This is a genomic window from Micromonospora sp. BQ11 (genome assembly GCF_052068135.1).
Taxonomy (GTDB): Bacteria; Actinomycetota; Actinomycetes; order Mycobacteriales; family Micromonosporaceae; genus Micromonospora.
The window spans coordinates 57,117-172,459 of sequence record NZ_JBQHDB010000003.1 but is presented as its reverse complement, the minus strand read 5'-3'; the positions used below and the strand labels follow the sequence as shown (position 1 = coordinate 172,459).

98 protein-coding genes and 1 pseudogene (2 of these 99 cut by a window edge) are annotated in these 115,343 nt (G+C 73.4%); 51 read left to right on the top strand and 48 right to left on the bottom strand.

Features of this window, described 5'->3' with window-relative positions:
* On the bottom strand, nucleotides 1-98 hold the beginning of the coding sequence (locus ACTMSW_RS07915) for a hypothetical protein (protein ID WP_441179845.1). It extends 178 nt beyond the left edge of the window; only the first 98 of its 276 coding nucleotides appear in the window; the start codon lies at nucleotides 96-98; the stop codon falls past the left edge of the window.
* A gap of 22 nt (nucleotides 99-120) precedes the next feature.
* The gene (locus tag ACTMSW_RS07910; RefSeq protein ID WP_441179844.1) at nucleotides 121-519 is read right to left on the bottom strand and encodes a DUF2267 domain-containing protein; all 399 of its coding nucleotides are present in this window, start codon (nucleotides 517-519) and stop codon (nucleotides 121-123) included.
* 179 nt (nucleotides 520-698) lie between these two features.
* Here ACTMSW_RS07910 and ACTMSW_RS07905 point away from each other — a divergent pair, with 179 nt between their 5' ends.
* Nucleotides 699-2,246: a PP2C family protein-serine/threonine phosphatase gene (locus ACTMSW_RS07905; protein ID WP_441179843.1), complete on the top strand. Its 1,548-nt coding sequence runs from the start codon at nucleotides 699-701 to the stop codon at nucleotides 2,244-2,246.
* A 13-nt stretch (nucleotides 2,247-2,259) separates the two neighbouring features.
* Here the strand turns inward: ACTMSW_RS07905 and ACTMSW_RS07900 are convergent, their stop codons facing one another.
* The 3 genes from ACTMSW_RS07900 to ACTMSW_RS07890 form a co-directional block, all read right to left on the bottom strand.
* Nucleotides 2,260-2,886, bottom strand: coding sequence for a TetR/AcrR family transcriptional regulator (locus ACTMSW_RS07900; protein ID WP_441179842.1), 627 nt, complete (start codon nucleotides 2,884-2,886; stop codon nucleotides 2,260-2,262).
* Nucleotides 2,887-2,888: 2 nt separating this feature from the next.
* Entirely contained in the window at nucleotides 2,889-3,212 is a 324-nt protein-coding gene (locus ACTMSW_RS07895) for a DMT family transporter (protein WP_441179841.1), read from the bottom strand.
* 77 nt (nucleotides 3,213-3,289) lie between these two features.
* Nucleotides 3,290-4,750 carry an SDR family NAD(P)-dependent oxidoreductase gene (locus ACTMSW_RS07890; protein WP_441179840.1) on the bottom strand — a complete coding sequence of 487 codons (1,461 nt, stop codon included), beginning with the start codon at nucleotides 4,748-4,750 and terminating at the stop codon, nucleotides 3,290-3,292.
* Between the two features lie 171 nt (nucleotides 4,751-4,921).
* Here ACTMSW_RS07890 and ACTMSW_RS07885 point away from each other — a divergent pair, with 171 nt between their 5' ends.
* A complete protein-coding gene (locus ACTMSW_RS07885) occupies nucleotides 4,922-5,947 on the top strand; it encodes a hypothetical protein (RefSeq protein WP_441179839.1) in 1,026 nt (341 codons plus the stop codon).
* Between the two features lie 61 nt (nucleotides 5,948-6,008).
* Here the strand turns inward: ACTMSW_RS07885 and ACTMSW_RS07880 are convergent, their stop codons facing one another.
* From ACTMSW_RS07880 to ACTMSW_RS07855, 6 genes are all read right to left on the bottom strand, one after another.
* The gene (locus ACTMSW_RS07880; RefSeq protein ID WP_441179838.1) at nucleotides 6,009-6,428 is read right to left on the bottom strand and encodes a hypothetical protein; all 420 of its coding nucleotides are present in this window, start codon (nucleotides 6,426-6,428) and stop codon (nucleotides 6,009-6,011) included.
* 70 nt (nucleotides 6,429-6,498) lie between these two features.
* Nucleotides 6,499-6,906: an arsenate reductase ArsC gene (locus ACTMSW_RS07875; protein ID WP_441179837.1), complete on the bottom strand. Its 408-nt coding sequence runs from the start codon at nucleotides 6,904-6,906 to the stop codon at nucleotides 6,499-6,501.
* Nucleotides 6,907-6,972: 66 nt separating this feature from the next.
* On the bottom strand, nucleotides 6,973-7,719 hold the full coding sequence (locus ACTMSW_RS07870; RefSeq protein ID WP_441179836.1) for an aquaporin: 747 nt from the start codon (nucleotides 7,717-7,719) through the stop codon (nucleotides 6,973-6,975).
* 60 nt (nucleotides 7,720-7,779) lie between these two features.
* On the bottom strand, nucleotides 7,780-8,442 hold the full coding sequence (locus ACTMSW_RS07865) for an arsenate reductase ArsC (protein ID WP_441179835.1): 663 nt from the start codon (nucleotides 8,440-8,442) through the stop codon (nucleotides 7,780-7,782).
* Complete coding sequence (locus ACTMSW_RS07860) at nucleotides 8,435-9,136, bottom strand: arsenate reductase/protein-tyrosine-phosphatase family protein (protein WP_441179834.1); 702 nt, start codon at nucleotides 9,134-9,136, stop codon at nucleotides 8,435-8,437. The genes ACTMSW_RS07865 and ACTMSW_RS07860 overlap by 8 nt, the downstream gene beginning before the upstream one ends.
* 134 nt (nucleotides 9,137-9,270) lie before the next feature.
* Nucleotides 9,271-9,645: an ArsR/SmtB family transcription factor gene (locus tag ACTMSW_RS07855; protein WP_441179833.1), complete on the bottom strand. Its 375-nt coding sequence runs from the start codon at nucleotides 9,643-9,645 to the stop codon at nucleotides 9,271-9,273.
* 149 nt (nucleotides 9,646-9,794) lie between these two features.
* Between ACTMSW_RS07855 and ACTMSW_RS07850 the strand changes: the two genes are divergently transcribed.
* From ACTMSW_RS07850 to ACTMSW_RS07810, 9 genes are all read left to right on the top strand, one after another.
* Nucleotides 9,795-10,121 (top strand): ArsR/SmtB family transcription factor, encoded by a 327-nt coding sequence (locus ACTMSW_RS07850; RefSeq protein ID WP_441179832.1) that lies wholly within the window; start codon nucleotides 9,795-9,797, stop codon nucleotides 10,119-10,121.
* Nucleotides 10,121-10,618 carry an N-acetyltransferase family protein gene (locus tag ACTMSW_RS07845; RefSeq protein ID WP_441179831.1) on the top strand — a complete coding sequence of 166 codons (498 nt, stop codon included), beginning with the start codon at nucleotides 10,121-10,123 and terminating at the stop codon, nucleotides 10,616-10,618. The genes ACTMSW_RS07850 and ACTMSW_RS07845 overlap by 1 nt, the downstream gene beginning before the upstream one ends.
* 72 nt (nucleotides 10,619-10,690) lie before the next feature.
* A complete protein-coding gene (locus ACTMSW_RS07840) occupies nucleotides 10,691-12,109 on the top strand; it encodes an FAD-dependent oxidoreductase (RefSeq protein ID WP_441179830.1) in 1,419 nt (472 codons plus the stop codon).
* Nucleotides 12,109-13,368: an MFS transporter gene (locus ACTMSW_RS07835; protein WP_441179829.1), complete on the top strand. Its 1,260-nt coding sequence runs from the start codon at nucleotides 12,109-12,111 to the stop codon at nucleotides 13,366-13,368. The genes ACTMSW_RS07840 and ACTMSW_RS07835 overlap by 1 nt, the downstream gene beginning before the upstream one ends.
* 93 nt (nucleotides 13,369-13,461) lie before the next feature.
* Nucleotides 13,462-14,400 (top strand): ABC transporter ATP-binding protein, encoded by a 939-nt coding sequence (locus ACTMSW_RS07830; RefSeq protein WP_441179828.1) that lies wholly within the window; start codon nucleotides 13,462-13,464, stop codon nucleotides 14,398-14,400.
* Entirely contained in the window at nucleotides 14,397-15,206 is an 810-nt protein-coding gene (locus ACTMSW_RS07825) for a hypothetical protein (RefSeq protein WP_441179827.1), read from the top strand. Before ACTMSW_RS07830 ends, ACTMSW_RS07825 begins: the two co-directional genes overlap by 4 nt.
* A 164-nt stretch (nucleotides 15,207-15,370) precedes the next feature.
* The gene (locus ACTMSW_RS07820) at nucleotides 15,371-16,276 is read left to right on the top strand and encodes a hypothetical protein (protein ID WP_441179826.1); all 906 of its coding nucleotides are present in this window, start codon (nucleotides 15,371-15,373) and stop codon (nucleotides 16,274-16,276) included.
* 85 nt (nucleotides 16,277-16,361) lie between these two features.
* Nucleotides 16,362-16,664, top strand: coding sequence for a GNAT family N-acetyltransferase (locus ACTMSW_RS07815; RefSeq protein ID WP_441179825.1), 303 nt, complete (start codon nucleotides 16,362-16,364; stop codon nucleotides 16,662-16,664).
* 12 nt (nucleotides 16,665-16,676) lie between these two features.
* Nucleotides 16,677-17,750, top strand: coding sequence for a hypothetical protein (locus tag ACTMSW_RS07810; RefSeq protein WP_441179824.1), 1,074 nt, complete (start codon nucleotides 16,677-16,679; stop codon nucleotides 17,748-17,750).
* A gap of 56 nt (nucleotides 17,751-17,806) precedes the next feature.
* Here the strand turns inward: ACTMSW_RS07810 and ACTMSW_RS07805 are convergent, their stop codons facing one another.
* The gene (locus tag ACTMSW_RS07805) at nucleotides 17,807-18,544 is read right to left on the bottom strand and encodes an alanyl-tRNA editing protein (protein WP_441179823.1); all 738 of its coding nucleotides are present in this window, start codon (nucleotides 18,542-18,544) and stop codon (nucleotides 17,807-17,809) included.
* 75 nt (nucleotides 18,545-18,619) lie between these two features.
* Nucleotides 18,620-19,258: a TetR/AcrR family transcriptional regulator gene (locus ACTMSW_RS07800; RefSeq protein ID WP_441179822.1), complete on the bottom strand. Its 639-nt coding sequence runs from the start codon at nucleotides 19,256-19,258 to the stop codon at nucleotides 18,620-18,622.
* 97 nt (nucleotides 19,259-19,355) lie between these two features.
* On the opposite strand from ACTMSW_RS07800, the gene ACTMSW_RS07795 reads away from it, so the two are divergent.
* Nucleotides 19,356-20,297, top strand: coding sequence for an ABC transporter ATP-binding protein (locus tag ACTMSW_RS07795; RefSeq protein ID WP_441180190.1), 942 nt, complete (start codon nucleotides 19,356-19,358; stop codon nucleotides 20,295-20,297).
* On the top strand, nucleotides 20,278-21,015 hold the full coding sequence (locus ACTMSW_RS07790; protein WP_441179821.1) for an ABC transporter permease: 738 nt from the start codon (nucleotides 20,278-20,280) through the stop codon (nucleotides 21,013-21,015). Before ACTMSW_RS07795 ends, ACTMSW_RS07790 begins: the two co-directional genes overlap by 20 nt.
* A 71-nt stretch (nucleotides 21,016-21,086) precedes the next feature.
* Here ACTMSW_RS07790 and ACTMSW_RS07785 read toward each other — a convergent pair whose 3' ends face one another.
* The 3 genes from ACTMSW_RS07785 to ACTMSW_RS07775 form a co-directional block, all read right to left on the bottom strand.
* Nucleotides 21,087-21,914: a DUF72 domain-containing protein gene (locus ACTMSW_RS07785; protein ID WP_441180189.1), complete on the bottom strand. Its 828-nt coding sequence runs from the start codon at nucleotides 21,912-21,914 to the stop codon at nucleotides 21,087-21,089.
* Nucleotides 21,915-22,044: 130 nt separating this feature from the next.
* Nucleotides 22,045-23,121: a glycosyltransferase family 2 protein gene (locus tag ACTMSW_RS07780; RefSeq protein WP_441179820.1), complete on the bottom strand. Its 1,077-nt coding sequence runs from the start codon at nucleotides 23,119-23,121 to the stop codon at nucleotides 22,045-22,047.
* A gap of 39 nt (nucleotides 23,122-23,160) precedes the next feature.
* Complete coding sequence (locus tag ACTMSW_RS07775) at nucleotides 23,161-24,948, bottom strand: hypothetical protein (RefSeq protein ID WP_441179819.1); 1,788 nt, start codon at nucleotides 24,946-24,948, stop codon at nucleotides 23,161-23,163.
* 1,499 nt (nucleotides 24,949-26,447) lie between these two features.
* Here ACTMSW_RS07775 and ACTMSW_RS07770 point away from each other — a divergent pair.
* From ACTMSW_RS07770 to ACTMSW_RS07735, 8 genes are read left to right on the top strand one after another with little or no spacing between them, the layout of a single operon-like run.
* A complete protein-coding gene (locus tag ACTMSW_RS07770) occupies nucleotides 26,448-26,675 on the top strand; it encodes an MbtH family protein (RefSeq protein ID WP_441179818.1) in 228 nt (75 codons plus the stop codon).
* Complete coding sequence (locus ACTMSW_RS07765; RefSeq protein WP_441179817.1) at nucleotides 26,672-34,966, top strand: amino acid adenylation domain-containing protein; 8,295 nt, start codon at nucleotides 26,672-26,674, stop codon at nucleotides 34,964-34,966. The genes ACTMSW_RS07770 and ACTMSW_RS07765 overlap by 4 nt, the downstream gene beginning before the upstream one ends.
* A 22-nt stretch (nucleotides 34,967-34,988) precedes the next feature.
* Entirely contained in the window at nucleotides 34,989-35,960 is a 972-nt protein-coding gene (locus ACTMSW_RS07760) for a TauD/TfdA family dioxygenase (protein ID WP_441179816.1), read from the top strand.
* Nucleotides 35,957-36,514, top strand: a complete 558-nt coding sequence (locus tag ACTMSW_RS07755) for a DUF6817 domain-containing protein (RefSeq protein WP_441179815.1) — start codon at nucleotides 35,957-35,959, stop codon at nucleotides 36,512-36,514. The genes ACTMSW_RS07760 and ACTMSW_RS07755 overlap by 4 nt, the downstream gene beginning before the upstream one ends.
* Nucleotides 36,515-36,525: 11 nt before the next feature.
* The gene (locus ACTMSW_RS07750; RefSeq protein WP_441179814.1) at nucleotides 36,526-40,212 is read left to right on the top strand and encodes an ATP-binding cassette domain-containing protein; all 3,687 of its coding nucleotides are present in this window, start codon (nucleotides 36,526-36,528) and stop codon (nucleotides 40,210-40,212) included.
* A complete protein-coding gene (locus tag ACTMSW_RS07745; RefSeq protein ID WP_441179813.1) occupies nucleotides 40,209-46,025 on the top strand; it encodes an amino acid adenylation domain-containing protein in 5,817 nt (1,938 codons plus the stop codon). Before ACTMSW_RS07750 ends, ACTMSW_RS07745 begins: the two co-directional genes overlap by 4 nt.
* On the top strand, nucleotides 46,025-53,242 hold the full coding sequence (locus ACTMSW_RS07740) for a hybrid non-ribosomal peptide synthetase/type I polyketide synthase (protein ID WP_441179811.1): 7,218 nt from the start codon (nucleotides 46,025-46,027) through the stop codon (nucleotides 53,240-53,242). The genes ACTMSW_RS07745 and ACTMSW_RS07740 overlap by 1 nt, the downstream gene beginning before the upstream one ends.
* Nucleotides 53,239-54,021: a thioesterase II family protein gene (locus tag ACTMSW_RS07735; RefSeq protein WP_441179810.1), complete on the top strand. Its 783-nt coding sequence runs from the start codon at nucleotides 53,239-53,241 to the stop codon at nucleotides 54,019-54,021. The genes ACTMSW_RS07740 and ACTMSW_RS07735 overlap by 4 nt, the downstream gene beginning before the upstream one ends.
* A 23-nt stretch (nucleotides 54,022-54,044) precedes the next feature.
* Here the strand turns inward: ACTMSW_RS07735 and ACTMSW_RS07730 are convergent, their stop codons facing one another.
* From ACTMSW_RS07730 to ACTMSW_RS07715, 4 genes are all read right to left on the bottom strand, one after another.
* Nucleotides 54,045-55,421 carry a glycosyl hydrolase family 18 protein gene (locus tag ACTMSW_RS07730; RefSeq protein ID WP_441179809.1) on the bottom strand — a complete coding sequence of 459 codons (1,377 nt, stop codon included), beginning with the start codon at nucleotides 55,419-55,421 and terminating at the stop codon, nucleotides 54,045-54,047.
* A 333-nt stretch (nucleotides 55,422-55,754) separates the two neighbouring features.
* Entirely contained in the window at nucleotides 55,755-57,017 is a 1,263-nt protein-coding gene (kynU, locus tag ACTMSW_RS07725; RefSeq protein ID WP_441179808.1) for a kynureninase, read from the bottom strand.
* A gap of 97 nt (nucleotides 57,018-57,114) precedes the next feature.
* Entirely contained in the window at nucleotides 57,115-57,675 is a 561-nt protein-coding gene (locus ACTMSW_RS07720; protein ID WP_441179806.1) for a GNAT family N-acetyltransferase, read from the bottom strand.
* Nucleotides 57,672-59,738 (bottom strand): penicillin acylase family protein, encoded by a 2,067-nt coding sequence (locus tag ACTMSW_RS07715; RefSeq protein WP_441179805.1) that lies wholly within the window; start codon nucleotides 59,736-59,738, stop codon nucleotides 57,672-57,674. Before ACTMSW_RS07715 ends, ACTMSW_RS07720 begins: the two co-directional genes overlap by 4 nt.
* A gap of 128 nt (nucleotides 59,739-59,866) precedes the next feature.
* On the opposite strand from ACTMSW_RS07715, the gene ACTMSW_RS07710 reads away from it, so the two are divergent.
* The 7 genes from ACTMSW_RS07710 to ACTMSW_RS07680 all read left to right on the top strand — a co-directional run bounded on the left by ACTMSW_RS07710 (nucleotide 59,867) and on the right by ACTMSW_RS07680 (nucleotide 66,985).
* Nucleotides 59,867-61,420, top strand: coding sequence for a pyridoxal phosphate-dependent decarboxylase family protein (locus ACTMSW_RS07710; protein ID WP_441179804.1), 1,554 nt, complete (start codon nucleotides 59,867-59,869; stop codon nucleotides 61,418-61,420).
* 27 nt (nucleotides 61,421-61,447) lie between these two features.
* Entirely contained in the window at nucleotides 61,448-62,740 is a 1,293-nt protein-coding gene (locus tag ACTMSW_RS07705; RefSeq protein ID WP_441180188.1) for a lysine N(6)-hydroxylase/L-ornithine N(5)-oxygenase family protein, read from the top strand.
* A complete protein-coding gene (locus ACTMSW_RS07700) occupies nucleotides 62,737-63,306 on the top strand; it encodes a GNAT family N-acetyltransferase (protein WP_441179803.1) in 570 nt (189 codons plus the stop codon). The genes ACTMSW_RS07705 and ACTMSW_RS07700 overlap by 4 nt, the downstream gene beginning before the upstream one ends.
* Nucleotides 63,303-65,081, top strand: coding sequence for an IucA/IucC family protein (locus tag ACTMSW_RS07695; protein ID WP_441179802.1), 1,779 nt, complete (start codon nucleotides 63,303-63,305; stop codon nucleotides 65,079-65,081). Before ACTMSW_RS07700 ends, ACTMSW_RS07695 begins: the two co-directional genes overlap by 4 nt.
* Nucleotides 65,082-65,193: 112 nt before the next feature.
* A complete protein-coding gene (locus tag ACTMSW_RS07690; protein WP_441179801.1) occupies nucleotides 65,194-66,003 on the top strand; it encodes a peptidylprolyl isomerase in 810 nt (269 codons plus the stop codon).
* A gap of 125 nt (nucleotides 66,004-66,128) precedes the next feature.
* On the top strand, nucleotides 66,129-66,491 hold the full coding sequence (locus ACTMSW_RS07685; protein WP_441179800.1) for a metalloregulator ArsR/SmtB family transcription factor: 363 nt from the start codon (nucleotides 66,129-66,131) through the stop codon (nucleotides 66,489-66,491).
* Nucleotides 66,488-66,985, top strand: coding sequence for an SRPBCC family protein (locus ACTMSW_RS07680; protein ID WP_441179799.1), 498 nt, complete (start codon nucleotides 66,488-66,490; stop codon nucleotides 66,983-66,985). The genes ACTMSW_RS07685 and ACTMSW_RS07680 overlap by 4 nt, the downstream gene beginning before the upstream one ends.
* Nucleotides 66,986-67,353: 368 nt before the next feature.
* Here ACTMSW_RS07680 and ACTMSW_RS07675 read toward each other — a convergent pair whose 3' ends face one another.
* The 4 genes and pseudogenes from ACTMSW_RS07675 to ACTMSW_RS07660 form a co-directional block, all read right to left on the bottom strand.
* Nucleotides 67,354-68,544: an alpha/beta hydrolase family protein gene (locus ACTMSW_RS07675; protein ID WP_441179798.1), complete on the bottom strand. Its 1,191-nt coding sequence runs from the start codon at nucleotides 68,542-68,544 to the stop codon at nucleotides 67,354-67,356.
* Nucleotides 68,541-68,906 carry a transcriptional regulator gene (locus ACTMSW_RS07670; RefSeq protein ID WP_441179797.1) on the bottom strand — a complete coding sequence of 122 codons (366 nt, stop codon included), beginning with the start codon at nucleotides 68,904-68,906 and terminating at the stop codon, nucleotides 68,541-68,543. The genes ACTMSW_RS07675 and ACTMSW_RS07670 overlap by 4 nt, the downstream gene beginning before the upstream one ends.
* Nucleotides 68,903-69,604: a hypothetical protein gene (locus tag ACTMSW_RS07665; RefSeq protein ID WP_441179796.1), complete on the bottom strand. Its 702-nt coding sequence runs from the start codon at nucleotides 69,602-69,604 to the stop codon at nucleotides 68,903-68,905. Before ACTMSW_RS07665 ends, ACTMSW_RS07670 begins: the two co-directional genes overlap by 4 nt.
* Before the next feature lie 588 nt (nucleotides 69,605-70,192).
* Nucleotides 70,193-70,926 (bottom strand): annotated as a pseudogene (locus tag ACTMSW_RS07660) (class I SAM-dependent methyltransferase); the annotation flags it as partial.
* A 207-nt stretch (nucleotides 70,927-71,133) separates the two neighbouring features.
* Here ACTMSW_RS07660 and ACTMSW_RS07655 point away from each other — a divergent pair.
* The 7 genes from ACTMSW_RS07655 to ACTMSW_RS07625 all read left to right on the top strand — a co-directional run bounded on the left by ACTMSW_RS07655 (nucleotide 71,134) and on the right by ACTMSW_RS07625 (nucleotide 77,230).
* The gene (locus tag ACTMSW_RS07655) at nucleotides 71,134-71,316 is read left to right on the top strand and encodes a hypothetical protein (RefSeq protein WP_441179795.1); all 183 of its coding nucleotides are present in this window, start codon (nucleotides 71,134-71,136) and stop codon (nucleotides 71,314-71,316) included.
* Between the two features lie 14 nt (nucleotides 71,317-71,330).
* Entirely contained in the window at nucleotides 71,331-72,371 is a 1,041-nt protein-coding gene (locus ACTMSW_RS07650; RefSeq protein WP_441180187.1) for an AAA family ATPase, read from the top strand.
* Nucleotides 72,368-73,345, top strand: a complete 978-nt coding sequence (locus ACTMSW_RS07645) for a DUF58 domain-containing protein (protein ID WP_441179794.1) — start codon at nucleotides 72,368-72,370, stop codon at nucleotides 73,343-73,345. Before ACTMSW_RS07650 ends, ACTMSW_RS07645 begins: the two co-directional genes overlap by 4 nt.
* Before the next feature lie 40 nt (nucleotides 73,346-73,385).
* Nucleotides 73,386-74,345 carry a VWA domain-containing protein gene (locus tag ACTMSW_RS07640; RefSeq protein ID WP_441179792.1) on the top strand — a complete coding sequence of 320 codons (960 nt, stop codon included), beginning with the start codon at nucleotides 73,386-73,388 and terminating at the stop codon, nucleotides 74,343-74,345.
* A gap of 68 nt (nucleotides 74,346-74,413) precedes the next feature.
* Complete coding sequence (locus ACTMSW_RS07635) at nucleotides 74,414-75,304, top strand: S1C family serine protease (RefSeq protein WP_441179791.1); 891 nt, start codon at nucleotides 74,414-74,416, stop codon at nucleotides 75,302-75,304.
* Nucleotides 75,305-75,314: 10 nt separating this feature from the next.
* Nucleotides 75,315-76,007, top strand: coding sequence for a response regulator transcription factor (locus ACTMSW_RS07630; RefSeq protein ID WP_441179790.1), 693 nt, complete (start codon nucleotides 75,315-75,317; stop codon nucleotides 76,005-76,007).
* A complete protein-coding gene (locus ACTMSW_RS07625; RefSeq protein WP_441179789.1) occupies nucleotides 76,004-77,230 on the top strand; it encodes a sensor histidine kinase in 1,227 nt (408 codons plus the stop codon). Before ACTMSW_RS07630 ends, ACTMSW_RS07625 begins: the two co-directional genes overlap by 4 nt.
* A gap of 24 nt (nucleotides 77,231-77,254) precedes the next feature.
* On the opposite strand, the gene ACTMSW_RS07620 is transcribed toward ACTMSW_RS07625, so the two are convergent.
* Complete coding sequence (locus ACTMSW_RS07620; protein ID WP_441179788.1) at nucleotides 77,255-79,141, bottom strand: adenylyl cyclase; 1,887 nt, start codon at nucleotides 79,139-79,141, stop codon at nucleotides 77,255-77,257.
* A 233-nt stretch (nucleotides 79,142-79,374) separates the two neighbouring features.
* Between ACTMSW_RS07620 and ACTMSW_RS07615 the strand changes: the two genes are divergently transcribed.
* Nucleotides 79,375-80,775 (top strand): S8 family serine peptidase, encoded by a 1,401-nt coding sequence (locus tag ACTMSW_RS07615; protein ID WP_441179787.1) that lies wholly within the window; start codon nucleotides 79,375-79,377, stop codon nucleotides 80,773-80,775.
* An 87-nt stretch (nucleotides 80,776-80,862) separates the two neighbouring features.
* Here ACTMSW_RS07615 and ACTMSW_RS07610 read toward each other — a convergent pair whose 3' ends face one another.
* The 4 genes from ACTMSW_RS07610 to ACTMSW_RS07595 all read right to left on the bottom strand — a co-directional run bounded on the left by ACTMSW_RS07610 (nucleotide 80,863) and on the right by ACTMSW_RS07595 (nucleotide 85,592).
* Nucleotides 80,863-80,985, bottom strand: coding sequence for a ribosomal protein bL36 (locus ACTMSW_RS07610; protein WP_441179786.1), 123 nt, complete (start codon nucleotides 80,983-80,985; stop codon nucleotides 80,863-80,865).
* Nucleotides 80,986-81,116: 131 nt separating this feature from the next.
* Nucleotides 81,117-82,727: a hypothetical protein gene (locus ACTMSW_RS07605; protein ID WP_441179785.1), complete on the bottom strand. Its 1,611-nt coding sequence runs from the start codon at nucleotides 82,725-82,727 to the stop codon at nucleotides 81,117-81,119.
* A gap of 154 nt (nucleotides 82,728-82,881) precedes the next feature.
* Nucleotides 82,882-83,580 (bottom strand): VOC family protein, encoded by a 699-nt coding sequence (locus ACTMSW_RS07600; RefSeq protein ID WP_441179784.1) that lies wholly within the window; start codon nucleotides 83,578-83,580, stop codon nucleotides 82,882-82,884.
* Between the two features lie 14 nt (nucleotides 83,581-83,594).
* The gene (locus ACTMSW_RS07595) at nucleotides 83,595-85,592 is read right to left on the bottom strand and encodes a putative bifunctional diguanylate cyclase/phosphodiesterase (RefSeq protein ID WP_441179782.1); all 1,998 of its coding nucleotides are present in this window, start codon (nucleotides 85,590-85,592) and stop codon (nucleotides 83,595-83,597) included.
* A gap of 203 nt (nucleotides 85,593-85,795) precedes the next feature.
* Between ACTMSW_RS07595 and ACTMSW_RS07590 the strand changes: the two genes are divergently transcribed.
* Nucleotides 85,796-86,626 (top strand): SAM-dependent methyltransferase, encoded by an 831-nt coding sequence (locus ACTMSW_RS07590; protein WP_441179781.1) that lies wholly within the window; start codon nucleotides 85,796-85,798, stop codon nucleotides 86,624-86,626.
* Nucleotides 86,627-86,654: 28 nt separating this feature from the next.
* Here the strand turns inward: ACTMSW_RS07590 and ACTMSW_RS07585 are convergent, their stop codons facing one another.
* The 7 genes from ACTMSW_RS07585 to ACTMSW_RS07555 form a co-directional block, all read right to left on the bottom strand.
* A complete protein-coding gene (locus tag ACTMSW_RS07585; RefSeq protein WP_441179780.1) occupies nucleotides 86,655-87,125 on the bottom strand; it encodes an anthrone oxygenase family protein in 471 nt (156 codons plus the stop codon).
* A 130-nt stretch (nucleotides 87,126-87,255) separates the two neighbouring features.
* The gene (locus tag ACTMSW_RS07580) at nucleotides 87,256-87,660 is read right to left on the bottom strand and encodes a nuclear transport factor 2 family protein (protein WP_441179779.1); all 405 of its coding nucleotides are present in this window, start codon (nucleotides 87,658-87,660) and stop codon (nucleotides 87,256-87,258) included.
* A gap of 62 nt (nucleotides 87,661-87,722) precedes the next feature.
* On the bottom strand, nucleotides 87,723-88,064 hold the full coding sequence (locus ACTMSW_RS07575; RefSeq protein ID WP_441179778.1) for an MmcQ/YjbR family DNA-binding protein: 342 nt from the start codon (nucleotides 88,062-88,064) through the stop codon (nucleotides 87,723-87,725).
* Nucleotides 88,065-88,104: 40 nt separating this feature from the next.
* Nucleotides 88,105-89,604: a DivIVA domain-containing protein gene (locus ACTMSW_RS07570; RefSeq protein WP_441179777.1), complete on the bottom strand. Its 1,500-nt coding sequence runs from the start codon at nucleotides 89,602-89,604 to the stop codon at nucleotides 88,105-88,107.
* 134 nt (nucleotides 89,605-89,738) lie between these two features.
* A complete protein-coding gene (locus ACTMSW_RS07565; protein ID WP_441179776.1) occupies nucleotides 89,739-90,215 on the bottom strand; it encodes a Rieske (2Fe-2S) protein in 477 nt (158 codons plus the stop codon).
* Between the two features lie 23 nt (nucleotides 90,216-90,238).
* Nucleotides 90,239-90,817 (bottom strand): DUF6529 family protein, encoded by a 579-nt coding sequence (locus ACTMSW_RS07560; protein ID WP_441180186.1) that lies wholly within the window; start codon nucleotides 90,815-90,817, stop codon nucleotides 90,239-90,241.
* Between the two features lie 65 nt (nucleotides 90,818-90,882).
* Nucleotides 90,883-91,632, bottom strand: a complete 750-nt coding sequence (locus ACTMSW_RS07555; RefSeq protein WP_441179775.1) for a hypothetical protein — start codon at nucleotides 91,630-91,632, stop codon at nucleotides 90,883-90,885.
* Nucleotides 91,633-91,803: 171 nt separating this feature from the next.
* Between ACTMSW_RS07555 and ACTMSW_RS07550 the strand changes: the two genes are divergently transcribed.
* From ACTMSW_RS07550 to ACTMSW_RS07520, 7 genes are all read left to right on the top strand, one after another.
* Entirely contained in the window at nucleotides 91,804-92,784 is a 981-nt protein-coding gene (locus tag ACTMSW_RS07550; RefSeq protein ID WP_441179774.1) for a zinc-dependent alcohol dehydrogenase, read from the top strand.
* Nucleotides 92,785-92,787: 3 nt separating this feature from the next.
* Complete coding sequence (locus ACTMSW_RS07545) at nucleotides 92,788-93,186, top strand: 6-pyruvoyl trahydropterin synthase family protein (protein ID WP_441179773.1); 399 nt, start codon at nucleotides 92,788-92,790, stop codon at nucleotides 93,184-93,186.
* The gene (locus tag ACTMSW_RS07540) at nucleotides 93,183-94,232 is read left to right on the top strand and encodes a glycosyltransferase family 4 protein (protein ID WP_441179772.1); all 1,050 of its coding nucleotides are present in this window, start codon (nucleotides 93,183-93,185) and stop codon (nucleotides 94,230-94,232) included. Before ACTMSW_RS07545 ends, ACTMSW_RS07540 begins: the two co-directional genes overlap by 4 nt.
* Nucleotides 94,229-95,041, top strand: coding sequence for a methyltransferase domain-containing protein (locus ACTMSW_RS07535; RefSeq protein WP_441179771.1), 813 nt, complete (start codon nucleotides 94,229-94,231; stop codon nucleotides 95,039-95,041). Before ACTMSW_RS07540 ends, ACTMSW_RS07535 begins: the two co-directional genes overlap by 4 nt.
* A gap of 62 nt (nucleotides 95,042-95,103) precedes the next feature.
* The gene (locus ACTMSW_RS07530; RefSeq protein ID WP_441179770.1) at nucleotides 95,104-96,054 is read left to right on the top strand and encodes a lysylphosphatidylglycerol synthase transmembrane domain-containing protein; all 951 of its coding nucleotides are present in this window, start codon (nucleotides 95,104-95,106) and stop codon (nucleotides 96,052-96,054) included.
* Between the two features lie 11 nt (nucleotides 96,055-96,065).
* Nucleotides 96,066-96,707, top strand: coding sequence for a GTP cyclohydrolase II (locus ACTMSW_RS07525; protein ID WP_441179769.1), 642 nt, complete (start codon nucleotides 96,066-96,068; stop codon nucleotides 96,705-96,707).
* The gene (locus tag ACTMSW_RS07520; RefSeq protein ID WP_441179767.1) at nucleotides 96,704-97,393 is read left to right on the top strand and encodes a RibD family protein; all 690 of its coding nucleotides are present in this window, start codon (nucleotides 96,704-96,706) and stop codon (nucleotides 97,391-97,393) included. The genes ACTMSW_RS07525 and ACTMSW_RS07520 overlap by 4 nt, the downstream gene beginning before the upstream one ends.
* Before the next feature lie 64 nt (nucleotides 97,394-97,457).
* Here ACTMSW_RS07520 and ACTMSW_RS07515 read toward each other — a convergent pair whose 3' ends face one another.
* Nucleotides 97,458-98,561, bottom strand: coding sequence for an FUSC family protein (locus ACTMSW_RS07515; protein ID WP_441179766.1), 1,104 nt, complete (start codon nucleotides 98,559-98,561; stop codon nucleotides 97,458-97,460).
* 169 nt (nucleotides 98,562-98,730) lie between these two features.
* On the opposite strand from ACTMSW_RS07515, the gene ACTMSW_RS07510 reads away from it, so the two are divergent.
* On the top strand, nucleotides 98,731-99,570 hold the full coding sequence (locus tag ACTMSW_RS07510; protein WP_441179764.1) for a M55 family metallopeptidase: 840 nt from the start codon (nucleotides 98,731-98,733) through the stop codon (nucleotides 99,568-99,570).
* Between the two features lie 170 nt (nucleotides 99,571-99,740).
* Here ACTMSW_RS07510 and ACTMSW_RS07505 read toward each other — a convergent pair whose 3' ends face one another.
* From ACTMSW_RS07505 to ACTMSW_RS07475, 7 genes are all read right to left on the bottom strand, one after another.
* A complete protein-coding gene (locus ACTMSW_RS07505; RefSeq protein ID WP_441179763.1) occupies nucleotides 99,741-100,439 on the bottom strand; it encodes a response regulator in 699 nt (232 codons plus the stop codon).
* Between the two features lie 19 nt (nucleotides 100,440-100,458).
* Nucleotides 100,459-101,646 carry a histidine kinase gene (locus ACTMSW_RS07500; RefSeq protein ID WP_441179762.1) on the bottom strand — a complete coding sequence of 396 codons (1,188 nt, stop codon included), beginning with the start codon at nucleotides 101,644-101,646 and terminating at the stop codon, nucleotides 100,459-100,461.
* 36 nt (nucleotides 101,647-101,682) lie between these two features.
* Nucleotides 101,683-103,227 (bottom strand): multicopper oxidase family protein, encoded by a 1,545-nt coding sequence (locus tag ACTMSW_RS07495; protein ID WP_441179761.1) that lies wholly within the window; start codon nucleotides 103,225-103,227, stop codon nucleotides 101,683-101,685.
* The gene (locus ACTMSW_RS07490) at nucleotides 103,224-103,460 is read right to left on the bottom strand and encodes a hypothetical protein (RefSeq protein WP_441179760.1); all 237 of its coding nucleotides are present in this window, start codon (nucleotides 103,458-103,460) and stop codon (nucleotides 103,224-103,226) included. Before ACTMSW_RS07490 ends, ACTMSW_RS07495 begins: the two co-directional genes overlap by 4 nt.
* A 117-nt stretch (nucleotides 103,461-103,577) precedes the next feature.
* Nucleotides 103,578-104,393, bottom strand: coding sequence for an ABC transporter ATP-binding protein (locus ACTMSW_RS07485; RefSeq protein ID WP_441180185.1), 816 nt, complete (start codon nucleotides 104,391-104,393; stop codon nucleotides 103,578-103,580).
* Nucleotides 104,394-104,500: 107 nt separating this feature from the next.
* The gene (locus tag ACTMSW_RS07480; RefSeq protein WP_441179758.1) at nucleotides 104,501-105,529 is read right to left on the bottom strand and encodes a FecCD family ABC transporter permease; all 1,029 of its coding nucleotides are present in this window, start codon (nucleotides 105,527-105,529) and stop codon (nucleotides 104,501-104,503) included.
* Entirely contained in the window at nucleotides 105,526-106,623 is a 1,098-nt protein-coding gene (locus ACTMSW_RS07475; protein ID WP_441180184.1) for a FecCD family ABC transporter permease, read from the bottom strand. The genes ACTMSW_RS07480 and ACTMSW_RS07475 overlap by 4 nt, the downstream gene beginning before the upstream one ends.
* Before the next feature lie 69 nt (nucleotides 106,624-106,692).
* Between ACTMSW_RS07475 and ACTMSW_RS07470 the strand changes: the two genes are divergently transcribed.
* Both ACTMSW_RS07470 and ACTMSW_RS07465 read left to right on the top strand, forming a co-directional pair.
* Nucleotides 106,693-107,727: an ABC transporter substrate-binding protein gene (locus ACTMSW_RS07470; protein WP_441179757.1), complete on the top strand. Its 1,035-nt coding sequence runs from the start codon at nucleotides 106,693-106,695 to the stop codon at nucleotides 107,725-107,727.
* On the top strand, nucleotides 107,727-108,587 hold the full coding sequence (locus ACTMSW_RS07465) for a siderophore-interacting protein (protein ID WP_441179756.1): 861 nt from the start codon (nucleotides 107,727-107,729) through the stop codon (nucleotides 108,585-108,587). The genes ACTMSW_RS07470 and ACTMSW_RS07465 overlap by 1 nt, the downstream gene beginning before the upstream one ends.
* Before the next feature lie 9 nt (nucleotides 108,588-108,596).
* Here the strand turns inward: ACTMSW_RS07465 and ACTMSW_RS07460 are convergent, their stop codons facing one another.
* Entirely contained in the window at nucleotides 108,597-109,082 is a 486-nt protein-coding gene (locus tag ACTMSW_RS07460) for an N-acetyltransferase family protein (protein WP_441179755.1), read from the bottom strand.
* 175 nt (nucleotides 109,083-109,257) lie between these two features.
* Between ACTMSW_RS07460 and ACTMSW_RS07455 the strand changes: the two genes are divergently transcribed.
* The 4 genes from ACTMSW_RS07455 to ACTMSW_RS07440 all read left to right on the top strand — a co-directional run bounded on the left by ACTMSW_RS07455 (nucleotide 109,258) and on the right by ACTMSW_RS07440 (nucleotide 112,094).
* On the top strand, nucleotides 109,258-109,917 hold the full coding sequence (locus tag ACTMSW_RS07455) for a fasciclin domain-containing protein (protein WP_441179754.1): 660 nt from the start codon (nucleotides 109,258-109,260) through the stop codon (nucleotides 109,915-109,917).
* A 429-nt stretch (nucleotides 109,918-110,346) separates the two neighbouring features.
* Nucleotides 110,347-110,943 carry a DUF222 domain-containing protein gene (locus tag ACTMSW_RS07450; RefSeq protein WP_441180183.1) on the top strand — a complete coding sequence of 199 codons (597 nt, stop codon included), beginning with the start codon at nucleotides 110,347-110,349 and terminating at the stop codon, nucleotides 110,941-110,943.
* Nucleotides 110,874-111,593 carry a DUF222 domain-containing protein gene (locus tag ACTMSW_RS07445; RefSeq protein WP_441180182.1) on the top strand — a complete coding sequence of 240 codons (720 nt, stop codon included), beginning with the start codon at nucleotides 110,874-110,876 and terminating at the stop codon, nucleotides 111,591-111,593. The genes ACTMSW_RS07450 and ACTMSW_RS07445 overlap by 70 nt, the downstream gene beginning before the upstream one ends.
* A gap of 132 nt (nucleotides 111,594-111,725) precedes the next feature.
* The gene (locus ACTMSW_RS07440; protein WP_441179753.1) at nucleotides 111,726-112,094 is read left to right on the top strand and encodes a VOC family protein; all 369 of its coding nucleotides are present in this window, start codon (nucleotides 111,726-111,728) and stop codon (nucleotides 112,092-112,094) included.
* A 49-nt stretch (nucleotides 112,095-112,143) separates the two neighbouring features.
* Here the strand turns inward: ACTMSW_RS07440 and ACTMSW_RS07435 are convergent, their stop codons facing one another.
* The 3 genes from ACTMSW_RS07435 to ACTMSW_RS07425 all read right to left on the bottom strand — a co-directional run.
* Complete coding sequence (locus tag ACTMSW_RS07435) at nucleotides 112,144-113,160, bottom strand: phosphotransferase family protein (protein ID WP_441179752.1); 1,017 nt, start codon at nucleotides 113,158-113,160, stop codon at nucleotides 112,144-112,146.
* On the bottom strand, nucleotides 113,160-113,786 hold the full coding sequence (locus tag ACTMSW_RS07430) for a maleylpyruvate isomerase N-terminal domain-containing protein (RefSeq protein WP_441179751.1): 627 nt from the start codon (nucleotides 113,784-113,786) through the stop codon (nucleotides 113,160-113,162). Before ACTMSW_RS07430 ends, ACTMSW_RS07435 begins: the two co-directional genes overlap by 1 nt.
* Before the next feature lie 71 nt (nucleotides 113,787-113,857).
* On the bottom strand, nucleotides 113,858-115,343 hold the 3' portion of the coding sequence (locus ACTMSW_RS07425) for an NAD(P)/FAD-dependent oxidoreductase (protein ID WP_441179750.1). It continues 74 nt past the right edge of the window; the window shows 1,486 of its 1,560 coding nt (coding positions 75-1,560); its start codon lies beyond the right edge, outside the window; its stop codon occupies nucleotides 113,858-113,860.

Genomic DNA, 115,343 nt, shown 5'->3' with positions numbered 1-115,343 from the left:
TCGGTCGGGCCCACCACCGTCTCGTCCTGCCGTTGCTCCTGCGCGTCCGCCTCGGACGCCTGGCCCAACAGGTCGGCGTCGTCCCGGTTCACAGCCATCACGGTTCCCTCCGGGCGATGGTCAGGCCTGCCGACGGACGTACGGCGCGGTCTGGTCGGCGACGTCGCCGTACTCGGCCGGCAGTTGCGTCACCACCTGTTCGTAGTCGGTCGGGTCGAGGGCGTCCCGGAGGACGTCGAACACCGCGGTGACCCCGTCCCTCGCCTGATCGGCGTCGAGGTCCGCGCGCCCGCTGACCCGGGCGACGAACACGTCGAGGCCGAACCGCTCGGCGGTCTCGCTGCCACCGAAGGCGTACGCCCGCAGATCGCCCGGAAGGTGGTCGGCCAGGTCCCGGGCCTCGCCACCGTCGATCCGTTCGGCCAGGGTGGTCAACGTGGCCTGTGTGACGGCGGCGGCCTGCTCCGACGACATTCCGGAACGCGTCGCCACCAGGGCGACGAACTCGTTGTCGTTCACTGTGCGGCCTTCCTCTCACCCGTGGGCCAGGCGAGTTCCCCGACTCGACTCCGGCAAACGGTGTCAGCGGGCCGGCACGGACGCCTCCGCCCGCCGCCGGACCGGGCACCCGTGGCGGGGCCGGAAGGGACCGGCGGCCAGGCAGCCGTGGTGCCACCACGGATGACTAGGCTGCTCGCATGGTCGACCATGGCGTGCCCGGTGAGCATGCCGCCGTGACGGAGCCGGACGCCTCGACCGTCGAGGCGGTGCGGGAGATCCTCGCCGCGATCCCGGCCGGCTGCACCTGGCTGCTGCCCGCGACGACGGCCGACGGCCGGATCGTCGACTTCCGGGTCGCGGCGACGAGCGACCGGGGTGACGTCTACGGTCGAGGCGCCGAGCGGGTCGGGGGACTGCTGAGCGAGCTGTACCCGGGTGTCGTGGACGGCCCCCTGTGGCAGGTCTACCACCAGGTGCTGGCCAGCGGGGAGCCGCGCCGACTGTCCGACTTCCGGTACGCGGGCCGGCGGGCGGGCGTCGTCGCGGACTCCCTGTTCGACGTGACCGCCTACCGGGTGCTCGGCGGCATCCTGGTGTGGTGGCAGCGTCTGGACGAGGACCGGCGCCGGCTGGAACACACCGAACTCCTCGGCAACCTGGGCTGGGCCGAGTACGACGTGGTCACCGGGACCAGCCGGTGGTCGCCGGGGATGTACCGGATCTTCGAACGCGACCCCGCCCTCGGTCCGCTGTCCCGGTCCGAGCAGTCCGCGGCCGTCGTGCCGGCCGACGACAAACTGCGCGAGGCGGTTTGGCAGACGCTGGACAGCGGCGCGTCCTCCGACGTCACGGTGCGCTTCCGGGCCGGCACGTCCGTGAAGTACCTACGGATCCTGTCCGACGTCGCACGGGACGCCGAGGGGGCCCCGCTCAAGATCTACGCGGTGGTGCAGGACGTGACGGCGCGGGAGGACTCGCGTACCGCCATCGAGCGCCTCAGCGACCAGCTGCGGACCCGCGAGATGACCGCCCTGGCCGAGCACCGCCTCGCCGGGCAGTTGCAGAACCTGATCCAGCCGGTGCCCCGCGAGCCGGTTCCGCTGGCGGGTGTCGAGGTGCTGGTCGGCTACCTGCCGGCCGAGCGTCTCGTGCAGGTCGGCGGCGACTGGTACCACGCGCAGACCCTGCCGGACGGGTCAGTGGCACTCGCCGTGGGCGACGTCGCCGGGCACGGACTGGAGGCGGCGAGCGGCATGGCCCACCTGCGGTTCGCCCTGGTGGCGTGGCTGTCGATCGGTATCCGGGACCCCGGCGTGCTGCTCGGCCACATGAACCGGCTCTGCCGTCAGTTGGACCTGACCGGCACCGCGGTGATCGCCTTCTACGACGCCTCGACGCGGTCGTTGTGCTGGTCCCAGGCCGGCCATCCGCCCCCACTGCTGTCCCGTGCCGGGACCACCACCACGCTCGACCGCCCGCCGGGCCTCCTGCTCGGCGCCGACTCCGACGCCACCTACCCGGGGGTCACGGTCCGACTGCGGGCCGGTGACCTGCTCCTCCTCTACACCGACGGGCTGGTGGAACGCCGTTCCGCCGCCGTCGACCTGCTGGCCGGGGTGATGCAGGCGTTGTCCGCGCTGTCCCGCAACCCGGGAGACCAGACGCTGCCCCGGCTCCGGGACCTCGTGCACCAACCCAGCCCGGACGACGACACCTGCACGTTGGCCGTCCGGGTGCTGCCCTGACCCGCGCCGCCGCTCAGGAAGAGGTGGCGCCGGGCAGGGCGCGGAGCAGCCGTTCCACCGGCGCGCGAACGGCAGCCACCGGCTGACCCGCCGCGAGCGCGCGGGGCAGGGCTCCGTCCACGACAGCCAGGACGAGCCGCGCGTCGTCGAGCGAGGCGGTCAGCCCGCCGCGACGCAGGATCTCGCGCAGGAGATCGTCGATGGCGTCGTTGTACCGGTCGATGACCGGGCGGAGACCCGGGTGACGTGCCGCTTCGAGGTAGCGGCCGTACAGGGTGAGCAGCCGGCCGGGCTCGGCGGGCATCGCGCCGGCGGGCGTCAGGGTCACCACGTCCAGGACGGCCTCCGCCGTTGCGCCGGGATGGTCGAGCGTGCGCGGTAGCCGATCCACCGCCTCCCGGGCGGTGGCCAACCACCTGTCCGCGAGGCGCTGCACCGCCTCGGTGACCAGCTCGTCGAGCGTCTTGAAGTAGTAGGTGGTGGCGGCGAGGGGCAGGTCCGCCTGCTGGGCGACCGCCCGGTGGCTCAGGGCGGCGAAGCCCTGCGTCATCAACACCTCCCCGGCGGCGTCGAGGAGCAGGTCACGACGGTGCCGGCCCCGGGCGGACAGGCGCCGGCCGGTGACGTCCTCCGCGTCCATCGTCAGTGCGCGGTGCTCGACAGCTGGAGACCGACGACACCGGCCACCACGAGCGCGATCGAGATCAGCTTCAGTGTCTGGACGGACTCACCGAGGAAGGCCATCCCGTAGACGGCGGTGCCGACGGCGCCGATGCCGGTCCACACCGCGTACGCCGGTCCGACCGGCAGGCTGCGCAGCCCGGTACTGAGAAGGGTGAAGCTGCCGGCGGCGAAGACCAGGAACAGCACGCTTGGCACCCAGCGGGTGAAGCCTTCGCTGGCTTTCAGTGCGACAGCGAACCCGGTTTCGAGCAAGCCGGCGATCACGATGAGGACCCAGGCCATGACAACCTCCAGGTTGGTACGGTCGTACCAACTCTAGCAAGAGTTGGTACGGTCGTACCACCAGTCGAGGGCCGCGGTCACCAGGCGCAGGGTGCGTAGTCCTTGAGGAAGCAGCCGTACAGGTCTTCGCCCTGTTCGCCGCGGACGATCGGGTCGTACACCCGGGCCGCGCCGTCGACCAGGTCCAGCGGGGCGTGGAAGCCGGCGTCGGCCAGCCGCATCTTCGTCGGGTGCGGCCGCTCGTCGGTGATCCAGCCGGTGTCGACGCTGGTCATCAGGATGCCGTCGGCCAGCATCTCCTGGGCGCTGGTCCGGGTCAGCATGTTCAGCGCAGCCTTGGCCATGTTGGTGTGCGGGTGCCCCGGCCCCTTGTAACCGCGGGCGAACTGGCCCTCCATCGCCGACACGTTCACCACGTACTTACGGCGGGCGGGTGCCGCGGCCATCGCCGGCCGCAGCCGGCTGACCAGGACGAACGGCGCGGTCACATTGCACAGCTGCACTTCGAGCAGCTCGACCGGGTCCACCTCGTGCACCCGCTGCACCCAGCTGTTGACCGGGTCGAGGTCCGGCACCAGGCCGCCGGCGTCGATGGCGGTCGCCGCCGCGATCCGTTCCGGTGACGCGGAGCCGCTCGTCAGGGCCAGTGCGGTGAGCGCCTGCGGAGTGATCGACGTCGAGTGCGGCGAGGTGGTCAGGCTGCCCGCGGGATCCTCCCGGCCGACCGGCTTGGCGAACGTGACCATCTCCGGCAGCGGCCCGTCCGGCAGAGCCGCCGCCTCGGCGGCGACGAGCTGCGCGTACGCGCCCGCCGAGCGGCGTACGGTCTGCGCCGCGTTGTTGATCAGGATGTCGAGCGGCCCCTGCTCGGCGACCGAGTCGGCGAGGGCGATCACCTGGGCGGGATCGCGCAGGTCGATACCGACGATCCGCAGGCGGTGCAGCCAGTCCCCGCTGTCCGGCATCGCGGCGAACCGGCGGACCGCGTCGTGCGGGAAACGGGTGGTCACCGTGGTGTGCGCGCCGTCACGCAGCAACCGCAGCGCGATGTACATGCCGATCTTCGCCCGGCCGCCGGTGAGCAGTGCCCGCCGGCCGGTCAGGTCGGTACGGGCGTCCCGGCGCTCCCGGTTCAGCGCGGCGCAGGGCGGACAGAGCTGGTGGTAGAAGGCGTCCACCTCGTGGTAGCGCTGCTTGCACACGTAGCAGCCGCGCGGGTTGTGCAGGAAGCCGGCCGTGGTGCCCGCGGTGGGGGAGGCGAGCGGGATGCCCTGGGTCTCGTCGTCGATCCGCCCGGGAGCGCCGGTGGCGGTGGCTGCCGTCACCGCACGGTCGGCCGCCGCGATGGTGTTCCGCCGGTCCTCGCGCCGCCGTTGCTTGATCACCTTGTAGAGCCTCGCGGTGGCTCGCTGCACCCGCACGACGTCGGGGTGATCGGGAGGCAGGTCCTCCAGCGCCTCGAAGACGCTGAGGCAGGTCTCCAGCCGGCTCGGGTCGATGCCGTCCTGGCTGGTTTCGGTGATGTTGTCCGCGGTCATCCGTTACGTCTCGTCCCGTTCCTGCGCCGGGTCGTCCCGGCCCACCCCATGTCCGACCGGGAACTGTACGCACCGTACGGCCTCGAACGCATCCCTCGGCCGGCGTCGGCCCCGGACCCGGAGCTCCCGGAACCGGCCCGGGTGACGGAGCGCACCGCTAGCGTCGGGACCATGCCCGCCCGTCCGTCCCGCTGGTCGAGGCCACTCCGGGTCCTGGAGGCGCCGTCGTACCTGCAGGCGTTCGTGCTGTCCGGCGTGGTCACGGTGCTGGTCACCCGCGTCTTCCTCCAGGCGGCCGGCTATCCGCAACTCGGCGGTGGTGGGCTGCACATCGCGCACGTGCTGTGGGGTGGCCTCCTGATGACGGCCGGCCTGGGCGTCGCGCTGGTCTTCCTCGGCAGCGCGGCGCGGAGCCTCGGCGCGGTACTGGGCGGGATCGGGTTCGGGCTCTTCATCGACGAGGTGGGCAAGTTCGTCACCGCCGGGACGGACTACTTCTACGCCCCCGCCGCCGGGATCATCTACGGCGCCTTCGCCCTGCTGGTGGTGATCACCCAGGCCCTCCGCGGGCGGGTCCGGCTCTCCGGCCCGGAGCGGACGGCGAACGCCCTGTACGGGGTGGTCGGTGGGCTCCGTACCGGCCTCACCGATGATCGTCGCGCGGCGGTGGCCCGGCTGGTCCGGGGGTGCGGTCCGGACGTCGAGGAGGGGATCGCCCGCCTGCTCGACGCGGTGCCCAGACGGGAGCCGCCCGGGTCCCGGTTCTGGCAGCCCTGGGTCAGCCGGGCCCGCCGCGCCGTGGTCTGGGTGACCACCCACCGGTGGGTGGTCGCGCTCGTGGTGCTCTACCTGGTGGGCGAGCCGTTCGTCGTCGTGTGGAAGGTCCTTCTGGACGCGGTCACCGGCCAACTCGACGACCAGCGGGAGTGGGGCGCGGTGCTCGGGGTCTCGGCCTCGGCACTGATCACCGTGGTGCTCAGCATCCGTGGGGCGTCGCTGCTGCCGAGCGACCGGGTGCGGGCCTTCCGGCTGTTCAAGCTCGCGCTCCTGGTGGACCTGCTGTTCGGGCAGATCTTCAGTTTCACCGTCAACCAGTTTGGGGCGCTCTCCGCGCTCGGGGTGGACCTCTTCCTGCTCGCCGTGGTGACCGCCGAGTACCGCCGGCTCAGCCGGCAGGCTCCGACGTCCGGCCCCTGAGGTCCGCCGACCCCGGCGTGGGCGTGTGTGGATCCTGCCGGTGGATCGCCGGCCGGGCTGCTCAGCGGGTGGCGGCGGCCAGGAACATGGGAACGGCGAACATCAGCCGGCCGGCCGCGGCTCGCCGGGTCTGCTCTCCGACCCACGACTCGCCCTCCTCGACGCTGATGGCGCCGGTCCGACGGGCGGCGGCAGCGTGTCCGGTGAGCAACGGCTGCATGGTGGCGTTGGTGAATATCGCGGTGTGGACCTCGACCTCGACGTCGTGAAAGCCGCTGTCGAGCAGCAGATTGCGATAGGCACGGGCGACGCAGGGGTGGGGGAGGGTGTCGGCGCGGGCGTGCACGATGCGGCGGGTCAGGTCGGGTTGGTCGGAGTCGATGACCAGGGTGTCCCAGTCCTGGCCGACCAGCACGATCCGGCCGCCGGGGGCCAGGACCCGGCGGGCTTCGGCCAGGGCGACGGACGGCTCGGGCAGCACGTGTCGGTCGTAGCGCTCTCGACCTGCGCGAGGCCGGGCCCGACGGCGGACGACGCCGGACCGGCCCGGGTCAGGCGGTGAGGCGCAGCTCGGCGAGGAGCTTCTCCACCCGCGTACGGATGTCTTCGCGGATCGGGCGTACGGACTCGACGCCCTTGCCCGCGGGGTCTTCGAGCTTCCAGTCCTCGTAGCGCTTGCCCGGGAAGACCGGGCAGGCGTCGCCGCAGCCCATGGTGACGATGACGTCGGAGGACTCCGCGGTGGCGTACTCGAGGAGCTTCGGGGTCTGGTCGGTGATGTCGATACCGACCTCCCGCATGGCCTCGACCGCGGCGGGGTTGACCGTCTCGGCGGGCGCGGAGCCGGCGGAGCGGACCTCGACGGTGTCACCGGCGAGGTGGCGCAGCCAGCCGGCGGCCATCTGCGAGCGGCCGGCGTTGTGGACGCAGACGAAGAGGACGCTGGGCTTGTGGGACATCAGGGAGCCTTTCTGGCCGTACGGGGTCGGGACGCCGGTCGACCGACGTCTCGTCGGAAGTCGTGTTCAGGCGCGCCGGTCGAGGGCCGGGTCGCGGTCGTCGGTGGGCACGACCACCTGGTCGGCGGCCTGCCCGGCGTCGGGGTAGAGGGCGGCCAGGAGCCCGATGCCGACGGCGAGGCCGACGACCTGGGCGATGAGGAAGCCCGGTACGGAGGCGGGGGCGATGCCGGCGAAGGTGTCGGTGAAGGCCCGTCCGATCGTCACCGCGGGGTTGGCGAACGACGTGGACGAGGTGAACCAGTAGGCGGCACCGATGTAGGCGCCGACGGCGGCCGGGGCCACGGGGGCGCGGCCGGAGCGGGCCAGGGCGAAGACGAGCAGGATCAGGCCGGCGGTCGCGACGACCTCGCCGAGCCACAGGTTGCCCGCCGCGCGGTCTCTGCCCGACCAGGTTACGGCCGCCAGGTCGAACATCAGGTTCGCCAGTACCGAGCCGGCGATCGCGCCCGCGACCTGTGCGGCCAGGTAGCCGCCGAGGTCCCGGCCGGTGAGGCCGGTGCCGGAGCGGCGGCCGAGGAACCAGTCGGCGGCGGAGACGACTGGATTGAAGTGCGCGCCGGAGACCGGGCCGAAGATCAGGATCAGCACGCCCAGGGCGAACGCGGTGGCGATCGAGTTCTCCAGCAGTTGGAGACCGACGTCGGCGGGGGAGAGGGCGGTGGCCATGATGCCGGAGCCGACCACGGCGGTGACCAGCAGGGCGGTGCCGGTGAACTCGGCCAGCAGGCGCCGTGGGAGTGCGATGGTCATCAGTCTGTTCTCTCCCGGTGCGGTGAGGTGTGCGGGCCGTGTGTCGGCCCGACGGGTGGTCTAGCGGGCGGTGGGGACGTGCAGCTCGTCGAGGAGCCGACGGACGCGGCGTTCGATCTCGTCGCGAATCGGCCGCACGTCAGCGACGTCCAGGCCAGCGGGGTCGTCGAGGTCCCAGTTTTCGTAGCGGGTACCGGGGAAGACCGGGCAGGCATCCCCGCACCCCATGGTGACGACGACGTCGGCGGCGCGGACCACCTCGTCGGTCCAGGGCTTGGGGAACTCGTCGGCGATGTCGATGCCGCGCTCGACCATCGCCGCGATTGCGGCGGGGTTCACCTCGGTGCCCGGCTCGCTCCCGCCTGACCAGGCCACCGCGTTCTCGCCGGCGAGATGCATGAGGAAACCAAGCGCCATCTGCGAGCGGCCGGCGTTGTGTGTGCAGAGAAACAGCACCACGGGCCGCCCGTCGCGGTGGTGACCCTCGACCCGTGCGAGGGCCTGCAGGCGCTGCCGGGCGAAGCGCTCGGCGAGCAGGGGCAGGTAGTTCGGGATGCTCCCGGCGGTGGCGAACTGGTCGTAGCTGGAGTGCAGGAACCGCTCGATGGTCTCGGCGCCGTAGGTGCCGGCGAACTCCGTTACGAGGCAAGCGGCCGCGGTGCGTAGGGCGACCTCCTGGTCCACGGAGATGTCCTGGTACGTGTGGGGTCTTGTGTCAGTCATGGTGGTCTCCCGAGTTCAGTGCCGGGGTGATGACGGGGGCGACACGGTCGACGCGGGCGGCGAGATCGGCGAAGGCGGCCTCGAACGCGTCGTCGGTGTCGACCCGGACCGGGTCGGGCACCGACCAGTGCAGCCGGGGCCGGATCGGCCCGGTGAGTTCTTCGTGGGCGCTGTCGCAGACGGCGATTACCAGGTCTTCGTCCCGCACGACGTCGGCGACGTGGGAGGTGCCGGTCGGGTCGATGGTCAGCCCGTGTCGCTCAGCCACGGCGACGGCGCGCGGATGCACGTGTTCGGCGGGCTTCGTCCCGGCGGACGCCGCCGAAATGTGGGTCCGGTGGGACCACAATGCGGCGGCGAGCTGGGAGCGGGCGGAGTTTCGGGTGCAGACGAACACCACGCGATCCACCCCGGCCAGCGGCGCCGGGGTCAGCGCGGCCAGGGCCTCGGGCCGCAGCCGCAGGTAGGTGCGGCGCCGGTCGCCCTCGGAACGGCCGCGAACGACCAGGCCCGCCTGGGTGAGGACCTTGACGTGGTGGGCGACCAGGTTCGTCGGCATGCTCAGATCGTGGGCGATCTCCCCGGGAGAGGCGTCGCCCAGCGCCAGCGCGTCCACGATCTCCAGGCGCGCCGGGTCGCCGAGCGCGGCGTGGATTCGCGCGCGCCCCTGCAGGGAGTCAAGCTCAACGTTCATTGACTCAAATATCGTTGAGCTAACCGGGTGCTGTCAAGCGGACGTGACGGCGGGACTCGGGCCGGCGGAAGTGCGTGCCGGGGTGGCTGTGGCCAGCAGCAGGTCGTCAGGGACGACCGGGTCGTGGTCGAGGATTACGCGGTGGGCGGTTCGACCGCGAGCAGGCCGGCCAGTTGGCGCAGGATGGCCGGCCGGGCCCGGTAGTACACCCAGGTGCCCCGGCGCTCGGCATCGACGAGGCCGGCTTCCCGCAACGTCTTCAGGTGATGCGAGATGGTCGGCCCGGTCAGGTCGAACGCCGGGGTCAGGTCGCAGACGCACACCTCTCCGCCCGTGGCGGAGGCGATCATCGACATCAACTGCAACCGCACCGGATCCCCGAGTGCCTTGAACGCGGGCGCGAGGACAGCGGCCGTCTCGGCCGGTACCCGGCGCTGCGCCAGCGGCGGGCAGCACGGCACGTCAGCGGTGAGGTCGATGACCGGCAGCGACGCGGCTTGCTTTGACATACGTCTAGGTTGACAGACGCCTAAGCAGCGTGCAACTGTCTGATTCGACAGTCATCAAGACAGGCGTCGCGGAAAGGGGGACTCTCATGGTTGGTCGGAAGAGTAGACTTCTATCGTCAATCGGCGATGGACGATAGAATGGGGCGGGCGTGGAGGAGCTGCTCGACCGGGCCGCGGCGCAGACGTACGCCTCGTGGTTCCGAGCCCTCGCGGACCCGACCCGGGTGCAGATCGTCGAGTACCTGGCCCGCCACGCCCGGCCCATGAGCGTGGGTGAGATCGTCGCCGCCGTCGGCCTGGCGCAGTCCACCGTCTCCCAGCACCTGAAGATCCTCACCGAGGTGCGCTTCGTCCTCGTCGAGCCGGTCGGTACCGCTCGGCACTACCGCATCAACGACGCCTGCGTCGGCTGCTTTCCCTCCGCCGCCGACGTCGTGATGGGTCGACCCGCCCCGAGCCCGAACGGAGTCTGCTGATGGCCGAGGTCACCCTCCGCCCCTTGACGCCCGACGACGCCGGGCGGGTCCTGTCCATCTACCAGGCCGGCCTCGACGGCGGCGACGCCAGCTTCGAGACCACCGCGCCCACCTGGGACGCGTTCGACTCCGGCAGGCTGCCCGACCACCGTTTCGTGGCGGTCGACTCCGACGGCCGGGTGGTCGGCTGGGTCGCCGTCTCGCCGACCTCGACCCGAGCGGTGTACGCGGGCGTCGTGGAGCACTCCGTCTACGTCGACCCGCCCGCGCAGGGTCGCGGCGTGGCCCGGCTCCTACTGGAGGCGCTCGTCGCCTCCACCGAGGCGGCCGGCATCTGGACGATCCAGTCCGGCGTCTTTCCGGAGAACGCCGCCAGTCTCGCCCTGCACGAACGGGCCGGCTTCCGGGTCGTCGGTGTCCGCGACCGGGTCGCGCGCCACGACGGCCGGTGGCGCGACGTCGTCCTGTTCGAGCGGCGCAGTCCCGTCATCGTCTGACCGACCCCGCCTCCGGCGGGGGCCCCGTCCGCTTCCTTGATTCGATAGTCTTCTAGACAGAGGAGTTGTCCGATGAGTTTCCTGAACGAGCTGCCCGTCGTGGTAATCGGCGCCGGCCCGGTCGGCCTGGCCGCCGCCGCGCACCTGCACGAGCGCGGCATCGCCTACACCGTCCTCGAAGCCGGTGACGTGGCGGGTGCCGCCGTGCGGCAGTGGGGACACGTACGGGTGTTCTCGCCGTGGCGGTACAACATCGACCCGGCCGCCCGTCGGATCCTGGACGACTCCGGTTGGGTCGCCCCCGACCGTGAGGCCCTGCCCACCGGCGCCGAGTTGGCCGGCGACTACCTCCAGCCCCTGGCGGAGCTGCCGGCGATCAAGCCGCACGTGCGATACAGCGCCCGGGTCGAGGCGATCAGCCGGCTCGGCCTGGACCGGCTGCGCACCACGGGACGCGAGACGACCCCGTTCCTGATCCGTCTCGCCGACGGTGAGGAACTGCTCGCCCGCGCCGTCATCGACGCCTCCGGCACCTGGGGCACCCCGAACGTCCTCGGCGCGTCCGGCCTGCCCGCCCGGGGGGAGGCCGACGCGGCGGCGTACCTGGAGCACGCGCTGCCCGACGTGCTCGGCGAGGCCCGGCACCGGTTCGCCGGCCGGCACACCCTGGTCGTCGGCGCCGGCCACTCCGCCGCCAACACCCTGCTCTCCCTGGCCGAGCTGGCCGGGTCCACACCGGACACCGAGGTCACCTGGGCGATCCGGTCCGCCTCGCCGTCCCGCACCTACGGCGGCGGCGACGCCGACGCCCTTCCGGCCCGCGGTGCCCTCGGGTCGCGGCTGCGCGCCCACGTCGACGCCGGCCGGATCCGGCTGCTCACCGGCTTCTCGGTGCACACCCTCGCGCCCGTCGGTGACCGCGTGCGGGTGGTCGTCCGGGGCGTCGACGGTGGCGAGGAGTCCGTCACCGTCGACCACGTCGTCGCGGCCACCGGCTTCCGCCCGGACCACTCCATCGCCGCCGAGCTGCGCCTGGACCTGGACCCCGTCATGGGTGCCACCCGCGCCCTGGCGCCGCTGATCGACCCGAACGAGCACTCCTGCGGCACCGTACCCCCGCACGGCGTGGACGAGCTCACCCACCCGGAGGTCGGCTACTACGCCGTCGGCATGAAGAGCTACGGCCGGGCGCCGACGTTCCTGATGGCCACCGGCTACGAGCAGGTCCGCTCCGTCGTCGCCGCCCTCGCCGGCGACTGGCAGGCGGCCCGGGACGTCCAGCTCGACCTGCCCGAGACCGGGGTCTGCAGCAGCAACGCCGACGACTCCGCCACCGGCGACAGCTGCTGCGGGCCGGCCCCGACCGCCGAGCCGGCGGCGCGCGGGCTCGCCACCGGCATCTCCGGTGGCCTGCTCGCCGCGCCGTTGAACCTGGTCACGCTCGACGCCGCTCCCGCCGGCAGTCAGACCGGCGGCTGCTGCGGCAGCTGATGCCCACCACCACGATGCCCGCCGACCCCACGGTCGGCGGGCACCCCGGTTGGCGCGTCGTCGCCGCCCTCGCCGTCACCTCGACCATCGGCTACGGCACCCTCCACTACGCCTACGCGGTCCTGCTCACCACCATGGCCACCGATCTCGGCGCGTCCACCACCGCGGTCACCGGTGCGCTCACCGCCAGCGTCCTGGCTGGCGCCGTCATGGCCATCCCCGTTGGACGGTGGCTCGACCGCCACGGTGGCCGTGCTCTCATGACCACCGGCTCCCTCGCCGCCACCGCTCTCCTGGTCGCCTGGTCCCAGGTGCGGACCATCGGGCAGTTGTACGCCGTGATGATCGGCATCGGGATCACCGGCGCGATGGTGCTGTACGAGCCCGCCTTCGCCATCGTCGTGTCCTGGTTCACTCCCGACCGACGGGCCACCGCCCTGCTTGCCGTCACGGTCGTCGCCGGGTTTGCCAGCACCATCTTCATGCCCCTGACCGGCGTCCTGATGGCCCACCTCGGCTGGCGCGGCGCGCTCCTCGCGCTCGCCGCCATCCACGGCGCGGTGACCGTGCCTCTGCACGCCCTCGCCATCCGCAAACCCCCACGGGCCACCGCACCCAGCCCGTCGGCGCGAACCGACCACACCCGGCACCGGGTCACGGCGGCGCGCACCGCCCTGCACGACCCTCGGTTCTGGATCCTCGCCGCCACCCTCGTCGCCCACGGCGCCGCCACCAGCACCATCGGCGTCCACCTCGTTGGCTACCTGATCAGCCGCGGCCACCCCGCCACCGTCGCCGCCACCGTCGCCGGCCTGCTCGGCGTCCTGTCCGTCACCGGACGACTCGTCCTCACCGGCGCCCGCCGCCGGCTTCCGGTCACCACCATCGTCGCCGCCGTGTTCGCCATCCAGGCCGTCGCCGTCCTCGCCATGCCCGTCGCCGCCTCGACCTGGGCAGGGGCCTTCATCACCGTCATCGGATTCGGGCTCGGCTTCGGCATCGCCAGCCTCGCCACGCCCGCCCTGCTCGCCGACCGCTACGGGTCCACCGCCTACGCCACCATCGCCGGACGACTCGCCGCGCCCGTCACCACGGCCAAGGCCGCCGCTCCCCTGGGCGCCGCCGCGCTCCTGTACCACGGCGGCTACCACCTCCTACTGGCCGCCGTCGCCGTCGCCTGCCTCCTCGCCGCCGCCGGCATGGTCGCCGTACGGGGGAGCCCCGCGCGCGGCGCCGGGTGCGATTACGCGACCTATTGACTTTCGATAGGTAGCAAGCGATAGTCGATGTATGTCACCAGCTTATCGATTGCTGCCCGAGGCAGTTCGGCACGCCCCACGACGAGGACGCCGATGATCGAGGTCCGCGGGCTCACCAAGCGCTACGGCGACGTCCTGGCCGTCGACGACCTGAACTTCGACGTCGAGCCGGGAAAGGTCACCGGGTTCCTCGGCCCGAACGGGGCGGGGAAGTCCACGACGATGAGGATGATCCTCGGTCTCGACCGACCCACCTCGGGACAGGCCCTCGTGAACGGCCGGACGTTCGCGACGCTCACCGAACCGCTGCGGGAGGTCGGCGCGCTTCTCGACCCGGGCTCCGTGCATCCCGGCCGTACCGGGCGCAACCACCTCCGCGTGGCCGCCCGGACCAACGGCATCCCGGAGCGGCGGGTGGACGAGGTGATCGAGCAGGCCGGCCTCGACGGCGCCGCGCGCCGGCGGATCAAGGGCTACTCGCTCGGGATGCGCCAGCGCCTCGGGATCGCCGCGGCACTCCTCGCGGACCCTCGCGTGCTGCTGTTCGACGAGCCGGTCAACGGGCTGGACCTCGACGGCGTCCGCTGGATCCGCGCACTGCTGCGGCAACTCGCCGACGAGGGGCGCACCGTGCTGGTCTCCAGCCATCTGCTGAGCGAGATGCAGCAGACCGCCGACCGCCTGGTCGTCATCGGTCGCGGTCGCCTGATCGCCGACACGACGACGGAGGCCATCCTGCGCGGACTGGGGCACCGTCAGGTACGAGTCCTCAGCACGCAGTCGGACGTGCTTCGCGCCCGCCTCCAGGAACGCGGCCTCACCGTCGAGCGCGTCGACACGCACGAGTTGCAGGTCCGGGACACCACCGCCGAGGACGTGGGCGCGGTGGCACACTCCTTCCACATTCCGCTGCACCACCTCTCCGAGGGTCAGCAGTCGCTCGAGCACGCCTACATCGAGCTCACCAACAACCACGTGGAGTTCCGCGGCCAGACGGAGCCTTCCCGGACGACGACGGAGGGCGCGAAGTGACGGCTCTGACGACCACCCCTGCCCCGCACGACGTGACCGGGGACGTGTCCACCGGTCGCGCGTTCGCCCGCACCTGCGCTGCCGAGTGGACCCGGCTGTGGACGGTCAAGACCACCTGGTGGTTCCTGGCGGCGGCAGCTGTGGTGATGGTGGGGCTCGGGGCCGTCGCCGGCCTCGACGCGGCCGCGGACCCCGTACCGCCGCAGGGGGACCCGGCCTGGTTGGTGTCGCGGATCAGTGCCATGCCAGCGCAGTTCGCCCTTCTCGCCCTGGCTCTGATCGCGGTCACGTCCGACTACGCCACCGGCGGGATCGTCCCCGCCCTGCAGTGGACGCCACGCCGCACGGTTCTCTTCCTCGCCCGCGCCGTCGTGACGGCCACGGTCACCACGAGCGTCGGTGCGCTGCTGGGGTTCGCCTCCGCCCTCACGGCCTTCGTCGCTGCCCGACCGGGACTCAGCCTGCCGGCCGACGAGGGGGCCGAGGTGCTGGGCACCGTCGCCTTCGTCTTCGCCGCCGGTACCGTCCTCGCTGTCGGGCTCGGCTTCCTGCTGCGCAACACGGCCGGCGGCCTGGTCAGCGTGTTCCTTCTGATGCTGGTCCTGCCGGTGCTGCTCCCGCAGTTCGGCTACGAGTGGATGTCCGAGCTGGCCCGGATCCTGCCCGGGACCGGTGCGGCGTTCCTCCTGCTCGGCGAGGTGCCACGGATGACGACGACGTCGTCGGTGACGGTCCTGCTCTCCTGGGCCGCCGGCGGTCTCCTCCTCGGCTGGCTGCGACTGATGCGTGACGACGCGACCCGCTAGCTCCGGACAGGCCGGACCGGCGGGACACCCCACGCGCGAACGGTCGTCAGACCCGGAGGATGCGCCCACGTCGATTACCTGACGTAGTCATGTTGAAGATATTGCCTGGTCGCGTTGCTACTTAGCGTGAGCACGTAATGCGTGGCCACGGACAGGAGAGCGACATGCGTGATCAGAAGGATTCCCGGCGGTTCGGCGCCCGTGCCGGCGGGCTCGTGCTCGGTCTTGCGGTGGCCGGTGCCGTCGTCGTCCCGGCGAGCCCGGCGTCCGCCGCGGTGCCCGGCCTGGTGCGGATCGCCGCCACCAGCGCCAGCACCTCGAACGACTTCCAGGCCGTCACGGCGACGTGCCCGGCGGGGAAGGTGCTGACCGGGGCGGGCTACGTGCTGAACGGCGCGACCGGTGAGGCGGTGGTCGACGACTTCCGGCCCAACGGCGGTCCGGCAACCGCACCGACCGCCGTCACGGTCGGCGCGTACGAGGCGGAGGCGTTCGCCGGGAACTGGTCGGTGACGGCGTACGCCGTCTGCGCGAACCCGCTCGCCGGCCTGGTGCGGGTCTCCGTGACGGGGGCCAGCGCGTCGAGCGACTTCCAGAGCACCACCGCGACGTGTCCGGCCGGAAAGGTGTTGACCGGCACGGGGTTCGAGCTGAACGGGGCGACCGGTGAGGGAGTGGTCGACGACTTCCGGCCCAACGGCGGTCCGGCAACCGCACCGACCGCCGTCACGGTCGGCGCGTACGAGGCGGAGGCGTTCGCCGGGAACTGGTCGGTGACGGCGTACGCCATCTGCGCCAACCCGCTCGCCGGCCTGGTGCGGGCCACCGCGACCAGTGCCGTCACCTCCGACGACTTCCAGAGCATCACCACGGCGTGTCCGGCCGGGAAGGTGCTGACCGGCGCCGGGTTCGAGCTGAACGGGGCGACCGGTGAGGCGGTGGTCGACGACTTCCGGCCCAACGGCGGTCCGGCGGCCGCGCCGTCGACCGTGAACGTCGGCGCGTACGAGGAGGACGCCTTCGCCGGCACCTGGAGCAGCACCTCGTTCGGTATCTGCGCCACGGCGTAGTCGTGCCCGGCGTCCGGTGGACCCCGCCCGCTCGCCCCGGGTGGGTCCACCGGACACCGGCGTCGGCCCGTGGTTGGATGGCGGAGTGCAGTTCACCGTGACAGACGTGCCGGAGCGGGAGCGTTTCGAGGCGCGGGCGGAGACCGGGTCGCTGGCCGGCGTGGTCACCTACCAGCTGACCGGCAGTGTCATCGTCTACACGCACACGGAGGTCGCTGCGGAGTTCGAGGGTCACGGGGTCGGCTCGACCCTGGCCCGTGCCGTGATGGACGACGCCCGGGCCCGCCGGCGCACCGTGGTGCCGATCTGCCCGTTCCTCGGCGAATGGTTGGGCAGGCATCCCGAGTACGACGCCATCGTGGCCCGGTCGACGCGCAAGGTGAAATAGCGCGGGCGGGCTGTGCGACGAGGCAGGGGAACCCCGCGCTGGCTGGAGGCGGCGGCAGCAGTCGTCGTCGCCGTGACGGCGGTCCCGGCCCCGGCCGGCGCGACCCCGTCGCCCACGCCGGTCACCGCGGCGCCGGTGTGCGAGGTGCGGGGTGGCCCGCTGACCGAGATCTCCGGAATGGTCGCCACGGACGACGGGTTCGTCGTGGTCAACGACGGCGTGGACGATGAGGACGGTCGCCGGATCTTCTTCCTGGACTCCGGGTGTTCCGTCGTGCGGACGGTGCCGTACCCCTCGCCACCACGGGACACCGAGGATCTCGCCGTCGGCGCCGACGGTACGGTCTGGGTGGCGGACATCGGCGACAACGGCCGCTCCCGCAAGACGATCGCGGTATGGAAGCTGCCGCCGGGCGCCGGACGACCGGTGTTGTACCGCATGACCTATCCGGACGGTCCGCACGACGCCGAGGCGTTGCTCCTGACCGGTGACGGCCGGCCGCTCATCGTCACCAAGTACTCGGCCGCCCTGTACGCCCCGACCGCCGCCCTGCGATCCCGCACCACGGTGCCCCTGGCGATGGTGGGACAGGTACGCCTCCCGGCCACCACGACCAGCAACCCGTTCTCCGGGATCGGCCGGACCGCGGTCACCGGCGCCGCCACCGCACCGGACGGACGCCGGGTGGTGCTGCGCACGTACGCCGACGCCTTCGAGTTCGACGTCGCCGACGGCGACGTGGTGGCAGCGCTGACCAGCGGAGTCCCGCGGGTCACCGCCCTGCCGGACGAGCCGCAGGGAGAGTCGATCACCTACAGTCGCGACGGCCGGTCCCTGCTCACCGTGTCCGAGACCGCCAATCAGCCGGCGGGCACGAGACCCGGCATCCTGCGCTACCCGCTCACCGCCGCCGCGCCGTCCACCGCACCGCAGGCCACGCCCGCGTCGGACGCTCCCGCCGCGGCCGGCGACATCGACCGCGGTGGCGTCCCGGTGCCGCTGGTGGTGGCCGGAGCGGCCGGGCTGGCGCTGGTCGTCGTCGGTCTGCTCGTCGTGACGCGGATCCGGCGGACCGGGTCCCGGTAGCCGCCCGACGGAGCACCCGCCCGGAGCTGGTCCGGTCGGCGCGCCCCGGGTCGACGTCAGTCGGCGAGGCGGATGCGTACCCGGCGGTTCTGCTTGCCCTTGCTCTCCACCTTGACGACCTGCAACCGTCCCACCTGGCCGATGGACGCGACGTGCGTGCCGCCGTCGGCCTGCACGTCGAGGCCCTCGATGTCGACGATGCGGACCTCCTGCTCGTCCGGCGGGATCAGATTGGTCTGGGTACGCACGATGTCGGGAATCGCCAGCGCCTCCTCCCGCGGAAGCACCCGGACGGACACCCGCCGGTCGGTCACCAGTTCCTTGTTGACCGCCTCCTCGAGCAGCGCCTTGAAGCCCTCCGGGACCTGCGGCAGGTTGAAGTCCATGCGGGCCTCGCCCGGCTCCATGTTGCCGCCGGTGACCAGCGCGCCGAAGTCGCGGAACACCACGCCGCAGAGGACGTGCAACCCGGAGTGCGTGCGCATCAGCATGGTCCGCCGATCGTCCTCGACCGCGCCCTGCACCTCCGTGCCGGCCGGCGGCACCGGGTCGCCCTCGGCGGGGATCAGGTAGAGGTCGTCACCCTTGTGGGTGCCCAGGATCCGGGTCTGCACCCCCTGCCACAGCAGTACGCCGTGGTCCGGCGGCTGCCCGCCGCCGCCCGGGTAGAAGGCGGACCGGTCCAGCACGATGCCGCGGTCGGGGTCGACGTGCACCACCCGGCACGTCCACTCGCGCAGCGACGGGTCGGTGAGATCGAGACGTTCCGTACGTCCATGGTGGGAGATGCCCATGAAGGCGCAGCGTACTACCGACCGTCGCTGCCGGTGACCCTATCCGCACCCGCTCTCGGCCCAGTAGGCCGTACGCTATCGCGCCTGATCCCGCCGTTCGGGCCGGCCCTCGCCCGGCTGCCGGTCCTGGTCGGCGCCGACGATCGCGCTGAGGCCGAGGGCGTAGAAGTCGGCGGGGACACCCTCCGGGTCGATGAGGTGCTGGAGACCGACGCCGATCTCCAGCGCCAGCATCAGGGTCGCCAGGTGCTCGGCCGGCATCGGCAGGTCGCCACCGGTCTGTTCGGTGATCTCCTTGGCGTTGGTCTCGCGCACGGTGCGCAGCCACCCCGCCACGGCGTCACCGGCCGCCGGGGTCCGCATGCTGTACAGCCAGAACTCGACGAACGCCATGGCGAACCTGCGCATCTCCGGCAGGGAGATGTTGGAGCCGTAGCTGTCGCCGAGTTGGCGGAGCCAACCGTCGACGGAGACACCGTCGCCGGTGGCGGGAGCGTGATCGTCGGCATTGCGGCGCTGGAGGATCGCCGCCAGCAGGCCGTTCTTCCCGTCGAAGTTGGCGTAGATCGCGCCCTTGGTCAGCCCTGCCTCGGCGGCTATCTCGTCGAGCGAGGTCTGGTGGATCCCCCGTTCGGCGAACAGTGCCTCCGCCGCCGCGAGCAGGCGCTGGCGGGTGCGCTGCTGTTGTTGCGCCCGGGTCAGTCGCTCGCCCATGCCGCGATCCTTTCACACCGCATGCTTGACATCCCATACAGTATCCAGATACTCGACGGTATACAGATACCAGGCGGTATCCGGAGGGGTTCTCATGGTGCTCCAGATCGACGGCCTTACCAAGATCTACCGAGGAGAGGTGCGCGCCAATGACGATCTGTCGCTGGTAGTAAGCGAGGGGGAGGTGCTCGGTCTGCTCGGGCACAACGGAGCGGGCAAGACCACGCTCCTCAACCAGGTCGCCGGCCTGGTCCGGCCCACCAGCGGCACCATCACGCTGGACGGCCGCGACGCGGTCGCCGACCCGGCGTTCGCGCGACGGGTCTGTTCGCTGCAGCTTCAGGCCCAGGCGCCGCTGACCGGGGTCACGCCCCGACAGGCGATCGAGATGCTCGGCCGGATCCGCGGTGGCGGTCGTCAGCGGGTGCGGCAGCGCACCGACCAACTGCTGGCGGCCCTCGACATCGGGGAATGGGCGAACGTGCCGGGTGAGCGGCTGTCCGGCGGCATCCGCCGGCTGACCGCCTTCTGCATGGCGGTGGTCGAGCCCGGTCGCCTGGTGATGCTCGACGAGCCCACCAACGACGTCGACCCGGTGCGCCGACGGTTGATGTGGCAGCAGGTCCGGCAGCTCGCCGCCGACGGCTGCGCGGTCGTCCTCGTCACCCACAACGTGGCCGAGGCCGAACGCAGCGTCGACCGCATCATCGTGCTCGACCACGGTCGTGCCGCGGCCACCGGAACGCCCGCGGAGCTGCGCCTCCGCGCCTCCGGCGACCTGCGGCTGGACCTGACGCTGGCGGCGGGCCTGGCGCCACCCGAACCACCCTCCTGGGCGAGTCCCACGACCGTGACCGGGAACCGCATGGTGGTTCCCGTCGCCACGGCGGAGGCCCAGCAGGCGGTCGACTGGGCGCAACAGCTGCTCGCCACCGAGGCGATCGTCCAGTTCGCCCTCAACCCCATCAGTCTCGAAGACGTCTACGTCGGCCTGACGAGCACCGCCGAGGAGGACCACGATGCGTCAGTGGCTGCGTAGCTACCTGCTGCTCCTGCGGTGGAGCACCATCCGCCTCAAGTTCATGCTGCCGCTCATGCTGATCATCCAGACGATGCTGGCTGTCGGCATCGTGATCGGCTTCTCCTTCCTGCTGCCCACGATCGACAAGGACACGGCGCTCTACCTGTCGACGGGTGCGCCCACCCTGGGCCTGATCACCGTCGGCATGGTCCTCGCCCCCCAGATGATCGCCCAGGCCAAGACCGAGGGGACCTTCGAGTACAACCGCACGCTCCCCGTACCCCGGTCGGCGATCCTGGCCGCGGACGTCACCATCTGGCTGGTGACGTCGCTGCCCGGCCTGGTCCTGGCGCTGCTCACGGCGACGCTGCGGTTCGACCTCGACCTGGACGTCAGCCCTCTCGTCGTACCGGCGTTCCTGCTCGTCGCGCTGACCGCCACCGCGCTCGGCTACGCCGTCTCCTACGCCGTCCCGCCGGCGGTGGCCAGTCTGGTGTCCCAACTGGTCGTCTTCATCGCCCTGATGTTCGCCCCCATCAACTTCCCCGCCGACCGGCTGCCGGACTGGCTGCAGACCGTGCACCAGGGGCTGCCGTTCCAGTACATGGCCGAGGCCGTACGCGACACCCTCGCGACTCCCACGGACGGGATCAGCGCCACACCCTTCCTCGTCCTCACCGTCTGGTGCGTCGTCGGCCTGGCGGTCACGCTGCGGGTCATGACCCGCAGACTCTGAGCGCGTCGAGAAGGCTGCGACCCGGCCGGCGGCACGGGCCCCCGTGCCGCCGGCCGGTGTCCGGTGTCCGGTCAGAACAGCGTCGACTGCCCGACCGGCGTCGGATCGGGCAGCGGCTCTACCTCGGGCAGGCGCGCCCGGACCTCCCGGTGGAAGCTGCGGGCGAGGTCGGGCGCGTCCGCGTTGTCCGGGGTGTGCACGAAGACCGTGGGGGAGCGGCCCTCCCGCAGCCAGTCGGCCACCACGTCGAGCCACGGCTGCCAGCCCTCGACCGTCCGCGCGGGATCGTCGCGGCCCAGGTACCGGACGATCGGCCGGTCGGTCAGCGCGCGGGTCCGCAGCGGTGTACGCGGCTTCCTGGTCCACGCCTCCCGCTCGGCGTCGCTGGTCGGAGGGGTCCGGAAGAACGCGGTGGTGTCGAAGGGAACCCACTCCGCGTCGACCGTGCCGAGCGTCTCCTCCAGTGCCCGTAGGGCCCGGAGGTCGTCGAAGAAGGCGGGATGGCGCACCTCCACCGCGTACCGGTGGGTGGTGGGCAGCCCGCGCAGGAATCGGGCCAGCACCGGCACGTCGGTGGGGGCGAACGATCCCGGAAGCTGGATCCAGAGGGCGTGGGCACGAGGGCCCAGAGGTTCGATCGCGTCCAGGAAGGCCCGGAGGTCCTCCTCGGCGCCGGTCAGCCGGCGTTCGTGCGTGACGACCTTCGGCAGCTTGAGCACGAAGCGGAAGTCCGGATCGGTCTGCCGCGCCCACGACACCACCGTCTCCCGGGACGGGGTCGCGTAGAAGGTGGTGTTGCCCTCGACGGCGGTGCACCAGCCGGCATAGGCGCGCAACCGCTCGTGCGGCGGCAGCGGGTGCGCCAGGAAACGTCCCTGCCACGACCTGTGCGTCCACATCGCGCACCCCACGTGCAGGCGCATCCGCCCTCCCACCGCTCGACCGGCACGGGAGTGAGCCGCGCCGCCGGGTACGGTATCCCAGCGGTCGAGCGGACCCCGGGTCGCGTTCGGCTCTCGTGTCGTACCGCTAGTCACCCGCCACCGATTCACCCGCGGCGCGCCGCAGCGAGCGGTGTCGGGCGAGGTCCTCGCGGGCCGGCCCACCCGGCCGGAAGCGCTCGGGCCGCGCCGCCGGCTGCGCGGGAACCCGGGGCACCTCCCCGGTCTCCGTGACCAGGTCCTCGGTCTCCTGTACCAGGTAGTGCGGGCGGCGCTTGGTCTCGTAGTAGATCCGGCCGATGTACTCGCCGATCACGCCCAGGATCGTCATCTGGATGCCGCCGAGGCCGATCACGCTGATGATGGTCGTGGTGTAGCCGGGAACGTCGATCCCCCGGCTGATCGCGTCCTCGACCACCCAGGCCATGTAGACCACCGCGAGCAGGGTGAGGAACAGGCCGCCGTAGATCGCCAGCCGCAGCGGCCGGTTGTTGAACGACAGCAGCCCGTCGAACGCGTAGTTGAAGAGCTTGCCGAACGTCCACCGGCTCCGCCCCTCCTGTCGGCTCTCGTTGCGGTGCGCGACCACCACCGTCCGGAAGCCGATCCAGGAGAACAACCCCTTGGAGAACCGGTTGTACTCGGGCATCGCCAGGACCGCGTCCACGGCCAGTCGGGACAGCAGCCGGAAGTCACCCGCCCCGTCCAGCAGCCGTACGTCGATCCACCAGTTGACCACCCGGTAGAAGGACCGCGAGGCCACCATCCGCAGGAAACGGTCCCCACGGCGGTCCCGGCGGGCGATCACCTGGTCGAAACCCTGCCGGTACAACGCCACCATCTCGGGCAGCAACCGCGGCGGATGCTGGAGGTCGGCGTCCATGATGATGACGGCGTCCCCGACGGCCCGCTCCAGGCCGGCCAGCATCGCCGCCTCCTTGCCGAAGTTCCGGCTCAGCGACGTGTACCGCACGCACGGGTCGGCGGCGGCGAGCCGACGCAGCGCCACGAGGGTGCCGTCCGCGCTGCCGTCGTCGACGTACACCACCTCGACGTCGACGTCGGACAGCTCCCCGGTCGCGGCGGTCACCGCCGCGTGCAGGCGTTCCACCGACGCTTCCTCGTTGAAGCAGGGCACCACCACCGACAGGAGCATGGTGCTCACCCCGCCCGACCCGCGCCGCGGCACCCCGCGCGCGCCGGGTCACAGGCGATAGACCAGCACACCATCGATCTCCTCCCGGGTGATGCCCAGACCGTCGACCGGCCGGGCCGCGATGCCCTCCCACGGCGTCCCGGCGGCCCAGCCCGGCAGGGCGACCACCGACCGCACGCCGATGCTCCGCAGGTACGCTACGCTGCCCGGATCCGGGAAGGCGGCGGTCGCGGCCTTGGTCTGCGCCTGGGTGGCGGGCTCGAACCCGGCCAGCCCGTTCGTCACCCGGGGGAACCCGTCGGTCGTCCACAACATGAAGATCAGGTCGTACGCGCCGCCGGTGGCGGGCAGCACCACCATCGGCTCCTCGGCCGCACGCATCGCGGCCGGCGGTGGCGGCACCACCGGATGCGCCGTCCGGTTGACGCCCTCCAGTGTGACCAGGGCCAACGGCAGCAGGAGGACCACCGGCACCAGGAACCGCAGCCGGCCCCGGGTCGACCACCGCCGTACCGCCTCGGCGAACACCGTCACCGTCCCCGCCGCCAGCACCGCCAGCAGCAGGCTGGTCCAGTGCATCATCCGGCCCGGCGTCCGCAACGCGTCCCAGCCCGGCAGGTGCCTGGACAGCGTCAGGTAGCCCGGATCTCCGTCGCCACCGAGGGTGGCGCCGAGGCCCAGCAGCACCGTGACCAGTACGGCGACTCCCAACGCGACGCGGTGCCGGAGCCGGTACACCGAGACGACGAGCCCCGTGACGCCCAACCAGAGCAGGGTCATCCCGGGCAGCAACGCCATCTCCGGTGGCCAGGACAACTGCTCCCGGGCCGCCGCGTGCCGCTCGCCCCACAACCAGGAGTCGGCCGGAGCGGTGATGAAGCCGATCAGCGGCGGCGACAGGCTCTCCGTCCACGCCAGCGACCGCTCGGCCTGGGGGTTAAGGTCGACGACCCGCAGGTAGACCAGGCCCAGCAGCAGCGTCACCGCGCCGAAGACCGCCCCGCCGGCGAGATCCGCGGCCAGCAGCCGCCGCCCGAAGGGGGGTCGTTCCCGTCGCCGCCACCACGCCAGGCCGTACCCGCCGAGCCCGACCAGGACCGTGCCGAGCAGGACGTACACCAGCGGCAGCCCGATGCCGAAGCCCAGGCTGATCTGCCAGGCGGCGACCAGCCACCCGGCCAGCGCCCAGCCCGGCCGCCGGCGCTCCGGGCGGTACCCGTGCCGCAACGACCAGCCGTGACCGCGCGCCAGCATCGCCAGGCACAGCGCGATCCCACCGCTGGACAGGATGTTCAGGTGACCGGCGTGCGCCAGGCGCCACGGCGCGTACGCCCACGCGACCCCGGCGACCACTCCACCCCACCGGCCCGCCCCGAGCTGCCGGACCAGCGCGTACGCCCCGACGAACGCCAGCGCGTGCACCAGCACGTACATCACGTTGTACCGGACCAGGGCGGCCTCGAAGCCCGAGCCCAGCATTCCCGCCGGGGCGTACCCGAGGAGGGTGTCGCTGTAGGCGTACGTGTACGTCTCGGGATGGAACGTGTTGGAGTTCCAGAGGCCGAACGGGTTGCTCAGCAGGGCGTGCCCGGCCCAGGCCATCTGCCACGCCTGCAGCGTCGGATCACCGATGTCGCCGGGAACGGTGGTGGCCGGGTGTCGCATCGTCGGCCAGGTGAGCACCACCGCCAGCAGCAGTCCACCGAGCACCGCCGTCGTCCACTCGTGCCGCAGCCAGCGCCATCGGTTCCGCCGGCCGCGGTCCCGGGGACCGGGATCCCGGTCGTGGTCGGCGACTTCGGCAGGTGGCAGGGCGTTCGTGGACCCGGAGGACATGGAGATAGAGGATTCACGATGTGAACCGCCGTGTCGATCCCGGTCCGGGATGTGGGCGCGTACGCGAACCACGCGGCTCGGTGTACTCGCGTCGGACGACGGCCGGGATCTCGCGGCTCGCGGCGGTCGGCGCCGGGGGCGCCGGTCGGCCGGGCCGACCGGTGAATGGCCGTTTCCGCGGCCTCAAGAAGATCGACTGCGGTCGCCCCGGTATTCGAACGCCGACTCGACCCCCTCCGGATCGGTGACGGTTCGCAGATGGTCGACCACCTTCTGTGTGCGCTGACCGGCACTCCTACTCACCTGGTCGGAGATGCCGGGTAGCCGGTCGGGCGGCTCCGCTGCTCACCCGGGATCGTGTCGATCGAGGGTGGATCGACCCGTTCCAGATCGCGGTGACCATGGCGCGGCCGGCGTCGGCGGGGCGAGGCTCGCCGACCCCTCTGGTCGGTGCGGCCGGGCGGCGCACATGTCCGGCCCGAAAAGAGGTGGAGCAATGTGTTCGGCGGGCGGTCGGCGGATTGCGAAAACACTCATTCCGATAGGATGAATGGTCAGCGTCGCATTCGGTCGTCCTGCTAATCTTCGTCCCTTTGTGCCGATGGTGTGGGAGCTTCCGGCGGTGTTCGCCTTTCTGGCATGACTGTCACGGTGGGTAATTGATCGTGATATCCCGTCATTGCCTGGCAAGTCGTGGCGAACTGGACCTCATGTCGTCCTGACGACACAAGTCGTTAATATTGCCACCGCCCATACCGCACTCCTGAACGAACCCTAAGCTGGGGAAACGGTCGCGTTTTGGATGGCCGGCCGGCAATGGGGCTTCCGAACCCGGCAATACCCATTAACAGATCGACGTCGGTGGTGACAGATCCGCGACAGTCGGCTCGCTGACCTGCTCCTCGGTGGCCTCACCCGGTGCTCTGCCCTGTCCGGCGGGGTCGGCCGCCACGCCGGCCATGGGCTGGGCACGCAGGTGTTTGAGCTGCGGATCCCGATCGAGGGGCGCGATCGGGCCCGCCCACCTGCCGAGGTGGGGCGGCGCCGATGGTGACGGCGCGGAGAGGCCTTGACACGCTACGTGGTGGGTGATTTTCTGTGCCTCGCTCGCGTTCACATTCACGGGCGATGGCGAGGTCGTCACTTTCTGGGGGGTGCGACATGGGTCGCAGGGTGCGCGTGGAAATGTCCTGGACATCGACCGACACGCGCTGGTAAAGGGATGTGACGGATCGTCAGATAGCCGATTCTTGTGTGGGCGCGTCACATGAGCGCCCTACGATGGTCGCGGGGCCAGGGGGCGTGTCGAGACCGCGTCCGATCCCGCCACAGCTTCAGTGAAGTTTCCGCAACGACAGTTACCGACGCCCGACCTGGGGGGACGCGCGTCCCGGTTTCCGGCTCCGGCAGGACCGCCGACTTCGGTGGTCGCTGCCCGGCCGCGTGCCGGTTGAGTGGTCTTCCCGTCGCGCTGCAACCAGGCGAAGAGTGAGGAAGACGTGAACATTCTCGACAACCCCGACGGCCGTTTCTTCGTGGTGGTGAACGACGAGGGCCAGCACTCGTTGTGGCCGGATTCGCTGAGCGTGCCGGCCGGGTGGACGGTCACCCACGGCCCCGCCGACCGCGCGTCCTGTCTGGACCACGTCACCGCCACCTGGACGGACATGCGGCCGCTGAGCCTCGTCACCCACCTGGAGAGCGCCGGTCAGGAGGCCACCCGATGACCTCCGGGGTGGGTGCCGACCGGTCGGCGGCGCCGGACACGGCGAAGGTGCCGGCCGCCCGGTCGCGGCTGGAGTCGATGTCCCCCGCGAAGCGTGCCCTGTTCGAGAAGCGGCTCGGCGCCCGCCGGACGGCCGGGCCCACCGACGCCATCGTCCCGATCCCGCGTACCGAGGACCTGCCGGTCTCCTCGGCGCAGCGACGGCTCTGGTTCATGGACCAGCTCACCCCGGGCACGGTGATGTTCAACGTGCCCACCGCCCTGTGTCTCACCGGCCCGGTGCGGCTCGACGTGCTCACCGACGCGGTGCGCTCCCTCTTCGGCCGGCACGAGGCCCTGCGCACGGTGTTCACCTCCCACGAGGGCACCCCGCGGCAGCGGCTCCTGCCCGGCATCGAGGTCGACCTCACGCCCCGGCCCGTGCCCGCCGGTGACGACACCGCCCTGACCGCGGCCCTGCACGAGGAGGCGACCCGCCCGTTCTCGCTCGCCGACGGGCCGCTGGCCCGCGCGGCGCTGTTCCGCCGCACTCCCGAGGAGCACGTGCTCCTGCTGACCCTGCACCACAGCGTCTGCGACGGCTGGTCGGTCAGCATCCTCGTCGACGAACTCCTGGAGTCGTACCGCGCCGGTGCGGAGGGCCGCCGGCCCGACCTGGCGCCGCTCACGGTCCAGTACGCCGACTACGCCGCCTGGGAGACCCGACCGGAGCGCGGTGCCGACCTCGCCGCCGGCCTCGACTACTGGAAGCGCGCCCTCGGCGGTGCCGTGCCGGTGATCGACCTGCCGCTGGACCGCCCCCGGCCCGCCGCGCAGACCTTCCGGGGTGCGCGGCACCGCTTCGCCCTGCCGGACGGGATCTGGTCGGCCGTGGGGCGCATCGCCCGGGAGGAACGGGCCACCCCGTTCATGGTCCTGCTCGCCGGCTTCGCGGCGCTGATGTCGCGGTACGCGGCCCAGGACGAGGTCTCCGTCGTCACCCCGGTGGCCAACCGGCCCCGGGTCGAGCTGGAGTCGATGGTCGGCTTCTTCGTCAACTCGATCGTCCTGCGGGTGGACACCTCCGGCGCGCCGACCTTCCGGGAGCTGGTCGGGCGGGTCCGTGACCTCGCGCAGGAGGGGATGGCGCACGGCGAGGTCCCCTTCGACAGCGTGGTGGAGGCGGTCGACCCGGAGCGCAGCCTCGCCCACACGCCACTGGCGCAGGTGATGTTCGCGCTGGTGGAGGACCAGGCGCTGGAGGTGGACGTGGCCGGCGTGCGGGTGACCGCCCTCGACCACCACCTCCCGATCAGCAAGTACGACCTGACCGTCGAGGTGTGGCCGGACGTCGGTGGCCGCCTGCAGGGCGTGGCGGAGTACGCCACCGACATCCTCGACGAGGCCACCGTGGCCCGGACGGCCACCCACCTCGGCACCCTGCTCACCAGCCTGACCGAGGCGCCGGACGCGCCGGTCGGCCTCGCCCGGCTCCTCTCCGACGACGAGCGGCACGCCACCGTCGTGGACTGGAACCGCACCGAGGACCCGCTCCTCGGCGACGTCCGCGTACACGAGCTGTTCGCCCGGCAGGCCGCTCGTACGCCGGACGCTCCCGCCCTGGTGACCGGCGCCGGCACGACGACCTTCGCCGAACTGGACCGGCGGTCCGACGCGCTCGCCGCCCGCCTGCGCCGCCACGGCGTCGGCCCGGAGACCCGGGTCGGTGTCTTCCTGGACCGGGGCGTCGACCTCGTCACGACCGTGCTCGCCACGTTGAAGGCCGGCGGCGCGTACGTGCCGCTGGACGTCGCCGAGCCGGCGCACCGGGTGGGGTTCATGCTGACCGACGCCGAGGCGCGGGTGGTCGTGACCAGCGGCGCCCGCGTGGCGACGCTGCCCGCGACCGGTGCACGGGTGCTGCTCGCCGACGACACCGGCATCGACGCCGACACCGGCGACCCCGCCGGTGACCTGCCGCCCGTGGTGCGTCCGCACCCCGAGAGCGCCTGCTACGTCATCTACACCTCGGGGTCGACCGGGCGGCCCAAGGGCGTCGTGGTGACCCACGGCGGGCTGACCAACTACCTGGCCTGGGCGCTCCGGACGTACCGGGTCGCCGACGGCGGCGGCGCACCCCTGGTCTCGCCGCTGCGGTTCGACCTGTCGGTGACGACGCTGTTCTGCCCGCTGCTGGCCGGTCGGCCGGTGCTGCTCGTCGCCGACGGCTCCGAACTGGAGACCCTGACCGGGCTGCTCGGCGCCGACCTCGACCTCGGGCTGGTCAAGCTCACCCCGGCCCACCTGGAGGCGCTGGACCGGGCGATCCCGCCCGCCACCATCGAGGCGGACGGGTACCTAATCGTCGGCGGCGAGTCGCTGCACGGCGCCACGGTCGCCGCCTGGCGCCGCCGGGCGCCGGGCCTGCGGGTGGTCAACGAGTACGGTCCGACCGAGACCGTGGTCGGCTGCTGCGTGTACGAGGTCGACGACCACACCGATCTGTCCGGTGTGGTGCCGATCGGCCGGCCGATCGCGAACACCCGCCTCTACGTGCTCGACGGGAACCTGTCGCCGGTGCCGCCCGGCACGGTGGGGGAGCTGTACGTGGCCGGCGCGGGCGTGGCCCGCGGCTACCACGGCCGACCCGACCTGACCGCCGGGCGGTTCCTGCCCGACCCGTTCGCCCCGACGCCCGGTGGGCGCATGTACCGCACCGGGGACCTCGTCCGGATGCGGTCCGACGGCGAGCTGGACTGCCTCGGCCGGATCGACACCCAGGTCAAGATCCGCGGTTACCGGGTCGAGCTGGAGGAGATCGAGGCCGCGCTGACCCGCCTGCCGCAGGTCCGGGAGGCGGTCGTGCTGGTGCGCACCGATCTGCCCGGCGAAGGACGGCTCGTCGGTTACGTCACCGCCGCCGACCGGACCGGGTCCACCGGAGACGACCTGCGTGCCGCGCTGCGCGGGGAACTGCCCGAGTACATGGTGCCGGACGTCGTGGTCACGCTGGACGCGCTGCCGTTGGCGGCCAACGGCAAGGTGGACCGGCGTGCCCTGCCGGCACCGGCTCCGGAGGAGCCGGCGCCCACCCTGGTCGCGCCGGCGAGTCCGCTGGAGACGGTCATCGCCCAGGTCTGGGCCGACGTCCTCGGGGTGCCGGTCGCGTCCGTCGGCCGCGACTCGAACTTCCTGGAGCTCGGTGGCCACTCCCTGCTCGCCGTGCGGGCGATGGCCCGACTGCGCAGGACGCTCGACATCGACCTGCCGCTGCCGGTGTTCCTGGAGGCCACGTCGCTGGCCGACCTGGCGGCCCGGATCGAGGCGCTCGGCGGCCGGGCCCCCCGGCCGGGCCTGGTCTCCGTCCCGCGTACCGGGCCGGTGCCGCTGTCGTACGCGCAGGGGCGGCTGTACTTCCTCAACCGGCTCGCCGAGGACAGCGCCTTCTACAACGTGCCGATCGCGCTGCGCTTCGACGGCGACCTGCGGGCGGACGCGCTCCGCGAGGCGTTCGCCGCACTGTGGGCCCGGCACGAGGGGCTGCGGACCCGCTTCCCGTCGGTGGACGGCGAGCCGGTGCAGGAGATCCTGCCGGTAAAGGCCCTGGCGTACGCCGAGGTGGACGTCTCCGGCGACGCGGACCCGCAGGGGCGGCTCGACACGTTGTTCGACACCGAGACGCGGACCCCGTTCGACCTGGCCCGCGGCCCGCTGCTGCGCGGCACGCTGGTGCGGCTGCGTCCCGACGCGCACGTGCTGCTGATCACGCTGCACCACACCGTCTCCGACGGATGGTCGCTGAACATCCTCCTGGACGACCTGGTGACGCTCTACCGGGCGACCGCGGCGGGACAGCCGTCGCCCCTGCCGGCCCTGCCGTACACGTACGTGGACTACACGGTCTGGCAGCGGTCCTGGCTCACCGGGACCGAGCTGGACTCCCAGCTCGACTACTGGAAGCGGCAGCTGGCCGACGTACCGACCCTGGACCTGCCGACCGACCGGCCGCGCCCGCCGGTGCAGACCTACCGGGGCGCGCGCCACGACGTGCGCTGGTCGGCGGAGCTGTCCCGTGCGGTGGCGGAGCTGGCCCGCCGGGAGGGCGTCTCCCTGTTCATGGCGCTGCTCGCCGGGTTTGACGTCGTCATGGCCCGGCTCAGTGGCCAGCGGGACGTCACCGTCGGCACGCCCATCGCCAACCGCACCCTCACGGAGCTGGAGAACCTGGTCGGCTTCTTCGCCAACACCCTGGCGCTGCGGGTGGACCTGTCCGGCGACCCCACCTTCCGCGAGGTGCTGGGGCGGGTCCGCACCGCCGCGCACGGCGCGTACGCACACCAGGACGTTCCCTTCGAGCTGGTCGTCGACGCGGTCGCACCCACCCGCAGCCTCAGCCACTCGCCCCTGTTCCAGGTGCGCTTCGCACTCCAGAACGCCCCGGGCGGCATGCCCGACCCGGGCCCCGGTCTCACCCTCACCTCGATCGACAACGAGCAGTGCACCGCCCGCTTCGACCTGCTGGTCGACCTGTGGGAGACCGAGGACGGCATCGAGGGGCACGCCGAGTACAGCACCGACCTCTTCGACGCCGCCACGGTCGAGGCGATGATGAGCCGGCTGGAGGTCCTCCTGGACCGCCTGGTGCGGGACCCGGAGCAGCGCGTCTTCGACGTCGACGTCCTCCTGCCCGGCGAGCGGGAGCGCATCGACGCGCTCGCCCACGGCCCGGCGCTGCCCGCCGACGCCGTGGAGCGCACGCTGACCCGGCGTGTGGCGGAGCACGCCGCCCGGCGGCCCGACGCCCGGGCGGTCACCGGTGGCGGGACGACCCTCACCTACGGCGAGCTGGACCGGCGCGCCGGCGACCTCGCCCGGGTGCTGGCCGCGCGTGGCGTGGGCCCGGAGACCACGGTCGCCCTGCACCTCGACCGTGGCGTCGACGTGGTCGTGGCGGCGCTCGCCGTGCTGGAGGCAGGCGGGGCGTACGTGCCGCTCGACCCCGCGTACCCGGCGGAGCGGCTGGCCGCGATCGTGGCGGACGCCCGACCGGTGCTCACCCTCACCACGCGGGCCCTGGCCGGCAGCACCCCGCAGGGGTCCGGCGAGGTGGTGCGGATCGAGGACGCGCCCACGCCGACGGGGGAGCGGCCGACGCCCGCGCTGCGGCCGGAACACCCGGCGTACGTGGTCTACACCTCCGGCACCAAGGGGCTGCCGAAGGGCGTGGTGGTCACCCACGGCGGTCTGGCCGCGTACCTGGACGCGCTGCCGGCCGTGCTGGCCCTGCCCGAGGAGCCGGTCCTGCTGCACACCGCGTCGTTCGCGTTCTCCTCCTCGGTGCGGCAGTTCGCCGTGCCGCTGGCCCTCGGCGGTCAGGTGGTCGTGGCCGGACGCGAGCACCTCGCCGACCCGGCGTCGCTGCTCGCGTACGCCGCCGCGCACCGGGTGCAGGTGCTCGACCTGGTGCCCTCGTACCTGCGGGTGGTCCAGCCGGTCCTGGCCCGCCAGGACGGATGGCGCCCCACGGTGGTGCTCACCGCCAGCGAGCCGCTGCGGTACGACCTGCCGGAGGCGATCCGTAGCGCACCGGGGGAGACGCCCCGGCTGGTCAACATGTACGGCCAGACCGAGACCACCGGCATCGTGGCCGCCGCCGAGGTCGGCGCGGACCGGGAGGGCCGCCGCGCGGTGGTGCCGCTCGGCCGGCCGATCCCCGGGGCCCGGCTGTACGTGCTGGACGAGGAGCTGCGGCAGGTGCCGACCGGTCAGCCGGGTGAGATCGTCGTCGGTGGCACCGGCCTCGGCCGCGGTTACCTCAACGACCCGGCCCTGACCGCCGAACGGTTCGTGGCCAACCCGTTCGGGCCGCCCGGGAGCCGGCTCTACCGCACCGGCGACCGGGGGCGGTTCCTGCCCGGCGGCACGGTCGAGTTCCTCGGACGCATCGGTGACCAGGTCAAGATCCGGGGGCACCGGGTCGAGCCGGACGAGGTCGGATCGGTGCTGTCCGCCCTGGACGGTGTGAGCGAGTGCGTGGTGCTCTGCGACGACGACGGCGCGGACGACCGGCGTCTCGTCGGGTACGTTTCGCCCCGGCCGGGAGCCGACCTGTCGACGGACGGCCTGCGCGCCGCGCTGCGGGAGAAGCTGCCGGACTACATGGTGCCGATGGTCGTCCTCGTCGACGGCCTGCCCCGGCTGCCCAACGGCAAGATTGACCGCGCCGCGCTGACGGTCGGAGCCGGTGTCGTCGCCGGCACCGGCACCGGTGCCGGCGACGACACCGGCACCCCGCAGGGCCGGGTGGAGGAGTTGCTGGCCGGCGTCTGGCGGGACGTGCTGCGGCTGCCCTCGGTCGGTACGCACGACGACTTCTTCGCCCTCGGTGGGGATTCGCTGCACGTGATCCGGGTGGTGGACCGGGCGCGCAAGGCGGGTGTGGTGGTCACGCCGGCGCAGTTCATCGCGCACCCGACCATCGCCGGCCTCGCGTCGGTTGCCACCGACCTCCGGACGCCCCGCAACCCGGTGGAGGAGATCCTCGCCGGCATCTGGCGGGAGGTGCTGCGGCTGCCGTCGGTGGGTACGCGCGACGACTTCTTCGCCCTCGGTGGGGATTCGCTGCACGTGATCCGGGTGGTGGACCGGGCGCGCAAGGCGGGTGTGGTGGTCACGCCGGCGCAGTTCATCGCGCACCCGACCATCGCCGGCCTCGCGTCGGTTGCCACCGACCTCCGGACGCCCCGCAACCCGGTGGAGGAGATCCTCGCCGGCATCTGGCGGGAGGTGCTGCGGCTGCCGTCGGTGGGTACGCGCGACGACTTCTTCGCCCTCGGTGGGGATTCGCTGCACGTGATCCGGGTGGTGGACCGGGCGCGCAAGGCGGGTGTGGTGGTCACGCCGGCGCAGTTCATCGCGCACCCGACCATCGCCGGCCTCGCGTCGGTGGCCACCACCACGGGGACGGCCTCCGGAGGTGAGCGCCTCGAGGACGGCGGCGTGGTGCCGCCGGTGCCCTCGCACCTCGCCTTCCACGAGCGGAACTTCGCCGACCCGCACGTCTACACGCACATCTTCATGTTCGAGACGGTCCGGCCGCTGGACGCGACGCTCGTGGAGCGGGCGGTGGCGAGCGTGGTGGCGCACCACGACTCGCTGCGGATCAGCCTCCCGACCGACGGCGGCCGGCTGACCGTCCGGGTCAACGAGCCGTACCAGCCCACACCGTTCACCTCCGTGGATCTCTCCGCGCTCGACCCGGCGGACCAGGAGGTCGCCTTCCAGCGGCTGGACCGCTCCCTGCACCGCAAGCTCGACGTCAACGCCGGCCCGCTGCTGCACGTCGCCCTCGTGCGGTTCGGCGTCCACCGCCCGGACCTGCTCATCGTGATCGTCCACCACCAGCTGATGGACAACAGCTCCTGGGACGTCCTGATGGAGGACCTGCAGACCGCGTACGCGGCCCTGGAGGGGGGTCGGGAGCCGCAGTTGCCGCCGCAGACGGCGTCGTTCGGCGCGTGGGCCCGCAACCTCGACGCGCTCGCGCGGTCGAGCGAGCTGGCGGAGGACATCGCGTACTGGACGGCGCTGGCGAAGGAGCCGGTCCCGCACTGGCCGCTGGACCACTCCGGCGGCGACGACTGCATGTCGTCGGAGGAGACCGTGGTCGTCGGCCTCGACGCCGAGGAAACGGCGGCCCTGCGTCGGCTCCTGCCGCGCGAGTACGGGCTGAGCGTCAACGACGGTCTGCTCGCGGCCACGCTCCAGGGCTTCACCGACTGGTCCGGCCAGGCGTCGATGCTTGTGGACCTGGTTGCGCGTGGCCGCGAGATGGGCGGGGACGACCTGGACCTGTCGCGCAGCATCGGTCGGTTCTCGATGACCTCGCCCCGGCTGGTGCACCGGCCGGAGAAGCCCGGCCCCCGGGCGCTGCTGGAATCGGTCCGCGAGCAGATCGAGGCCGTGCCCCGGCGCGGGCTCGGGTTCGGCCTGCTGCGCTACATCGACGCCCACCCGGGCGTGGCGGAGGCGCTTGCCCCGCTCGGCAAGCCGCCCATCCTGCTCAACAACTGGGGCGAGTTCGACCACGAGCCCGAGGAGTCGCCGCTGCTCGGGCCGCCCATCGAGGACGCGTGGCCGATGCCGCGACTGCAGCGGATGCACCGGCTCCAGGTCTTCGGCCGCTTCGCCGACGGCGAGCTGAGCCTGCACGTCAAGTACAGCCGCAACCTGAACGACCGCGAGAGCATCGCGCGCCTCGCGGACCTGATGCTCGCCGCCCTCCGGTCGTTCGTCCGACCGGACGCCGCCTGATCCCGACCGAGAAGGACCTGACATGGACGACGCGAAAGAATCCTGCCTCTTCCCCGAGCGTGACCGGGTGGCCTGCTTCGAGGCCACCTCGCCCGGGATCTCCCCGGCGGCCTGGGCGACGGATCACCTGGACCTGCTCAACGAGCGCCTGGACGCCTACGGAGCGGTCCTGCTGCGCGGGTTCGACGCACCGGACGCCCCGGTCTTCTCCGCCTTCGTGCGCGTCTTCGGCGAGGAGATGGCCGAGTACACCTACCGCTCCACGCCGCGCAGCAAGGTGGGCGACGTCTACACCTCCACCGAGTACCCGGCCAGTGAGGTCATCCCGCTGCACAACGAGATGGCCTACACCAGCGTCTGGCCGCGCCGGCTCTTCTTCTACTCCCACATCCCGGCGCAGACCGGCGGCGAGACCCCGCTGGCCGACAGCCACGCCGTCTGGCAGCGGATTCCGGCGGACATCCGGGAGCGGTTCGAGCGGCACGGGGTCCGCTACGTCCGCAACTACCGCACCGGGCTCGGCGTCTCCTGGCAGGAGACGTTCCCGGGCCTGGACCGTGCGGGCGTGGAGGAGTTCTGCCGGGAGCGTGGCATCACCTACGAGTGGCTCGACGGTGGCGACCTGCGGACCACCGAGACCTGCCAGGCGGTCGCGGTGCACCCGGTCACCGGGCGGACGGTGTGGATGAACCAGGCCCACCTGTTCCACGTGTCCAACCTGCCCGAGGCCACCCGCGAGGCGCTGCTGGAGCTGATGGCGGAAGAGGACCTGCCGCGCAACGCGTACCTCGGTGACGGCAGCCCGATCACCGACGCCGACCTGGCCGCCATCCGCGCCGCGTTCGACGCGGAGTCCCTCGCCTTTCCGTGGCAGCAGGGTGACCTGCTGATGGTGGACAACATGGCCATGGCCCACGGCCGGTCCAGCTTCACCGGGCCGCGCAAGACCCTGGTGGCGATGACCGGCTCGTACGGCAGCCGGGAGGCGGCGTGACCGGGTACGCGGACAAGATCGCCTTCCTGGAGTCGCACGGCGTCGCCGAGCTGGCGCACTCGGAGGCGAACCTGCTGGCGCACCTGCGGGGCGTCCACGACCTCCTCCGGGAATGGGGGTCCCGGCCGGCCCTGTGCGACGCCGGGCTGTTCCACTCGGTGTACGGCACGGAGATCTTCCCGACCGGCGCCGTCCCGCACGAACTGCGGCCCGCCGTGCGGGACCTGATCGGCGCGGAGGCGGAGACCGTCGCGTACCTGTTCGGGACGGTCACCCGCAGCGCCCTCTTCGACGCGGCGTTCGACGGCCCGCCGTTCCTGCTGGAGGAGCGCTCCGGCGGATGCGTCGGCGTGACCTCCGGCCAGTACGTCGACCTCGCCGCCCTGACCGTGGCGAACTGGCTGGAGCAGCGACCCCGGTTCCCGGAGTCGAGCCGGTTCAGCCGGGCCCGTGAGTTCGACGCCATGCGCCGGTACCTGCCCGACGGCCCACGGCACGCCCTGGAGCAGGCCTACGGCCTCGCCCCGCTCGCCTCCGCCCAACCGACTGCCTGAAACGAGTAGACGTGGCGAACATCCACACGCCGGTACGCCCCAGTGCCGAGGGGGACGCGGGGATCGTCTCCCGGGTCTTCGTCCAGTGGCCGTCGGTCCTGGTGAAGACCGCGCTGCGGCGGCCCCTGGAGCTGTCCGACAGCCTGACGCCCCCACGGTACGACCACCTCGAACGCGTCGCGCCGGTCTACGCGCGCGCGTGGGCGTCCCGGCGCGGCCGGCCCGACGGACTGCGCCGCGCCCTGTACCAGACGTACCGGCGGCGGTTCTGGCTCGCGGGCCTGATCTTCCTGGCCTACCAGGCCTGCGCGACGCTGGGGCCGCTGCTGGTGCGGGAACTGATCGCCTGGTTCGAGGGCGACGGCCGGGGCCCGGTGGTCGAGGGACTGCTCATCGCGGCGGGCCTGGCCGGGTTCTACGTCCTGGACTCGCTGACCCACAAGCACCAGTGGTCCGAGGTGTGGAAGACGGCCCACTCCATCACGGCGCTGCTGCGGACGGAGATCCTGCAGAAGTACCTGCGGATGGACCGGGGCGCGCGGCTGGCCCACCCCACCGGCGAGGTGATCACCCTCGCCTCCTCGGACGCGCGGCGCGTCGGGCGGGTCGCGTTCACCCACATGGCGTGGGCCGTACCGCTCGGCATCGCCGGGTCCTGCGTGATCCTCTGGGTGCTGCTGGGCTGGGCCGCGCTGGTCGGCGTCGCGATCCTCGTCGCCGGGCTCTGGCTGTCGCACGTGGCCAACGAGCGGGTCTTCGCGCTGGTGCCCGCGATCCGGGACGCCAACGGCGTGCGGATCGGGCTGGTCAGCGAGTACCTCGGGGCCATGCGGACGCTGCGCTCGCACGGCTGGGAGGACGTCGCCGAGCAGGCGGTGGGCCGCGAGCGGGCCACCCTCAACGAGCTGCTGGTACGCCGGCAGAAGCGTCTCGCCACGCTCTACCTCGTCAACGCCGCCGCGCCGGTGCTCATGGTCATGGCCACCCTGGTCACGTACGCGGCGCTCGGCAACGAACTGCGCGCGGCCGACGTGTTCGCCGCGATCGCGGTGCTCACCGTGCTCCGCTCCCAGCTTCCCGAACTCGTGCGCTACCTCGACATGCGCAACGAGTGGCGGGTCGCGTTCGGCAAGGTGACCACCTTCCTGGAGGCGCCGGACGTCAGCGCGCCGTCCACCGCCGACCGCCCGCCGGCCGGGACGGTCGACCTCGACGGGGCGTCGTTCGCCTGGCCCGGCGCCGAGGCGGAGGCACCGCCGGTGCTGGCCGGCGTCGACCTCCGGGTCGCCCCCGGTGAGCTGGTCTGCGTGCTGGGTCGGGTCGGCAGCGGCAAGTCCGCGCTGCTCGCCGCGCTCGCCGGCACCATGCCGACGGTCGCCGGCACCGCGCGGGTCGGCGGCAGCCTGGTCTACCTGCCGCAGCAGCCCTGGATCATGCAGGGCAGCATCGCCGAGAACATCCGCTGCTTCTCCCCGGAGGACACCGACCGGTACAACGCCGTCGTCCGGGCCACCGCCTTGGAGACGGACCTGGCGGCGATGCCTGCCCGGGACGCGACGCTCATCGGCGAGCGCGGCGCGAACCTCTCCGGCGGGCAGCGGCAGCGCATCGCGCTGGCCCGGGCCGCGTACGAGGACGCCGACGTCTACCTCTTCGACGACCCGACCAGCGCGGTCGACGACGCGGTGGCCGGCACCATCCTGGAGGCGCTGCTCGGCGGTGTGCTCGCCGGCCGTACCCGGATCGTGGCCACGCACCGCCTCGACGTGGCGCGGCAGGCCGACCGGGTGGTCGTCCTCAACGGCGGCCGGGTGGTCGCGACCGGCCGGTTCGACGAGGTGTCCACCCGCATGCCGGAGCTGCTACCGACCGCCGAGGCCGAGCCGGACACCGACACCGACCCGACCGGATACGACGAGGTCGCCGAGGAGGTCGCCGACGAGCCGGCCGAGGCGGTGCGCGCCGGACGGATCGGCGCGGGCACGTACCGCCGGTACCTGCGGGTCCTGACGCCCGGCGTGCTGGCCGTCGTCCTGCTCGGGCTGGCGGTCGGCGGGCAGGCCGTGCTGGGCGGGTCGTCGTTCTGGCTCGGCTGGTGGACCGAGAACGCGGGGGAGGACACGCTGTTCTACGCGAGCGTGTTCGCCGCCCTCGGTTTGCTGGCGCTCGTGCTGGACCGGGGCCTGTTCAGCTTCGCCTTCGCCCGGGGCGTGACCGCCGGGCAGGCCCTGCACCGCTCGATGCTGCACCGGGTCTTCCGCGCTCCGCTGTCGTTCTTCGACCGCAACTCCTCCGGCCGGGTCCTGGCCCGGTTCTCCGGTGACATGGAGACCATCGACCTGGAACTGCCCGAGACCACGATGGACACCCTGCGGGTGGGCGTCGGCCTGGTGGTGCCGCTGGCCGCGCTCGCCCTCACCAGCCCGCTGATCCTGCTGGGCGCGCCGATCCTGCTCGTGGTGTTCCTCCGCTGGCAGAAGCTCACCCGGGCCAGCACCGTGGAGGCGTCGCGGCTGTCGAAGCAGGCGAACGAGCCGGTGCTCGCGCTGCTCACCGAGGCGGTCGAGGGGGTCACCTCGATCGAGGGGCGCGACGCGCGGGTGCGCGGCTACCAGACGGCGTTCGGCCGCCAGGTGCGCACCGCCCACCACGCGGACTACACGGTCAACTCGCTGTCCCGGCACTTCAACCTGCGGCTGGACCTGCTCGGCGCCCTGGTCCTGCTGGCGTACGGGGTGCTGATCGTCGTACAGGGCGGCATCGGCGCCGGCCTGGCCGGTGTGGGCGTCAGCTTCGTGTACGCGCTGATGGAGGCGCTGGCCATGAGCCTGATGACCGTGCAGATGATGGACCTGTCCCTGGCCAGCTTCGAGCGCGTCGACGACTACACGAGGCTGCCGGTCGAGCGCACCGACGGTCGCCCGGCACCCGCCGGCTGGCCGGACGCCGGGGACGTCCGGTTCGAGAACGTGACCCTGCGCTACTCCCAGGGCGCCCCGCCCGCCCTGGACGCCGCGTCCTTCCACGCGCCCGCCGGCAGCAAGGTCGGGATCGTCGGCCGGACCGGCAGCGGCAAGTCGAGCCTCTTCACCGCGCTGCTGCGGTTCGTCGACCCGGAACGCGGCCGCATCCTCATCGACGGCGTGGACACCTCGACGCTGAAGCTGGCGGACCTGCGGGCCGCGGTCGAGGTGGTGCCGCAGGACCCGGTGCTGCTGCCCGGCACGCTGCGGCACAACCTCGACCCGACCGGGGCGTACACCGACGCGGCCATCACCGCCGCGCTGACCAAGGTCGGTCTGGCCGACCGCCTGCTCGGCCTGCCCGACGGCCTGGACCAGACCGTGTCGGCGGGCGGCGGCCAGCTCAGCGCCGGTGAGCGGCAGCTGCTGTGCCTGGCCCGGGCGCTGCTGCGGGAGGCGAAGGTCGTCCTCGTCGACGAGGCGACGTCCAACCTCGACGCCGAGACCGACGCCCGGATCCAACGCCTGCTCGCGGTGGACTTCGCCCGGGCGACGGTGCTCACCATCGCCCACCGGCGGGAGACCCTGGCCGGTGTCGACCGGGTGGTGACGCTGGACGCCGGACGGGTCGTCCGGGTGGCCGACCGGGACCGACCGGAGGCCCTGGCGGGCGCGGCGGCGGACCCGGTCGGCCCGCGCTCCGGCCTCGCCGACCTGGGGGAGCCGGTGTCGTGAACGGCGAACACGTCGACGGCGGCGCGCTGGCCCACTGGCGGGAACGGCTGGCCGGGTTCTCCGCCCTGGACCTGGTCACCGACCGGGTCCGCCCGGCGGGCCGGCGCCGCCACACCGAGCGGATCGACCTCGCCGTGGCCCCGGTCGTCGCCGACCGGCTCGTGCAGGTGAGCGCGGCGTACGGGGTTCCGGCGCTCGTGCCGCTGCTCGCCGTGGGGCAGGTGGTGCTGGGCCGGCACGCCGGGACGCGGGACGTCACCGTCGGCACGCCCGTCGCCGGCACGCTGGTGGCGCTGCGGACCCGCTGGGAGGACGTCCCGACGGTGGCCGCGCTGTTCGCCCGGGTCGGGGAGGAGATCCGTGCGGCGGCGGCGTACGCCGACGTGCCGCTCGACCGGGTGGCCGAGGCGCTGGACCTGCCCCGCGACCCGAGCCGCGCCCCGCTCTGCCCCGTGATCGTGGCCGGGTACGCCGTCCCCCCGGCCACGGGCGACGTGCCTGTGGACCTGACCGTGGTCTGGGAGGAGCCCACCGTCGAGGGGCTGCGCGGCGTCGTCGCGTACGACCCGGACCTCTTCGACGCGGCGACGGTGCGGCGGCTGGCCGATCACTACGTGACGCTGCTCGGCAACGCCGTGGCCGCCCCGGACGCTCCGGTCGCCGCGCTGGCGCACACCACCGCCGAGGAGGCGGCGCTGCTCGCCGCGTGGGGCACCGGCGGCGGTACGGCCGCGCTGTCGACGGTGCCGGCGGCGTTCCTCGACCAGGCCGACGCGACGCCGGCCGCGGTGGCGCTGGAGTACGACGGCGCGACGGTCACCTACGCCGAGTTGCGGGAGCGGGCGGACGCCCTCGCCGCGGCGCTGGCCGGCCACGGCGTCGCCGGGGAGAGCGTCGTCGGGCTGGCGATGGAACGCTCCGCGTCGCTCGTCGTCGCCATGCTCGCCGTCCTGCGCGCCGGAGCGGCGTACCTGCCGCTGGACCCGGCCCACCCGGACGCGCGGCGGGCGTACATGCTGCGCGACAGCAATGCCCGGCTGCTGATCGCCGACGGCGACGTGACCTTCGCCGGTGACCTGCCGGTGCTGCGGCTCGACCGGCCGCTTCCCCCAGCCGCTCCGGGTCCCGTCCGGGGCGCTTCCACCGGCCCGGCCGCGCACCCGGCGCAGCGGGCCTGCATCCTCTACACCTCGGGCTCGACCGGACGGCCGAAGGGCGTCGAGATCACCCACGGCGGGATCGTCGGGCTGGTCCGGGACGCCGGGTACCTCCGCGTCGGCCCGGCCCACGTGGTCGCGCAGGTGGCGAACGTGTCGTTCGACGCGGCCACCTTCGAGGTCTGGGGCGCGCTGCTCAACGGCGCCCGACTGGTGGGCGTGGCCCGGGACGACGCCCTCACGCCCGAGCGGCTGCGCGCCCGCCTGGCGGCGCACGGCGTCACCACGATGCTGCTCACCACGGCGCTGTTCCACCGGTGCGTGGACGCCGACCCGGCGATGTTCGCGCCGCTGCGGACCCTCTTCTTCGGCGGCGAGGCGGCCGACGCCCGCCGGGTCGCGGCGCTGCGCGCGGCCCTGCCCGGGTTGCGGCTGGTCAACGCGTACGGGCCGACCGAGGGCACCACGATCGCCAGCACCTGGGACGTGACGGACCTGCCGGGCGGCGCGGCCCGGACCCCGATCGGCCGACCGATCGGCGGGACCCGCCTGCACGTCCTGGACGACCTCGGGCGCGAGACCGGCGTCGGGGTCCCGGGCGAGCTGCACCTCGGCGGCGTGGGTCTGGCCCGCGGCTACCTCGGACGGCCCGACCTGACCGCGGAGCGGTTCGTGGCGAGCCCGTTCGTCGCCGGCGAGCGCCTCTACCGGACCGGTGACGTGGTGCGCTGGCGGGAGGACGGCCACCTGGAGTACCTGGGTCGGGTCGACCACCAGCTCAAGATCCGGGGGGTCCGGATCGAGCCGGACGAGATCGCCAGCGTCCTGGCCACCTGTCCCGGCGTTCGTGCCGCCGCCGTGGACGTGCGCGGTGCCGGTGACGCGCGCCGGCTGGTCGCGTACGTCGTGCCCGACGGCGAGCCGGTCCCGGCCGGCGTGCTGCGCGCCCACCTGGCGGCGCGACTGCCCGAGGCGATGGTGCCCGCCTGGTACGTGCCGCTGGCCACCCTGCCGGTCACCCCGAACGGCAAGGTGGACCGCGCGGCGCTGCCCGACCCGGCCGCGGAGCACCGGGTGCGGGCAGCCACCCACGTGCCGCCGAGTGGACCCGTCGAGGAACTGGTGGCGGAGGTCTGGCGGGACCTGCTCGGCGTGCCGGCCGTCTCCGCCGCCGACGACTTCTTCGCCCTGGGCGGCCACTCGCTGCTCGCCGCGCAGATGGTGACGCGGGTCGCCACCCGGGCGGGTGTGGAGCTGGGGGTCCGGGCGGCCTTCGAGGCGCCGACGGTCGCGGCGCTCGCCGCGCGGATCGCGGTGGCCGGGCGCGGCACGGTCCGCCCGCCGGTCCCGGCCGCCGGGGACGGGCCGCACCCGCTGTCGTACGCGCAGCAGCGACTGTGGTTCCTCGATCAACTCGCCCCGGGGCGGGCGGTGTACTCGGTGCCGCTGGCGCTGACCGTCGACGGGCCGCTCGACGTCGCCGCGCTCCACGCGAGCCTGCGCGCGCTGGTCCGGCGGCACGCGGCCCTGCGGACCCGACTGGTGACCGTCGACGGCGAGCCGCGGCAGGTGGTCGACGACGAGCCGTCCGTCGCCCTCGTCGTCGACGACCTTCGAGGTCTGCCCGATTCCGACACGCGGGCCGCGGCCCTGGTGCGACAGGCCACCGAGGCGCCCTTCGACCTCGCCGCCGGGCCGTTGGCACGGTGGCGGCTGGTCCGGCTGGCCGAGCACCGCTGCCTGCTCCTGGTCACCCTGCACCACGCGGTCTGCGACGGCGCGTCGGTGGCCGTGCTGATCCGCGACCTCGGCGCGCTCTACGCCGCCGAGACCACCGGGGTAACCGGCCCGCCCCCGCTCGGCGTCGGGTATCCGGACTACACGCTCTGGCAGCGCGACCTGCTGGCCGGGCAGACCCGGACGGCGCAGCTCGCGTACTGGGTGGACCGGCTCGCCGGAGCGCCCGCCGCGCTGGACCTGCCGACGGACCGCCCCCGCCCGGCCACCCCCCGGCACGTGGGCGAGACGTTCGGCGTACGGCTGCCGGCCGCGCTGGTCCGACAGCTCGACGACGTGGGCCGGCGCCACGGCGTGACCCGGTTCATGGTGCTGCTCGCGGCGTTCCACCTGCTGCTGGGCCGGTACGCGGGCACGCGGGACGTGAGTATCGGCAGCCCGGTGTCCGGCCGGACCCGACCGGAGTTCGACGACCTGATCGGATTCTTCGTCAACACCGTGGTCCTGCGGAACCGCTGGCAGGACACCGACACGTTCGCCGACCTGCTGAGCAGCGCCCGGGACGCGGTGCTCGGCGCGTACGAGCACCAGGACGTGCCCTTCGAGCAGGTCGTCGAGGCGGTTCGGCCGCCCCGCGACCCCAGCCGCTCGCCGCTGTTCCAGGTCATGCTGTCGGCGCAGAACGTGCCGGAGCGGACGACCGCGCTGCCCGGGCTCTCGGTCGGTGTGTCCGAACCACCCGCCCGGGTCGCGAAGTTCGACCTCACCGTCGCCTGGGACGAGGCGCCCGCCGCCTCGGGCGAGCTGCGCGGCACCGTCGAGTACGACGTGGACCTGTTCGACCGGGACACCGCCGAGCGGCTGGCGGCAAGCTATCGGACGCTGCTGGAGTCCGCGCTGGCCGACCCGGACGCGCCGGTGGCCACCCTGAACCTGCTGTCTCGTCCCGAGGCCGTCGCGCCGGCGGCCGGCCCGGTCCCGGCCACCAGGCCGCCCACGGCGCCGATCCCCGTGGCGCTGCCCGCCGTGCCCGCCGGCGTGCCGAAGATCGCCGCCCCGACCGCCGGGACGCTGCACGATCTGGTGGCCGCCGCCGCGGCCCGCTGGCCGGACCGTCCCGCCCTCGTCCAGGGCGACCGGTCGGTCAGCCACGCCGACCTGGCCGCCCGCGCCGCGGCCGTCCACGCCCACCTGACCTCCCGGGGCATCCGCCCGGGTGACACGGTCGCCGTCCTGCTGGACCGCGGCCCGGACTGGCCGGCCGCCCTGCTCGGCGTCCTGCGCGCGGGGGCCGCGTACGTGCCACTGGACCCGGCGACTCCGCGCGAGCGGCTCGCGCACGTCCTGGCCGACTCGTCGGCCGTGGCGGTGCTCGGCTCGCGCGTCGCCGGCCCGCCCACCGCCGAGGTGCCGTTCGTCGCCGTGGAGGACGCGCTCGCCGAGCGCACGTCCCCCGGGGACGCGCCGGTCCATCCGTCGGCCCCGGCGTACGTGCTCTACACCTCGGGCACGACCGGGCGCCCGAAGGGCGTGTGCGTCAGCCACGCCAACCTCGTGCACACCCTGGAGGCGGTCGCCGGGCACTACGCGCTGACCCCCGCCGACCGGGTGCTCCAGTTCGCGGCGCTCACCTTCGACGTGGCGGCGGAGGAGGTGTTCGCGACGCTGATCCGGGGCGGCGCCGTCGTCCTCCCACCCGCCGGCCCGGTGCCCGGGCTCGACGAGCTGACCGCCCTGGCCCGCCGGGAACAGCTGACCGTGCTCAACCTCCCGGCCTCGTACTGGCACGAGTGGGTCGCCGCACTGGACCGGCACCCGCCGGCCTCCTGCCCGCGGCTGCGACTGGTCGTCGTCGGCAGCGAGCGGGTCGACGCGGGACGGCTCGCACAGTGGCGCGCGGTCACGCCGGGCGTGCGGTGGCTCAACGCGTACGGCCCGACGGAGACCACCATCACGGCCACGGTCCACGAGCCGGCCGGCGACCGGAGCCCGGCCACCGGCACCGTCCCCATCGGGAGGCCGCTGCCCGGCGTGCGGGCGTACGTGCTCGATGCCGCGCTGCGTCCGGTGCCGCGCGGCGTCGCCGGTGACCTGTGGCTCGGCGGTCCCGGTGTCGCACAGGGCTACCTCGGCGACCCGGCCCGCACCGCCACCGCGTTCCTGCCCGACCCGTGGGGTCCGCCCGGCACCCGGATGTACGGCACGCGGGACCGGGTACGCCTCGGCGCCGGCGGGGTGCTCGAGTTCCTCGGCCGCGACGACGACCAGGTCAAGCTGCGCGGCTTCCGGATCGAGCTGGGCGAGGTCGAGGCGGCGCTCGCGGCGTACCCGCCGGTCGGCGAGGCGGCGGCGGCGCTGCGCGACGACGTCCCGGGTGGCCCGACCCTGGTCGGCTACGTGACACCGGCCGACCTCGACGTGGTCCGGCTGCGCGCGCACCTGGCCGACCGGCTGCCCGGCTACATGGTCCCACCGGCGATCGTGCCGCTGGACCGGCTGCCGCGCGGCGACCGGGGCAAGGTCGACCGGGCCGCGCTGCCGCCGCCGTCGCTCCCGGGCCCGGCCGTGGGCACCGCACCAACCGGTGAGCTGGAACGGGCGGTGGCGGCGATCTGGCGGGACGTGCTCGCGGTCGCGCACGTCGGCGCCGACGACAACTTCTTCGACATCGGCGGGCACTCGCTGCTCATGGTGCGGGTGCAGGCGCGCCTGGCCGAGCAGCTCGGCCGCACGGTGCCGGTGGTGGACCTGTTCCGCCACCCGACCGTGCGCACGCTCGCCCGGCACCTGGCAGCCGGGGAGCGCCCGCCGGCACCCGCCGCCGCCGGGCACCGCCGGGCCGAGGCACGCAGAACCATCCAGAGGGGACGGACGCCGCGACGTCGGCCGGCCGGGTCCCGAGACGCGGGAGAAGAATGATGACCGAGGGACGTTCGTTGCCCGACAGCGCCGTCGCCATCGTGGGAATGGCGCTCCGGGTACCCGGAGCCGACACCCTCGACGGGTTCTGGCGCAACCTGCGCGACGGGGTGGAGTCCATCGCCGCCCTCAGCGACGCCGAACTGCTCGCCGACGGCGTCGCGCCGGAGGAGTTCACCCACCCCGACTACGTACGCGCCCTCGGCGTCCTGGACGACCCGGCGGGCTTCGACGCGCGCTTCTTCGGCTTCTCGGCCCGCGAGGCGCAACTGCTCGACCCGCAGCACCGGCTCTTCCTGGAGTGCGCCTGGGAGGCGCTGGAGCACGCCGGTCACCCGTCGGACGCCACCGAGGCGGTGACCGGCGTCTACGCCGGGGTGGGGGAGAGCTCGTACCTGCTGCACAACCTGCTGCCGAACGCCGACCTGGTGGCGCGCGTCGGCGCGTTCCAGACGTCCATCGGCAACGACAAGGACTTCGTGCCGACGCGGGTGTCGTACAAGCTGAACCTGCGCGGACCCAGCGTCAGCGTGCAGACCGGCTGCTCGACCTCGCTGGTCGCCGTGCACATGGCCGGCCAGGCCCTGCTCGCGGGGGAGTGCGACGTCGCGCTGGCCGGTGGCGCCACCGTCATCGCCCGCCGGCGCGGCCACCGGTACGCGCAGGGCGGCATCCTCTCCGCCGACGGTCACTGCCGGGCGTTCGACGCCGACGCCACCGGCGCGGTGGCCGGCAGCGGCGCCGCGGTCGTGGTCCTCAAGCGGCTCGCCGACGCGGTGGCCGACGGCGACGTCGTGCACGCGGTGATCCGCGGCTCGGCGGTGAACAACGACGGCGCCCGCAAGGTCGGCTTCACCGCGCCGAGCGTGGACGGGCAGGCCGACGTCATCGCCGAGGCACTGGGCGTCGCCGACGTCGACCCGGAGAGCATCGGGTACGTCGAGGCGCACGGCACCGGCACGCCGCTCGGCGACCCGATCGAGGTGGCCGCCCTGAAGAGCGTGTTCCGCGACGTGCCGGCCGGCCGGATCGCCCTCGGCTCGGTCAAGACGAACGTCGGGCACCTGGACACCGCCGCCGGGGTGGTCGGCCTCATCAAGACGGTGCTGGCGCTGCGCGCGGGCGAGATCCCGCCGTCGCTGCACTTCCGCGCCGCCAACCCGGAGCTGGGCCTGGACGGCAGCCCGTTCCACGTGGCCGCGGCGCGCGCCCCGTGGCCCGGCGAGGTACGCCGCGCCGGGGTCAGCTCGTTCGGCATCGGCGGCACCAACGCCCACGTGGTGCTGGAGGCGGCGCCCCCGCCGGCGGAGTCCACCGAGGGCCGGCGCCGGCACGTGCTGCCCCTGTCGGCGGCCACGCCCACCGCCCTCGACGCGGCTGCCGCACGGCTCGCCGACCACCTGCGCGCCAACCCGGACGAGGGCCTGGCCGACGTCGCGTACACGCTGCAACGGGGCCGCTGGACCCTGCCGTACCGCCGTGCGGTGGTCGGTGGCACCCTCGACGAGGTCGCCGAAGCCCTGGACCGGCCGGCCGCCCGCGTCACCGCGGAGTCCGCCACCGACCGGGAGGTGCTGTTCACCTTTCCCGGCCAGGGCGCGCAGCGCAGCGGCATGGGCGAGGCCCTGTACGCGCACGAGCCGGTGTTCCGCGCCGAGGTGGACCGTGCGGCGGAGCTGCTGGAACCGCTGCTCGGCACGGACCTCCGCCGGCTGCTGTACCCCGGCGACGACGAGCGGGCCACCGCCGAGGAGACCATCCGCCAGACCCGGTACGCCCAACCGGCGCTGTTCGTCGTCGGGTACGCGCTGGCGAAGCTCTGGGCGAGCTGGGGCGTACGGCCGGCGGCGATGCTCGGCCACAGCGTCGGTGAGCTGCTGGCCGCCTGCCTGGCCGGGGTGTTCACCCTGCCCGACGCGCTGCGCCTGGTCGCGGCGCGCGGCCGGCTCATGCAGGCCGCACCGTCCGGCGCGATGCTCGCGGTGCCGCTGCCCGAGGCCGACCTGCTGCCGCTGCTCGGCGACGGGCTGGACCTGGCGGCCGTCAACGGACCCCGGCAGTGCACCGTCTCCGGGGCACCGGAGGCCGTCGACGCGTTCGCCGTCCACCTCCGGGAGCGGGGCGTGACGTCGACCCGCCTGGTCACGTCGCACGCGTTCCACTCCCGCTCGATGGACGCCGCCGCGGCCGGGTTCGCCTCGGCGGTCGCCGAGGTACGGCGCTCGGCACCGGCGATCCCCTTCGTGTCCAACGTGACCGGCACCTGGATCACGGCCGACGAGGCGACCGACCCCGCGTACTGGGCCCGGCAGCTGCGGTCGGCGGTCCGCTTCGCCGACGGCCTGGAGACGCTGCGCCGCCCGGACGCCGTGCTGCTGGAGGTCGGCCCGGGTCGGGCGCTGACCCGCCTCGCCGGCCCGGCCGCCCGCGCGGTCGCCTCGCTGCCCTCCGCCGGCCAGGACGCCGACGCGGAGACCGAGCTGCTCGCCGCCGCCGGAGAGCTGTGGCGGCAGGGGGCCCCGGTCGACTGGGAGGCGTTGCACGGCGGGGCGACGCCGCGCCGCACCGTCCTGCCCACGTACCCCTTCGAGCGGGAGCGCTGCTGGGTGGACCCGCCGCGCGGCGCCGTCGTGTCCCGCACGGGCGTCGACGGGCTCGCGGTGCGGAGCTTCCGTCGCACCGGGCCGGTCGTGCCGGCCGGCGCGGCGGCCGGCACCTGGGTGACCGTCGGGGCCGGTGCGCTCGACGCGGTCGCCGAGCGTCTGCGGGGAACGGGCACCCGGGTGGTCACGGCCGACCTCGACCCGGCCGCCGGTCGCCTCACCACGCCGCTGGCACCGGACGAGCGGATCGCGGGCGCGGTGCTCGCGGTGGGAGCCGCCGACCCGATGCCCGTCCTCGCCGCACTGGACGACGCCCTCGCCGCGCGCGGCGAGGTGTACCCCCGGGTCGTCGTCGTGGCCGACGGCGTCCTGGACGTCACCGGTGCGGAGACCCTGGTGCCCGAGCGCGGTGCCCTCGCCGCCTGGGCGGCCGGCGGCGCGCCGGGTACCCGGACACTGGTCGAGGTGGCCCCCCCGGCCACGCCGGACGCCGCGCGCCGCCTGGCCGCCGCCGTGGCGGCCGAGATCGCCGGTGCGCGGCGCGAGCCGGTGGTGGCCCTGCGCGGACCGCACCGTTTCGTTCCCGACGTCGAACCGGTGCCGGCCGCCCCGGTGACCCGGCACACCGGCGCACGCTACCTGCTCGCCGGTGACCTCGGGGTCGCTGCCGGGTTCCGGCGCGCGCTCACCGCCGCCGGCGCGTCGGTGGACGACCTCGCGGTCGCCGTCGATGCCCCTGACGTGGGCGGCGTCGTGCCGGCGGCCGGGATCGTGCTGGTGCCGGTCGACGCGGGCGCACCCGTCGACGCGACCCTCGCCGTGCTGGCCGACGCCGTCACCCAGGTGCGGGCGGCCGACCCGGCGCTGGTCACCGCCGTCGAGGTGCACGTCCTGAACGGCGCACCCGACGCGCCGCTCGCCGGCCGGGTGGCCGCACACGTGGCGGTGACCGGCCGGGAGGCCGACGTGGCATGGACGACCTACCTGTGGCCCGCCGGCGACCCGCCGACGGTCGAGCGGACCGTCACCCGGGTGGTGGCCGCCGCCCCCGGCGCCGGCCACGTCCTCGTCACCTCTCTCGACGACCCCGAGGACGGCACGACGGAGCCGACCGGCGACACACACCGGTACGCGGACACCACCGAGCAGCAGGTGGCGGCCATCTTCGCCGACCTGCTCGGCGAGCCGGACGTCGCGCCCACCGCCGGCTTCTTCGAACTCGGCGGGCACTCCCTGCTCGCCGCGCAGCTCGTCGCGCAGGTGCGCCGGTCGTGCGGGGTCGAGATCCCGCTGCGGGCGTTCGTCACCGAGCCGACCGTCCGCGGCCTCGCCGCCGCCGTCCGCGCCGCGCGATCGGAGGCCGGCGACGCCGGACCGGAGGCGCTGCCGGCCGTCGTCCCGGATCCGGCGTCGGCGCACCGGTCCTTCCCGCTGACCGACGTGCAGCAGGCGTACTGGATCGGCCGCACCGGCGTGTTCGAGCTGGGCAACGTCGGCATGCACGGGTACGAGGAGTTCGACGTCCCCGCCCTGGACGTGCCCCGGCTGGAGCGGGCGCTGCGCCGGCTGATCCGGCGGCACGGGATGCTCCGCGCGATCGTGCTGCCCCATGGCGAGCAGCAGGTCCTGGACGAGGTGCCGGACTACGAGATCGTCACCGAGGACGTCCGTGGCCGGTCCGAGGTCGAGGTGACCGCCGCCCTGGAGGAGACCCGGGCGGCCATGTCGCACCAGGTGTTCGTACCCGACCGCTGGCCGCTGTTCGAGCTGCGCGCCACCCTCCTGGACGGCGGGCGGGGCCGGGTGCACTACAGCATCGACGGCCTGATCACCGACGCGTGGGCGTCGAACATCGTGATGCGGGAGCTGACCCTGCTCTACCACGAGCCGGACGCGACGCTGCCCGAGCTGGAGCTGACCTTCCGGGACTACGTGCTCGCCGCGAAGGCCGTCGAGTCGACCGAGCGGTACCGGCGCGCGGCGGCGTACTGGCAGGAACGCGTGCCGACCCTGGCCCTGGCGCCGGAACTGCCGTTGGCGCGGGACCCGCACACCATCTCCGCACCGCGCTTCGCCCGGTTGGGCGGTGAGCTGCCGGCGGACGAGTGGAACCAGGTCAAGGCCGCCGCGTCCCGGCGCGGTGTCACGCCGACCGCGCTGCTGCTGGCCGCGTACGGCGAGGTGGTGGCCACCTGGTCGAAGTCCCGGCGCTTCACCCTCAACCTGCCGATGGCCAACCGGCTGCCGCTGCACCCGGAGGTCGACGCGATCCTCGGCGACTTCACGTCGGTGACGCTGCTGGAGATCGAGGCCGGGAGCGCGGCACCGTTCGAGGCCCGGGCGCGGGCCGTCCGCGACCAACTCCTCACCGACCTCGACCACGGGCTGTTCAGCGGGGTCCGGGTCACCCGGGAGCTCAAGCGGGTACGCGGCGACGCGGCGGCCGTGCTGCCGGTGGTGTTCACCAGCCTCTTCCAGGGCGTCGGCGGACACCCGCAGATCGGCGAGGTGGTCTACAGCATCTCCCAGACGCCGCAGATCTGGATCGACGCCCAGGTGTACGAACGGGACGGCGCGCTGGTACTGGACATCGACGCGGTCGAGGACCTCTTTCCCGACGGCATGGTCGCGGCCATGCACGCGGCGACGCTCGAGGTGCTGCGCTGGCTCGCCACCGACGAGGCGCACTGGGCCGAGCCGGTCCCGGCGCTGGTTCCCCCCGCCGAGCTGGCCCTCCGGTCGGCGTACAACCGGACGGAGGGGCCGCTGCCGTCGGGCCTGCTGCACGAGCCGTTCTTCGCCACGGCCGCCCGGGTGCCCGAGCGCCCGGCGGTGATCACGCCGACCCGCACGCTCACGTACGGCGAGCTGGCGGCCCGCGCACGGGTGGTCGCCGCCCGCCTCGCCAGCCTGGACGTCCGCCCGGACGACCTCGTGGCGGTGGTGATGGAGAAGGGCTGGGAACAGTGCGCCGCCGTGCTGGGCGTCCTCGCGGCCGGTGCCGCGTACCTGCCGGTCGACCCGGAGCTGCCCGACGAGCGGGTGCGGTTCCTGCTGGCGCACGGTCGGGTCCGCGCGGTGCTCACCCAGGGACACCTCGCGGACGCCGGGGCGGAGCGGTTCGGCGACGTCGACGCGGTGCTCCGGGTGGACGAGCTGCCCGGCGTCCCCGACGCCCCGCTGCCCGCGATCGCCACCACGCCGGGCGACCTGGCGTACGTCATCTTCACCTCCGGATCGACCGGCCTGCCCAAGGGCGTGATGATCGACCACCGGGGCGCCCTGAACACGGTCGTCGACGTCAACGAGCGGTTCCGGGTGGGCGAGGAGGACCGCGTTCTGGCGCTGTCCTCCCTGAGCTTCGACCTGTCCGTCTACGACATCTTCGGCCCGCTCGCGGTCGGCGGCGCCGTCGTCATCCCGGAGGCGACGGCGCACCGGGACCCGGCCGCCTGGCTCGACCTGGTGGCCAAGGCCGACGTGACGATCTGGAACTCGGTGCCGGCGCTCATGGAGTTGTTCGTCGAGCACCTCACCGTCCGGGAGGCCACCGACCGGTTGCGGCTGGTCCTGCTCAGCGGCGACTGGATCCCGGTGACCCTGCCCGACCGAATCCGCCGGGTGCTCGGCGGGCCCGACGTGGTCAGCCTGGGCGGTGCGACGGAGGCGTCCATCTGGTCGATCCTGTACCCGATCGGCGAGGTGCCGGCGGAGTGGACGAGCATCCCCTACGGGCGTCCGATGCGGAACCAGACGTTCCACGTCCTGGACGACGCGCTGCGTCCACGACCGATCGGGGTGCCGGGGCAGCTCTACATCGGTGGGGTCGGCGTGGCCCGCGGCTACCTGCACGACGAGGCGAGGACGGCGGCGAGCTTCGTCGCGCACCCGCGGGCCGGCGAGCGCCTGTACCGCACCGGCGACCTCGGCCGCTTCCTGCCGGGTGGGGACATCGAGTTCCTCGGCCGGGAGGACTTCCAGGTCAAGGTCCAGGGCTACCGCATCGAGCTGGGCGAGATCGAGGCCGCGCTCACGTCCCACCCGGAGGTGCGGGGCGCGGTGGTCGTCGTGCAGGGTGAGCTGCGCGGCGCGAAGCGCCTCGTCGCATTCGTGGTCCCGCAGGTGGCCGGCGGCATGCCGGCGGACGTCCGGGAGTTCCTCGCCGGCAAGTTGCCCGGCTACATGGTGCCGGGCGCCTTCTACGAGATCGACGAGCTGCCGCTGACCGCCAACGGCAAGGTCGACCGGCGGGCGCTGGTCGTACCGGCCGACGCGGCCGAGGCCGACGAGGTGCCGTACGAGGCGCCGCGCACCGACCTGGAGGAGGCGGTCGCCGAGGTCTGGACGAGCATCCTGCGGGTCGAGCGGGTGGGCGTGCACGACAACTTCTTCGCCCTCGGTGGGGACTCGCTGTTGGCGATGCGGGCGGTCGTGCATCTGCGCAAGGCGCTCGACGTGCAGGTGCCGATCCGGGTGCTCTTCGACAGTCCCACGCTGGAGGCCGCCGCGCTGGCCATCGAGGACCAGCTCCTGGCCGAGCTGGAGGAGATGTCCGACGAGGAGGCCCGTTCCCTCCTGTCCACCGAGCCGACGTACCAGGAGAACCACCCGTGAACCGCACCGCGACATCCCGTGCCCGGCGTGCCCACGACTGGATCGTGGGCGCGCCGCGGCGCGGCGCCACACCCGCCCTCCGCCTGTTCTGCCTCCCGTACGCCGGGGGTGGCTCGTCGGCGTACGCCGCCTGGCAGGCGGCCCTCGGTACCGGCGTGGAGGTCTGCCCCGTGGAGCTGCCCGGCCGGCAGACCCGCTGGCGCGACCCGGCGTACACCGGGGTGCGGCCACTGGTCGAGGACCTGGCGTCGGCGCTGACCGACGAGTTGGAGGTGCCGTACGCCCTGTTCGGGCACAGCATGGGCTCCATCGTGGCGTTCGAGTTGGCCCGCGAGCTGCGCCGGCGCGGCGCCGCGCCACCTCGCGTGCTCTTCGCCGCCGGTGGCCTCGCGCCCGGGCTGCGGCGCGCGTCGCCGGACATCCACGACCAGCCGGACCGGCTCGTCGTCGACCGTCTGCTGCGCCTCGGTGGCCTCGACGAGGAGATCGCCGCCGAGCCGGAACTCCTCGAACTCCTGCTGCCCACCATCCGCGCCGACTTCTCCATCTGCGAGACCTACGAGTACCGCCCGGAGCCGCCGCTGCCCTGCCCGATCGTCGCCTTCGCCGGCGACCGGGACGAGGAGGTGCCGCCCGCGCGGGTCGCGCCGTGGCGGGAGCACACCTCGGCGGGTTTCGCGCTGCACGTGCTGCCGGGCGGTCACTTCTTCCCGATGACGGCTCGCGAGACCCTGCTGCACACCGTCCGGACGACCCTGGCCGCGACCGTCCGCACGTGACGGTCGCGGCCGGGACCCGGGGATCAGGCGGGCAGGCGCCAGACCTGGTTGGCGCCGCCGAAGCAGTCCCAGATCTGCAGCCGGGTGCCGTTGGCGGAGCTGTTGTCGGTGGCGTCCAGGCACTTGTTGGAGGCCGGGTTGCGCAGCGTGCCGTTGGACTGGGCCTGCCACACCTGGGCGCCGGTGCCGTTGCAGTCCCAGAGCTGGACCTTGGTGCCGTTGGCGGTGCCCGCACTGGTCACGTCGGCGCACTTGCCCAGGGCCCGCAGGGTGCCGTCGGTGGCGACGGTCCAGTTCTGCGCGGCGGTGCCGTTGCAGGTGTAGAGCTGGATGGCGGTGCCGTTGGCGGTGCTCGCCGCGGCGACGTCCACGCACTTGCCGCCGATGCCGGTGATCGGGCCGGTCCGCCCGGTCGGCGGCGGGCTGCCGCCCATGACGGTGTCGTAGATCGCGCTGACCAACGAGGTCGAGCCGGTGGTGTCCTGGGACAGCTCCCAGTTCATCATCCCGCCCGCGTTGGCCATCGCCCACTGCGTCTTGCGCTTGACCGTCGGAATGCCGTTGTAGCACTGCTGGACGCCGCCGACGGTGGTGCAGTCGCGGTTGGCGTTGGCCGGGTCCATGCCGACCAGCGCGGCGTAGGTGTAGTAGCCGGGGCGACTGTAGAAGGGGACACCGAGCACCGCCTTGGCGGCCGGCAGACCGCGGGCCTTCCAGCCGTTCACGGCGTTGACCGACCAGTCGTGGTTGGCGTGCGGGCTGCCGCCGTCGTACGCCATGATGTTCAGCCAGTCGACGTGGCCGAACACCTCGGTCGACACGCCCTGCGCGTAGTAGCCCTCGGCCACGACGGCGGCGGTGAGCAGCTTGCCCCGGCTGTGCAGGGCGCTGCTCAACTGGGACATGAGCAGGGTGTAGTTGGTGGCTGAGGCGCCCGGGTCGGGATACTCCCAGTCCATGTCGACACCGTCGAGGTTGTACTGGTTGACGAAGGCGACGACGTTGTTGACGAACGCGCCGCGGGTGCCGGAGTTGGCCGCCAGCGCCTCGAACGCCGAGTCGTTCCCGTCGTTCCAGCCACCGATGGCGATCGACACCTTGACGTTGTTGGCGTGTCCCAGGGACACGAGCGAGGAGAGCTTGCTCGGGTTCTCCACCGGGCGGAGGCTGCCGTCGCTGTTGGGCAGCACGAACGCGTAGTTGATGTGGGTGAGCTTGCCGTACTGGACCGTGTTGACGTTGCCGCTCCAGGACGGGAGGTAGCCGACGCTCTTGAAGTTGTTCGGCAGGACCGCCGCCCCGGCGGCGGCCGGGGTCAGCGCGAGGGTCGCGCCGGCGGTGGCCAGCGTGAGGAAACCGGCGGCGAGGGCACGGCGGCGGTGGGGACGTGGTGAGGGCATCGAGGGGCCTTCCGGTGGGCGGGGTGCGGCGGAACGTCTTCCTCGAGGAGGCCAAATCTTAAACAGTGTTAACTATTAGTGTCAACGACCCTCTTCGATATCGGGAGAAGTGGTCCCGGTACTGACCCGGCCCCCTCAGTGACGTGGCAGGGCACCGTCCGGCCGCACGTCACGCCCCCGGCCCTGACGTGGCTCGGAAGCCACTCGGACGGCGGTACGGGCTGAGTAGTGTCCTCATGAGGGTCCGGAGCGGAAGGTGCGGCTGATGCGTGCTGCGGTACTGCGGGAGTTCGGTGCACCGAACTCGTCGGAAGGGGACCGCACCCGGCTCGCTCAGGTGACCCGGGACGGCTCGCCCGGCATCCGCTCCCAGCCGCGGCGTTCGGCGAGGTCGCGCAACCGGCTCATGGCGTCCCACACGTCCACGTGGCGGGTGTACAGCGGCGCCGGACCGAGGCGCAGCCGGTCCGGCGTGCGGTAGTCGGCGACCACCCGCCCGTCGACCGCCAGCGCCCGTGAGATCCGCAGCGCCTCCGGGTGGTGCAGCGAGACGTGGCTGCCGCGCCGGTCCGGGTCGCGGGGGGAGGCGACCCGGAATCCGTACGGGGTGAGCCAGGCGTCGGCCAGATCCACGATCATCTCGCCGAGGCGGCGGCCCTTGGCGCGTACCCGGTCGATCCCGGCCTCGGCGAGCACGTCCAGCGACGGGTCGAGCGCGGCCAGGGCGAGGATCGGCGGCGTACCGACCAGGAACCGGTCCAGGTCCGGCGTGGGCTCGTAGGCCGCGCCCATGGTGAACTGGTCGCGCTGGCCGAACCAGCCCTGGATGGGCTGGCGCAGCGACGCCTGCAGCTCCTGCCGCACGTACAGGAAGGCGGGGGCTCCGGGGCCCGCGTTGAGGTACTTGTAGGTGCAGCCGACGGCCAGGTCGGCGCCGGTGGCCGTCAGCTCGATCGGCACCGCCCCGACGGCGTGCGACAGGTCCCACAGCACCACGGCGCCCGTGCGCCGGGCGGCGTCGTTGACCGCCGCCATGTCCTGCAGCGCCCCCGAGCGGTAGGCGACGGCGGAGAGCACCACCAGCGCGACGTCGTCGTCCAGGGCCGCTCGCAGCTCGTCGGTGCGCAGCCCCTCGTCCAGGTCGGACGGCAGCGTGCGCACGGTCAGCCCGCGGGCCTCGGCCAGACCCTGGAGGATGTACCGGTCGCTGGGGAACTCCTCGGCGTCGACCAGCACGGTGCGGCGGTCGCCGGTGGCGTCGAGGGCGGCGGCGGCGAGCTTGTACAGGTTCACCGAGGTCGAGTCGGAGACGACCACCTCCCCGGGCCGGGCGCCGAGGGCGTGCGTGGCGAGCCGGTCGCCGAGCCGGCGGCCCCAGTCGATCCAGGTCGGCCAGGAGCGGATGAGCTGCTCACCCCACCCCTGCCGGACGAGCCGGTCGAGGTGCTCCGGGGTGGCCGCCGGGAGCCGCCCCAGGGAGTTGCCGTCGAGGTAGATCAAGTCGTCGTCGGCGATCACGAACCGGTCGCGCAGGTGGGCGAGCGGATCGGCCGCGTCGAGTTCCTTGGCCACCGACCGCGGGAAGTCCTCGCGCACGGCCGCTCCCTTCGATCCGTTCGGACGATCCAGTCGCCCAAGGTAGCCGACCGACCGCCGGGCCGGCCGCGCGCGTGCCGCCCGGCCCGGTGGTCGGTCAGACCGGCGTCCGGTGGTCCGCCTCGAAGCGGGCCCGGGTCAGGAACGCCAGCCGGGCCCGCTTGTCCGGCATGTCGATCTCCTCGTCGAGGGCGAACCCCTCCCGCTGCAGCCGGCGCAGCGCGCGGTCGTTGCGGACGTCCGGCTCGGCGACGATCCGCCGGGCGGCCGGGTCGCGGAACAGGGAGCGGAACAGGGCGGGGGCGACGGCGGTGGTGAGGCCGCGGGGCGGGTCGTCGCCGGGGGCGAGGAGCAGGTGCATCCCGACGTCGCCGGGCTGCACGGCGTAGCGTTCCCCCACCGGGTCGGCCTCCGGCTGGTAGCTCTGGAACAGGCCGATCGGCGTCCCGTCGAGCATGATCAGGAACGCGTGGTGCGTGGGCAGCCCGTCGGCGAACTCGTAGATCTCGCGTACCTGCTCGACCGTCCACGAGCCCATGCCCCAGAACCTCGCCCGCGGCTGGGTGACCCAGCGGTGCACCAGCTCGGCGTGGGCGCCGGGGTCGAGCACGACGAGGGACAGCTCGCCGAAGCCGGGGATCGTCTCGCGGTAGGTCATGGTGCCTCGTCTCCTGTCGTCGGGGTGAGCTGTCGCGCGTCGGTGACCACGGGGATCAGCCGGCCGTCGGCCCACCGGGGAAGCTGGTCGTCGAAGTGCGGGTCGCCGAGGCGTCCGGACGCGCCGAAGGGGACGATCCAGCGGCTCGCCGCGCGGTCGGTGAGGTCCCACACGTACCGGGCGACCGGCCCGCGCCAGCACTCGTCGGACACGCCCGGGATGCTGCTGGTGGCGAGCACGCAGTCGGTGTCACCGGACAGGTCCACCTGGGCCCGCATCGCCTCCACCGCCGCGTCGACCTCCGGCGCCACGCCGAGGTGGACCGGACGCAGCAGGTGCCGCCGTCCCCACACCGGGGACGGTCCGCCCGCCGCCACCTCCTCCAGCGCCGCGGCGGCGACCGGCGCGACGTCACCGTCGAGGCGGTCCAGGCCCGCGACCACCCGGTCGAGGGCGTAGCCGATGCGCGCCGCCGGGTCCGTCCACGGGGCGAACAGCTCGTCGTAGGGGCGGGCGTCGAAGAGCGGGCGTAGGCGCGGGTGCTCGTGCAGCCGGCGGGCCAGGGCCCCCCGCCAGGCGGCGTACGCGCCGGCGTCGGCGTCGTCGGCCCGCATCCGCCCGTCCCAGGCGACGAGCCGGTCCCGCAGCGCCCGCGCGGGCCCGCCCAGGCCGTCGGGGCGGAGCCGGTCGAGCAGGCCGCGCAGCGCCGTCGCGGGCAGCCGGCTGTCCATGTGTACGACGTCCGGCTCGACGCCCTCGGCCACGAGACCCGCGATGCGGCGCGCGCGGTGCGGCGGGGCGAAGTCCGTACCCAGGTCGGCCACGTCGGGGCGCCGGTCGTTGGCGCAGACCGTGGGGCCCTCCACCGGGGCGTCGGCCAGGGGCGCGTAGTCGTCCCGCCACCGGTAGCGCGGGTCCCAGCCGGGCACCGGCTCCCGCCGGCACCGGTCGTCGCGGACGGGGACCAGCCCGGCGACGAGCCGGCGCACCTGTCCGCGCCGGTCGGCGGTGAGCACGCTGTTGACGGGCTCGACCCAGACCCGCAGCGCCGCAGCGACGTCGTCGGTGGTGCGGGCCCGCAGCAGCGGCAGCAGCGCGCCGAAGCCGAGGTTCCCCTCGACCCGGCTGGGCGTACGCAGGCTGATCGCCTCGCCGGTGCGGCGGTCGTGGTCGACGACGGGCCCGCGCGGCGTCTCGACCACCTCCACGGATTCCGGCTCGCCGCCGCGGACGTCGATCCGCTCGACGTGGCGCAGCGCCGGCACCCAGCCGTCCGCGTCCCGGACCAGCAGCCGTTCGCCGTCGCGGCGCAGCTCCTCCCGGTAGAGGTCCTGGTAGTCGGCCATCGCGTTGGTGATCGCCCAGGCGACCTCTCCGGCGTGTCCGAAGTGGGGGAGCCCCGGGACGCCCGGGAACGCGAGGCCGACCACGTCGAACTCGGGGCAGGCGAGCCGCACCTGCTGGTAGACGCCGGGCAGCTCCAGCATGCGGTGCGGGTCGCCGGCGATGACGGGTGCCCGGCCGGTGGCGGGGTCGCCGGGCACCGCCCAGGCGTTGCTGCCCGATCCTCCCGGGTCCTCGGCCGCGAACAGGCCGACCGCCTCGGGCCCCGAGGTGGCGGCGACGTGCGCGCGCCACAGCTTGCTGGGGAACGTGCCGAAGAGGATGTGCTGGACGAGGAAGACCCCCAGCGGTGACCACGGTCGCCACCGGCCCGGGGCGCGGTCGATCGCGGCGAACTCCGGCGCCCCGGCGGCGCCGTCGGTGAGCCCGTCGTTGACCCCGTCGACGTAGGCGGCGACCCACCGGCGGGTGGGTGCGTCGAGCCGGTCGTGGCACCGGCGTGCGGTGTCGTCGAGGCGTGCCCGGCGGGCGAACCGGTCCCAGGCCACCGCGCCGGGGCCGAGGTGTTCGGCGAGCCGGCCCTCGGACCGCCACCGCTCGGTCTCGATCTGCCAGGCCCGGTCGGTCGCCGCGACCCGCCCCTGAAGGCGGGCCAGGTCGTCCACGGTGTCGGCCCGCAGGTGCGGGATTCCCCACGGGTCCCGACGCACGCCGTTCATCACGCCTCCTTGACTTGGCATTAGGTTAGGCTAACCTAAGTCCCGTTGTGATCAAGCGACACGGTCGCGTCACGGGGCGTGTCCCCGTCCCGGTCCACCGTGTCCTCCCGTGACCGAGAAGGACTGCCATGAGCCTGCCCGGAACCGCCGTCGAGGCACCACCCTCCGGCCCGACCACCGGCTCGGCCGCCGCCCGCGCCCACCTGTTCCACGCCGGCTCCGCCGAGCGGTACCGGCGGGTGCTGGCCGACGGCATCGACCGGGTCGCCACCCGGGTGGCCACCGTCGACCGCCCCTGCACCGGTGTCACGCCCGACGACCTCGCACCGCGTGTCGCCGGCATCGACCTGGACCGGCCGCTCGCCGACACCGGCGCCGCCCTCGACGAACTCGGCGAGGTCTACCTGCGCGACGCGGTCTGGTTCCACCACCCCCGGTACCTGGCCCACCTCAACTGCCCGGTGGTGATCCCCGCCCTGCTCGGCGAGGCGGTGCTCAGCGCCGTGAACTCCTCCCTGGACACCTGGGACCAGAGCGCCGGCGGCACCCTGATCGAGCGCCGGCTCGTCGACTGGACCGCGGCGCGGATCGGCCTCGGCCCGGACGCCGACGGTATCTTCACCAGCGGCGGCACCCAGTCCAACCTCCAGGCGATGCTGCTGGCCCGCGAGGAGACCTGCGCCCGCGTCCTCCCCCCGACCGACCGGCCGACCCGCCCGGAGCTGCTGTCCCGGCTGCGCGTCATCACCTCCACCGCCGGCCACTTCAGCGTCCAGAAGGCCGCCACGCTGCTCGGCCTCGACGCGGACGCGGTGATCACCGTGCCGACCGACGCCGAACGGCGGATGCGGACCGACGAGCTGGCCACCACACTCGACCGCTGCCGGCGGGCCGGCCTGGTGGTGATGGCGGTCGTCGCCACCGCCGGCACCACCGACTTCGGCAGCATCGACCCGCTGCCGGAGATCGCCGACCTCTGCGCCGCCGCCGGCGTGTGGCTGCACGTCGACGCCGCGTACGGCTGCGGGCTGTTGGTCTCACCGACCCGCCGCCACCTCCTGCACGGCATCGAGCGGGCCGACTCGGTCACCGTCGACTACCACAAGTCGTTCTTCCAGCCGGTCAGCTCCAGCGCCCTGCTGGTCCGCGACCGGCGCACGCTGCGCCACGCCACGTTCCACGCCGACTACCTCAACCCGGCCCGGATGGTCGAGCGGCGCATTCCCAACCAGGTGGACAAGAGCCTCCAGACCACCCGCCGCTTCGACGCCTGCAAGCTCTGGCTGACCCTGCGCGTGATGGGCCCGGACGGGATCGGCGACCTCTTCGACGAGGTGTGCGACCGCGCCGCGGGCGCCTGGGCGATGCTCACCGAGGACCCCCGCTTCGAGGTGGTGACCCGCTCTCCGCTGAGCACCGTGGTCTTCCGCTACCTGCCGACCGGCCCGGACCGGGTCCTCGCCGACGACGCCAACCTGTACGCCCGCGAGGCCCTCGCCGCCTCCGGCGCCGCGCTCGTCGCCGGCACGACGGTGGACGGCGCGCACCACCTCAAGTTCACCCTGCTCAACCCCGAGACCACCCTCGACGACGTCGCGTACGTCCTCGATCTCGTCGCCGCGCACGCGGGCGCGTACGTGCACGCCCGGTCCGTCGCGGCGCTGTCCTGCCCCGTCGGCTGACGAGCCGTGACCGCACCGGAGAACACCATGCCGACGTACGACCTGATCGCCGTCGGGCTGGGCCCGTACAACCTGGGCCTGGCCTGCCTGACCGCGCCGATCGCGGACCTCGACTGCCTCTTCCTCGAAGCGCGCGACAGCTTCGACTGGCATCCCGGCATGCTGCTGGAGTCGACCCGCCTCCAGACGCCCTTCATCGCCGACCTGGTCAGCCTCGCCGATCCCACCTCGCCGTACTCCTTCCTCAACTACCTGAAGGAGACCGGCCGGCTGTACCCGTTCTACATCCGGGAGAGCTTCTTCCCGCTGCGCGTCGAGTTCGACGACTACTGTCGCTGGGCCGCCGGGAAGCTGCCCACCGTGCGGTTCGGACACCGGGTCACCGCCGTCGGGTACGACGAGGCCGACGGCACCTACGTGGTACGAACCGACACCGCCGACGGGACGGCCACCCACCGGGCCCGCCACCTGGTGCTCGGCACCGGCACGCCGCCGCACGTGCCCGACGCCTGCCTGGGGCTGGGCGGCGACGCCGTGCACAACTCGCGGTACCGGGAGAACCGGGCGGCGCTGCGGACCAAGCGCAGCGTCACCGTGGTCGGCAGCGGGCAGAGCGCCGCCGAGATCTACCACGACCTGCTCGGCGACATCGACACGTACGGCTACCAGCTGAACTGGGTCACCCGGTCGCCGCGGTTCTTCCCGCTGGAGTACACCAAGCTGACGCTGGAGATGACCTCTCCGGACTACGTGGACTACTTCCACGCCCTGCCGGAGGAGACCCGCTACCGGCTGGAGGCCGAGCAGAAGCCGCTGTTCAAGGGCATCGACGCCGACCTCATCAACGACATCTACGACCTGCTGTACGCGCGCAGCGTCGCCGGCCCGGTCCGCACCCGACTGCTGACCTGCACCGCCCTGCGCACCGCCGCGTACGACGAGGCGAGCGGGACGTACACGCTGGGGCTGCACCACGTCGAGCAGGGGCGCGACGCCACCCTGGACACCGAGGGCCTGGTGCTGGCCACCGGCTACCGGTACCGGGTGCCGGAGTTCCTGGAACCGGTCCGCGACCGGATCCGCTGGGACGGTCACGGCCGGTTCGACGTCGCCCGCAACTACAGCATCGACCACACCGGCCGGGGGATCTTCCTCCAGAACGCCGCCACCCACGCGCACAGCGTCACCTCACCCGATCTCGGCATGGGCGCGTACCGCAACTCGTGGATCATCCGCGAGGTGACCGGCCGCGAGCACTACCTGATCGAGAAGAGCTTCGCCTTCCAGGAGTTCGGCGTGCCAGCGGGAGTCGTCTCGTGACCGTGTTCACCCGGGTCGACGACCGGCTCGGCGAGTTCGCCCTGCGGACGCTCGATCCGGACGCCGACGCCCCGCTGCTGCACGCCTGGGTGACCCACCCGAAGGCCGCCTTCTGGCTGATGCAGGACGCCGACCTCGCCCGGGTCGCCGACGAGTACCGGCGCATCGCCGCCCACCCGCACCACGACGCCCACCTCGGGCTGTGGCGTGGCACCCCGGCCTTCCTCGCCGAACGCTACGACCCCGCCCACGTCGACCTCGTCGGGCTGCACGACGCGACCCAGGGCGACGTCGGCATGCACTTCCTGTGCGCCCCCACCGACACCCCGGTGCACGGCTTCACCCGGGCGGTGATCACCACCGTGCTCGACTGGATCTTCGCCGACCCCGCCGTGCGGCGGGTCGTGGTCGAGCCCGACGTGCGCAACACCGCCGTGCACGCGCTCAACGCGGCCGTCGGGTTCACCGTCGTCCGCCCGATCCGCAAGCCCGAGAAGGACGCCCTGCTCAGCATCTGCACCCGCGAGCAGTTCCGGACCGCCACCCGAGGAGACGTACCCGCGTGAACGCAGGACTCGACCACCTGACGCCCGAGCGCTGGGCCCGCGCCAACCGGTTGCTGGTCCGCAAGGCCCTCGCCGAGTTCGCCCACGAACGCCTGATCGCCCCCGAGCACACCGGCGGCGGCTGGTGGCGCCTGTGCGGCGACGACGGCGCGGTCGAGTACCGCTTCGCCGCCCGGGTGCTCGCCCTCGACCACTGGCAGATCGACGCCGACACCATCACCCGCCACTCCGGTGACCGGGACCTGCCGCTCGACGCCGTCGACCTCTGCCTGGAGCTGCGCGGCGCACTCGGCCTCACCGACACCGTCCTGCCGGTCTACCTGGAGGAGATCAGCGCGACGCTGGCCGGCACCGCGTACAAGCTCGCCGCGCCGTCGATCGGCGCGGCCGAGCTGGCCGAGGCCGACTTCCAGACCATCGAGACGCGGATGACCGAGGGCCACCCGTGCTTCGTCGCCAACAACGGCCGGATCGGCTTCGGCGTGGACGACCACCACCGGTACGCCCCGGAGTCCGCCGCCGGTGTCCGGCTGGTGTGGCTGGCCGCCCACCGCGACCACGCCACCTTCACCTGCGCCGCCGACCTGGACTACGACACCCTCGTCGCCGCCGAACTCGACGGCGACACCCGCACCCGCTTCGCGGCGACCCTCACGGGCCTGGGCCTGGACCCGGCGGACTACCTGCTGCTGCCGGTGCACCCCTGGCAGTGGGAGAACAAGCTGGCCGTCACCTTCGCCGGCGAGGTCGCCCGGCGCCGACTGGTTCATCTCGGCGAGGGACCCGACACGTACCTCGCCCAGCAGTCGATCCGTACCTTCTTCAACGCCACCCGGCCGGACCGGCACTACGTGAAGACCGCCCTGTCGGTGCTGAACATGGGCTTCATGCGGGGACTGTCGGCCGCGTACATGGAGGCCACGCCGGCGATCAACGACTGGCTCGCCGACCTGGTGGACAACGATCCGGTGCTCAAGGGCACCGGACTGTCGATCATCCGGGAGCGGGCCGCGATCGGCTATCGCCACCGCCAGTACGAGGCCGCGACCGACCGGTACTCCCCGTACCGGAAGATGCTGGCCGCGCTGTGGCGGGAGAGCCCGGTGCCCGGTCTGGAGCCGGGCCGGCGGCTGGCCACCATGGCGTCGCTGCTGCACACCGACCACGACGGCCGGTCCCTGGCCGCGGCGCTGATCGCGCGGTCCGGCCGGACACCGGCGCAGTGGCTGCGCCGCTACCTCGACGCCTACCTGGTGCCGCTGCTGCACGCCCTCTACGCCCACGACCTGGCCTTCATGCCGCACGGTGAGAACGTCATCCTCGTCCTGCACGACGCGACGGTCGAGCGGGTCATCTTCAAGGACATCGCCGAGGAGATCGTCGTCATGGACCCGGACGCCGACCTGCCGGAGCGGGTACGCCGGATCGCCGTGGCCGTGCCCGACGACGAGAAGATCCTGTGCATCTTCACCGACGTGGTCGACTGCTTCCTCCGCCACCTGGCGGCCGTTCTGGTCGGCGAGGACGTCTGCGACGAGGACACCGTCTGGCGGACGGTCGCCGAGTGCGCCGCCGACTACGCCGACCGGGTGCCGCACCTGGCCGGGCGGCTGGCGCGCCACGACCTGTTCGCACCCGAGTTCGCCCTGTCCTGCCTCAACCGGCTCCAACTGCGCGACAACCGGCAGATGGTCGACCTCGCCGATCCGTCCGCCGCGCTCCAGTTCGCCGGCACCCTGGTCAACCCGATCGCCCGCTTCCGACCGCCCCGCTGACCGGCCCACGGGCCGTCCGGCTCGGGTACCGACCGGGCGTCCCGGATCGACAAGCGTCGAGGACATCCATAGACTCCGGTCGCTCCCGTACCACGAGTCCAGGAGGTTGCCCGTGTCGTGTGAACCCCGACCGCAGTCCGCTCCCACCCCCCGTCGCCCCCTCCGTACGCTGACCCGCCTCGGCGGCGCGGCGCTGCTCGCCGGCGCGCTGCTCGCCACGGCGGGGACCGCCGCGGTGGCCGCGCCCGACGCCCCGGTGACCGTTCCGGCGGCGTCCGGCGAGCCGCGTGTCACCCCCGGCCCGTGCGCCTACACGGCGACCCCGGAGGAGCCGGCCGCCCGGCCGGTCCCGCTGCCGCGCGACCCCCGCCGTACGCCGGACCGGGGCACCGTCCGGGTGACCCTGTGGACCAACCACGGCCCGATCGGGCTGATCCTGGACCGGGAGGCGGCGCCGTGCACGGTGCAGAGCTTCCTGCACCTGACCCGGCACCGCTTCTACGACCGGACCTCCTGCCACCGGCTGACCGCGTACCCGACGCTGAAGGTGTTGCAGTGCGGCGACCCCTCCGGGACGGGTTCGGGCGGTCCGGGCTACCGCTACGCCGACGAGCTTCCGACCGACCTGCCGCCGGCGCCCACCGACCCGACGGGCGTGCGGCGGCTCTACGCCCGGGGCACCCTCGCCATGGCCAACGCCGGTCCGGACACCAACGGCAGCCAGTTCTTCCTGGTGTATGCCGACTCGGCCCTGCGGCCGAACTACACCATCTTCGGTTCGGTCGACGCGGCCGGGCTGGCCACCCTGGACCGGATCGCCGCCGGGGGAGTGGCGCCGACCGACGAGGACCCGGCCCCGGTCGACGGGGCACCCGCGTTGCCGGTGGACATCCGCAAGGCGTTCCGGCACCACGGCCGCTGACGGCGGACATCGCGGCACCACGCCGGGTCGGAGTCGTCCGACCCGGCGTGACCCGTCCCGACCCGTCGCTCACCCGGCCGGCTGCGGCCGGACAGAAGCGTAACCGATGGGTTACGCTTTACGGCGTGGACGAGGTGGCGGCGGCGATCGCGGATCCCGTACGGCGGGAGATCCTCGTGCTGCTGCGTGGCGGAGATCGGTCGGCGGGTGACATCGCCGCTCGTTTCCCGATCAGCCGGCCCGCCGTGAGTCGCCACCTGCGGGTGCTGCGCGACAGCGGCCTGGTGCGGGACGAACTGGTGGGCCGGCAACGCTTCTACCGGCTCGACACCGCCCCTCTCGCCGGGCTCACGGAATGGCTCGCGCAGTTCGACGCGCCGTCCGGATGGGCGCACCGCCTGGACGCGCTGGAAACCGAGGTGTACCGCACACGCCGCGAGCGCCACGCCCGTGACGCGTCGGACCGGACAGGGGAGAAGACAGCATGACGAGGACGCCCAGTGGACGGTTGGTCCGCACCGGGAAAGGGACCGACCTGGTGCTCACGCGCCGGTTCCGCGCCCCGCACACCGACGTGTGGGCCAGCATCACCGAGCCGGAACGCAGCGCCCGCTGGTTCGGCCGGTGGGAGGGCGAGGCGGGCCCCGGACGCACCGTCCGGGTGCAGATGGCGTTCGAGGAGGACGCGCCGTGGAGCGATGTCCTGATCGAGGAGTGCGAGCCGCCCCGGCGCCTCGTCGTGTCGGCGGTCGACGAGCACGGCGCGTGGCACATCGAGATGCTGCTCGCCGAGGCGGGGGGCACGACCGAGCTGACGTTCACCCAGCACCTCGACAGCGACGAGGGCGTCGGCGAGGTCGGCCCCGGCTGGGAGTACTACCTGGACCTGCTGGTCGCGGTGCACACCGGCGAGCCGGGGCGCGAGTTCGACGACTACTACCCGGCCATGAAGCCCTACTACGAGGGACTACGCCAGGGCTGACCCGGTAGGGGCGGGTTGCTGGCGACCCGGCCGGATGAGGCGCGGTGCGAGGTCATCCGAGATGCTGGCGCGCTTCTCGGTCCGGTTCGGCTGGCACGGTTGCCGTACTTAGCTGCTGTACTGCTGGTGTCGGCCGGTGTACTTCCCTGGTCCAGCCAGTCACACCCGTACGGCTCCGACGGTCGTAACGCGGGCGCAGGTCCGGTATTTCGACTCACAGTCAGCCGAGCATGGGAGGAACTATGAGCCGGAATTGGCGTGGTGGTCGTGGCCGCCGATCCGCCACCACCGGTGCTTGCCGATCTCGTCGGATCGGCGGCGGGGGTCTTCGGCTTGGCAACAGGACCCGGCGTCCGGCTCGAAGCGCGTCAGGCGATGAACCGCACCTCCGGGAAGGCCGGGTTCGGGCCTTCGAGCAGGCGCTGCCGCCGGTGGCGTAGGTGCAGGTTGAAGAACGCGAGCGGGTACGCCTGTTGGATCCGCACCGCCCGGGCCGGGTCGAGGGTGCCGACCCAGCCGGCGAGGTCCTCGTCGCTCATCCCGACGATCCTCGCCAGTTGCGGGATCAGCCACTGGCGGTCGCAGTACGCCCCGTGGGCCCCGCCCTCGGCGTGCACGTTGCGGCGCCATCCGCGCAGGTGCGACCAGAACTGGGCGACGCTCGGCTCGGCGGTTCGGGTGAAGTCTGCGGTCATCAGCATGAATGGCCGGTCGAGGTCGGTGACCGGCGGCGCCGATTCCATCGGACCGTCGAGGCTGAGCCCGCACCGGACGCGCCGGTCGGTGTTCATGACGAGAGCGGTCGCGGTGGCGCCCTTCGACCAGCCGAACATGCCGATGCGACGCAGGTCGAGCGCGGCACCCAGGCCGGCCGGCAGCGGACGGTGCTCGATATCGGGGTTGCGACCGGCGGCGAGGTCCTCGAGTCGGTCGAGGACGAACCGGATGTCGTGGGAGGAGTCCCATGGTGTGAAGGACATGCCGTCGACGGGGACGGTGAGCCGACCGTCGGGGAACTCGCTGAACGCGTCGTACGTGTGGTCCACCGTGACCACGACGTAGCCGTGGCTTGCGAGCTCCTGGACGACGATGGTGGCCTCGGCACGGTGACCGTCGTTGCCGTGGGAGAACATGATCACCGGCAGCCGGTCACGTGTTCGGATTGCCGGAGCTCTCTCGTGGCCGGCCGTGAGGGGCGCCGCCGCGACGTCGGCGTCGAACCCGGCGGACACGAGCAGCGCGCGCGTCGGTGCGGCGGGCAGCCACGGTGCCACCGGATGACGCCGGGCACTGCGGGCGGCGGGATACCAGAGGCTGACCATCAGTTCGCGGTAACGTCCCGGACCGGCGACCGGATCCGGGCGGGACCTGTCGACGAGGTGCAGCGACACGGTGCCGACACGGTGCGGCCCGGTCGGTGGGGGCAGTGTGAGCCGGGCCGGGCCAGGCCGGGTGGGGTCGGCGCCGGCCGCCCACCCGCGGCCGCCGCCGAGCGGTACGGCGACGCCGGTTGCGAGCGTGGCTACGAGCAGACGTCGGCGGGTCAGTGCGGTGGTCATCGGTCCTCCGGGCTGTCAGTGGTCTCGACCCGTGCGATGAGCAGCTTCAGTCGCCCGATCTCCTCGGCGAGGGCGGTGCTGCCGGCGGCGGTGAGGGTGATCCAGGTACGGCCGCGCCGGCCGGCGTAGCCCTTTTCGACCTCGATCAGGCCGGCCGTCTCCAGCACGCCCAGGTGCTGGGAGAGGTTGCCGGCGGTCAGCTCCAACTGGGTGCGCAGGTAGCCGAATTCGACCCGGCGGGCCTCGTGCGCGATGGTGAGGATGCCCAGCCGTACCCGCTGGTGCACCACGTCGTCGAGGCCGGTGACGGGATGCGCGGCTCCGCTACCGTCCGGCGCGGGTTTGTCGCCGGGACCGGTCACCGGGGCCGCCGCAGCCGTTGCGCCAGTGCGAAGCCGGCGCTGCCCAGCAGCAGCACGCCGCCGTTGATGACCAACTGGGGCGCGAACGACCACTGGAGCCCCCAGCCGACCCCCCACCCGAAGTTGACCGGCACCAGCACCACCGCCAGGTACCCGAGGGCGAACAGCAGCAGCGCGGGATGCCGTTCCAGCCAGGCCAGCACCAGCAGGGCCAACCCCATCACGCCGGTCGGAGCGAGCAGCCGGAGCAGGAGCTGGGCAGCGGCGGACGGTTCGTCGGGGAACGGCAGCGGGTCGAGGTAGATCAGAACCGCCGTGGCGGCGGCGGACAGCACGACGAGCGCAACGCCGGTGAGCACGTACGGCCGCACCCGGGTGCCCAGTCCCCGGGCCCGGGCGACCCGCAGATAGCCGCCGGCGATCACCACGTACGCCAGCAGCAGCGCCGTCCACCAGTAGAACTGCGCGGCCCGGTACCAGCCCCTGCACGCCACCTGACCGTCCTGCACCGTCTGGCAGTCGCTGAGGACCGGTTGGCTGAACCGGTACACCAGGATCGCCCCGAACGTCACCACGGCCAGCACCAGCAGCGGCAGCCACGTCACCCGCTGGGCAAGACGAACCCGGCGCGCAAGGTCGCGCGCATCAGCCAGCAACCGGCGGGGATCGCCGCCGGCAGCAACCACGTCTGAAGTCATGCAGATAGGTTTGCACAAAAAACTGGTTGGTGCCAGAACCTATTCGCGGCGGGCGCGGCCAGAACCTGCCGTGAGCGTGCCCTCGCGCTGGACGCGGGATTGAACGCGCACGACCTTCACGAGGTCGGCCAATGGCGCAGCCGCTCCCCAGGAAGGTCAGTTCACCCGACCCGTACCTGGCGCGAGGGCGTGAATGCCCAACGACATCCAGCCGGACTTGCTGGCAGCGCCGTTCACCGTCGAGGTTGCCGTCCTGCCGCTGTAAGCAACATCCAGCCGGGTGGCCGGAGCGGGCCGACCCTCCGAGGGCGGAGGTGGCCCGGTCACCCACCTTGTCAGCTAGGACGGAGCGGCGAGATCATTCGCGACGGCAGCCTCAAGGCGATGAAGCCGCTGGTCGAGACACTGATCGGAGACGTTGCCACCACGTGGAAGGACACTCGTCGCTCCAGTCCGCAACCCGACGATGGGGTTCACGGAAGGGGTGACGACCACCGCGCCATCCCCCGCCATAAAGGGCAGACCGTACGGTTCGGGTTCTGCCACATCGGTGGGCCGCCAGGGACTCGAACCCTGAACCTGTGGAGTTCAGGCGATTAGCAGACGGAGGCCCAGCTCCGCCGCGTCGAGATCGAGCAGGCCGCGGTTGCGTTCCGCCCACCGGCCCGAGGCGAGATCGGCACGCAGGCTGCGCACCGCCCGCTGTTCGGCCTCCGGCCCGACCCTGGTCCAGACCGACACCCCGCGCCGGACCCTCTCGTCCAGGTACGCCTCGGGCCGGCGCCAGTAGGCCTCGAAGAAGCCGTCGACGCAGTCCCACGGGATGGGTACCGGCTCCACACGGGCGTCGATCGCGCCGGCCAGCTCGGTCAGCGAAGGACGACCGACCACGAGGCCCGCGGCCTCGGGAAGGTAGTCCCGGGTCAGCCAGAACCGACGGAGCCAGGCGGCGTCACCGGTGTCGTGCGTGAACACCACCACGCGGCGCGCGACGCGCCGCATCTCGTGCAGGCCCGCGATCGGGTCCGGCCAGTGATGGACGGTGGCGAAGGCCATCGCCGCGTCGAAGGACCGGTCCGCGAACGGGAGGCTCTGCGCGGCGGCGGCCACGCACGGCGCGGCGCCCGCCGGGCGCTGCGTACGCATGAGCGCCGACGGTTCCACCGCGGTGACGGCACGGTCGGCGGGCTCGTAGGAGCCGGTGCCGGCCCGACGTTCACCACCGTCCGCGCATCGCCGAGCGCGGCCCAGACCTGTGCGGCGATGCGCGGCTCGGTGCGCCGCGTCACGGTGTACGTGGCACCGATGGTGTCGTACAACTGCCCGCTGGACATGCCGCCGCCTCTCTGAGGGACCCTCGCACCACCTCACCACGTCGACCACCCGTGGATCCAGCCCGAGCGCCGGCCTCTGATCGCCTTCGGTCGGCTTTCGGTCCGCTGTGGCCCAATCGGTGTCAGCGGGCGCCCGTTGTCATCCCCGTGCGGCGGGCGCCCGCGTCGAACCCGAACCGGAGTGAGGAGACACCCGTGCGGAAGAGCATCAGGGTCGTGATCACCCTGGCCGCCGCCGCCACGACGGCAACCGCCGTCGGCGGCGCGGCGTACGCGCACAGCGAGCCCGAGCCGGTCGTGCAGATCGTCACCGAGCGGGACGTGCCGGCCGACTGCCCCGACAAGGCGGACCGGGCCGCGACGGGGGAGGCGCTGTGACAGCCGCCCCCGTCCTGGTCAACGGGACGGAGGTGACCGCCGACCTCGGGCAGGCCGACGCCGCCCGGTTGCTGGAGAAGACCCTCTTCGAGGTGAAGCGGGTCATCGTCGGCCAGGACCGCTTGGTGGAGCGTCTGCTCACCGCGCTGCTGGCACGCGGGCACTGCCTCCTGGAGGGTGTGCCGGGAGTGGCGAAGACCCTCGCGGCGGAGACTTTGGCCACGGCGGTCGGCGGCAGCTTCGCCCGGATCCAGTTCACCCCGGACCTGGTGCCGTCGGACATCCTGGGGACCCGGATCTACCGGTCCTCCCGGGAGAGCTTCGACATCGAGCTGGGCCCGGTGATGGCCAACCTCGTCCTCGCCGACGAGATCAACCGGGCGCCGGCGAAGGTGCAGTCGGCGCTGCTGGAGGTGATGGCCGAGGGGCACGTGTCGATCGGCGGGCGCACCCACCCGGTGCCGACGCCGTTCCTGGTGCTGGCCACCCAGAACCCGATCGAGTCCGAGGGCGTCTACCAGCTGCCGGAGGCCCAGCGGGACCGGTTCCTGATGAAGGTGGTGGTCGACTACCCGACCGAGGACGAGGAGCTGGGCATCCTCTACCGGATGGGCGCGGATCGGCCCGCCGCGCGTCCGGTTCTCGACCCGGAGCGGCTGGTGGCCCTCCAGGCGCTGACCCGGCAGGTGTTCGTGCACCACGCTCTGGCCGAGTACGTCGTCCGGCTGGTGCTGGCCACCCGTGACCCGGCCCGGTTCGGGCTGCCGGACGTGGCCGGGCAGCTCGCGTACGGGGCCAGTCCCCGGGCCACGCTCGGGCTGGTGGCCGCCGCGCGGGCGCTCGCCCTGCTGCGCGGGCGTGACTACGTGCTCCCGGCGGACGTTCGGGAGGTCGCGCCGGACGTGCTGACCCACCGGTTGGTGCTCTCCTTCGACGCGGTCGCCGACGGCGTCGACGTGACGACGCTGGTGCGCCGGCTGGTCGACGCGGTTCCGCTGCCGCAGATCGCTCCGTCCCAGCACGAGCAGGGGCCCGGTCTGGGGGCAGCCGCGTGAACGGGCACCCGGCCACCGTCGGGGACCTGGCCCGGCAACGGCGACTGCGCCGGCTGGAGCTGACCGTCACCCGCCGCCTCGACGGACTACTGCACGGCCGGTACCTCGGCCTGCTGCCGGCTCCGGGCAGCGAACCCGCGGGCAGCCGCGAGTACCGGCCGGGAGAGGACGAGGTACGCCGGATGGACTGGTCGGTGACCGCCCGTACGACGGTGCCGCACGTACGGACGGTGGACGCCGACCGGGAGTTGACCACCTGGACGCTCGTCGACGCCACGCCCAGCATGGATTTCGGCACCGCCGAGCTGGAGAAGCGGGAGCTGGCGGTGGGGGCGGTCGCCGCCGTCGGGTTCCTCACCGCGGGCCTCGGCAACCGCCTCGGCGCGCACCTGCTCACCAACGAGGGGGTCCGCCGGTTCCCGGCGCGCACCGGGCGTACGCCCCTGCTGGGGCTGCTGCGGACGGTGCTGGACGTGCCGCGCGGCCTGCCGGCGACGGCGCCGGTGTCCCTCGCCGACGGCCTCGTCGGGCTGCACCGGTCCGCCGGGCGGCGCGGCCTGGTCGTGGTGGTGTCCGACTTCCTCGACGGGCTTCCCGACGACGGCGTGTCCGGCCCGGTCGGCCCGCCGCCGGCCTGGGAGCAGCCGCTGCGTCGGCTGGCGGCGCGGCACCAGGTGCTCGCCGTGGAGGTGTCCGACCCGCGTGAGCGGGAGCTGCCCGACGTCGGCCTGATCACGCTGGTCGATCCGGAGAGCGGGCGGCGGCGCGAGGTGTCGACCGGCAGCCGCCGGCTGCGCGAGCGGTACGCGGCGGCCGCCACCGCGCAGCGCCTGGCGGTGGCGCGGGGGATCCGGCGCAGCGGCGCCGCGCACCTGTCGCTGTCCACCGACCGCGACTGGATCGCCGACATCGTCCGACACGTCTTCGCCCAGCGCCGGCTCGCCGGCGTCGTCCGCCCCGGAGGTGCCACGTGACCGATCGACCCGCACCGGTCCCCACCCGGGAGGTGCCGACGTGAGCTGGGGCTCTCCGGAACGGCTCTGGCTGCTGGTCGGGGTGGCGGCGCTGGTCGTCGGCTACCTGCTGGCCCAGCGGCGGCGCAGTCGCTACGCCGTCCGCTTCACCAACCTGAACCTGCTCGACCGGGTCGCGCCGCACCGACCCGCCTGGCGGCGGCACGTGCCGGCGGGCCTGTTCCTGGCGATGCTGGCGCTGCTGGTCGTCGGGTTCGCCCGCCCGGTCGACGACGTACGGGTGCCACGCGAGCGGGCCACCGTCATCGTCGCGGTCGACGTCTCCCGGTCGATGCTCGCCACCGACGTCACGCCGGACCGGCTCACGGCGGCCAAGGACGCCGCCCGGGAGTTCGTCGACGGCCTGCCGGAGGAGTTCAACGTCGGGCTGGTCGCGTTCGCGGGCAGCACGTCGGTGGTCGTCACGCCGGGCACCGACCGGGAGGCCCTCGCCGACGGCATCGACCGTCTCGCCGAGGGCGCCGCCGGGGTGCAGGGTACGGCCATCGGCGAGGCGATCGACACCTCCCTGGAATCAATCCGCACCCTCGACGACCAGGCGGCCGAGGAGCCGCCGCCGGCCCGGGTGGTGCTGCTCTCCGACGGCGCCAACACCGCCGGTCGCGACCCGGCGGAGGCCGCCGCCGACGCCGTCGCCCAGGGCGTACCGGTCGACACCATCTCGATCGGCACCCCGGACGGGCGGATCGGCTCCGGCGGGGGCGGCCAGGCCGTCCCGGTCGACGGCGAGACGCTGCGCGCGGTCGCCGCCTCCACCGGCGGCGGCTACCACGAGGCGGGCACCGGCGACGAACTGCGCGCGGTGTACGCCGACATCGGCTCCTCGGTCGGCTACGAGATCGAGCGGCAGGACGTGTCGGCCCGGTTCATCGGCATCGGCCTGGTGCTGGCGCTGCTGGCCGCCGCGACGTCGATGCTCTGGTTCTCCCGCCTGCCGTGACCGGCATCGACGCTCCCGTCCCCACCCCGACCGGCTCCCCCCGACCACCGTCCGACGAGGAGGGCACCATGACGACCTCACCATCCGGCCTCGGGGAACCGCGCGGCCCGTGGTTCACCTCACCCGACCTGGCCGACGGCGGCACCGCCGTCCGCGTACCTCCGGAGGAGGCCGGACCGGCGACCGGCGCGGCGGACCGGCGGTGGCCGCGTCTCCTGCTGGCCGGTCTGGCCCTGGTCGCGGTGTCGGCGGGAGCCGGCGGCACCGCCGGCTGGTTCGCCGCGCCGGACGCCCCCGACGCCCCGGCACCCGCCGCCGCGGCGTCCCCGCCGCCGTCCGGTGGCGCCGCGCCGGTTCCGTCGGACCTGGTGACCGCGGCGGCGCGGGCGCTGCCGGGGGTGGTGTCCGTGCAGGTACGCGGAGGGCGCGGCGGCTCGTCCGGATCCGGCTTCGTCCTGGACGACCGTGGTCACGTCGTCACCAACGACCACGTGGTGGCCGGCGGCGGAACCGTCACCGTGGTCGGCCAGGACGGCCGCCGGCTGACCGCCCGCCTCGTGGGCCGGGACCCGGGCAGCGACATCGCCGTGCTCCGGGTGGACGCCGGAAGCGGGCTGCCCGCACTGCCGCTGGCACCGAGCGGACAGACCCGGGTGGGCGAGCCGGTGCTCGCCGTCGGCTCCCCGCTGGGGCTGTCCGGGACCGTCACCGCCGGGATCGTCAGTGCACTGGACCGGCCGGTACGCCTCGGCGGCGGCGCCCGCCAGTCCGCCGTGCAGACCGACGCGTCGATCAATCCGGGCAACTCCGGCGGCCCGCTGGTCAACGCCCGGGGCGAGGTGGTCGGGGTGAACACCGCCATCGCCACCCTGGAGGGCGGCGGCAACATCGGCATCGGCTTCGCCATCCCCATCGAGCGGGCCGCGCGGGTGGCGACCGGCCTCATCGGCAGGGGATAGGTTTCAGCTCATGCGGCTGCTCGTGGTGGAGGACGAGGAGGACCTGGCCGGCGCCCTGCGCGTCGGCCTGACCCGGGCCGGGTACGCGGTCGACGTCGCGGCCGACGCCGCGCAGGCGTACGACCGGCTGCTCGTGGACCCGTACGACCTGATGCTGCTCGACGTGAACCTGCCGGACACCGACGGCTTCACGGTGTGCGGGAGGATCCGGCGCGGTGAGGTCGAGGTGGCCGGTGGGCGGGACCTGCGGGTGCTCATGCTCACCGCCCGCGGTGGCCTCGACGACCGGGTGCGCGGACTCGACGAGGGCGCGGACGACTACCTGGTGAAGCCGTTCGCGCTGGCGGAGCTGCTGGCCCGGGTGCGGGCGCTGCTGCGGCGGGACACCGCCGGCACGGGCGCGGTGCTCACCGTGGGTGACCTGAGGCTGGACGCCGCCCGGCACGAGGCCCGGCGTGCGGGGCGCACGCTGCGCCTGACGCGCAAGGAGTTCGGGGTGCTGGAGTACCTGATGACCCGCCCCGGTCTGGTGGTGCCGGCGGAGGAACTGCTGGAACACGTCTGGGACGCCAACGCCGACCCGTTCACCGAGACGGTCCGGGTCACCGTCGGCACGCTGCGCCGCAAGCTCGCCGACGCCGACGGCGACCCGCCCATCGAGACGGTGGTCGGGCGGGGCTACCGGCTGCGGGAGGCGGCGTGAAGATCTTCCGGTCGATCCGGTTCCGGCTCACGGTGCTCTACTCGACGCTGCTGTTCGCCCTCGCCGGGGCGGGTCTGGGCGTCGCGTACGTGGCGGTGGACCGCACGGTCGACCCGAAACCGCTGACCAAGCGCTACGAGGCGCAACTGGTGAAGCTCAAGAGCGACGGGCGCACCGTACCCACCGGCACCACCATCGAGGTCGCCGAGGTGCAGCAGATCGAGGACGAGGTCAACCTGCGGCTGATGCACACGTTGCGGGACTACTCGCTGATCGCCCTGGGCGGCCTGTTCGTGGCGAGCCTCGGCATCGGCTGGGTCCTCTCCGGCCGGGCCCTGCGCCCGGTCGGCGCGATCGCCCGCACCACTCGGGAGATCCAGGCCACCGACCTGTCCCGGCGTATCCGGCTCACCGGCCCCCGCGACGAGCTGCGCGACCTCGCCGACACCATCGACTCCATGCTCGACCGCCTCGACCACGCCTTCCGCTCGCAACGCCAGCTCATCGACGACGCCTCGCACGAGCTGCGCAGCCCGCTGGCCATCATCCGCGCGCACGTGGACGCCTCGCTCACCTCGCCCGAGGCGTCCGAGGACGAGCGTCGGGCGGCGGTGGCCTCGGTGGACCGGGCCACCACCCGGATGTCCCGGCTCGTCGAGGACCTGCTGGCCACCGCCCGCCGGGACACCGACACCCTCACCGACACCGACGTCGACCTCAGCGCGGTGGCGCGCGAGGCCGGGGAGGACGTCGTGCCGCTCGCCGCCGGGCGCGGGCTGCGCCTGCGGTACGCCCTTGGCCGCGACCTGGTGTGCATCGGCGACCCGGAGGCGTTGCGCCGGGCGGCCGGCAACCTGCTGTCCAACGCGGTACGGCTGTCTCCGCCCGGCGCCGCGATCACCGTCGGCACCGGCCGGGTCGGCGGCTGGCTGTGGCTGGCCGTCGCCGACGAGGGGCCGGGCATCGCCGAGGCCGACCAGAGCCGGGTGTTCGACCGCTTCTGGCGCGGTGAGACCGGCCGGGGTCCCTCCGGCGACCGGCGCACCGGCCTGGGTCTGGCCATCGTCCGGCAGATCGTCGAGTCCCACGGCGGGCAGCCGGCGGTGTTCTCCGCCCTCGACGCCGGCAGCACGTTCGTCCTGTGGCTGCCGGCCACCGACCGGGCCGACGACGCACCGCCGCCCACGACGTCACCCCTCCAGGGCGGGGTCGGCGGGCCGTGACCACGGCCCGCCGACCCCGTTCACCTACGGCGCCGGGTACTCCGTCACGTACACGGGTGCGCCCACGCGGGTCGTGTCGGCGGGCCCGCCCACACCGTTGACGACGTGGTCGATGGTGCCCGCACTGAGGTTGACGGTCATGATGTGCCGCAGCCGCACGCCGGGCGTCTCCGGGACCTCGAAGCCGTTCTCGGTGTGGATCGACGGATTGTTCTGGTTGAACACGTAGACCCCGCCGCCGTGCAGGGTGTGGGTCCGTACGTGGTCGCCGACCTTGTAGCCGGCCCAACCCTCGACGTCGCCGTTCATCCAGTCCGCCTGCGTCGGCGGGTCGTACGGCAGTTCGTTCTGGTAGAGCACGGTGGTGCCCCGTTCGCCGTTCCAGACGGTGTTGTGGCGCTGGAAGTGCTCGACGAACAGCCCGGTGGCGGTGACGTCGTCGCCGTTGATCACCGCGCCGTACCGCCCGGTGTTGGTCCGCCAGCGGTCGGTGTCACCGTTGACGCCCTCGGTGAAGCCCTCGACACCGTGGTCGCCGCGCCACACCCAGGTGTGGTCGATCAGCACGTGGTCGGCGTTGATCTGCAGCGCGGTGTCGACCCGGCCGACGTGCGGACCGCCGACCCGGAAGTACACGTCGGACAGCGTGAGGGGGTTGGCCGGGGTGCTGGCGTTGCGGCCGTGCTCGCGGCCCACCCGCAGCAGCACCGGCGACTCGGTGGTGCCGGCGTCGATCGTGACACCGGCGACGACCACGCCGGGGACCCCGGCGACGTCCAGCGGGATCGCCCCGTCGACGGCGGTCAGCGTGGCGTGTCCGAGGCCGAGGACCACCGTGTCCGGTCGCCGCACGTGGATGTTCCGGTCGACGTCGTAGACACCGGGGGTGAGCAGGAGGTGCTTGCCGCGGGCCAACTCCCGGTTGATCGTCTTCACCGAGTCGGACGGGCGTGCGACGTGGAAGTCCGACAGCGGGATGGTGCGTCCCGGCGCGGAGCCACCGGCCCAGCTGGTGCCGCGGGTGTCCCGCGCGGCGGCGGGGACCCGGACGGCGTACCGACCGCGGGGGTCGACGAACAGGTACGGCTTCTCCCGGCTCAGCGGGGTGGTGGCGAGCGTCGTGTACGGCGGGTCGGGGAAGGTGGCGTCGTCCGGGGCGCCGACCACGCCGGAGAAGACCTGGTTCCACACGCCGTTGGACCAGCCGGCGACCTCGCTGTTGCGGGTCAGCCACTGCTGCTGCGACCCGTTGACCACCGAGGGCAGTGCGGAGTCGGCGATGAAGCCGCCGCTGGCGTAGTGCGGGCCGGCGGTGCAGTAGTCCATGAGGGAGAACGTGCCGCCGCTGACGGCCACCCGGCGTACCGACACGGCCTGGGAGACGGCCCAGAAGTTGGCCGAGGACCGGCAGCCGTCCTGGCCGGCGGCGTTGACGTTGATCGAGAGGTTCGACAGCGTCCGCCAGAAGTTGACCAGGGCGATGCAGTTGCCGGTGCCGCCGTCGGCCAGGCAGCGGTTGTAGACCTCGACCTTGCCGTTGATGACCACGTCGGTGGGGGAGGCGCCGAGGCCGGAGACCTCGGTGTAGTAGCCGACCTTGATCTGGAGCGGCTGCTCGGGGGTGCCGTACGTGCCGGGCTTGAACAGGTACGCGTACCGCTCGGTGCCCATCTCGTTGTCGACCTGCCGGGCGTGGGTGGCATCGAGGGTGGCCTGGATCTGGTCGATCGGCATGCTCGGGTCGAAGACGGTGACGTGCGGCCCGAGATCGGTCGGCGCGCCGGGACGCGGGTACGCGCTCGCCGCCCCACCGACGGTCGGGATGGTGGCGGCGAGCACCAGGCCGAGCACGAGCGCGCGGGCCACGCGTCGTCGGGTGGGCCCGGGATGCCGGGAGGGGTCGGTCGTCATGGGCGGTGGGTCCTTTCCGCTGGGCGGTCGACCCAGAGAGCGCTCTCTCGACGAGTCGGCCGTCGTCGGGGACGGGGACGAAGGTGGATGGGATGTTTCTACCCCGTCCGGCGGTCCCGCGCCAGGTCGGGGCGCCCGGATCGACCGACCACACAGGCCATTGAATAATTGCCATTTAACAATTAACGTCCCGGACATGCCGCTCACCAGGGCGGACACTGTTGGGAGGAAACGTGACACGACCGCGTTCTGTCCTCGCCGTGGCGGGGGCGGCCGCAGCGGCCCTCGCGGCGACAACCGCGCTGACCGCACCGGCGTCGGCGGCCCCGGTGCCGTCGGAGGCGGCACCGTCCGCCGACACCACCACCGGCGAGTACATCGTGAAGTTCCGGGCCGGCGCCGACCGCGGTGCCGCCCTCCGCCAGCTCGGCGGACGGTTCGGGATCAGCCTGACCGAGGTCCGCTCCCTGGCGACCGGGGCGCACGTGGTCAAGGCCAGCGGCCGCACCACGGGCCTGCTCCGGGCGCTCACCGCGCGCGGCGACGTCGAGTACGCCGAGCCGGACACCCCCATGTACGCGCTGTCCACCCCGAACGACCCGAGCTACCCCCAGCAGTGGCACTACTTCGAGGCCACGGGCGGCATCAACGCCCCGACGGCCTGGGACACGGCCACCGGCACCGGCGTGGTCGTCGCGGTTCTCGACACCGGCCGCACCGCCCACCCCGACCTGGACGCCAACACCGTGGCCGGGTACGACTTCATCAGCACCTCGACCAACTCCCGCGACGGCAACGGCCGGGACGCCAACCCGCAGGACGAGGGCGACTGGAACACCACCGACGGCGAGTGCGGCATCGGCTCGAAGGCCAAGAACTCCAGCTGGCACGGCACCCACGTGGCCGGCACGATCGCCGCGGTGAGCAACAACGGCGTCGGTGTGGCCGGTGTCGCCCCGAACGCCCGCCTCCAGCACGTCCGCGTGCTCGGCAAGTGCGGCGGCTCCACCTCGGACATCGCCGACGCCATTGTCTGGGCCTCCGGCGGCTCGGTCCGCGGCATCCCGGCCAACCCGACGCCGGCGAAGGTCATCAACATGAGCCTCGGCGGCAGCGGCGCGTGCAGCCGCACGTACCAGAGCGCCATCACCTCCGCCGTACGCAACGGTGCGACGGTCGTCGTCTCGGCCGGCAACAGCAACGCCGACGCCAGCGGCTTCAGCCCGGCCAGCTGCGCCAACGTCGTCACCGTCGGGGCGCTCGACCGGGAGGGCAACCGCGCCTTCTACTCCAACTACGGCACCGCCGTCGACGTCTCCGCCCCCGGCGGCGAGGTGCGTCGCGAGACCGACCCGCCCGGCACGAAGACCACGCCGGAGAACGGCGTCCTGTCCACGATGAACGCCGGCACCACCACGCCGGGCAGCGCCAGCTACACGGCGTACATGGGCACCAGCATGTCGGCGCCGCACGTGGCCGGCCTCGCGGCGCTCATGCTCGGCAAGCGGCCGACGCTGACCCCGTCGGGCGTCGAGTCCGCGCTCAAGGCCAACGCCCGGCCCATCCCGGGCACCTGCTCCGGCGGATGCGGCGCGGGCCTGGTGGACGCCGCCGCCACCGTCGGCGCCGTCTGACCCACGCCGGCTCCTGTGGCGTACGCCTGACGCACGGCACCCCTTCCGGCTCCACCACGGGCCGGAAGGGGTGCCGTGCGTCCGCTGTCAGCCCTGACGGGCCTTCTGGCGCCGGTCGGTCTTGTTGATGACGAACGTGCGCCCACGACGGCGTACCACGATCGAGTTCATCTTGTTCTTCAGCCCCCGCAGGGAGTTCCTGACCTTCATCGCCTTCCGTCCCATCTCCGGTGATCCGGGCAGCGGTCGCGTCGTACCGGAAGCCGACCGTCGGTGCCGGCGTCCGATCCCCGTACGCCTACCCGCCGGTGTCCCGGTCACACCGTCGAGGTCCCGCCCGTTCAGCCGCCCGGCCGCAGGACCCGGCCCGGTCCGGCGGCGTTGTCGGCCGCGGCCTGGCTGCGCTGTGCACCGGTGACACAGACGTCGTCACCGAGGAACGCCTCGCGCCACACGTAGCCGGAGACGCAGGTGTGCGGGCCGTATGCGCCGTTGACCCACCGGCTCGCGGCGGCGGCGTTGTCGGCGAGGACCTGCGACCGGGTCGCTCCGGTGACGCAGACGTAGTCGGACTGGTCGGCGTCGCGCCAGACGTACCCGCCGACGCAGGTGCTCGGGCCGAACACGAACCGGGCGGGGTTGCGACGCGACGCGGCGGCGGCGTTGTCGGCCGCGGCCTGGGTGCGCTGGGCGCCGGTCACGCAGACGTCGTCACCCGCGTACGCCTCGCGCCACACGTAGCCGGAGATGCAGGTGTGCGGGCCGTACGCGCCGTTGACCCAGCGGCTCGGCGCGGCGGCGTTGTCCGCCCACACCTGACTGCGGGTGGCGCCGGTGACGCAGACCAGGTCACCGGGGCGCGCCTCCCGCCACACGTAGCCCTGCAGGCAGCGGTTGACCACGTCGGTGGTGATGCTGACCGACGCGGCGTTGCCGGAGACCCAGTTGACCGCGACCTGCACCCCGTTGGCCTTCAGCGACTGCACCGGGCCGCCACCCGCGCCGGTGCGCAGGAGGTACGGGGTGCCGTTGCGGACCTCGTGCAGCAGCACGGTGTCGGCGGGAATCCCGGCGCTCCACCCGGTCTTCCGGCGGAACTCCACCGTGTAGTAGTGGAAGGGGTCCGCCGGGTCGAAGGGGATCCGGACCAGTTGCGGGCCGGCGGCCGAGGGCACCTCCAGCGGCGCCAACGTGATGCTGCGCGAGCCGACCCCGTCGGCGGCCATCGTGAAGATCCGGTTCTTCGGCAGCCAGCCCAGTTCGTCCCGGTGCTGGCCGTTGAGCCCGACCGCGCTGGTGCCGTAGTTGGCGGTGGTGAACGCGTAGATGTTCATCGCGCTCATCTCGTCCCACGGGTCGTCGTACTCGCCCGGCTGGGACCAGGGGGCGTTCTGGTAGGTGGTGTCGTTGGAGAACGAGTGCCCGAGGTTGTAGCCGTGCAGCATCTCGTGCGCGGCGAAGCCGACGTTCCAGGCGCCGGGGTCGAGCAGCACCCGCCCACCGGCCGCCCCCGAGTCCACCCAATCGTTGAGCATGACCGCGATCCGGTGCCCGGCGGGCACGATGTAGCCGTTGGCCGCCGCCGTGTCGACGCACCGCTGGATCCGGGTCCACCGGTCCACCGACTGGTTCTGGGCGAGCGTGGTCGGCAGCGTGTACCAGCCCCGCACGGTCGAACCCGCCAGGGAGACCCGGCCGCCGGACTGGTCGGCGAGGTAGTCCGCGACACCGCCGGTGCCGACGCCGGCGTGGGTGAGGAAGTTGGCGAAGAACGAGGGCGGCCTCGGTTCGGCGGCCCGGTCGCTGAACTTGCACAGCAGCACCGACCAGGGGGTGTTGTTCCGGATCGGGCTGGCCGCCGCCGGCACGGCCGTCAGCGCCACCGTGCCGAGGGTGGTGCAGGCGACGGCCACGGCCGCCGCCGCGAGTCTGCCCAGGGGTCCACGTCTCACTCGGGTGCTCCGTTCGTGTCGAGCCGGCCTCGGTGGCCGGCTGGCACCCATCGGAGCACTCAAGGTGATGAATCAAACACGAATCGTCGTCTTGGTGACCGGCCGAAATCCGACTGTGCCGCACCGGTCCCCGCCGGATCCCGGTGCGGGCCGGTCAGCGCGCGGCCGGTCGGATGACGGTGAACACCGCACCGGCCGGGTCGGCCAGCGCGGCCACCCGCCCGGTCAGCACGTCGTTCGGCGGCACCACCACCCGGCCACCGCGACTGCCGGCCCGCTCGGCCGCCTCGTCCGGGTCGGCCACCGCGACGTAGACCATCCAGCCGGTGGGCAGCACCCCGGCCAGCGGCGGGGGCAGCGCCAGCCGGCCGGCGACCGGCCGTCCACCGGCGACCAGCAGGGCGTACGAGTCGTCGGGCGCGCCGGGCGGCACGGTGGCGTGCAGGGCGAGGGCGTCGGCGAGGAACCGGTCGGCCTCGGTGGGGGAGGAGGTCATGTACTCGTACCAGGCGGGTCGGCCGAGGCCCGGTGGGACGACGGCCGCGCCGACGCTGAGCCGCAGGGCGGCGCCGAGGGGGTCGTGCACCTCGTCGCCCTCGACGCGCGCCCCGGCGCGGGTGGCCGCCGCGCGCGCGGCCGGTGCGTCGTCGGTGGTGAACCGGGTCCACCAGCGCGCCGGACCGGTACCGGTGCGCAGACCGGCCGCCGGGACGCCGTCGGCGAGGGCCGTGGACCCGTCGGCGTCGTACGTCCAGCCGAACAGGTCGGCGTAGAACTCCCGGGCGGTGTCGGGGTCGGGCGTGACGAGGTCGATGCCGCAGGGGACGACGGCCGGGGTGGGTGCTGCGTTCACCAGAGCTCCAGGGGTCAGGGGTCACGGGGTCGGGGCACGGCGGCGGTGGGCCGCCGGTCGCGCAGGTTGCCGATCAGGTCCTCCAGCGGGACCGGGCGGCCCAGGTGGAAGCCCTGGCCGGCGTCGACGCCCAGCCGCCGCAGCGCCGGCACGAGCTCGGCCCGCTCGACCGACTCGGCGACCGTACGCATGCCCAGACCGTGCGCGGCGCGGACGACCGCGTCGATGAGCACCGGGTCGGCGCCGCCGCGGTCGGCCTGCCGGACGAAGTCGCCGGCGATCTTGACGGTGCTGAACGGCAGGTGCTTGAGGTAGGAGAACGAGCCGAACCCGGCCCCGAAGTCGTCCAGGCTCAGCCGGCAGCCGGCGTCCCGCAGGGCGCCGGCCAGGTTGCGGACGGCCGCCACGTTGGTGATGGCGGCCGTCTCGGTGACCTCGACCCCCAGCCGGCCCGGCTCGACGCCGGCCGCGCGCAGCACACCCACCACCCAGTCGCCGAAGCCGGGCGACTCCATCGACCGGGCGGAGATGTTGACGTCGAAGCACGTACCGGCGGCGGCGACGGCCGGGTCCGCCAGCGCCGAGGTGGCGGTGGCGACCACCCACCGGTCGAGGTCGCCGATCAGGTCGTCCCGCTCCACGGTGGGCAGGAAGTCGGCCGGGGCCAGCGGCGGCTGCCGGCCGTCGTGCAGCCGGACGAGCAGTTCATGGCTGACCACCGCGCCGGTCGTCAGGTCGACGATCGGCTGGGCGTCGAGGTGCATCCGGTGCTGGTCGAGTGCGTCGCGGACCCGGGTCACCACGTTGACCCGCTGCACGACGTGCCGGTACTGCTCGGGCAGGTAGAGCCGGGCCCGGTTGCGGCCGGCGTCCTTGGCCTCGTACAGGGCGAGGTCGGCGTGGGCGAGCAGCGCGTCCCGGGTGACGCCCGTCTCGACCGGTGCGGCGCCGATGCTCAGGGTGACCCGCAGTCCCGCGCCGGCCAGCGGCACCGGCGTACGGGCTGCGGCGTCGCACAGGCTCTCCGCGACGGCCAGGGCGTCACCGGCCGGGGTGCCGGGGAGGACGACCGCGAACTCGTCACCGCCCAGCCGGCCCAGCACGGTGCCGGTCGGCAGGTGGCGGACGAGCAGGCGCGCGAGGACGCGCAGCACGTCGTCGCCCACCGCGTGCCCGTGGACGTCGTTGATGTCCTTGAAGTTGTCGATGTCGATGAGCAGCAGCGCGCCCGGCGACTCCCCGGCGGCGCCGACGAGATCGTCGACGTGCGCGAGGAGGGCACGCCGGTTCGGCAGGTCGGTCAGCGGGTCGCGTTCGGCCAGCCGGATCAGCTCGTCCTGGACCTGCTGTATCTCGGTGATGTCGTGCGCGGTGCCCAGCACCCGGACGGGTGCGCCGGACGAATCGGTGAACACCTCGCCGTAGCACTCGAAGACGCGCAGCGTGGTCCGGTCCGCGAGGTACATGCGGTGGGTGTAGGAGAACGGTCCGCCGGTGGTCAGTGCCGTCTCCAGCGTCCGCTCGATCAGGGCGACGTCGTCGGGGTGCAGGAGTTCCCGGTAGGAGGCGTAGTCCAGGGCGGTGCCCGGTGGGAAACCGAACATCTGCAACAGCACGTCGGACCAGATGACGTGGCCGGTCGCCACGTCCCACTCCCAGGTGCCCACCTTGGCCAGCTGCTCGATGTGGGCCAGCCGCCACCGGTAGTTGCGCCCCCAGTCACGCTCGCGCCGTTCCACGCTGACGTCGCGCACCTCGTACAGGCGCAGCGGCTGCCCGTCGTGGCGTACGCCGTGGCAGCGCACCCGCAGCCACCGGGTGTCGCCGTCGGTGACCGGCCAGGGCACGTCGACCGCCGGGCCGTCGGGTTCCGCCCGGGACAACGGCAGCTCCTCCGGCCGTACGCCGAGACGGCGGATGGCCACGTTGGACCAGAGGCAGCGACCGTCGGGGGTCAGCACGGTCAGGGCGGTGGAGGTGACGTCGGCGGCGACGGCCGGCAGTGTGCTCACCCGTGGCCACCCCCATCCCTCGTCGGCGGCGGGTGCTGTCACGGCACCGCGCACGGTCATCCGATCGCGACGCGGAGTCTACCCACCACGGCGGTCGCTGTGGGCGTCCGCCGCTGCACGACCGGGCCCCTTGCTCGCGTGCGGCGGCGATTGACTACAGTGGCCTGACCGTCGGTCCGACGTCGCCCCCGCGGAGGTTCGAGATGGCTGTGGAACGCACGGTGCCCGGCGGCGCCGACCGGATCGACACGACGGTGGCCCATCCCGCCCGCCGGTACAACTACTGGCTCGGCGGCAAGGACAACTTCCAGGTCGACCGGGAGTCCGGTGACGCGATCGCCGCGGCGTTCCCCGGCGTCCGCCTCGGCGCGATGGAGAACCGCCGCTTCCTGAGGCGGGCCGTGTCCCATCTGGTCCGGGACGCGGGCATCGACCAGTTCCTGGACATCGGCACCGGCATCCCCAGCGCCGACAACACCCACGAGGTGGCCCAGGCGATCGACCCGCGGGCCCGCGTGGTCTACGTCGACAACGACCCGATCGTGCTGGCGCACGCCCGGGCGCTGCTCAACAGCGCGAGCGAAGGCGTGACCGCCTATCTCGACGCCGACCTGCGGGAGCCGGAGAAGATCCTGTCCCACCCCGACCTCCTCACCACCCTGGACCTGAGCCGGCCGGTGGGCCTGATGCTGGTGGCGGTCCTGCACTTCGTCCGCGACGACGAGGACCCGTACGGGCTGGTCCGCCGCCTGGTCGACGCGCTGCCGTCGGGCAGCTACCTGACCATGTCCCACGTGACGGCCGACTACTTCCCGCCGGAGCAGGCGCGCGTGGCGCGGGGCAGCCAGTCGTTCGGCCCGCACGGGGTGATGGCGTTCCGCACCCGCGACGAGTTCGTCCGCTTCTTCGACGGGCTGGAGATCCTCGACCCCGGCGTCGTCTCGGTCACCGAGTGGCGGGCCGGCGACGGGAGCGGGCCGCGGCCCACCGCCGCCGAGGCGGGCATCCACTGCGCGGTCGCCCGCAAACCCTGACCCCCGGCGGTCGTGCACCGGGAGCCGCTCACGCCACCGACAAGGCGACGCAGAGGCACCCGAAGGCGAGAACGCAGACGAGCGTACGCAGGGTGTGCCAGCGGACCCACGGCCGTTCGAAGTCCCGCCGCACCGCGCGCGCGTCGGCCAGCCGGTCGACCGGCCCGGCCCGGTCCAGGCGGTTGTTCAGCGGGATGTTCGCCGCGACCGTGCTGACCACTGTGACCGCGTACCCGGCGGCGCCGGCGAGCACCCACCAGCGCACGTCGCCCCGGTCCAGGTGCCACCAGACGGCGGCGCCGCCGGCGATCAGCGCGCCGACGAAGACCAGACCGAACAGCGGGTTCTGGATGGCGTCGTTGATCCGCTGCATGACCCGGACGAAGGTGGTGTCGTCGACCCGGGCCAGCGCGGGCATGACCGCGACGGAGAACGCGAGGTAGAGCCCGGCCATCAGGCCCGTGGTCACCGTCGCGAGGACCAGAACCGCCGTCGCCATGTCTCCTCCTCCACCCCGCACCGTCTCGTCGAGCCGTACGGTATGCCGTCGGCCCCGCCGAGGCGATGTCCGGGTGACCCGGTCGTATGTGGAGCGTCCCGCAGCCGCGAGCCGGCGGCACCTGGTGCGGTCAGCTGACCGGGTCCTCGGTGGGCAGGATCCGGGTGAGCTGATCGGCACGCCGAAGCCGGCCGTCGGCGGCGAGCTGGCCAAACAGGTAGATCTCGGTCACCACCGTGGCGCCGCCCTTCCGCATGACGGCGCCGAGCGTGTAGCGGGCGGCCACCCGGTCGCCCTCCGTCACCGCGTCGTGGACCTCGACGTGGATGCCGGACGCCCGTCGCCGGGCCGGCCGGACGTGGTCCAGCAGCCGCGCGCGATCCAGTGGCAGGCCGTCGGTGTGCAGGACGAAGTCCGGCGTGTGGTAGCGGTCGAAGACCGTTCCCGGCGGCTCGTCGCCGAAGCTCACCGCCTGCGGGTACGCCGTCAGGTAGCCGCGCAGGTCCCGCCCGGGCAGGGACACCTCGTCCGCCATGTCGACCCCCTCCGGCCCGAGGGGGCCACCGCCCGGCTCACGCTATCGGTGGCGGTCAAGGGTCAGTAGCCGAGCCGCTGCCGGGCGAGGAACTTCGGTACGACCATCCGCCACGCCTCGGTGACGAACTCCGTCATGCGGTCGCGTTGCAGCGGGGCGAGACGGCAGCACACCCAGTTGAAGCGCAGGTCCGACGGGCCGGGCAGGAAGAACAGGTGGGGTTCGGTGGCGACGAGGGCGTCGCGCTCCTCCTTCGGGTAACCGAAGCCCATCGTGGTCTCGTCCCGGGAGAAGGCGACGTAGACGATCGACCCGACCCGGAACTTCACCCGGTCCCGGATCAGGTGTTCGCTGCTGCGGGGCAGGGTCCGCGTCAGGGCGCGAACGTCGGAGACGGTGACCATGCCCCGACCGTAGCGTCCTGTGGATGCCGCGCGGCGGTCGTCAGCGCCCGACCGGGACCGGCGCCGGGACCGGGTCGGCGGACCGGTCCTCCGCCGTCGCGACCGCCGTCGCCACCTGCGGCGTCACCTGCGGCGTCACCGGCGGCGTCACCTGCGGCGTCTCGGTGGGGGCGGGTGCCGGCGGTTCGGCTGCTGCCTCGGCCGCCGGGTCGGTCGAGCGGTGCGCGCCGGCGCGCCCGTCCTCGGAGCCGGCCGCTTCGGAACGCGTCCCCACCTGCGGGTACTCCGCGGTCTCGCCGCTGCCCGCGGCGGCTGCCATCACCGCCGCCGCGGCCAGGTCGGCCACCCGCTTCGCCTCCCGCTTGACCCGGGCCCGGACCTCCTTGGCGTGCTTCTCGGCGAAGTCGGCCGAGCGCCGCGCCTCGTCCAGGCGGTGCAGCTCCTCGGTCAGCTCCTGCCGGGTCCGGTTGAGGCGCTGCTGCACCTGCACCAGTTCGCGCTCCGTGGTGTCGCCCTCCTGCCGCACCTGCTCCAACTGCTGCTGGCAGGTCTCCAACTCGGACTGCACCCGGGTGAGCGCCTCCCGGCGGTCCCGGAGGCCCTGCTGCACCGTGGTGAGCTGCTGCTGGTGGGTGGCCGCCTGCTCCTCGGCGCGCTGCCGCACCTTGGCCGCGTACTGCTGCGCCTCCGCGATCAGCGTCGCGATCTCCTGCTCGGCGGCGGTGCGCTGCGCGGCGAGCTCCCGCTCCGCCGACGCGCGCTGCTCGGTGATCTCCTGCTCGGTGGTGGCCCGCCGTTCGTTCAGCTCCCGCTCCACCGTGGCCTGCCAGCGGGTCAGCTCCTCCTGGGTGCGGGCCCGCGCGGCCTGCACCTCCTGCTGGATCTGGGTACGCGCGGAGCTGAGGAACGCCTCGGCATCGGCACGGGCCTGCTCGACCTTCTGCGCGCTCTGCTCGTCGATCCGGTTGGCCTCCAGGCGAGCCCGCTCGTGCGCGGCCTCACCGGCCTCCCGCAGCTGCTCGGCTGCCGCCCGGATCTCGGCGATCTCGGCCTGGGCGGCGGCCCGGCGCTCCTCGTCGATCTTCTTCTGCTCCGCGCGTCGCGCGGCGAGGTCCTCCTCGAACTCGCGCGTCGTCCGGACAGCCTCCTCGCGGGCGTCGGCGAGGGCCTTCTCCGCCTCGGCCTGCAACTCGGCGGCGCGCTGCGCGGCGGTGTCACCGATCAGCTCGGCCTGCCGCTCGGCCAGGGCCAGGATCTGCTCCACCATCGGGCCGAGGTCGCGGAAGGTGGCCCGGTCCACCCGTGTCGGCCGGTCCCGCAGCTCGGTCGTCTCGGCCTCGAGCTGCTGGTACTCGGCGGTGAGTGTCCGCAGTCGCTCGACGGCCCGGTCCCGCTCGGACGTCAGCGTCGACCGTTCGCCGTCCACCTTCTCGACATAGCGGTCCACCTGCCGTTTGTCGTATCCGCGCAGCGCCGTGTCGAAGTCCGGTCGCGACGTCACGTCGTCACGTGCCGTGAACGGCTCCTCGCTGTGGGACATGAACCATCCTCCGTACGATCGCGAGCGTCCTGCCGGCGGGAGAACCGCCCCCGCGGGTCATGACGTGGCGACACGCTACCGCCGGGGGTCCGGGGATCATAGGGCCGGTCCCGTCCCTGACGCGAGGAGCGTTCTCACGCGAGCCGGATGTCGTCCCCGGCGACGACCACCGGGGTCTCCGGCAGCGGCTGCTTCGCCGGACCGCTGCGGACCGCGCCGTCGGCGATGTCGAAGACGCTGTTGTGGCAGGCGCAGATGATGGTGCCGTCGTCGACCGAGGTGACGGTGCAGCCCTGGTGGGTGCAGCGGGCGGAGAACGCCTTGATGGTCCCGGCCGCCGGCTGGGTCAGCACCACCCCCTGGTCGGCGAAGATCCGTCCACCACCGACCGGGATGTCGGCCACCCGGGCCAGCGTCGGTGCCGCCCCGGCGGCCGGTGGCGCGGTCCCGTCCGGTGTGCCGGCGGCGACCGGCGGGGGAGCCGCCGGGGCGGGCGGGGACGCCGCCCCGTACGTCTGGCAGCCGGCCAGCAGCGCCGTGACGCCGGCCGCGCCGCCGCAGGCCAGGACCGCCCGCCGGCACGGCCGGGCGTCCCGTGCGTCGTCGCTCATCCCGTTGTCCCTCCCGGCGCGTGTCACCGCTGCACGCCGAACGTCGTGAAGTACCAGACCGACGAGGTCAGCCACACCCCGATGAGCGCGGTGAAGACGACACCGCCGAGGACCGGCAGCACCCAGCCGGCCAGGCCGGGCTTCGGCAGGGCGAGCATCTTCGTGGTGAACACCCCGAAGAAGAAGCACCCGAGCGCCGAGTGCACAAGCGTCCGCGGGTCGGCGCCGACGAAACCCAGCGCGTACAGGCAGTGCACCGCGACCGGAACGGTCAGCAGGAACGCGATCCGCCCTGACCAGCGGTGCGTGACACCCGCCCAGGACGGCGTGAACCGCCCGAGCCGGCCGTACATCGACAGCGCGGAGAGCACCTGGATGACCGCGAAGAACGCCGCGCCGGTGCCCAGCCATACCTTGACCGTCAGCGGACCGGAGAAGCCGGCGAGGTTGACCGCGATCCCGGTCGGCGGGTGGGTGCGGCCGTAGACGCCCAGCGCCACCACCACACCCGCCCCCACCAGCAGGGGCACGAAGAGCGACGCCCGGCCCGCGCGGGCCGGCGCCGGGTCGGCGAAGGGATCGGCGAACGGGTCGGGCAGCATCTCCACCCGTACGGTCGGCCCGGGGTCCAGGGTGGCCCGTGGCCCGTTTCGGCGGTGGTCCGCCATCACCCACCGGTCCCGGTGCCCGGCACGACCGGCTCGGCGGTGATCCGGACGCCGTTGACGATCGTGGTGCCGAAGGCCGGATCCAGTGGCGGTGCCGACACCGGGCGGCCGTTCCAGGTCACCACGCCGGTCTGCGTGCCGTCGGGCAGCAGGATCCAGCCACCGTCCACCCGCGCGTCGCGCACCTGCGCGGTGGCCCGGTAGAGCGCCGGCGCGTTCCCACCGGTCGCCGTGGCCGTGAACGCCCACGTCCTTCCGCGGCCCGTCACCTCTCCGGTGGCCCGGTTGCCGTCGATCCGCCCGGTCAACCGGGCCCCGTCCTTGCCGGACAGGTCGAGCGCGCCGTCGGTCACGGTGCCCCGCAGCCAGATCTCCAGACTCCGGCCGTCGCAGACGTACGCCGACGCCTTGTCGCCCTTGACGGTGAGGGCGATGGTCGCGCCGCCGTCGAGGCGGCCGGTCCAGGTGCCGTCCACCGCCGGTGCGGGGGACGCCGGCGGGGGTGCCGACCCGGACGACGCCGGCGGGGTGGCCGCCGGCTGCGCGCCGGGGCTGGCCGCCTCGTCGGCAGGGGGCGTCGGCTCCGGCGCCTCCCCGGGCGACGGCGGGTCGGTGGGCGACGCGGGGGCGGCCGTCCCCCCGACCTGGGACTGCGGCGCCGGTGGGGCGGCCTGGGCGCTCATGGTGAACAGCACGGCCGCCAGCGCGCTCCCGGTCAGCAGCGTGAGCAACGGGGTCATCCGCTTCATGGGCATCTCCCTTCCTACGGACGTACGGGCGGGAGCCCCCGGTCGTTCAATCGGTCCCCGGACCTTTCGAACCGAGGCCGTCACGGCTCCGTGGCTATGATCGACAACTCCTGACCGTGAACATGACAGAAACTGCCGTCCGGACCACCCGGACGCGGAAGTGGGGGAGCGGTGACGCGCGAGGCTCGGGCCTTCTGGCTGCGTACGCCGGGCGTCGGCGAGATCCGGTCGGGTCCGCTGCCCACCCCCGGTCCCGACGAGGTGCTGGTCCGCACCCTCTTCTCGGCGGTCAGCCGGGGCACCGAGACGCTGGTCTTCGGCGGGCACGTGCCCGCCGACCAGTACGCCGCGATGCGCGCCCCGTTCCAGGAGGGCGACTTCCCGGCCCCGGTCAAGTACGGCTACCTGAACGTGGGGGTCGTCGAGGAGGGCCCGGAGCGGCTGCGCGGCCGGACGGTGTTCTGCCTGTACCCCCACCAGAGCGCGTACGTGGTCCCCGCCGAGGCCGTGGTCGTCGTACCCGACGGCGTGCCGGCGGCCCGCGCGGTCCTGGCCGGGACGGTGGAGACGGCGGTCAACGCGCTCTGGGACGCCGCGCCCCTGGTCGGCGACCGGGTCACCGTCGTCGGCGCCGGCATGGTCGGCTGCGCGGTCGCCGCGCTGCTGGCCCGCTTCCCCGGCGTACGCGTCGAGCTGGTCGACGTCGATCCGGCCCGCGCCGCCGTCGCCGCCGCCCTCGGCGTCGACTTCGCGTCCCCGGACGACGCCACCGGCGGGCGGGACCTCGTGGTGCACGCCAGCGCCAGCTCCGCCGGCCTGCAACGGTCGGTGGACCTGCTCGCCGTCGAGGGCACCGTCGTCGAGCTGAGCTGGTACGGCGACCGTCCGGTGACGGTGGCGCTGGGTGGCGCCTTCCACTCCCGACGGCTGACCCTCCGGGCCAGCCAGGTGGGGATGGTCGCCCCGGCCCGCCGGGGCAGCCGCAGCTACGCCGACCGGCTGGCCCTCGCCCTCGACCTGCTGGCCGACCCGGTCTTCGACGCCCTGGTCACCGGGGAGTCCCGCTTCGCGGAGCTGCCCGACGTGCTGGCCCGACTGCACGCGGGCGAGGAGTCCGCGCTCTGCCACCGCATCAGCTACGAAGAGGAGTAGACCGTGTTCAGCGTGACGGTCCGGGACCACATGATGATCGCCCACAGTTTCCGGGGGGACGTGTTCGGTCCCGCGCAGCGTCTGCACGGGGCGACGTTCGTCGTCGACGCGACGTTCCGCCGGGCCGACCTCGACGCCGACGGCATCGTCGTGGACATCGGACGGGCCACCGAGCAGCTGCGGGCCGTGCTCGGCGAGCTGACCTACCGCAACCTGGACGAGGAGCCGGCCTTCGCCGGCGTGAACACCACCACCGAGGTGCTCGCGCGCACCGTCGCCGACCGCCTCGCCGACCGGGTGCACGCCGGTGACCTGGGCGACGGCGCGCACGGGCTGGCCGGCATCACCGTCACCCTGCACGAGTCGCACGTCGCCTGGGCCAGCTACGAACGGTCCCTGTGACCGAGGGCCAGGACGGTCGAGCCGTGCACGTGGTGCTGCCGGGGGACATCGACGATCCGGCGTCGCCGAGCGGCGGCAACCACTACGACCGGCGGGTCCTCGACGGGCTCGCCGCGCGCGGCTGGGCCGTCCACGAGCACCCGCTGCCCGGTGGCTGGCCGCACCCGGACACCGCGGCCCGCGCCGGCCTGGGCAGGACGCTCGCCGCGCTGCCCGACCGGAGCGCGGTGCTGGTCGACGGTCTCGTCGCCTCGGCCGTGCCGGCGGAGTTGACCGCGAGTGCCGCCCGGTTGCGCCTGGTCGTCCTGGTGCACATGCCGCTGGAGGACGACGCCGAGCGGGCGGCGCTGGAGGCGGCGTCGGCGGTCGTCGCCACCAGCGAGTGGACCCGGCGGCGGCTCCGCGAGCGGTACGGGCTCCACCTGGTGCACGTCGCCGTCCCGGGAGTGGAGCCCGCGCCGCCGGCCACCGGCTCGGACGACGGCGGCAACCTGCTCTGCGTCGCCGCCGTCACCGGGCACAAGGGGCACGACGTGCTGGTGGACGCCCTGGCAACGGTCGCCGACCGGCCCTGGCGCTGCGTGTGCGTCGGTCCCCTCGACCGGGACCCGGCGTTCGTGGCGGGGCTGCGCCACCGGCTGACCCGACACGGGCTGGCCGAGCGGGTCCGGCTGACCGGCCCCCGCACCGGGGCCGCCCTGGACGCGGCGTACGCCGCCGCCGACCTGGTGGTGCTGGCCTCGCGCGGCGAGACATACGGGATGGTCGTCACCGAGGCGCTCGCCCGCGCGACGCCGGTGCTGGCGACGGAGGCCGGCGGCCTGCCGGAGACGCTCGGCCGCGCGTCCGACGGCACCCGCCCCGGCCTGCTGGTGCCGCCGGACGACCCGGCCGCCCTGGCCGGTGCGCTGTCCCGCTGGCTCGACGACGCCGGCCTGCGCGACCGGCTGCGCCGGGCGGCGGCGGACCGCCGCCACACCCTCGACGACTGGACGGGCACCACCGCCACCCTGGCGCGGGTGCTGGAAGGGACGATCAGAGCATGAGCGTTGACCTGCCGGCGGACTTCGCCGACTGGCTGGCCCTGCGCGAGCCCGCCGACGGGGCCGCCCGCCGGGCCGACCTGGCGGACGCGGTGCGCCGTCGGCTGCCCGCCGGCCCGCTGACCGTCCACGACCTGGGCAGCGGCACCGGCTCGATGGCACGCTGGCTGGCCCCGCGCCTGCCCGGGCCGCAGCACTGGGTGCTGCACGACCAGGACGCCGACCTGCTGGCGCGGGCCGCCGCCACGATGCCCCGGGCCGCCGCCGACGGCTCGCCGGTGACCGTCGAGACCCGCCGGGGCGACCTGACCCGGCTCACCGCCGGCGACCTGGCCGACGCCACGCTGGTCACCGCCTCGGCGCTGCTGGACATGCTCACCGTCGAGGAGGTGGACCGCCTCGTCGCCGCCTGCGCCGGCCGGCCCACCCTGTTGGCGCTGTCGGTGACCGGTGGGGTCGCGTTGGATCCTGCCGACCCGCTCGACGCCGAGATCGCCGCGGCCTTCAACGACCACCAGCGGCGCACCGTCGGCGGGCGGACCCTGCTCGGCCCGGACGCCGTGGAGGCCGCCGCCGCGGCCTTCGCCCGCCACGGCGTCGACGTGGACATCCAGCCCAGTCCGTGGCGGCTCGGCGAGGACCAGGCCGCGCTGGTCGCCGAGTGGTTCACCGGCTGGCTCGGCGCCGCCCACGAGCAGCGGCCCGAGCTGGTCGAGCCGACCCGGGAGTACGCCGAGCGCCGTCGCGCCCAGCTCACCGCCGGGGAGCTGCGCGTCCTGGTCGACCACCGTGACCTCCTGGCCGGGGCGTGAGTGAACCGGTGGCGGCCGGCGTACGTGCCTTCAGAAGGGAAGATCGTCGAGGGGAGGCGTGGATGGACGCGGAGACGACCGGGACGGCAGCGCGACGGCGTTTCGGGCCGTTGGCCCGGACGCTGGTCGGCGTGGGTCTGCTCGCCGCGCTGCTCGCCACGGTGGGCACCGGGCCGGTCCTCGACGGGCTGCGGCTGATCGACGCCCCGGCGCTGGCCGCCGCGCTGGGCATCGGCGTCCTCACCACGGTGTGCTGCGCCTGGCGGTGGAGTCTCGTCGCCGGTGGCCTCGGCGTGCGGTTACCACTGGGCACCGCCGTCGCCCACTGCTACCGGGCGGTGTTCCTCAACGCCACCCTGCCCGGCGGCGTCCTCGGCGACGTGCACCGGGCCGTACGACACGGCCGCGACTCCGGTGACGTCGGGCGCGGTGTCCGGGCGGTGGTCTGGGAACGTACGGTCGGGCAGGTGGTCCTGGCCGTGGTGGCGCTCGTCGTCCTGGCCGCGTTCCCGTCCCCCGTCCAGCCGTTCATCCCGGCGGCGACCGCGGTGCTGCTCGCCGTGGGCGTCGGCGTCGTCCTGCTCGCCCGGATGACGCCGGTGGCGGGCGCGTCCCGCCTCGCGCGGATGCTGCGGGCCGCGACGGCCGACGTCCGAGCCGGCCTGCTCGCCCGCCGCGCCTGGTGCGGAGTGCTGCTGGCCTCGGCGGTGGCGGTCGCCGGGCACCTGGCGACGTTCGTGGTCGCCGCGCGCACCGCCGGTTCCGACGCGCCGCTGACCCTGCTCGTCCCACTCACGCTGCTGGCGCTCCTGGCCATGGGGATACCGGCGAACGTCGCCGGGTTCGGCCCCCGGGAGGGCGTCGCCGCGTGGGCGTTCGCCGCCGCCGGCCTCACCGCCGCCGAGGGCGTCACCACCGCCATGGTGTACGGCGCCCTGGTGCTGGTGGCGAGCCTGCCCGGTGCCGCCGTTCTGCTGGTCCGCCGTGTACCCGTGCCCGCCGGCACCGTCTGACGAGGAGTCCGATGTCCAACCACCCCGCCGCCACGGTCCGCAACCAGGTCACGGTGCCGCTGCGCTTCCCCGACGGCTACGCCACCGCCGCTCGTGTCTTCTCCTTCACCGGTCTGGTCGACGGCCGCGAGCACCTCGCCTTCGGCCTCGGCGACCGCGCCGAGGCCGACCCGCCGTCCCGCGGACTGCCACTGGTCCGCCCGCACAGCGAGTGCCTGACCGGCGACGTCTTCGGCAGCCAACGCTGCGACTGCGGCCCGCAGCTGCGCGAGGCGGTGGAGCGCATCGCCACCGCCGGCGGCTACCTGCTCTACCTGCGTCAGGAGGGCCGCGGCATCGGCCTGTACGCCAAGCTCGACGCGTACGCGCTGCAGGACGCCGGCCTGGACACCTACGAGGCCAACGTCGCCCTCGGACGGCGGGAGGACGAGCGGGACTACACCGTCGCCGCGCAGATGCTCGCCGCGCTGGGCGTGGACCGGGTCGCGCTGCTGAGCAACAACCCCGACAAGGCCGCGCAGCTCGACCGGCTCGGCGTACGCGTCGCGGAGCGCGTGTCCACCGGTCTGTTCCTGTCCCCGGCGAACGCCGACTACCTGGCGGCCAAGGCCAGTCGCGGTGAGCACGTCCTCGACCTTCCGTTCGTCCCGTGACCACCCGCCCGTACGTCCTGCTGAGCTGCGCCACGTCGCTCGACGGCTACCTCGACGACGCCACCGACCGGCGGCTGCTGCTGTCCAACTCCGACGACCTGGACCGGGTCGACGAGGTGCGGGCCGGCTGCGACGCGATCCTGGTCGGTGCGACCACCGTCCGCCGCGACGACCCCCGGTTGCTGGTGCGCTCCGCGCGACGGCGGGCCGAGCGGGTCGCCCGCGGCCGGCCGGCCTCGCCGACGCGGGTCACCCTGACCGGCTGCGGCGACCTCGACCCGACGGCCCGGTTCTTCACCGTCGGCGACACCGAGCGGATCGTCTACTGCTCCTCCTCGGCCGTGGAGAAGACCCGGGACCGGCTCGCCGGTCTCGCCGACGTCGTCGACGCGGGCGAGCCGGTCGACCCGGCCCGGACCCTGGACGACCTCGCCGCCCGGGGCGTACGCCGGTTGATGGTCGAGGGTGGCGTGAGCGTGCACGCCCAGTTCCTCACCGCGGGCCTCGTCGACGAGCTGCACCTCGTGGTCGCCCCGTTCTTCGTCGGTGACCACCGGGCTCCGCGGTTCGCCGGCGAGGGCCGTTTCCCCTGGCACTCGGAGCGACGGGCCCGGCTGGTGGAGGTCCGCCAGATCGGCGACGTGGTGCTGCTGCGCTACGCGCTGTCCGACCGCTGCCCCGACTGACCACCTCCGGACCGGTGTCGTCGACCTGTCGTCCACCGGCCGGGCGTCCCGCCCGCCAGCCGGTTCACGCCGGGGCCAGGCCGAGCGCCTCGTCCACCCGGTCCAGCACCGCGACGTCGTCCTGGCCGACGCCGCGCAGCAGGTCGATCGCCGTCGCCCGGATCTGGCCGACGATCATGGTCAGCGGCAGCGGCGGGTCGGCCCGCAGGAGTCGCGCGGCGATCCGCACCGCCTCCAGGGCGGCCGCGTCGGCCCGCGCGGCGTGCCGTTCGGCGTCGCGTCCGCTCACGCCGGTGGCCAGCGCCTCACCCGCTGCCCGGACGGCGACCGTGAGAGCGTCGATCGCGGTGGCCAGTTCCGGCGGCGTACCGGTGTGCCGCCGGGTCAGGGTGGACCCGGCCCGGGCCAGCACCCGGATGTTGCGGGCGGCGTAGTCGAGCTGCCGTACGGTCGCCTCGACCGCGGCGAGCCGGCCGAGGTGCCGGCGACGCAGCCCCAGCCGGAGCGTCTCGCCGGTGGCCAGCGCCGCCGCCTGCAACCTGCCCACACAGTCGTCCACCTCGCGGGCCCGGTCCAGCGCCGCCCGGGCGGCCGACTCGTCGCACGCCTCCAGCGCCGCGTTCACCTCGTCGAGCAGGTCGGCGAGGTCCGCGTAGGTGCGCCGGGCCTGCGCGACGAGCGGCGCGAGCGGATCGCGGGAGGCCATGAGCTGACTGGCCGCGAGTGCCACGGCCCCACCGATCAGCGCGTCGACGAAGCGGAACGGCATCAGCGTCCCGTTCGGCGCGGCGACGGCGACCAGGTACATGCCGGAGACCGCCGTCTGCACGACCAGGGCCCGGCGTGCCCCTGCGAGCAGCAGCGGAGTGGTGGTCAGCAGCAGCACCAGCAGGACGGTGCCAGTGCCCGGGCCGAGCGCGTACACCAGCAGCTCCGCCACGAGCACGGCGGCGGCGACCGTGAGCAGGATCTCGACGGTCTGCCGCAGCCGCCGGCCCCGCGACTCGCCGAGCACGACCAGCGCGGCGGTCGGCGCGAAGAAGGGATCCGGGTGCCCGATCACCACCGCCGCGAGGATCCACGCGACCGCCGCCGCGGCGGTCAGCTCGACGACCGCCGTCCCGTTGCTGCGCAGCCGCCCGACCGCCTTGCGCCACCGGTTCCGCACGCACGTACCTCCGTCGCCGGGCGGACCGGACCTGGTCGCCGATGATCATTGCGAGGTGGCCACTACCCGGTCCGTGACCTGGTCAACCTCGGGACGTCTGGTCCCGCGACCGCGGGGATCCCCGAGGCGGTCACCTCGGTGTCGTGCCGGATGCCAGTACGGTGGTGCGATGACGGCGGGGATCACGGTGCTCATTTCGGCCGACTTGGAGGGGATCTCGGGAATCGTCCACGTCACGGAGACCAATCCGGGCGGATACGACTACGAGCGGTCTCGCATGCGGATGACAGCGGAGGTCAACGCGGCCGTCGCCGGTGTGCTGGACGCTGAGCCTGATGCGGTCGTGCTGGTGGCGGACGCGCACGGGCCCTACCGGAACCTACTGGTGGAGGAGCTCGACCGGCGTGCTCGACTGGTCCGCGGCAAGCCCCGCCCGCTCGGCATGATGGCCGGGCTCGACGCGGGCGCGGATGCGGTGCTGTTCGTCGGCTACCACGCGCGGGCGGGTTCGGGACCGGCGGTGCTGGCACACACCATGAGCGACGCGGTGCTGGAGGTGCGCCTCAACGGGCGGCCGGTGGGCGAGATCGGCCTCAACGCGGCCCTGGCGGGTCACTTCGGCGTGCCGGTGGTGTTGCTCAGCGGCGACGATGTGGCCTGTGCCGAGCTGCTCGATCTCGTCCCTGGCACGGTGACCGTCGAGGTCAAGCGTGCACTCGGTCAGGCTGCGGCGGAGGTGCTGCACCCCGCTGAGGCACAGGAGCGCCTTCGGCAAGCAGCCAGCCGGGCGGTACGGCAGCGCGGCCAACCGCAGCCGCTGGTCCTGTCAGAGCCCGTCGAGGTCGAGGTCGACCTGTCTGCTCCGTACACTGTGGATCTTGCCACCCTGGTGCCGGGATTCGCCCGTGTCCCTGGCGCGCGTACGGTGACGTTCACCGGTCGGGACATGGCCGAAGCGTACCGAGGAGTTCAGTTGCTTGTGCAGCTCGGCCAGATCAAGCCCGGCTGACCCTGACACGCTGATACCCGCAACAACCTTGCTCGTTCGCGCGGCCCTGGGTGCCCGTGCGTGGTGGTTGGCGCAACAGGGTTGGCTCCCACGCGCGCGGCGTCGCCCTCTCGGCGCGGCCGCACGTGGTGGCGGCCGCCGCGCCGGGCGCACCGCCGACTGAGCCGTGCTCACCGAGCCGCGGAGCCGCCCGGCGGTACGCCGCCGGCGCCGGGCTGCACCAGCCCGGTCTCGTAGGCCAGTGCCACGAGTTGCGCGCGGTCGCGTACCCGCAGCTTGGTGATGATGCGGCTGACGTGCGTCTTGGCGGTCAACGGGCTCATCCGCAGCGCCTCACCGATCTCGGCGTTGCTCCGGCCGGACGCGATCATCGCCAGCACCTCGCGCTCGCGGACGGTCAGTGCGGACAGCCGTTCCGGGGACGAACGGGCCGGGTCCGGCCGGCGGGACAACTCGGCGATGACCCGTCCGGTCACGCTCGGGCTGAGCAGCGCCTCGCCGCCGGCGACGACCCGGACCGCGCGGCACAGCTCCTCCCGGCTGACCGTCTTGGTCAGGAAGCCCTTCGCGCCGGCCCGGATCGCCTCGAAGATGTACTGGTCGGTCTCGAAGGTGGTCAGCACCACGACACGGACGTCGGTGAGGTCCGGGTCGGTGGTGATCCGCCGGGTCAGCTCCAGACCGTCGAGCTCCGGCATCCGGATGTCCACCAGCGCGACGTCCGGCCGCAGCTCGACGGTCAGCCGCAGCGCCTCCCGCCCGTCCCCGGCCTCCGCCACCACCCGGATGTCCGGGTCCCGCTCCAGCAACCCGCGCAGGCCCGTCCGCACCAACTGCTGGTCGTCGGCCACCAGCACCCGGATCGTCACGTCGGCCTCCTTCGCGAGGTCAGATGGTGGAGAGCGGGGATGCCGAGACGGACGTCGCCGGCAGCCACGCCTCGACCACGAACCCGCCGTGCTCACCCGGCCCCGCCGCGAGTGAGCCACCGATGCTGGTGGCGCGTTCCCGCATCCCGACGATGCCATGCCCCTCGCCCGACGTCGGGCCGCGTCCGTCGTCCCTGACCCGTACGCGGACACCCTGGTCGCAGTGGTGCAGCTCGACGGTCGCGGAGGTGGCGTCGGAGTGGCGGAGCACGTTGGTCAGCGACTCCTGCACGATGCGGTAGAGGGCCAGGCCGGCGGCCGGTGCCACGGCCCGGCGGACGCCGGTCTCCACCAACTCGACGGCAAGGCCACTGTCGATGGTGCGCTCGACCAGCGCGGGCAACTGCTCCACGCCGGGGGCCGGTGTCAGGCTCGCCTGCGGCGGTTCGTCGCCGCCCCGCAGCACCCGGACCGCGGCCTGCAACTCGCCGATCGCCTCGACGTTGACCCGACGGGCGGCGTCCAGCGCCTCCTGCGCGGCGTCGGGATCGTCGTGCAGCAGCTCACGGGCCAGTCCCGTCTGGATGGCGACCACGGCCAGGGCGTGCGCGGTGACGTCGTGCAGCTCCCGGGCGATGCCGAGGCGCTCCTCGATGAGCCGCCGGCCCACCTCGCGGTCGCGGTGCTCCTGCTCCATCCGCAGTCGGGTCCGCAGCTCCCGGGTCCACATCTCCCGGTTGCGGTTGGCGGTCGCCAGCGCGAGCACCAGCGCCAGCAGCACCGACTCGCGGAGCGCGCCGTCGAGCACGTCCAGCGGCAACCGCTCCGACCACGCGATCCAGGCGATGGAGATGAGCAGCATGGAGCCGCCGACCAGCGCCGCGACGAGCATCCGGCCGGCCCGGGCGACGGTGTAGAGCGGGACCAGCAGCGGCCAGATCGGCGAGACGCTGGGGAAGTCGGTCAGGTTGTAGACGACGACCGTCAGCAGGGAACCGACCAGGACGCCGGTGGGCCACCGCCGGCGGACCAGCAGCATGCCGCCGAGGATCACGCCGAACAGGTACGCCGCGAGACTCGACGAGCGGCTCGTCGGCTCGGTCGCCACCGAGGTGGAGACCGTGATGGCCGCGCCGCCGACGCCCGCCACGAGCAGGTCGACCCACCATGTGGAGCGGGTGGGTCGGGATGGCGAGGGGGCCGTCATCGACTGTGTGCACCTCCGTGCCGCATCGGCACCGTCTCAGCCCCCGTGGTCGTGGACCTGCGGCAGCCGGTCGCTGCGGACCAGGGCCTGGTCCGCGTCGGACACCGTCACGAACTGCCCCATCATGCCGGAGTCCTCGTGCGCGAGCAGGTGGCAGTGGAACATGTACGGGGTCCGCGGGTCGGACCACGACAGGAACGACACCGCGAGGGTGACCGTGGTGCCCGGTGCCACGTAGACGGTGTCCTTGGCGCCGTGCAGGTGTGCCGGCGGCGTCCGGCCGTCGATGTCGAGGACGTGGAACGACGCCCCGTGCACGTGGAAGTTGTGCGGGATGGACTGGCCGTTGACGATCTCCCACCGCTCGACCGTCCCGGCTCCGACGACCCGGTCCAGCCGCCGCATCTCCATGGTCCGGCCGTTGAAGGTGAAGTCGCCCATGGTCAGCCGGAAGGGGTCGCCGGTCGGCGTCGGCGCGGGAGTCCGCTCGGCCAGCACCTCGGGCAGCGCGAGGCTGGGGCGCAGCGTGCGGGCCGCGACGAATTTGACCAGGTCGTGCTCGTCGTCCCCGCCGGCCAGCCGCTCGTAGGCGAAGGGGGCCCGCAGGGGCGGCGGGAAGCTCTTCATGACCACCTCGTCGCCCGGCGCGAAGCGGACGACGATCTCGGCGCGTTCGCCGGGGGAGAGCAGGAGCCGGTTCATCCGTTGCGGCGCGTCGATCAGGCCGCTGTCGACGGCGATGAGCGCGAACTCCCGGTCGTCAGTGAACCCGACGTGGTAGATCCGGGCGTTGGAGCCGTTGAGCAGGCGAAACCGCGCCAGCTCGGTGGTCACCTCGAACCATGGGTCGTACGTGCCGTTGACCAGGATCCGGTCGCCGAGCAGGCCGGTGACGGTGAGCCCGCCGAAGGTCAGTGCCGACTCGTCGAGGCTGCCGTCGTCGGCGATCTTCTTGTCCTGCACGATCAGCGGGACGTCGTCCACCCCGTACCGGCCGGGCAGCGGCAGCGCGTCCGTGACCGGATCGTCCACGAGGAACAGGCCGGCGACGCCCCGGTAGACGTGCTTCGCCGTGGCCTGGTGCAGGTGCGGGTGATACCAGAGGGTGGCGGCCGGTTGGTCGACCGTCCAGGACGGCTGCCACGTCGTGTCCCGCTCGATCGGCTGGTGCGGCCCGCCGTCCATCTCGGCCGGCAGGTGCATGCCGTGCCAGTGGATCGTGGTCGGCTCGGGAAGGTGGTTGGTGACGTCCACCGCGACGCGGTCGCCGCGTCGCGCCCGGAGGGTCGGCCCGAGGTAGGTGCCGTTGGCTCCCCAGGTGTCGGTGCGGGTGCCGGGCAGGAACTCGGTGGACCCCTCCCGCAGATCAAGCCGGAACCCCCTGCGCCCGTCGCGGTCGGTGGTGGGGTCCAGCAGTGGCGGGATCCGGAGGCGGTTGCGGAAGGAGAGGGTGCCGGTGTTGCTCCGGCCGGCGTCCGCCCAGACCCACCCGGCGAAGCCGGCGGCGGGCGCGACGAGCACGATGCCGGTGGCGGCGAGTCCCTTGAGTACCGCACGGCGGCGGGGATGCTGCCCGTTCACCGGCGGGCTCGGCCCCGCTGGCTCCACGCCATCATCAGCACGCCCACCGCCGCGGCCCACCAGCCGACGAGGACCTCGGGCATGGGCACGAGCTTCGGGTCCTCCAACCACACGTCCGGTGGCACGAAGAAGAGACCGAGGTTGAAGACGATGCCGAGGACGGCCACGGCCAGGCCCACCCACAGCAGGGGCCGGCGCAGTCGGGGCCGTCCCCCCGTCCGGCTGTCGTTCATCGTCGCTCCCGTCGTCGTCGGTACGCCTCGAAAAGCTACGCAGCGACGAGCGGTGTGGCGTCCGCCGGCGGGAGACACTTTCACTACTCCCGCCGGTGTACGCCGGCGTGTCCGGCCTCAGGGAAGGCTCGGGGTCGACCCTCGGTCCGCGGCGACCGTGGGCCGGACCGCCGGGAGGCGGCGCCGCGCGGGCACGACCAGCGGGGTGCCGGTCTCCGGGTCGTCGATCACCCGGCAGGGCAGGCCGAACACCTCCTCGACGAGAGCGGCGGTGACCACCTCCCGGGGCGGGCCGGCGGCCACCACCCGTCCGTCGCGCATGGCGATCAGGTGGGTGGCGTACCGGGCGGCGTGGTTGAGGTCGTGCAGCACCGCCACCAGCGTCCGCCCCTGCTCCTCGTGCAGCCGGGCGCACAGGTCGAGGATCTCGATCTGGTGGGCGATGTCCAGGTAGGTGGTCGGCTCGTCCAGCAGCAGCAGCGGCGTCTGCTGGGCCAGGGCCATGGCCAGCCAGACCCGCTGCCGCTGCCCACCGGACAGCTCGTCGACCGGGCGGTCGGCGAGGTCGCCGACGCCGGTCGCGGCCATCGACTCGGCGACCACCCGTTCGTCCTCACGGGACCACTGCCGCAGCAGCCCCTGGTGCGGGTACCGGCCGCGGGCGACCAGTTCGGCGACGCCGATGCCCTCCGGCGCGACGGAGGACTGCGGCAGCAGCCCGAGGGTCCGGGCGACGGCCCGGGCCGGGCGACGGTGGATGTCCTCGCCGTCGAGCAGCACCGCCCCGGCGGTCGGTCTCAGCAGCCGGGACAGTGCCCGCAGCAGGGTGGACTTGCCGCAGGCGTTGGGACCGATGACCACCGTGAACGAGCCGTCTTCGACGGTGACGGTCAGGTCCTCGGCGATGGTCCGCCGCTCGTAGGCGAGGGTCATCGCCGTGCCGCTCAACCGGGACATGGGTGCTCCGTTCTCGTCGCGGCCGGCGTCGCCGGCCGGCCCCGGGATGGTGGCCGGCACCGCCGGCCCGGCGGTCGTGGCGGTCACAGCCGGCCGGCCCGACGCTCGGTGGCCAGCAGCCAGACGAGGTATCCGCCGCCGAGGACACCGGTCACCACGCCGACGGGCAGCTGGTGGCCGGGAACGGCCCGTTGCGCGATCTGGTCGGCGGCGACCAGCAACAGCGCGCCGACGGCCGCCGAGGGCAGCAGGTTCGGTCCGGGCGCGCGGGTCAGCCGTCGCGCCAGGTGGGGCGCGGTCAGCGCCAGGAAGGAGACCGGCCCGGCGGCGGCCGCCGCGAGGGAGACCAGCAGGACCGCCGCGGCGAGCACGACCAGCCGCAGGCGTTGCACGCGTACGCCGAGCGCGCTCGCGGCGTCGTCACCCATCTCGACCAGTCGCAGGGCGGGACCGTTGGCGAGCAGCACCACCGGCACCAGCACGGCCAGCGCGACCAGCAGGGGCACCGCGTTCGACCAACCGCGCCCGTCCAGGCTGCCGGTGAGCCAGAGCACCGCGCGAGCGGCGTCCATCAGCGGGGCGCGGGTCAGCAACCACCCGTTGACGCCGGTGAGGACGGCCGCCACGCCGATGCCGACCAGGATCAGCCGGTAGCCGTGCACGCCCCGCCGCCAGGCCAGCGCGTACACCAGCACGCCGGTGGCGAGGCCGCCGGTCAGCGCGGCGCCGGCCAGCATGGCACTGCCACCGCCGAGCACCACCACGACGAGCGCGCCGGTCGCGGCTCCCTGGGTGAAGCCGAGGATGTCGGGGGTGCCCAGCGGGTTGCGGACCAGCGACTGGAAGACCGCGCCGGCCAGGGCGAGCGCGGCGCCCACCGCGACGGCGGTGACCAGCCGGGGCAGCCGTAGCTCCGTCACGATGAAGTCCTCGGCGGGGGAGCCGCCGCCGGCCAGGGTGCGCAGCACGTCGACGGCGCTCATCGGGTAGTCGCCGCTGCCGATCGCGACGACGCCCAGCGCCACGGTCAGCAGCGCGCACGTCGCGCCGACCGCGAGCGCGCGGGGACGCAGCCGCAGGGACAGCCCACCGGGGGTACGCAGGACGATCACGGGTGCGCCACCGGTCGACGCAGCACCAGCCAGAGGAACAGCGGCCCGCCGAGCACGGCGGTGACCATGCCGACCTGGAGCTCGCCCGGCCGGCTCAGCACCCGGCCGAGCACGTCCGCGCCGAGCAGCAGCACCGGAGCGAGCACCGCGCAGTACGGCAGCAGCCACCGCAGGTCCGGCCCGGTGAGGGCGCGGACGAGGTGCGGCACCAGCAGGCCGACGAAGACGATCGGTCCGCAGGCCGCGGTGGCCGCGCCGCAGAGCAGGGTGACCGCCACGATCACCGCGCCGCGCACCAGGGCCGGCCGGGCACCGAGGGCCCGCGCCGCGTCGTCGCCGAGCGCCAGCGCGTTGAGCGGACGCGCGACGGCCAGCGCGACCAGCAGCCCGGCCGCCAGGAAGGGCGCGACCGTCCGCACGGTGCCGATCTCCGCGCTGGCCAGGGAGCCCACCGTCCAGAACCGCAGCCGTTCCAGCGACGCGGCGTCGAGCAGCATCACCGCGCTGACGTACGAGTAGAGGGTGGCGTTCAACGCCGCGCCGGCCAGCGCCAGTCGGGCGGGAGTGGCACCTCGCCCGCCCCCGACGACGTAGACGGCGGCGGTGACGACGGCCGCGCCGAGCATCGCGAACCAGACCTGCCCACCGATCGACCCGACACCGACCAGCGCGGCCCCGGTGGCGACCGCCGCCGAGGCCCCGGCGTTGATGCCGAGCAGTCCGGGGTCGGCGAGCGGGTTGCGGGTGAGCGCCTGCATCACCGCGCCGGCCACGCCGAGCGCGGCACCGGCGAGCAGGCCGAGCAGCGTACGCGGCAGGCGCATCCGGTGCACGACGGCGTACTCGGCGGCGTCGCGGTGCAGCAGGCCCTGCCACACGTCGGCGAGCGGGAGCTGCTTCGCGCCGACCGCGATGCTGAGCACCGCCACGGTGCCGAGCAGCAGCACGGACGCGGCCAGGCCGGCGGCGCGCCCGGCGGTACGGCGTCGGGCCGGTGGCGGCGGGGGTGCGGCGACGGGAGCCGTGGGTGGTGAGTGTGTGACGGACAGTGTGGGCTCCGATGTGGTGCGGGATCGCCGGACGGGTCTTGACAGCGACTTAGGTTAGGTTAACCTAACCGCGCTGTCCATGGTCATCCGCGACCCTGATCGAAAGACGACACCATGCCGCATTCCGTGCCCGCCTCCCGACTCTCCCGCCGCGGCCTCCTCGCCGCCGGTGGGGCCGCCACCCTGGCCGCCCTGCTCGGCGCCTGCGGCCGTGACGACACCTCCTCCGGCCCGTCGGCCGGGAGCTCGGGCGGCCCGTGGTCGTTCACCGACGACCGGGGCACGAAGGTCGACGCGGCGGCCGCCCCGACCCGTGTCGTGGCCTTCACCGGGGTCGCCGCCGCACTGGTCGACTTCGGACTCGACAAGCAACTCGTCGGCGTCTTCGGGGAGACGAAGCGCGCCGACGGCACCAAGGACCCGCAGGCCGGTGACCTGAACGTCGAGGGCGTGGAGATCCTGGGCAACGTCTGGGGTGAGTTCAACCTGGAGAAGTACGCGGCCCTGCGCCCCGACCTGCTGGTCACCCACATGTACGACCCGGGTGCCCTGTGGTACGTGCCGGACGAGAGCAAAGACAAGATCCTCCCGCTCGCGCCCAGCGTGGCCGTCACCACCGCCCGGGTGCCGATGACCAAGCCGATCGAGCGGTACGCGCAGCTCGCCGGGTCTCTCGGCGCCGACCTGTCGGCGAAGAAGGTGACCGACGCCCGGGCCCGCTTCGACGCCGCCGCCGAGTCGGTGCGCCAAGCCGTGCAGGCCAACCCCGGCATCAAGGTCATGGCCTGCTCGGGCAGCCCCGACCTGTTCTACGTCTCCAACCCGAAGGTGAGCACCGACCTGATGTACTTCGCCGAACTCGGCGTCGACATCGTGGTCCCCACCAAGCTGGAGGCGGGCGACTACTTCGAGGCCCTGAGCTGGGAGAACGCCGGCAAGTTCCCGGCCGACCTGATCCTGCTGGACAACCGCAGCACCGCCCTGCAGCCCAAGGACCTCGCCGCCCGGCCGACCTGGGCCCAGCTTCCGGCGGTCCGGGCCAACCAGGTCACCCCGTGGGACGCCGTGCCCCGCTTCTCGTACGCCGGTGCCGCCCCGCTCCTGGAGAACCTGGCCAAGGCCATCCAGGGCGCCCGGAAGGTCAGCTGATGGCGACCAGCACCACCGCCGAGCCGGTCGCCCTCCAGTACCGCTTCTTCGCCGCCCAGGTGGTCGCCGTGCGTACCGTCGGCACCTCGCTGGTACGGGTCACCCTCGGCGGTCCGGACCTGGCCCACTTCGCGGGCGGTGGCCGTGACCAGAGCGTGTCGGTGTTCCTTCCGCACCCGGGTCAGGGCGAGCCGGTGCTGCCGGACGAGGCGGAGGAGGACTGGTTCACCGCGTACCGGACGATGGACCCGGACGTGCGGGCGGTGATGCGCTCCTACACGATCCGGGAGCAGCGACCCGGGGCGTCCGAGGTGGACATCGACTTCGTCCGGCACGGCGGCACCGGCCCGGCCACCCGCTGGGCGGGCCGGACCCGCCCCGGCGACCGCGTCGTCCTGCTCGGGCCGGCCGTGCACGACAACCGCAGCGTGTGCTTCCGGCCGCCGGACGACACCGACCACGTGCTGCTGGTCGCCGACGAGACCGCCCTGCCGGCGGTCGGTGGCATCCTCGCCTGGCTGCCCGCCGGCATCCGGGTGCGCGCCTTCGTCGAGGTCCCCGACCCGGGCGACATCCAGGACCTGCCCACCGACGCCCACGCCGAGGTGCGCTGGATCGTCCGCGGGGGCACTCCCGCCGGCAGCAGCCTGCTCGCCGACGCCGTCCGCGCCGCACGGCTACCGGCCGGCACACCGTACGCCTGGATCGCCGGCGAATCGGCCATGGTCCGCGCGGTCCGGCGCCACCTCGTCACCGACCGCGGCCTGGACCGCCGCCGGGTCACCTTCTCCGGCTACTGGCGGCGCGGCCTGTCCGAGGAGGACGTCCGCAGCGAGGCGCTGGCCTCCGCCGCCGCCTGACAACGGGAATCAGAACTCCTGGTACATCACGTGCAGGCCCACCCGCCCGTGCGTCGGGTGCCGGAACGCGCCGGGCACCGTGCCGACCACCGCGAAACCCTCCCGCCGGTACAGCTCCACCGCGCTCGTGTTGCACTCGACCACCGCGTTGAACTGCATCCCCGCGTACCCCCGGGCGCGGGCCCAGGCGAGCGCGTCGCGGCAGAGGGCGGTGCCCACGCCCCGGCCGCGCGCCGTCCGGGCCACCATGAAGCTCGCGGTGGAGACGTGGTCGCCCGGCCCGGGCCGGTTGGTGCCCATCTTCGCCGTGCCGAGGACCGTGTCGCCCTCGACCGCGACGACGGTCCGCGCGGGCGAGGGCTCCACCCACAGGGCGTACGCCTGCTCGGCGCGCAGCTCCGGGTCGTACGTGAAGGTCTCCCGCGCCCGCACCACGTCGGCGATGATCGGCCACACCCGGGGCCAGTCCCGTTCGTCGAACTCGCGGATCCGCACGGTCCGGACGCTAGGTCCGCCGCTCCCCGGCGGCAACGCCATTTCCGTGCGGGCTCTCCGTCCGCAGTTTCCGTTGGAGTTTTTTCGTCGGGGCGCATCCACGGGGCCGGGGCCGGACGAAGCATGGGTCGTGACGACAGTCACGCATCGAGTCGCTTCGACGAAAGGCCCGCTGATGAACATCGCACGACTCGCCGCCCGAGTGGCGGTGGGCGCCGTGGCCACCGCGCTGGCCACCACCGCCGTCGCCGTACCGGCCGCCCAGGCCGGCGCCAAGAAGCCGCTGGGCACGAATTCCCTCGCCCAGGTGCTCCTGGCCGACAAGAGCGGCTTCGACCACAACCCGCGCGACTTCGACGTCCTGACCAAGGCCGTGCTGGCGGTGCTGGAGGCCAAGCCGGACTCGGCGGTCAAGGTGCTCACCGACGGCAACGTCGCGCTGACCGCGTTCATCCCGAACGACGGCGCCTTCCAGCGGCTCGTCCAGGACCTCACCGACGCCTACCCCCACCTGCCGAGCGAGAGCGCCACCTTCACCGCCGTCGCCGGCCTCGGCATCGACACCGTGGAGAACGTCCTTCTCTACCACGTGGTGCCGGGCGCCACGATCGACCGCAAGACCGCGGTCAAGGCCGACGGTGCGGAGCTGACCACCGCGCTCGGCCCGACGATCGAGGTCGACGTTCGCCACTACCCGCACTACAAGCAGGTGCGGCTGATCGACGCCGACACCGACGACCGTGACCCGCGCGTCGTCGTCTTCGACGTAAACAAGGGCAACAAGCAGATCGCGCACGCCATCGACCGGGTGCTGCGCCCGGTCGACCTGGACTGACGTACGCCATGAGGGTGGCGCCGACGCGACGTCGGCGCCACCCTTCGTCGTGCCGGGCCGTCGTTCTGCAGGCCGTCGTCGTGCCAGCCCCGGGCGGTGGTGCTCGGCTACAGCGCGAAGCCCGTCACGAACCGGCCGCCCAACTCCTCGATCTGGTCCGGGTGCCGCTCCCCGTACGGGCATCAGCTCCATCGGGTCGGCGGGCGCGGGCGAGTGGAACAGAACTGCGTACTGGCGGCATGGGGTTCCCTCGAAGGGACGTCCTTCCCCTGCCCACCGACGAACGCGGGGGCCGGACCCGACAGCGGCGATGCCACTGTTCCGGCTCGCCCTACCGCCCCCCACCTCCCCGCCACGCCGTCCTGGCCTTCCGGCGGTCGGTTGGCCGTGGCGGAAAATGTCGTACTTCTGTTCTGACGTGGACGCGTGATGGTGGCGTTGGCGCAGCTCAGCGAGGTGTTCGACGAGGTCGTCGACGCGTCGTCATGGGCGTGGTCCGACGAGGACCTGATCGCGTCACTGGATACGGTGCACCTGCTGGAACAGCGACTGACGGCGCTGAAGCTGGGCCTGGTGCGGGAGGTTGACGGTCGCGGGCTCGCCACCCGGCAGGGTGCCACCTCGACGGCGGTGTGGCTGCGCGACCGGCTTCGGCTGACCGGCCGCTCCGCACGTCACCTGGTGGCTGCTGCCGCGACCGTGGAGGCGGGGCCGTCCCAGGTGCGGTCGGCGCTGGCCCGTGGCGCGGTCACCGTCGAGCAGGCCGTGGTGGTCGCCGAGGCCGTCGGCGCGTTGCCGGTCGAGGCCGGCCCGGAGGTGGCCGACAAGGCCGCCGCGCTGCTGGTCGACCTCGCCGTGCAGCACGAGCCCACCGTCCTGCGCCGTCTCGGCGCACGCATTCTCCACCACGTCGCTCCGACCTCGCCGAGCAGGCCGAGGCGGAAGCGCTCCGGCGCATCGAGGAACGGGCCCTGGTCGACCGTCACCTCACGCTCTCCGACCAGCCCGACGGGCAGGTCCGGGTGAGCGGCCGCCTCGACGGCGAGACCGCCTCGCTGCTCCGCGCGGCGATCGAGCCGTTGTGCGCGCCCGGGGGAGTGGATGACGACCGCAGTCCCGGCCAACGACGGCACGACGCGCTCGCCGAGGTGTGCCGCCTGGTGCTGCGCACCGGCGACCTTCCTGAGCACGGCGGTGACCGGCCGCAGCTCGTCGTCACCGTCGCGCTGGATCCGTTGCTCAACCACCTCGGTGCCGGCACCCTCGACACCGGTCTCCGTCTCACGCCCGACGCCGTCCGGCGGATCGCCTGCGACGCCGCCGTCCTCCCGGCCGTCCTGGGTGGCGAGAGTCAGGTCCTCGACCTGGGCCGGCAGCGCCGGCTCGTCACCGGTCCGCTGCGGCGCGCCCTGGTCCTGCGCGACGGCGGCTGTGCCTTCCCGGGCTGCGACCGGCCGCCGCGGTGGTGCGACGGCCACCACATCCGACACTGGTCGGACGGGGGACCCACCCGACTCGACAACGCCGTCCTGCTCTGCGGTCACCACCACCGGGTCGTCCATCAGGGCGAGTGGACGATACGCCGGGGAGCCGACGGCCGTCCCGAGTTCCTGCCGCCGGCCTGGCTGGACCCGCAACGCGTGGCCCGCCGTAACGTCTACCACCGACGGTGCTGAGCGATTCGCCCACCGGGCACCGGTCGGGCCTCACCGCGTGGACCAGCAGCTCGTGGGCGGTGGTGCCGGGTCTCGTCCGGACGAGCGCTGCGCCTGGGCTGGTGCAGCATCGTGGGCGGGTGACAATGAGGCATGCCGAGCCGTCTTGCCGTCATCGTCATCGACGCCGTCCAACCGCACCTGATCGCCGACTTCTGGTGTGCGGTCCTCGGCTGGCAGATCGTCGAGGAGGATTCCGAGGTGATCACCATCGCAGCCGCCGACCGGTCCTGGCCGACGATCGACGTGGCTGCTGTGCCGGAGGGCAAGGTGATCAATAACCGGTTGCATCTCGACCTGCGGGCCGACGGCGTGTCCACCGCGGAGGAGCTTGACCGGCTGCTCGCCCTCGGCGCACGGCCCGTCGACGTGGGGCAGCCCTCGGATGCGACCTGGGTCGTGCTCGCCGATCCCGAGGGCAACGAGTTCTGCCTGCTGTCCCGTCCCGTCCAGGAGCTGTAGGACGGCCTTCGGTCCGGCGGGCTGGCGCACGTATCGGCGTCCGCGCCGCTCAGTCCTTCTGCAGCGCGTCCAGCTCAGCGGTGAGCAGACGCGCCAGCCGGTCGTGCCGTTCCGGGTCACGTTGCCGGGTGATGCCACGGCTCGGCATCTCCACGGTCATCAACAGGTAGAGGTGCAGGCGGTAGAGCGCCAGTCGCCGCCGGGCGCCGTCGTCGAGTACCAGCGGTTCACCGGTGGCGTGCGCGTAGCCGCGCAGGAACGGGTCTTGCGGCTCGTCCTCGACACGCCGGAAGAGCAGCGGGGAGACCAGGTCCAGCAGCGGGTCGCCGTACAGCCAGCGCTCGCCGTCGACCAGTCCGCACAGGCGGTACGTGCCCGTCGCGTCGGGCGCGGCGAGGACGTTGCCGTCCCAGCCGTCGAAGTGCAGCAGGGCGGACCGGCGCACCTGGTCCAGCGCGTCGCCGTGCCGGTCGACGAGTGACCGGACGCGCGGCGCGGGCGCGGGCAGCGGCACCTGCCAGTCGGCCGCGTCGGCGAGCAGCTCGTCCACCATGGCGCCGAAGGCGTCGCGCCAGGTGTCTCCGCACGCCCGCCTGTTGTCGGGATAGCCGTAGTGGTCGCCGGTGACCCGGTGCAGGGCGGCGACCGCCCGGCCGACGTCGTGGCGGGCGCGGGTCAGGTCCGCTCCGGTCGCGGACAGCTCGGCGAGGGAGCGGCCGGGCAGTCGACCGGTGAACAGCCACTCGCCGAGATCGGCATCCGTTCCCTGGTGCAGCACGGGTGGGACCGGAACCGTGGGCACCTCGGCCGCCACCAGCCGGAAGTAGCGTGCCTCGGCATCGGTGAGGTCCTGCTCGTAGCGCAGCAGCCGTACGTGCGGCGCGGGGGCGACCTTGAGCACCACGTCGCGGCCGTCGTCGAGGCGTACCCACCAGACCGCGGCGAAGCCGCCTCCACCCATGGGTCCGCATGCGGCGGCGGTCCGCCGGGGCCCGAACGAGGCGCGGACGTACCGCCCGACGTCGGCGGGGGAGAGGTGGCGCTGGGTGGGGCTGAAGGCGGCCATCAGAGCGCGGCGACCGAGGCCGGTGCCCGCTCCCGCCGGGCCAGGGCGCGCACCACGTCCAGTGGGCCGTGCCGCCAGGCCGCGAGACGGACGAGGAGGTGCAGGGACGCCTCCGTCGCGGCGGCCGGCAGCGCGGGGGTCGGCAGACCGAGGCTGACCACCAGGTCGTCGGTGTGCACGACCAGTTCGAGGACCCGGGTCAGCAGGAAGTCGTCCACCCGCAGGCCCCACTCGCCCAGGTCGACGATCCGGTCCGTCGGCTGCGCGGGAACCGTCCGTCGGAGTTCGCTGAGGGCGGCGTCGACCTCGTCGGCGAGCCGGTCCGGCGTGGTGGCGGCGGCGTCCCGTTCGCCGCGCCGGCGGATGCCCATGTTGTCCGCGCCGTCCACCCCCGAGGTCACCCACGGGTTGCCGGTGAAGTGGTCCAGCAGCGGGACGGCCGAGGTGCCCGGTGCGGCGGCGAGCAGGCCGGTGGTGCGGGTGACCTGGTTGGCGAGGTGGCGGGCGAGCCCACCGATGGTGAAGTCCGCCAGTGCGCTCGGGGCCGACCAGCGCCCGGCGAGCACGGGTGCACGCAGCAGTGTCGCGGCGACGTCGGCCGCGTCCAGGAAGGCGTCGCGGATCATCCGGCCGAGACTACGGAGGCGGACGGTTCGCCACCACCCGTCGGCGGCGTCGCGTGGCGGCCCCGGGGCGCTCAGCCGAGGCGTACCCCTTGCGGTGCGGACCGTGACGGCTCGTCCCCGGCCGGCCCACCGCCGACGGAGGCCACCGGGGGTGCGGGCACGATCGGCGCGTCGCGGCCGGTGCCGCGGTGGCCGTCGCCGTCCTGCTTCGCCGTCTCCTCGTGGTAGTCCTGCTCGACGTTGACCGACCAGACGTCGTGGGAGGTGCCCAGCGCGATGTTCTCCGCCGTCAGCATGGCGGTCAGCATCGAGTGGTCCTGATTGTTGTAGCGGTGCATGCCGTTGCGCCCGACCGGGTGCACGTTGGGCACCTCCCGGGCCAGCCACTCCCGGATCACGTCCACGTTGCGCTGGTACCGCTCGTCGTAGACCGGGTACGCCTTGGGCATCCGGACCACGTAGCCGGCCTCGACGACCCCGGGCCGGATCAGCCCGAGCCGCTCCAGCTCCACGGTGGCGGCGGCGACGAGTTCCGCGTCCGGCGTACGCCAGGTCTCGTCGTCCTCGAACACGAAGTACTCCAGGCCCAGGCAGGTGCGACCGTCCTTCACCAGGTGCGGTGACCAGGACCCGAAGTTCTGGATCCGGCCGACCTTGACACCGGGGTCGTGGACGTAGATCCAGTTGTCCGGGAAGGAGAACTCCGCCGGTACGACCAGCGCGACAGTGAGGAAGTCCCGGTAGCGCAGGTCCTCCGCGGCGGCCCGGACCTCCGGCGGAGGGGCCGGACTCAGCGCGGCCACCAGCTCGGAGATCGGCATGGACGAGATCACGTGCGCGGCGGGCTCGGTACGCCGCCCGCCCTCGGAGTCCACGCTGACCGAGATTGCGCGGCGGTGTTCCGGGTCCCGGTGCACGGCGGTGACCCAGGTGCCGGTCTCGACCCGACCCCCGCGGCGGCGCACCTCCTCCGCGCAGCGCTCCCACATCATCCCCGGCCCGAGCTTCGGGTACTGGAACTCCTCGATCAGGCTGGTCACGTCCTTACGGTTGCGCCGGGGCAACAGCGCGTTGAGGACCGCCTTGGACAGCGACAGGTTCTTGATCCGCTGCGCCGCCCAGTCGGCCTGCAACCGGTCGGCCGGCATGCCCCAGACCTTCTCCGTGTAGGTCTTGAAGAACATCGAGTACAGCCGCCACCCGAAACGGGCCGACACCCAGCCCTCGAAGTGCGACTGGTCCCGTGGGGGGCGCAGCCGGGCCCGGGCGTACGAGGCCATGCAGAGCGCCGCCTCCCGGATGCCGAGGTTGCGCAGGGCGTTGGACGCACTGAGCGGGTAGTCGTAGAGCGCACCCCGGTAGTAGATGCGGCTCATCCTCGGCCGCAGCAGGAAGTCCTCGTCGGGCAGGATCTCGTGCCAGAAGTCCTCGACCCGCGACACCTTCGTGAAGAACCGGTGCCCGCCGATGTCGAACCGCCACCCGTCGCGTTCCACGGTGCGGCTGATGCCGCCCACCACCTGGTCGGACTCGAACACCCGCACCGGGGTCCCGTGC

Bases quoted from the DNA above. Each gene is read 5' to 3' on its own strand.
- ACTMSW_RS07905 (WP_441179843.1), top strand. From the start codon at position 699: ATGGTCGACCATGGCGTGCCCGGTGAGCATGCCGCCGTGACGGAGCCG.
- ACTMSW_RS07900 (WP_441179842.1), bottom strand. From the start codon at position 2,886: ATGGACGCGGAGGACGTCACCGGCCGGCGCCTGTCCGCCCGGGGCCGG.
- ACTMSW_RS07895 (WP_441179841.1), bottom strand. From the start codon at position 3,212: ATGGCCTGGGTCCTCATCGTGATCGCCGGCTTGCTCGAAACCGGGTTC.
- ACTMSW_RS07890 (WP_441179840.1), bottom strand. From the start codon at position 4,750: ATGACCGCGGACAACATCACCGAAACCAGCCAGGACGGCATCGACCCG.
- ACTMSW_RS07885 (WP_441179839.1), top strand. From the start codon at position 4,922: ATGCCCGCCCGTCCGTCCCGCTGGTCGAGGCCACTCCGGGTCCTGGAG.
- ACTMSW_RS07875 (WP_441179837.1), bottom strand. From the start codon at position 6,906: ATGTCCCACAAGCCCAGCGTCCTCTTCGTCTGCGTCCACAACGCCGGC.
- ACTMSW_RS07870 (WP_441179836.1), bottom strand. From the start codon at position 7,719: ATGACCATCGCACTCCCACGGCGCCTGCTGGCCGAGTTCACCGGCACC.
- ACTMSW_RS07865 (WP_441179835.1), bottom strand. From the start codon at position 8,442: ATGACTGACACAAGACCCCACACGTACCAGGACATCTCCGTGGACCAG.
- ACTMSW_RS07860 (WP_441179834.1), bottom strand. From the start codon at position 9,136: ATGAACGTTGAGCTTGACTCCCTGCAGGGGCGCGCGCGAATCCACGCC.
- ACTMSW_RS07855 (WP_441179833.1), bottom strand. From the start codon at position 9,645: ATGTCAAAGCAAGCCGCGTCGCTGCCGGTCATCGACCTCACCGCTGAC.
- ACTMSW_RS07845 (WP_441179831.1), top strand. From the start codon at position 10,121: ATGGCCGAGGTCACCCTCCGCCCCTTGACGCCCGACGACGCCGGGCGG.
- ACTMSW_RS07840 (WP_441179830.1), top strand. From the start codon at position 10,691: ATGAGTTTCCTGAACGAGCTGCCCGTCGTGGTAATCGGCGCCGGCCCG.
- ACTMSW_RS07835 (WP_441179829.1), top strand. From the start codon at position 12,109: ATGCCCACCACCACGATGCCCGCCGACCCCACGGTCGGCGGGCACCCC.
- ACTMSW_RS07830 (WP_441179828.1), top strand. From the start codon at position 13,462: ATGATCGAGGTCCGCGGGCTCACCAAGCGCTACGGCGACGTCCTGGCC.
- ACTMSW_RS07820 (WP_441179826.1), top strand. From the start codon at position 15,371: ATGCGTGATCAGAAGGATTCCCGGCGGTTCGGCGCCCGTGCCGGCGGG.
- ACTMSW_RS07805 (WP_441179823.1), bottom strand. From the start codon at position 18,544: ATGGGCATCTCCCACCATGGACGTACGGAACGTCTCGATCTCACCGAC.
- ACTMSW_RS07800 (WP_441179822.1), bottom strand. From the start codon at position 19,258: ATGGGCGAGCGACTGACCCGGGCGCAACAACAGCAGCGCACCCGCCAG.
- ACTMSW_RS07790 (WP_441179821.1), top strand. From the start codon at position 20,278: ATGCGTCAGTGGCTGCGTAGCTACCTGCTGCTCCTGCGGTGGAGCACC.
- ACTMSW_RS07785 (WP_441180189.1), bottom strand. From the start codon at position 21,914: ATGTGGACGCACAGGTCGTGGCAGGGACGTTTCCTGGCGCACCCGCTG.
- ACTMSW_RS07775 (WP_441179819.1), bottom strand. From the start codon at position 24,948: ATGTCCTCCGGGTCCACGAACGCCCTGCCACCTGCCGAAGTCGCCGAC.
- ACTMSW_RS07765 (WP_441179817.1), top strand. From the start codon at position 26,672: ATGACCTCCGGGGTGGGTGCCGACCGGTCGGCGGCGCCGGACACGGCG.
- ACTMSW_RS07760 (WP_441179816.1), top strand. From the start codon at position 34,989: ATGGACGACGCGAAAGAATCCTGCCTCTTCCCCGAGCGTGACCGGGTG.
- ACTMSW_RS07740 (WP_441179811.1), top strand. From the start codon at position 46,025: ATGACCGAGGGACGTTCGTTGCCCGACAGCGCCGTCGCCATCGTGGGA.
- ACTMSW_RS07730 (WP_441179809.1), bottom strand. From the start codon at position 55,421: ATGCCCTCACCACGTCCCCACCGCCGCCGTGCCCTCGCCGCCGGTTTC.
- ACTMSW_RS07720 (WP_441179806.1), bottom strand. From the start codon at position 57,675: ATGACCTACCGCGAGACGATCCCCGGCTTCGGCGAGCTGTCCCTCGTC.
- ACTMSW_RS07715 (WP_441179805.1), bottom strand. From the start codon at position 59,738: ATGAACGGCGTGCGTCGGGACCCGTGGGGAATCCCGCACCTGCGGGCC.
- ACTMSW_RS07710 (WP_441179804.1), top strand. From the start codon at position 59,867: ATGAGCCTGCCCGGAACCGCCGTCGAGGCACCACCCTCCGGCCCGACC.
- ACTMSW_RS07705 (WP_441180188.1), top strand. From the start codon at position 61,448: ATGCCGACGTACGACCTGATCGCCGTCGGGCTGGGCCCGTACAACCTG.
- ACTMSW_RS07680 (WP_441179799.1), top strand. From the start codon at position 66,488: ATGACGAGGACGCCCAGTGGACGGTTGGTCCGCACCGGGAAAGGGACC.
- ACTMSW_RS07675 (WP_441179798.1), bottom strand. From the start codon at position 68,544: ATGACCACCGCACTGACCCGCCGACGTCTGCTCGTAGCCACGCTCGCA.
- ACTMSW_RS07665 (WP_441179796.1), bottom strand. From the start codon at position 69,604: ATGACTTCAGACGTGGTTGCTGCCGGCGGCGATCCCCGCCGGTTGCTG.
- ACTMSW_RS07635 (WP_441179791.1), top strand. From the start codon at position 74,414: ATGACGACCTCACCATCCGGCCTCGGGGAACCGCGCGGCCCGTGGTTC.
- ACTMSW_RS07630 (WP_441179790.1), top strand. From the start codon at position 75,315: ATGCGGCTGCTCGTGGTGGAGGACGAGGAGGACCTGGCCGGCGCCCTG.
- ACTMSW_RS07620 (WP_441179788.1), bottom strand. From the start codon at position 79,141: ATGACGACCGACCCCTCCCGGCATCCCGGGCCCACCCGACGACGCGTG.
- ACTMSW_RS07610 (WP_441179786.1), bottom strand. From the start codon at position 80,985: ATGAAGGTCAGGAACTCCCTGCGGGGGCTGAAGAACAAGATGAACTCG.
- ACTMSW_RS07590 (WP_441179781.1), top strand. From the start codon at position 85,796: ATGGCTGTGGAACGCACGGTGCCCGGCGGCGCCGACCGGATCGACACG.
- ACTMSW_RS07585 (WP_441179780.1), bottom strand. From the start codon at position 87,125: ATGGCGACGGCGGTTCTGGTCCTCGCGACGGTGACCACGGGCCTGATG.
- ACTMSW_RS07580 (WP_441179779.1), bottom strand. From the start codon at position 87,660: ATGGCGGACGAGGTGTCCCTGCCCGGGCGGGACCTGCGCGGCTACCTG.
- ACTMSW_RS07575 (WP_441179778.1), bottom strand. From the start codon at position 88,064: ATGGTCACCGTCTCCGACGTTCGCGCCCTGACGCGGACCCTGCCCCGC.
- ACTMSW_RS07570 (WP_441179777.1), bottom strand. From the start codon at position 89,604: ATGTCCCACAGCGAGGAGCCGTTCACGGCACGTGACGACGTGACGTCG.
- ACTMSW_RS07565 (WP_441179776.1), bottom strand. From the start codon at position 90,215: ATGAGCGACGACGCACGGGACGCCCGGCCGTGCCGGCGGGCGGTCCTG.
- ACTMSW_RS07560 (WP_441180186.1), bottom strand. From the start codon at position 90,817: ATGCTGCCCGACCCGTTCGCCGATCCCTTCGCCGACCCGGCGCCGGCC.
- ACTMSW_RS07555 (WP_441179775.1), bottom strand. From the start codon at position 91,632: ATGAAGCGGATGACCCCGTTGCTCACGCTGCTGACCGGGAGCGCGCTG.
- ACTMSW_RS07535 (WP_441179771.1), top strand. From the start codon at position 94,229: ATGAGCGTTGACCTGCCGGCGGACTTCGCCGACTGGCTGGCCCTGCGC.
- ACTMSW_RS07530 (WP_441179770.1), top strand. From the start codon at position 95,104: ATGGACGCGGAGACGACCGGGACGGCAGCGCGACGGCGTTTCGGGCCG.
- ACTMSW_RS07525 (WP_441179769.1), top strand. From the start codon at position 96,066: ATGTCCAACCACCCCGCCGCCACGGTCCGCAACCAGGTCACGGTGCCG.
- ACTMSW_RS07510 (WP_441179764.1), top strand. From the start codon at position 98,731: ATGACGGCGGGGATCACGGTGCTCATTTCGGCCGACTTGGAGGGGATC.
- ACTMSW_RS07500 (WP_441179762.1), bottom strand. From the start codon at position 101,646: ATGACGGCCCCCTCGCCATCCCGACCCACCCGCTCCACATGGTGGGTC.
- ACTMSW_RS07490 (WP_441179760.1), bottom strand. From the start codon at position 103,460: ATGAACGACAGCCGGACGGGGGGACGGCCCCGACTGCGCCGGCCCCTG.
- ACTMSW_RS07485 (WP_441180185.1), bottom strand. From the start codon at position 104,393: ATGACCCTCGCCTACGAGCGGCGGACCATCGCCGAGGACCTGACCGTC.
- ACTMSW_RS07470 (WP_441179757.1), top strand. From the start codon at position 106,693: ATGCCGCATTCCGTGCCCGCCTCCCGACTCTCCCGCCGCGGCCTCCTC.
- ACTMSW_RS07465 (WP_441179756.1), top strand. From the start codon at position 107,727: ATGGCGACCAGCACCACCGCCGAGCCGGTCGCCCTCCAGTACCGCTTC.
- ACTMSW_RS07455 (WP_441179754.1), top strand. From the start codon at position 109,258: ATGAACATCGCACGACTCGCCGCCCGAGTGGCGGTGGGCGCCGTGGCC.
- ACTMSW_RS07450 (WP_441180183.1), top strand. From the start codon at position 110,347: ATGGTGGCGTTGGCGCAGCTCAGCGAGGTGTTCGACGAGGTCGTCGAC.
- ACTMSW_RS07440 (WP_441179753.1), top strand. From the start codon at position 111,726: ATGCCGAGCCGTCTTGCCGTCATCGTCATCGACGCCGTCCAACCGCAC.
- ACTMSW_RS07435 (WP_441179752.1), bottom strand. From the start codon at position 113,160: ATGGCCGCCTTCAGCCCCACCCAGCGCCACCTCTCCCCCGCCGACGTC.
- ACTMSW_RS07430 (WP_441179751.1), bottom strand. From the start codon at position 113,786: ATGATCCGCGACGCCTTCCTGGACGCGGCCGACGTCGCCGCGACACTG.